Genomic DNA, 83,328 nt, shown 5'->3' on the forward strand with positions numbered 1-83,328 from the left:
CCTGTCGACGGTCGAACTGATCGCCGGCGCGGTCGACATCGCTGTTCACGTAGAAGGCGTTGATGTAGCCGTCGGTGGAGAACGTGGTCTGGTCCTTGTCGTACAGCATGATATCCGCCTCGGCCACCTGGCTCAGGCCAAAGGCAGACAGGCTGGCGATAATGGCAGGCAGAAAACGATGCGTGACGTTCTTATTGTTGTGCATGGCGCGCTCCGAAACGGGGGACTGAGTGTCGGAGGCGATTATCGAAACCAGACCGGCGGCGCCATACGCTGCCTTGGGGCTGGTTTTCAGGTGCTTTGGATGGGCCGGCGGTGCGCGACCACTATGGCGTAAGACCGCTGGTCGGCGAGGCTCGCCACTTAGGGTGTAGGCCTGTGGACCCCAGTGGCGTCCACAGGAACCGGTACCGGCTAGGCGTTGGCCCGAAACAGCATGTAGGCGGCGACCACGACGCAGGTGCTGGCGAACCCGACCTGCAACGCCCGCGCCGGCACCCGGGCGCAGAGCTTGCGACCGATGATCATGCCGACGATGCTGGAGACGATGAAGGCAATGCCCGAACCGTCGATGCGCACCCCGGCATGGAAGGCGCCGATCACACCGATGGCCGAAATCAGGCTGATCACCATCAGCGACGTGGCAACGATCCCACGCATCTGCACGTCGGTCAGTTGCTTGAAGGCCGGGACGATCAGAAAACCACCACCTACCCCCAACAATCCTGAGACTACGCCAGTCACCGCCCCGAGCGCGGCGAGGGTCGCGGTGCATTTGGCGGTCCAGGAAAAGCGCCCGGTCTGTTGATCGAGCATGCAGTTCTTCTGGCCCCAGTTGGCCTGACCGTGATCGCTGGGGCCCCCGTCCTTGCGCTCGCGGCGCAACATCCGCCCGGCCACCACGACCATCAGCAGGCTGAACAGGATCATCAGGATTTTTTCCGGCAACTGGTGGGCAAAGTAGATGCCCACCGGCGAAAACACCGCTCCGAGCGCGGCGATCAGCAGCGCCGCGCGATAACGCACCAGGCCATGGCGCAAGCCGTCGATGGCACCCACCGCTGCCGCACTGCCCACTGCAAACAACGCCACCGGAGCGGCCTGGGTCATGCTCCAGCCCAACCCCAACACCAGGGCCGGGACCGCAAGGATACCGCCGCCGGCGCCAGTCAAGCCGAGCACCAACCCCATCACTACACCAAACAGACTTGCCAGCAACATAGGGAGTTCTCAGTCGACCTTGGTCACACGTGTCAGCCACTCGCGGCCCTTGAGCATGCCGTTCCAGTAGAACCACGGTAGCAGTGTCGCCTTCAGCCACCACGCCGAGCGGCGCGGGATCGTCGGGTCAAGGGGAAAGGTCGGCAGCAACTTGCCCGCGTACCCGAACTCGGCAAGGATCACCTTGCCCTTCTCCACCGTCAGCGGGCAGGAGCCATAGCCGTCGTACTTCAACGGCAGCGGCTGTTGCTTGCGCAAGGCCAGCAGGTTTTCGGCCACCACCACGATCTGCTTGCGCACCGCCGCGGCGGTTTTCGCATTGGTGGTGCCGCAGATATCACCCAGCGCGAAGACGCCGGGATAACGCGGATGCTGCAGGCTGTGGGGGTCGACTTCGCACCAGCCGGCGGCGTCGGCCAGCGGACTGCGGGCAACGAAATCCGGGGCCACCTGAGGCGGCACGACATGCAGCAGGTCAAAGGACTTTGCCTGGCGCGTGACATTGCCATCGGCATCCCTGACGTCGAACCACGCGGTTTTCGCCGGGCCGTCGACCTTGACCAGGTTCGAGTTGAACGCCAACCGGGCTTTGTACTTCTCGATGTATTTCATCAGCGGCGGGACAAAGGTCGCCACCCCAAACAGCGCCGCACCCGCGAGATTGAATTCGACGTCGATGTTGTCCAGCACACCGGTCTTGCGCCAGTGATCGCAGGACAGATACAGCGCCTTTTGTGGCGCTCCGGCACATTTGATCGGCATGGCCGGCTGGGTGAACAGCACCTTGCCGCCGCGCAATTTCTGCACCTGATCCCCAGGTGTAGGTCGCGTGCCGGTAGCTGTAATTGGAAGTCACGCCGTGCTGGCCGAGGGTGTCCTCCAGTCCTTCGATTTTCTCCCAGGCCAGGCGCAGGCCGGGGCAGACCACCAGGTTTTGATAGCTGACCGTGCGCGCGTCACCGAGGGTGAGTTGGCGCTTGTCGGGATCGATGCCCGTCACGGCAGCCTGCAGCCAATGAGCCCCGCGCGGCATCACCGACGCCATCGGCCGCACGGTGTTTTCCACGTTGTAGGCACCACCGCCGACCAGTGTCCAGGCCGGTTGATAGTAGTGCCGGGAGTCGGGTTCGATCACGGTGATGTTCAGATGCGGGCTACGCTTGAGCAGGCTGGCGACAAAGCCGATGCCCGCCGTGCCGCCGCCGATGACCACGATATCTGCACTGATGGATGGGCCCCAGTGTTGATCGTTCATTGCTTGTTCCTTTTGCTGCACGCAAGGATTGATGCTAGTCGAAACGAAATCTCATTGGATTGGTGTGCTGGCTTGCATTCAGGGTTGAATCCAGCTTTTTAGCACCGCCCCGCAATAAAGCCCGGAGAGGGTTTTCATCACCTGGATCACTTCGTGACTGGCGAGACCGTAAAAAATGTACTTGCCTTCACGACGGGTGGCGACCAGTCCTTCATCGCGCAGGATCCCCAATTGCTGGGACAGGGTCGGTTGGCGCACGCCGGTCATTTTTTCCAGCTCGCCTACGTTGCGTTCGCCCTGAGTCAGCTGGCACAGGATCAACAGGCGATCCTCATTGGCCAGGGCCTTGAGCAGCGCACAGGCCTTGGAGGCCGAGGCGCGCAGTTGGGCGACTTCACATTCGGTCAGAATGGATTGCATTTGCAGGATGCCTTCAATGTCACTTAAGCTGTAAACATTATGTTTAAATATATAATGTTGCAACCCACGGCTGAAATTTCGCCGTCTTGCTTTTCCTACCCTGCACAGGTTCGTGTCCATGCCCGCGCTGATTGAAGCTTTCCTCGACCCCGCCTCCTCGACCTACAGCTACGTGGTCTACGAGGCCGATGGCGGGCAGTGTGCGATTGTCGATCCGGTGCTCGACTACGACGCCGCCGCCGGGCGTACCGCGACCACCCAGGCCGACAGGATCATCGCCTTCGTCCGCGCCCGTCAGTTGCAAGTGCAATGGCTGCTGGAAACCCACGCCCATGCCGATCACCTGTCCGCCGCGCCGTATCTGCGTAGGGAGCTTGGCGGCAAAATCGCCATTGGCGAGTCCATCAGCAAGGTCCAGGACGTGTTCAAGGCGCTGTTCAATCTGGAGCCATCCTTTCGCGTCGACGGTTCCCAGTTCGATCAGCTGTTCGCCCCCAACGAATCGTTCATGATCGGCAACCTCAAGGCGACCGCCCTGCACGTGCCCGGCCATACCCCGGCGGACATGGCCTACCTGATCGACGCAGATGTAATTCTGGTGGGCGATACGATGTTCATGCCCGACGTCGGCTCTGCCCGTTGTGACTTCCCCGGCGGCAATGCCAACCAGATGTTTGCCTCGATCCAGAAACTGCTGGCCTTCCCCGCCAGCGTGCGCCTGTACGTCTGCCACGACTACCCGCCCGAGGGACGCGCGTCCGAATGCATGACCACCGTCGGTGAACAGCGCAAACACAACATTCACGTACGCGACGGTATCGACGAAAACGCCTTCGTGGAAATGCGCACCCGGCGCGATGCAGGGTTGGGGATGCCGACACTGTTGCTGCCGGCGATCCAGGTGAACGTACGGGCGGGGAATTTGCCGCCCGCGGAAGACAATGGTGTGACTTACTTGAAGATTCCGATCAATCAGTTGTGACTGCCGGGCTGCACCTCTTGCTTGCGCCACTGCCGGGACGCCGCGCTGTAGGTAAACGCGAGAATCTGACCGGGAGAGATGAAATGTTCAAGCTCATCCGTGCCTTGGGAATGACTGATTCGGGTGGTAAAGGTTGCGTCGCACACGATCAGCACCACACTGTTGGCGGGAGCCGCCGCCGGCAAGTACACCAACGGCGCGTAATTGCTGACCGACAATGTATAGCGAACGAATTTCTCGCCGTCGCAGGGCGCCGCAATCACATGGCCGTGCTCATTCGGTGAGCAATCGCGCACCTGCAACGCCCATTGGCGTGAGCCATCAAGACACACCAGGGCAACAACCTCCCCCTTCGATAAACGGACGCCAGGCAGTGGAACATCACTGCCACGCAGATCCAGTTCACATTCGGCGTCCGCATCCGAGCAAATCAGCAACCGGTGTGGCTCTTCATCAAGAATCGGCGGCAGCGCCACTGTTTCAGTCCAGTGTGAGTCATCGATCTGCAAGATCATATGCCGGGCGCTTGGCATGCCTTGGACGCCAATGCCCGCCGGGCTGACCTGTACAACATCAGGAATGCCCAACGCTCGGCTGCGGAACTGGTTGGAATAGATGATGTTGTCCACCAGGCGATGTCGTAACGACCAATCGCAATTGATGATGTAGTACTTCATGATCGGGTGGCTGGCGGAGCCGGCAGCAAACCATGACATCAATGAACCGGAGATATCTTTGGCTCCTTCGAATGGCAAATTCATGCGATGGGCTTGAATTGCCCGCAACTCACCCAAGGGTTTGACTTCGTTGCCCACCTTGTCGATAAAAGCTTTGAGTTCAGCGTCCGACGGTGAGTTCACGCCGATCCAGCGCTGATTGACCGCAGGCCAGAACACCGTATCCCGCGGCGTGGCATTGTATGAAATAACGACACGTTTTTGACCGGGCAATCCCCAGATTTGCGATACCGTCATGTCTCGATACACAGGCGAAATGATCGTGTCGCCAAAAGAGGCTTTCAGAATTCCGGCCAATTCTTTATGCACTTCGGCCGTAAAGTTCCTGAATTCATGAAAGTCCAAAATCACGATCTCGCGCTTAGCGTCCCAATCAGGGCTTTTATGAAACATAAGTACCGCATTAACAATATCGCCCTGAACTGTTCGACCGTTGGTTGCGTCGTGAAAGATCGAAAAGCGCCGTGGATCACCGCTCAGGTATCCCCCATAATAATGAACCCTGAGATCCAGCACCCGAATACCGGAACACAACTGATTGAATGGCGCAACGTCTTGGCAATCGTCATACTGACGAGAATACGGCGCTTGTTTATCAGAACCGGAGTTATGGGTACCCGGCAGGATGGCCTGATGAATCGACAAGTTGCTGACAACACCGTATGCACGCATCCAGTGGGTACGAATGTTATTGAAGGGTTTGCATATCCCGCCATCCCAACTTCCTCCCGGGCACCAGCCGGCGGTAATTCCAACATCACTATCCAGGGCAGATGGACCCGGCCCACCGTCCAGAGTGGCCTGGATATCCATCAAATCAGTTCCACCCATGTCCTCGACAAACGGCTCAAAAACAGGAGGAACATATTCTTTTATATTTCCGTAATCATCCAGATCATCAGGGTTGACGTCCAGCGAGTAGGCCAAAGCAATTTTATCTAATACAGGCTTCATTATGCTTCACTCTAGTTAATCAATAGTGGAGAGCAAAACATAAAGAAAACTGCATCACACAAATATGAGTTCAAACTGTAGAACGGCGTTGTACAGCTGTGACTTATTGCGTCAGTAAAAGTAGTGAAACCGCCAATCCTTATTTATCCAGGGTCAACCCATTGGCCGGCAACGGCAGCGCGGTCTTGTATCGCACCTGCTTGAGCGCAAAGCTCGACCGGATGTTCGCCACCCCCGGCACCTTGGTCAGAAAGTCCATCATGAAGCGTTCCAGCGACTGGATGGTCGGCACCAGCACCCGGATCAGATAGTCCGGGTCGCCGGCCATCAGGTAGCACTCCATCACTTCGGGGCGATCGGAAATCGCCTCTTCGAAATGCTGCAACGCCTCCTCCACCTGTTTCTCCAGGCTGACGTGAATGAACACGTTCACATGCAGCCCCAGCAGGTCGGCATCAAGCAGCGTCACTTGCTCGCGAATCACCCCCAGTTCTTCCATGGCCTTGACCCGGTTGAAGCACGGGGTCGGCGACAGGTTCACCGAACGCGCGAGGTCGGCGTTGGTGATGCGCGCATTCTCCTGAAGGCTGTTGAGAATGCCGATGTCGGTACGGTCCAGTTTGCGCATGAGACAAAACCACCTGTTTTTTGTGTTTATGCAGGTTTTTTATCTGCAAATGATCTTTAGCGCAACGAAACAGAGAGAAATATTCTTCTTGGCCGGGCCTATGATTGTTGTAGGACAAGATTTCTTCTACCGAACGAAATCTGTCAGCTCACTACAAGAAATTCACAAGATCGAGCGTAGAAGCCATGACCCAAGCGTATGAACCGCTGCGCCTGCACGTCCCCGAACCCTCGGGCCGTCCCGGCTGTAAAACCGACTTCTCCTACCTGCATCTGACCGATGCCGGCACGGTGCGCAAACCCCAAATCGACGTTGAACCGGCTGACACGGCTGACCTGGCCCGTGGCCTGATTCGCGTGCTCGACGACCAGGGCAATGCCCTCGGTCCCTGGGCCGAAGGCGTCTCTAGCGAGATCCTGCGCAAGGGCATGCGTGCCATGCTCAAGACCCGCATCTACGATAACCGCATGGTGGTCGCCCAGCGTCAGAAAAAGATGTCGTTCTACATGCAGAGCCTTGGCGAAGAAGCCATCGGCAGCGCCCAGGCCCTGGCCCTGAACATCGACGACATGTGTTTCCCGACCTACCGCCAGCAAAGCATCCTGATGGCCCGCGACGTTCCGTTGGTCGGCCTGATCTGCCAGCTGCTGTCCAACGAGCGCGATCCGCTCAAGGGGCGTCAGTTGCCAATCATGTACTCGGTCAAGGAATCCGGTTTTTTCACCATCTCCGGCAACCTCGCCACCCAGTTCGTGCAAGCCGTGGGCTGGGGCATGGCCTCGGCGATCAAGGGCGACACCAAAATCGCTTCGGCGTGGATCGGCGACGGCGCCACCGCCGAGTCGGACTTCCACACCGCCCTGACGTTCGCCCACGTGTACCGCGCGCCGGTGATCCTCAACGTGGTCAATAACCAGTGGGCGATCTCCACCTTCCAGGCGATTGCCGGTGGTGAAGCCACCACCTTCGCCGGTCGTGGCGTCGGTTGCGGCATTGCCTCCCTGCGGGTCGATGGCAACGATTTCTACGCGGTCTACGCCGCCTCTGCCTGGGCCGCCGAACGCGCACGCCGCGGCCTCGGCCCGACCATGATCGAATGGGTCACCTACCGCGCCGGCCCGCACTCAACCTCCGATGATCCGTCGAAATACCGTCCGGCCGATGACTGGAGCCACTTTCCGCTGGGTGATCCGATCGCGCGCCTCAAGCAGCACCTGATCAAGACCGGTCACTGGTCGGAAGAGGAACACACCGCGGTCAGCGCCGAGCTCGAAGCCGAAGTGATCGCAGCACAGAAAGAAGCCGAACAGTACGGCACCCTCGCCGGCGGCCAGATTCCGAGCGCCGCGACCATGTTCGAAGACGTCTACAAAGAGATGCCGGAGCACTTGAAGCGCCAGCGTCAAGAGTTGGGGATCTGACATGAACGATCACAACAACAATATCGAGCTGGAAACCGCCATGACCACGACCACCATGACCATGATCCAGGCCCTGCGCTCGGCCATGGATGTGATGCTTGAACGTGACGACAACGTCGTGGTCTTCGGCCAGGACGTGGGCTACTTCGGCGGCGTGTTCCGCTGCACCGAAGGCCTGCAGAACAAGTACGGCACCTCCCGGGTGTTCGACGCGCCGATCTCCGAAAGCGGCATCGTCGGTGTCGCCGTGGGCATGGGCGCCTACGGTCTGCGTCCGGTGGCCGAAATCCAGTTCGCCGACTACGTGTACCCGGCCTCCGACCAGATCATTTCCGAAGCCGCCCGCCTGCGTTATCGCTCGGCTGGCGAATTCACCGCACCGATGACCCTGCGCATGCCATGCGGCGGCGGCATCTACGGCGGCCAGACCCACAGCCAGAGCATCGAGGCAATGTTCACCCAGGTCTGCGGCTTGCGCACGGTGATGCCGTCCAACCCATACGACGCCAAGGGCTTGCTGATTGCCTCCATCGAAAACGATGACCCGGTGATCTTCCTCGAGCCGAAACGCCTGTACAACGGCCCGTTCGACGGCCACCACGACCGCCCGGTAACCCCGTGGTCGAAGCACCCCGCCGCGCAAGTGCCGGACGGTTACTACACCGTACCGCTGGACGTCGCTGCGATCACCCGTCCGGGCAAGGACGTCACCGTGCTGACCTACGGCACCACCGTGTACGTATCGCAAGTCGCTGCTGAAGAAAGCGGCGTTGACGCCGAAGTCATCGACCTGCGCAGCCTGTGGCCGCTGGACCTGGAAACCATCGTCAAATCGGTGAAAAAGACCGGCCGTTGCGTGGTGGTGCACGAAGCGACCCGTACCTGCGGCTTTGGCGCCGAACTGGTGTCGCTGGTGCAAGAGCATTGCTTCCACCACCTGGAAGCGCCGATCGAACGCGTCACCGGTTGGGACACCCCCTACCCGCACGCGCAAGAGTGGGCGTATTTCCCAGGCCCGTCCCGAGTGGGCGCGGCGTTGAAACGGGTCATGGAGGTCTGAATGGGCACGCACGTCATTAAAATGCCGGACATTGGTGAAGGCATTGCAGAAGTTGAATTGTCGGTATGGCACGTCAAGGTCGGCGACATGGTCGTCGAAGATCAGGTGCTGGCCGATGTCATGACCGACAAGGCGATGGTCGATATCCCGTCGCCGGTGCATGGCAAGGTCATCGCCCTTGGCGGCCAGCCGGGCGAAGTCATGGCGGTTGGCAGTGTGCTGATCAGCATTGAAGTCGAAGGCGCGGGTAACGTTAAGGAGTCGGCGCAACCGGCTCCCGTTAAAGAAGCCCAGGTGGCCACACCTAAAGTTGAAGCCGTGGCTGAAAGCAAACCGGTCGCTGCCCCGGCGCCGAAAGCTGCCGTCTGCCAGGGCCCGATGGTTGCTCGCCAGGCCGATGAGCGCCCGCTGGCCTCCCCGGCCGTGCGCAAGCATGCGCTGGACCTCGGCATTCAATTGCGCCTGGTGCGTGGCAGCGGCCCCGCCGGCCGTGTACTGCATGAAGACCTCGACGCCTACCTGGCCCAGGGTCAGTCGAACGCTTCGGCACCGGTGGCGGCTGCTTACGCCCAACGTACCGATGAACAGCAGATCCCGGTGATCGGCATGCGCCGCAAGATCGCCCAGCGCATGCAGGACGCCACCCAGCGTGCTGCCCACTTCAGTTATGTCGAAGAAATCGACGTCACCGCCGTGGAAGAACTGCGCGCGCACCTCAACGAAAAACACGGCGCGACCCGCGGCAAGCTGACTTTGCTGCCGTTCCTGGTCCGTGCCATGGTCGTCGCCCTGCGCGACTTCCCGCAGATGAACGCCCGCTACGACGACGAAGCCCAGGTCATCACCCGCCTTGGCGCGGTGCATGTGGGCGTCGCGACCCAGAGCGACGTTGGCCTGATGGTGCCGGTGGTGCGTCACGCCGAAGCCCGCAGCCTGTGGGACAGCGCAGCGGAAATCGCTCGCCTGGCCACTGCCGCGCGCAACGGCAAGGCCAGCCGCGACGAGTTGTCCGGCTCGACCATCACTCTGACCAGCCTTGGCGCCTTGGGCGGCATCGTCAGCACGCCGGTGCTGAACCTGCCGGAAGTGGCGATTGTCGGCGTGAACAAGATCGTCGAACGGCCAATGGTGATCAAAGGCCAGATCGTGATCCGCAAGATGATGAACCTCTCCAGCTCCTTCGATCACCGCGTGGTCGACGGCATGGACGCGGCGCTATTCATCCAGGCCATCCGTGGCTTGCTCGAACAACCCGCTACCTTGTTTGTGGACTGATTTTTGTTGGAGAGCACCATGCAAACTTTGAACACCACTCTGCTGATCATCGGCGGCGGTCCTGGCGGTTATGTGACAGCGATCCGTGCCGGCCAGTTGGGCATCCCGACCATTCTGGTGGAAGGCCAATCGTTGGGCGGCACCTGCCTGAACATTGGCTGCATTCCGTCCAAGGCACTGATTCACGTCGCCGAGCAGTTTCACCAGACGCAGCACCACCATCAGCTTTCGGCCCTGGGCATCAGCGTTTCGGCGCCTTCCCTCGATATCACCAAGAGCGTTGAGTGGAAGGACGGCATTGTCGATCGCCTGACCACCGGCGTTGCCGCGTTGCTGAAAAAGAACAAGGTCCAGGTCGTTCAAGGCTGGGCCAAAGTGGTTGACGGAAAAACCGTGGATGTCGGCGACACGCGCATCCAGTGCGAGCACCTGGTGCTGGCCACCGGTTCGAAAAGCGTGAACCTGCCGATGTTGCCGATTGGCGGGCCGATCATCTCGTCCACCGAGGCCCTGGCGCCGACGTCCGTACCCAAGCGCTTGATCGTGGTCGGCGGTGGCTACATCGGTCTGGAGCTGGGCATTGCCTATCGCAAGCTCGGCGCCGAGGTCAGCGTGGTGGAGGCGCAGGAACGCATCCTGCCGGCCTACGACGCCGAACTGACCCAGCCTGTGCACGACGAACTGAGAAAACTCGGCATAAAGCTTTACTTGAAACACAGCGTGCAAGGCTTTGATTCAAAAGAAAATACATTGCAGGTATTGGCCCCGAACGGCGCGACCCTGAACCTGGAAACCGATCAGGTGCTGGTGGCCGTCGGTCGCAAGCCGAACACCCAGGGCTGGAACCTCGAAGCGCTGAACCTGGACATGAACGGTTCGTCGATCAAGATCGACCACCGCTGCCAGACCAGCATGCGCAACGTGTATGCCATCGGTGACCTGAGCGGCGAACCGATGCTCGCCCACCGGGCCATGGCCCAGGGCGAGATGGTCGCCGAGCTGATCAGCGGTAAATCCCGCGAGTTCAACCCGACCGCCATCGCCGCCGTGTGCTTCACCGACCCGGAACTGGTGGTGGTCGGCAAGACCCCGGACGAAGCCAACGCCGCAGGTTGGGACTGCATCGTGTCGAGCTTCCCGTTCACCGCCAATGGCCGGGCGATGACATTGGAGTCGAAAAGCGGCTTCGTGCGGGTGGTCGCCCGTCGGGACAATCATGTGATTGTCGGCTGGCAGGCGGTGGGCGTTGGCGTGTCGGAGTTGTCCACGGCGTTTGCCCAGAGCCTGGAGATGGGCGCACGCCTGGAAGACATCGGCGGCACCATCCATGCGCATCCGACGTTGGGTGAGGCCGTGCAGGAAGCGGCGTTGCGGGCGTTGGGGCATGCGTTGCATCTGTAAGCAGATCGACCGGAGGCCAATTGTGGCGAGGGAGCTTGCTCCCGCTGGGCGGCGAAGCCGTCCCAACCGGACCACCGCGGTCTTTCAGAAGTTCCGCGATGCCTGGTTTTACCAGTGCTGCGCACTGGAACGGGAGCAAGCTCCCTCGCCACAGGATTTCGAACAATGAGGGATCGGCGGCTTTTTTCATGAGCAGGCTAAGAAATCTGTCCGTCACCCGATAGTCTGGGCTGCGATTTAGCCCAAGAATGAAGTATTGTTGTCCCCATCCAAAAAACGTCAGAAGCCTTGAACCGTTTCGGCGGTTGTTCAGTGATAGAGGGTGTCATGGGTAACGAAAGCATCAATTGGGACAAGCTGGGTTTTGACTACATCAAGACCGACAAGCGCTATCTGTCGTATTTCCGCAATGGCGAGTGGGACAAAGGCACCCTGACCGAAGACAACGTGCTGCACATCAGCGAAGGCTCCACTGCCCTTCACTATGGCCAGCAATGCTTCGAAGGCATGAAGGCCTATCGTTGCAAGGACGGCTCGATCAACCTGTTCCGCCCGGACCAGAACGCCCTGCGCATGCAGCGCAGCTGCGCCCGCCTGCTGATGCCGCAGGTGGAAACCGAGCAGTTCATCGAAGCCTGCAAGGAAGTGGTCCGCGCCAACGAGCGTTTCATTCCGCCGTACGGCACTGGCGGCGCGCTGTACCTGCGTCCGTTCGTGATCGGCGTGGGTGACAACATCGGCGTGCGTACCGCCCCCGAGTTCATCTTCTCGATCTTCTGCATTCCGGTTGGCGCCTACTTCAAGGGCGGCCTGACCCCGCACAACTTCCTGATCTCCAGCTACGACCGCGCCGCGCCACAAGGCACCGGTGCCGCCAAGGTCGGTGGCAACTACGCCGCCAGCCTGATGCCGGGCTCCCAGGCCAAGAAAGCGCATTTCGCCGACTGTATCTACCTGGATCCGCTGACCCATACCAAGATCGAGGAAGTCGGTTCGGCCAACTTCTTCGGGATCACCCACGACAACAAGTTCGTGACCCCGAACTCGCCATCGGTACTGCCGGGCATCACCCGTCTGTCGCTGATCGAGCTGGCCAGGTCCCGCCTGGGTCTGGACGTGGTCGAAGGTGACGTGTTCATCGACAAGCTCTCCGACTTCAAGGAAGCCGGTGCTTGCGGTACCGCTGCGGTGATCACGCCGATTGGCGGCATCAACTACAACGACCACCTGCACGTGTTCCACAGCGAAACCGAAGTCGGCCCGATCACCCAGAAGCTCTACAAAGAGCTGACCGGCGTGCAAACCGGCGACATCGAAGCGCCAGCGGGCTGGATCGTCAAGGTCTGACCTGACGCCAGACGCACAAAAGCCCCCCATCGGGAGACCGATGGGGGGCTTTTTCATGGCCGAATGAAAAAATCGTCCGAACGCGGCCCGAGCCTGCGGCGGCGCCTACAGTGGCCGCCCCCCAACCCCCGTAGGAGCGGCCGCAGGCCGCGATCTTTTGCCATCACGCTCAATGGGCAACTCAACCCCGAACCGCCCCGCTACCTCCTTGCGCCCCATCGCCGTCAACGCCAACGCCCGACTGTCCAGATCCTGGGTCACCCACTTGCGCTTGAGCGCCGTTTGCAGCAACGCCGCGCCCAGCGACCCGCCCAGATGTGGCCGGCGCATGCTCCAGTCCAGGCACGGGCAGGCAAAGCGGCGGCGCAAGGTGCTCAAGTCCTGTACCTCGATCCCGAGCCCTTGAAACATTGCCGTACCACTGTCGCTCAAGCGATAGGCCTGTTCGTCGGTTTCCTCCAGCCAGCCCGCTTCGAGCATCCGGTCATGCAACAGCACGGCCAGGGTTCCCGCCATGTGGTCGTAGCAGGTGCGGGCAAATTGCAGGCGATCCGGGGTCCGCGCCCGGAAGCCCGGCGCGGTGTTCTGGCCGATCACCATCAGTGCCTCCAGGGCCTGGGCCACGCGTTTGTCCGCCAGGCTGTAATAGCGGTGGCGTCCCTGAACGTGCAGCCGCACCAGCGCCAGCTCCTTGAGTTTGGCCAAGTGGGCACTGGCGGTCGACGCGCTGACTTCGGCCACCGCCGCCAGTTCGGTGCTGGTGCGGGCGTGGCCGTCCATCAGCGAACAGAGGATTTTCGTCCGCGCAGGCTCAGCGATGGCTGCCGCCACCTGCGAGATGCCGATGTCGTGATGCTCTGCGCTCATATTTCGCTCCCGGACGAATCAAAGCCCTTTCGGACTGGAGATAGTAGCAACTCTTTCCAACAACAAAAGGCTGTGACCATGGACCCGATCATCGCTGCGACCCATGCCGATCCCTATCCCTACTACGCACAACTGCGTGCCGAAGGTGGGCTGGCTTTTCATCCGGGGCTGAACCTGTGGGTGGCCAGCAGCGCCCGGGCGGTGGCCGCCGTGCTGGCGCACCCCGATTGCCACGTTCGACCGGCGCAGGAGCCAGTCCCCAAGGCGATCGCCGACGGCATGGCCGGCCAGGTGTTCGGCCAATTGATGCGCATGAATGAAGGTGAACGCCAGCGTTGCCCACGGTCGGCGATTGCGCCGGGGCTGGAGTTGATCGATGCGCGGGAAGTCGAGGCCCTGGTCAGCGCCCGATTGATCACCGCGGATGCCGCTGGCCTGTACAACGCCATGTTTCGCGGACCGGTGTGCGTGGTGGCGGCGTTGTTGGGGTTCACCCCGGCCCAGGGCCGGGCCATCAGCGAGTTGACGGCGGATTTCGTCGCCTGCCTGTCGCCCTTGAGCGACGCGGCACAATTGACCGCCGCCAACGCTGCCGCCGAACAATTGAGCGGTTACTTCATCGAATTGCTCGACGATCCGCACAACCACAGCCCTTTGCTGGCAGGCATCCGCCAACGTTTCGCAACCGGCGCGCCGCAAACCCTGATCGCCAACCTGATCGGCCTGCTCTCCCAGACCTTCGAGGCCACTGCCGGGCTGATCGGCAACGCCGTGCTGGCATTGATTCAACATCCGTTGTTACGCGGCGAATCAACCCCTGTCGAAGACCTGATGGCCGAAGTGCAGCGCTTCGACCCGCCGGTACAGAACACCCGCCGCTTCGTCACCGCCCCCTGCGAGATTGACGGCGTGAGGCTGAACGCCACCGACGTGATCCTGGTGCTGCTGGCCTCGGCCAATCGCGACCCGCAGCTCAACGACAACCCCGACACCTTCCTGCTCGACCGCCCGAACCGGCGCAGCTTCACCTTCGGTGCAGGGCGCCATCAATGCCCGGGGCAACGCCTGGCGTTGAGCATTGCCGGCGCCACGCTCAGGCAGTTTCTGGCGATGAGGCCGGCACTGGAGCAGCTGAAGTGGCAATACCGCCCATCCACGAATGGACGGATTCCGCTGGTCAGTGACTGACCGCAAGCCGCTCAAGCCGTGCGGTATTCAACGGTCAAATGAGACAGTTCATGGACCGGCGCCAGGCGTTCGCGAATGCTGTCGGCACTGACATTGGCCGCGGCCACAACGCTGACAATCGCGGCCCGCGCCTGGGGGCCAACCTGCCAGACATGCAGATCGCTGATGCGCACATCGTCCGATGACTCCAGCAGTTCACGAATTTCATCGGCAACGTGCTCATCCGTGACATCGAGCAACACCGCAGCGCTGTCACGCATCAATCCAACGGCCCATTTCGCGATCACGATGGCGCCCACGATGCCCATCACCGGGTCCAGCCACACCCACCCCAGATAGCGCCCGGCCAGTAACGCGGCAATCGCCAGCACCGAGGTCAAGGCGTCGGCCAACACATGGACATACGCCGAGCGCAGGTTGTTGTCGTGATGGTGATGATGGCCGTGGTCATGGCTATGTCCGTGATCGTGGCCATGATGGCCGTGGTCGCCAGCCAGCAAAAAGGCACTGGCGATGTTCACCGCCAGCCCCACCACCGCAATCACCGTCGCTTCGGTGAATGCCACGGTCGTTGGCTGAAACAGGCGATAAACGGACTCACCGGCAATGCCGATCGCCACTAGCCCCAGCACCATGGCCGAGGCAAAACCGGCGAGATCCCCGACCTTGCCGGTGCCGAAGCTGTAGCGCGCGTTGTTGGCATTGCGTCGTGCGAATCCATAGGCCGCCGCCGCGATGCCCAAGGCCCCGGCATGGGTGGCCATGTGAAAACCATCGGCCAGCAGGGCCATGGAACCAGTGATGTAACCGGCAGCAATTTCACCAATCATCATCACGAACGTCAGCGCCACCACCCATAAGGTGCGTCGGGCGTTTTCATCATGGGATGCGCCGAGAAACACATGATCATGGGCAAAACGCGAAGCCTGGGGTGTCTGTTTCATGGAATTCAGGCCTCTATTTGGCATAACGGCGGATGGCCAGCAACAAGTCTTCCACGCCCTGGGCGCGCTCTTCATCGCTCAAGTCCGGATGGGCCACGTGCTCGCGGGCATGGGCGTCGATGAACTGCTCCAGCAGACCATTGACCGCGCCCCGGATGGCGGCGACCAGGTGCAGGGTCTTGGCGCAATCGGCATCGGACTCAAGCGCTCGCTCTACGGCCTCCACCTGCCCGGCAATCCGTCTGACCCGCTTGATCAAGTCATCTTTATGTTCGTGAATGTGCGACATACCTATACCCCCTACCCCTATATGGCGCGTATGTTCGCCGATAGAGCGCAGCCTGGCAAGTCACAACCCGATGACAGGTCGGGTTGATATCGATATTCGCCAGCCGGTCGGCAGGCCGTCCGCTAAAGGTTGGGGCTCAACACCCCAACTGCCCGACCCGCTCTGCATCCGGCCAGAACAACGCCGCCTGCCCCACGCGCAACCCCTGTTGATCGATCAGCGTCCACACCTTGCCTTCATGAATCATGAAGGCACTACCCTGCCGATCCACCCGATAGCCGCTGTAACCGTGGGCAATGCCATGGGCCGTGACCTGCTCCAGCAGGGTCTGGCGCACCGCGCGGTCCAGTGGCGAGGCGCTGAAGCGTGACGGCATGCCCAGAAATTCCGGGCGCGGGTACTTGAAGCAGGTCAGCGCCTGTTCATTGGCGTAGAAGAACAGAGGGTCGTCCTCCGTGCCGTGGGCCAGCAAGCTGTAGGGCGCGTGGGCGTGCAGCCAGAGCAGGCGTTCAGGCCCGCTCAGCGCCTGCGGTGCTGGCAGGGGTTCACCGGTCCAATGCCGATAAGACTCGTCCAGCAGTTCGATGGCCGTGGCGTATTCGTTGATTGGCAACCCGCCTTCTCCTCTTCAGATCGTGGTTTCAAGTCCGGTTCAGCCTATCCAAAGCGACCTGGAAAGTCCCGCCGCCCGGCCGATTAGTTACACCGTGTTAAAACAGTCATGACCGGCAGTGCGTTTATCCCACCGACCTTTCTCCATAAAGTCAGCCTGATCATGGTGAACAACGAGGCTCGATCGATGCAGACCCAACTGGACAAGTCCCTGAGTGTTTTTGCGCGGGCAGACCTGCTGCAAGGTCCCACCCCCATCCAGCGGGCTGCGCGACTCGAACAGCAGCTGGGCCTGGACAAGCAGGGTATCGGCCTGTTTCTCAAACGCGACGACCATATGTTGATCGGCGCGGGCGGCAACAAGCTGCGCAAGCTTGAATTCCATATTGGCGCGGCGCTGCAAGCCGGGGTCGATACGATCATTACCGTGGGAGGTATCCAGTCCAATCATGCGCGCCTGACCGCCGCGGTGTGCGCCCGGCTGGGCATCGACTGCGAGCTGTTCCTGACCCGGGCCGTCGCCAAGGCCGAGGTGGATTACGAACTCAATGGCAACGTGCTGCTCGACCAACTGTTCGGCGCACAGATGCAGGTGTTTGCCGGCGGTACCGACTCACTGGCCAAAGCCGAGGCCAGGGCGGCGCAGCTTCGGGATTGCGGGCGCAAGGTCATGGTTCTGCCGACCGGTGGCTCGACCCCTTTGGGCAGCCTCGGCTACGCTCGCTGCGCAGCGGAAATCGCCCGGCAAGAGGCGGAGCTGGATCTGACGTTCAATCAAGTGGTGGTCCCCAATGGTAGCGCCGGGACCCATGCAGGGCTCGCGGCGGGCTTCCATTTGCTTGGCCGGGGTACTTCCCTGGTCAAGTCGTACTCGGTGTTGTCCGACCAGGACTCATCAGCGACGAGAACTCTGCAATTGACCCGCGAGACACTGGCGCTACTGGGCAGCAGCGCCGAGGTGCAGGCTGATGAGATGGTGATTGATGGCAGCCAGCTGGGCGCCGGCTATGGTTTGCCAACCGCCGCCATGCAGGACGCGGTACGCCTGATGGCCCGTGCCGAAGGCCTGCTGGTCGACCCGGTGTACTCCGGCAAAGCCTTTGCGGGATTGCTGGCCGACTTGCAGCAAGGGCGATTCGCCACCGGGGACAACGTGCTGTTCGTCATGACCGGCGGCACACCTGGCCTGTACGCGTACCGGGAAACCTTTCAGGCCTGAGGGTCAATCATCCCGCGTCAGCACTTCCAGCAATTCAATTTCGAAGATCAGGTTCGAATTCGGCGTGATCTTGCCCATGGTGCGCTCGCCATAGGCAAGGTGCGCCGGCACCAACACCTTGCGCTTGCCACCGACCTGCATGCCAATGATGCCCTGGTCCCAGCCCTTGATGACCCGCCCGGTGCCGATCACGCACTGGAAGGGTTTGCCCCGGCTGTAGGAAGAGTCGAATTCGGTCCCGTCCTCCAGCCAACCACGGTACTGGGTGGTGATCAGCGCGCCTTTTACGGCGGCTTTTCCGTCACCCACCTGAAGATCGATTACCTGAAGCTCGTCATTCATTGAATTCACTCGTATGCTCTCTCGCCCTCAAGGGCCTGATGGGCGCCGTTTTCCCAGATTTGCCCGCGATTGGCAACCATTGCCGCCTCCCGCGCGGCGTTCAAAGCGGTTTGCTGAACTAAAATAATCAACAATTACCCTACGGTTCACCGCCCTGATGGCCATCCCCGAATGATCCTGCTCTGGACCAGCGTCATCCTTGGTTCAACGACGCTCACCCTGATCGTCGCGCTGGTCTGGCGCGAACGTTCGCTGCAAAAGCAACTGGCCGAATATCGCAGCATCGTCACCCGCCTGTCCGAAGGCCAGAGCATCCATCAGGACGGCGACGCCGAGCGCTTCAAACGCAGCCAGTACTTTGCCCGCATCGGCACCTGGGATTGGGATGTCGACACCGACCGGTTGTACTGGTCAGATGCGATTTTCGGCATGTTCGGCTTCAAGATCGGCGAAGTGACGCCCTCCTACGCCCTGTTCTGCTCCTGCGTGCATCCGGACGACCGGCCCAGGGTTCGGGCCGGCGAACTGCGTTGCCTGGAAACCGGCGAAAACCATGACGAGGAATACCGCGTGGTCTGGCCCGACGGAACGATCCGCTGGCTGCGCGAAACCGGCAACGTGGTCAAGAACGACCACGACGAAACGGTCAAGATGATGGGCGTGGTACGCGACATCACCGAAGAAAAGGCCTCGGCCAACTACCTCAAGCACCTGGCCCATTACGACCCGTTGACCGGCCTGCCCAATCGCCTGGTGCTCGAAGAACGCCTGTCCGAAGCGCTGGAGCTGGCGCGCACCAGTGCCACGCGGGTGGCGCTGGTGTTTGTCGACCTCAATGGTTTCAAGGCCATCAACGACCGCTATGGTCATGCGGCCGGCGACCGCGTGCTGGTCACGACCGCCACCCGGCTCAAGCGCATTCTGCGCGGCACCGACACCGTCGCCCGGATCGGCGGCGACGAATTCGTGGTCATTCTCCAGGACCTGCCCCAGGGCAATAGCCTTCAAGACGAAGCGCGCAGCATCTGCCAGAAAATCTTCGTCGAACTCTCCCCGCCCGTCACCATCGGCAACGACCAGCGCCACATCGGCACCAGCCTCGGCGTCGCGGTGTTCCCCGATCATGCGTCGAGTATCGACCGTTTGCTGCACATTGCCGACCTGGCGATGTATGAGGCCAAACGCAGCGGGAACAATCAGTATCGGCTGGGCACCGAGAGCGTTGCGCGGGCGCATAGCGAATAGCGCTTCGTCGACGGGAGCCTGTACCGGTAACTGCACGAGCAAGGCCACGAATGCATTGATCCGCTTCACGCATCAATGCATGCCAACAATGCAATTAACATATCGATGCCCCTGCTCCACTATCCGCCCCAATAAGAACCGTGCGCCGCGTCCAGCCGGCGCACGTCATAAAAGCGGTGGAGTATTTATCGATGACAGCCTCAATCCCGCGCGGACGCTCTCGCGCCAGTGCCATTTTCCGGGTCACCTCGGGCAACTTCCTCGAACAGTTCGACTTCTTCCTTTTCGGTTTCTATGCCACGCAGATCGCTGCCGTGTTCTTTCCGGCCAGCAGCGAATTCGCCTCGCTGATGATGACCTTCGCCGTGTTCGGTGCAGGCTTTTTGATGCGTCCGTTGGGCGCCGTGGTGCTGGGTGCCTATATCGATGATGTGGGTCGACGCAAAGGGTTGATCGTGACCCTGTCGATCATGGCCAGCGGCACCATCCTGATTGTGCTGGTGCCCGGTTACGAAACCATCGGTCTGTTCGCCCCGGCCCTGGTGCTGATCGGGCGGCTGCTGCAGGGCTTTTCCGCCGGTGCGGAACTGGGCGGCGTGTCGGTGTATCTCGCCGAGATCGCCACACCCGGCCACAAGGGCTTTTTCACCAGTTGGCAGTCGGGCAGCCAGCAAGTGGCGATCATCGTCGCCGCCGCGCTGGGTTACGCCTTGAACCAGTGGATGGCGCCGAGCGTGATTGCCGATTGGGGCTGGCGGATTCCGTTCTTCGTCGGCTGCATGATCGTGCCGTTCATCTTCCTGCTGCGCCGCAACCTGGAGGAAACCGAAGAGTTCGCCACCCGCAAACACCGCCCGAGCATGGGTGAGGTGTTCCGCACCCTGGGGCAAAACTGGCTGACCGTGTTCGCGGGCATGATGATGGTCGCCCTGACCACCACCGCGTTCTACCTGATCACGGTGTACGCGCCGACCTTCGGTAAAACCGTGCTGCACCTGAGCACGTCCGATGCGCTGCTGGTGACATTGCTGGTGGGCGTTTCGAATTTCATCTGGCTGCCGATCGGTGGCGCCCTCTCGGACCGCATCGGTCGACGTCCGGTGTTGATCGCCATGGCCTTGTTGGCCATCGCCACCACTTACCCGGTGCTGACCTATCTGGTGAATGCACCCAGCTTCATCCACATGCTGCTGGTGCTGTTGTGGCTGTCGTTCATCTACGGCCTGTACAACGGCGCGATGATTCCGGCGCTGACGGAGATCATGCCCGTGGAAGTCCGGGTGGCCGGTTTCTCCCTCGCCTATAGCCTGGCCACGGCCGTGTTCGGCGGGTTCACCCCGGCGATGTCGACCTTGCTGATCCAGTACACCGGCGACAAGGCGGCGCCGGGTTACTGGATGAGCTTTGCAGCACTGTGCGCGCTGTGCGCCACGCTCATGCTCTATCGCCGCGCCTCGAATCATCTGCAACCGGTGGCGTCGTGAACCGGCCCTTCATCGAGAACATGACCATGAAAAAAACCTTCAATCTTGCCGCCCTCGCGTTGCTGGTCAGCCTGGGCTTGAGCAGCATTGCCCAGGCTGAAGAGATCCGCGTGATGACCTCCGGCGGCTTCACGGCAGCCTACAAGATCCTCGGCCCGAAGTTCGCCGCTTCCACCGGCAACACCCTCGACACCGCGCTCGGTCCCTCCATGGGCAAGGCCCCCGAAGCGATTCCCAATCGCCTGGCCCGGGGTGAGCAAGCCGACGTGGTGATCATGGTCGGTTACGCTCTGGACGATTTGATCAAGCAGGGCAAGGTCGACCCGGCTTCCCGTGTCGAACTGGCGGATTCGCGCATTGGCCTGGTGGTGCGTGAAGGTGCGCCGAAACCGGATATCAGCAACGTCGAGGGCCTGAAAAAGACCCTGCTCGACGCCAAATCAGTGGCCTACTCCGACAGCGCCAGCGGCGTGTACATCGAGCAGCAACTGTTCAAGCGCCTGGGGATCGAAGACCAGCTCAAGCCCAAGTCGACCATGGTGGCGAAAATCCCCGTGGGTTCGGTGGTTGCCACTGGCGACTATCAACTTGGCTTCCAGCAGGTCAGCGAATTGTTGCCGGTGCCGGGGGTCAGTTTCGTGGCGAAGATTCCGGAGTCTGTGCAGTCGGTCACCCGGTTTGCCGCCGGCATCCCGGTAGGTGCCCGGCACCCGGCCGAAGCCAAGGCCTTACTGGACTACATGGCCTCGGCCCAGGCTCAACCGGACGTGAAAGCAACCGGACTGGACTCGGTCAGTCGCTGACCGACGGCTACAGGACTTTCATCTCCACCACCAGCCGTTCCAGCTCCAATGCCGCCGGGGTCAGGGTTCGCCCCCGGCGCTTGATCAGACCGACGCTGCGCATCACCTGCGGATCGGTCAACGGCACCCGCGTCAGGATCGGATGGTCCGCCGCCGGCATCGCCATCAGCGGCACCGCCGCCACGCCCAACCCGGCCTCCACCAGCCCGATCATGGTGGTCACGTGACGGGTTTCGCAGATGCTCGGCCGCTGCGGCACCACGCCGGTCAGTGCCTGATCCAGCAGAAAACGGTTGCCCGAGGTTTTATCCAGCGAGATGTAGTCCTGCTGATAGAACTCGTCCCAAGTGACACTGCTTCGCCCCGCCAGCGGATGATCGCGCCGGCACGCCACTACATACCCCTCTTGCACCAAGGGCTCGAAATCCACTTCGGCTTCCAGCGTGCCCATGAAGCTCAGGCCGAAATCCGCTTCGCCATTGACCACCGCACTCAATACGTCGTGGGCGCTGGAGTCCAGCACCTTGACCTTGATCCGTGGAAACTGCCGGTGATAGTGCGCGATCACTCGCGGCATGAAGTAGTAAGCCGCCGAGGGTACACAGGCGACCGTGACATGGCCGAGTCGGGTCGAAGCGACTTCGCTGATGCCCAGCAATGCCACGTCCAGATCATCCAGCAGGCGCTCGACGCTGGGCATGAAACCCCGTCCAGCCTGGGTCAGGCTGACCTTGCGCGTGGTGCGTTCGAACAGCCGCACGCCGAGGGCGTCTTCGAGCTTTTCGATGCGCCGGCTCAAGGCTGGCTGGGATATCCGTACCGTATCGGCGGCCTTGCGGAAGCTGCCCTGCTCGACCACGGCGCGGAAGGCCTGCAGATCGTTGAGGTCGAAGTTGATCGCCATGGGGTCTACTCGAGAGGGACAGTTTGATTGATCAGCTAATTCTATAAATGTAACCAATTAATGCAAATTGTAACATCTGAGCCCGAGCGTTTTGCTGACGCCGAAGGGCCCAGCCTTTATTCTTGTCACCCCCGCTGTACCGAGTCCGGAGTTTTCTCATGCCCCATGAAGGCAACCTGCTACAAACCGCTGTCGTGTTTCTGATGGCGGCCGTTCTCATCGTTCCCTTGGCCAAGCGCCTGCAACTGGGGGCGGTTCTGGGCTATCTGTTTGCCGGGGTGATCATCGGCCCGTCGGTGCTGGGCCTGATCGACAATCCGCAAAGCGTCGCGAACATTTCCGAACTCGGCGTGGTGTTGCTGCTGTTCATCATCGGTCTGGAACTGTCGCCGCGACGCTTGTGGGTGATGCGCAAGTCAGTGTTCGGCGTGGGCCTGGCGCAAGTGCTGCTCACTGGCACGGTGATTGGCGTGGTAGCGCTTTGGCTGTTTGGCCAGCCGTTGAACACCGCGATCGTCCTGGGCCTGGGCCTGGCGTTGTCGTCCACGGCGTTCGGCCTGCAAAGCCTGGCTGAGCGCAAGGAACTGACAAGCCCCCACGGGCGGCTGGCGTTCGCGATCCTGTTGTTTCAGGACATCGCCGCGATCCCCTTGATCGCCATGGTGCCGTTGCTTGCCGGTGGCGATCACAGCACGACCGCCAGCGAAAACCTGAACCACGGCCTGCAAGTGCTGGCCAGCATCGCCGTGGTGGTGATCGGCGGGCGTTATCTGCTGCGGCCGGTGTTTCGCGTGGTGACCAAGACCGCGCTGCCAGAGGTCTCCACCGCCACGGCGTTGCTGGTAGTGATTGGCACGGCATGGCTGATGGAGCTGGTCGGAATATCCATGGCCCTGGGCGCCTTCCTCGCCGGCCTGCTGCTGGCGGACTCCGAGTATCGCCATGAACTGGAAGCCCAGATCGAGCCGTTCAAGGGTCTGTTGCTCGGGCTGTTTTTCATCAGCGTCGGCATGGGCGCGAACCTGAGCCTGTTGCTGAGCATGCCGATGGCGGTGCTGGGCCTGACCCTGCTGCTGATCGCGATCAAACTGCCGCTGCTGTTCCTGGTCGGTCGCCTGGCCGGGGGCTTGAAAAAGGTCAGTGCGATCCGCCTGGGCATCGTGTTGGCGGCCGGTGGTGAATTTGCCTTTGTGGTGTTCAAGATTGGTCGCGACCACGGGCTGTTCGCCACGGAGCTGTATGACTTGCTGGTGCTGACCATCACCCTGTCCATGGCCGTGACGCCACTGTTGCTGCTGCTTTGCGCACGCCTGGTCAGCCCGAAAGTGCAACCGGTGGACGTACCGGAGAAGTTCCGCGAAATCGACGCCGACGCGCCACGGGTGGTGATCGCCGGCATGGGTCGCATGGGGCAGATCGTTGCGCGGATATTGCGCGCGCAGAACATCAAGTTCGTGGCCCTCGACACCTCGGTGGAAACCATCGAACTGTCCCGCAGCTTCGGTGGCGTGCCGGTGTTCTACGGCGACCCGATGCGCCCGGAAATCCTCAACGCGGCCAAGGTCGGGGAAGCCGAGTATTTCGTGATCGCCACCGACGACCCGGACACCAACATCAAGACCGCCGAACTGGTGCGCAAGCTCTACCCGCACATGAAAATCATCGCCCGAGCCCGTAACCGCCAGCATGTACACCGGTTGATGGACGTCGGCGCCCACGCCGTGCGCGAAACCTTTTATTCGAGCCTGGAAATGAGCCGGCAAACCCTGATCGGCCTGGGATTGACCCAGGCCCAGGCGGATGCGCGGATCAAACGCTTCAAGCAGCACGACGAAGAGGTGCTTGAAGCCCAGCATGCGGTGTATGACGACGCCGTGAAAGTGATGCAGACGGCGCAGGAAGCGCGGGTCGAACTGGGCAGGTTGTTCGAGTCGGATCAACTGCAGGAGCAGGCGGGCACCAAATGAGGTGAATATGAGGGCCTGCTCGCGATGAACGATAACGCGGTGTGATGGATCAACAACAATTGCCAGGGAAACACCATGACTGACCAACAATCTCCGGCCCTCAAGGAAATCTTCAACGCCGAGCGCCTCCAGCACATCGCCAGCGAAATGACCGCTGTCTATCCGCCATTCGAAGCCTGGCGCTTCCTGAAGCTCGCCCAAGCCGGCCTGGCAGACCTCAGCGTCATGCAGCGCATGGCCCGGGTCAGCGAGTGCCTGCACGCCGTGCTGCCCCTGGACTACGAGGCATCGCTGCAGGTGCTGCGCGCCCTTGCCCCGCGCCTGAACAGCGGCTTTGTCCGCATGTGCCTGCCGCACTACGTCGCCAGCTACGGCGCCCATGCGTTCGATCAGTCGATGGACGCGCTGAAGTACTTCACCGCATTTGGCTCTTCGGAATTCGCAATCCGTCACTTTCTGCGCAGTGACCTCGATCGCTCGCTCAAGCTGATGCATGCCTGGTCGCTGGACGACAACGAGCATGTACGGCGCCTGGCCAGCGAAGGATGCCGGCCACGCCTGCCCTGGTCATTCCGGCTGGAGCCCATCCAGGCCGATCCGACACTGGCCGCGAACATCCTCGACAACCTCAAGGCCGACACCAGCCTGTACGTGCGCAAATCTGTGGCCAACCACCTCAACGACATCACCAAGGATCATCCCGACTGGGTGCTGGATCTGATTGAAGGCTGGTCGCTGGACAACCGGCACACCGCATGGATCGCCAAGCACGCCCTGCGCAGCCTGATCAAACAGGGCAACCAGCGGGCACTGGCGATCATCGGTGCGGGCGGCAAGCCCGAAGTCGAGATCGTCGATGTGAAAGTCGAACCGCCGGTGATTGGCCTGGGAGAAAAAATCACCCTGTCGTTTGCCGTCAGGTCCACGGTAGAAAACAGTCAGCGCCTGGTGATCGACTACGCCATCGATTACGTCAAGGCCAATGGCAGCACCTCGGCGAAGGTGTTCAAACTCAAGGCGCTGACGCTGCCGGGCAACGCCGTCGAAGCCGTCAGCCGTGGCCAGCAGATCAAGGAACTCACCACCCGCCGGCATTATGCGGGGCGCCATGCGGTGCATGTCCTGGTCAATGGTGAACGGCTGGCCAGTACGGCGTTCGAGATTGTTGGTTAAGCCGTAGGATCAATTCTGGATGGACCGCCGCCATCGCGGGCAAGCCCGCTCCCACAGGGATCTGCTGTGCTACACAGTTGGTGTGAACAGCACAAAAACCTGTGGGAGCGGGCTTGCCCGCGATAGCGTCAGCTCAGGCACCGAGGGAAACTGCCCCCTGCAACAACCCCTGCTCCCGCTCACACAACTCCACCACATAATCCCACAACACCCGCAACCGCACCGACTTGTGCAGCTCCCGGCGGGTGCTGATCCAGTAGCTACGCTGGATGCTTTCGTCCGGCAGCAATGGCACCAGACCGGGATCGGCACTGGCCATGTAGCACGGCAGCACGGCAATCCCCAGACCTGAGCGCGCTGCCTGTTGCTGGGCGATCACGCTGGTACTGTGAAACACCACCCGCGGGTTGCGGCAGAAGCTGTTGAGGAACATCAGTTCCTGACTGAACAGCAAATCATCGACATAGCCAATCCACGCATGGCGCCCGAGGTCCTCGCGACTGCGCAACGGCGGTGAACGGTCGAGGTAGTCCTGGCTGGCATAGAGCGCCAGGCGATAGTCGGTGAGTTTACGAGTGACCAGCATGTCGGCGGCCGGGCGTTCGAGGTGGATGCTGATTTCCGCCTCGCGGTTGAGGATGCTGACAAACCGCGGCACCGCCACCAGTTCCACCTCCAGCCCCGGATAGCGCTCGAACAAGCCGCTCATGCGACTGGCCAGGAACATGATGCCCAGCCCTTCCGTCACCCCAACGCGGATCTTGCCCAGCGGCGCGGTGGACTGGGTGATTTCCTCCTGGGCCAGCAGCGCCACGTTCTCCATCGCCTCGGCGTGTTTAAGCAACGCCTCGCCTGCCGGGGTCATCTCATACCCCTGGGCATGCTGGACGAACAACGCCGTACCGAGGCTCTTTTCGATGGCCTCGATGTGCCGCGCCACGGTGGCATGGGTGGTGTTCAAGCGCCGGGCAGCCGTGAGCAAACGCCCGCTGCGCTGCAATTCGAGAAAAAACCGCAGGTCATTCCAGTCGAACATGAAGCGTCCTTGTTCTTTGCCGTTCGGGATGCTGTTTAAAAACGCACAGCGGCTGCGCAAAAACTAACATTCTTTTGACGAAAGCTAACAACTAGGATGACAGACAACAAGAACAACAACGCGAGGTCAGGGATGCAGACTTCCCTTGATGAATACGATTACATCGTGGTCGGGGCCGGGCCGGCCGGATGTCTGCTGGCCAATCGTTTGTCGGCCAATGCGCAACATCGCGTGTTGCTGCTCGAGGCCGGTGGTCGCGACAACTACGCGTGGATTCACATCCCCGTGGGCTACCTGTTTTGCATCGGCAACCCGCGCACCGACTGGTGCTTCAAGACCGAAGCGCAACCGGGCCTGCAAGGCCGCGCCCTGAGCTACCCGCGCGGCAAGGTACTGGGTGGCTGCTCCTCGATCAACGGCATGATCTACATGCGCGGCCAGGCCGGCGACTACGACCGCTGGGCCGCCGACGGCAACCCTGGCTGGAGCTGGCAAGAGGTGTTGCCGCTGTTCAAGCAGAGTGAAAACCACTTTGCCGGTGCCGCCGAATTTCATGGCGTCGCGGGCGAATGGCGAGTTGAACGCCAGCGCCTGTCATGGCCGATTCTCGACGCTTTCCGCAGTGCCGCCGAACAAAGCGGCATCGCCAGCATCGATGACTTCAACCAGGGCGACAACGAAGGTTGCGGCTATTTCCAAGTCAATCAGAAGGCCGGCATCCGCTGGAACGCGTCCAAGGCCTTTCTCAAACCCATTCGCCAGCGTCCCAATCTCACCGTGCTGACCGGTGTCGAAGTCGACCGCGTGCTGCTGGACAATGGCCGCGCCTCGGCGGTCAGTGCCCGCTGGCAAGGCCAGGCGAAAACCTTCAAGGCGCGCAAGGAGATCGTCCTGTGTGCCGGCTCGGTCGGTTCGCCCAGCATCCTGCAACGCTCCGGCATCGGCCCGCGCCCACTGCTGGAGCGGCTGGGCATTGGGGTCGCCCATGAGCTACCCGGCGTCGGTGGCAACCTGCAGGATCACCTGCAACTGCGGCTGATCTACAAGTTGGAAAATGCCCGCACCCTGAACCAGATTGCCGGCAGCCTGTGGGGCAAGATGGGCATGGGCCTGCGCTACCTGTATGACCGCAGTGGCCCGCTGTCCATGGCGCCGAGCCAGTTGGGCGCCTTTGCCCGCTCGGGGCCGGAGCAGACGTCAGCCAACCTCGAATATCACGTGCAACCGCTGTCGCTGGAGCGCTTTGGCGAACCGCTGCATGCCTTCCCGGCGTTCACCGCATCGGTCTGCGATCTGCGCCCGCAAAGCCGTGGCCGGGTGGAAATCCGCTCCGCCGATCCGCAAGAAGCCCCGCTGATCCAACCCAATTACCTGAGCCACCCGGAGGACCTGCGGGTCGCCGCCGACGCCATCCGCCTGACCCGGCGCATCGTCGCCGCCCCGGCACTGCGCGCCTTCAATCCGGTGGAATACCTGCCCGGTGACAGCCTGCAAAGCGAAGAACAACTGCACGAAGCCGCCGCACGGATCGGCACCACGATTTTCCATCCGGTGGGCACCTGCCGCATGGGCAATGACGCCGACGCCGTGGTCGATGCGCAACTCAAGGTCCACGGCATCCCCGGCCTGCGCATTGCCGATGCGTCGATCATGCCGCGCATCACCTCGGGCAACACCTGCTCGCCGACGCTGATGATTGCCGAGAAGGCTGCGCAGATGATCCTCAACCCTTCTGTAAACACATCACCTGTGGGAGCGGGCTTGCTCGCGAAGGCGGTGGATCATTCACATTGATGTTGAATGACACGACGCTTTCGCGAGCAAGCCCGCTCCCGGACCGCATCAGATTCACGGACATCGAGCATCACCCCTGCAAGGAACACGCAACACCAGTGGAACAACAAAAACAATCACTGTGAGGGATACCGGTATGTCAGAGAACGTTCAAACCCTGGAAGCCGTGCGCAGCGCGGGCACCAGCCAGGAAACCCAGAAAGTCATCTTCGCCTCGTCCCTCGGGACGGTCTTCGAGTGGTACGACTTTTTCCTCTATGGCGCCCTCGCGGCGGTGATCAGCAAGCAGTTCTTCGCCGGGGTCAACGACACCACGGCGTTTATCTTTGCCCTGATGGCCTTCGCCGCCGGCTTCATCGTCCGGCCGTTCGGCGCGCTGGTGTTCGGGCGGTTGGGGGACATGATCGGGCGCAAGTACACCTTCCTCGCCACCATCATCCTCATGGGCCTGGCGACGTTCTGCGTTGGGCTGCTGCCGACCTACGCCAGCATCGGCATCGCCGCGCCGATCATCCTGGTGATGCTGCGCATGCTCCAGGGCCTGGCCCTGGGCGGTGAATACGGCGGCGCCGCGACCTATGTCGCCGAGCACGCGCCCGTCGGCAAGCGGGGCTTCCACACCAGCTGGATTCAGTCCACCGCGACTCTGGGCCTACTGCTGTCGCTGCTGGTGGTGTTGGGCTGCCGCTACTTCACCGGTGACCAGTTCGAAGTCTGGGGCTGGCGCATTCCGTTCCTGTTTTCCATCGTGCTGCTGGGCATCTCGACCTGGATTCGCATGAGCCTGCATGAGTCGCCGGCCTTCGTGAAAATGAAAGAAGAAGGCAAGCTGTGCAAACAACCGATTCGCGACTCCTTCGGCAAATGGGAAAACCTCAAGGTGGTGCTGATCGCGCTGTTCAGCATCAATGCCGGGCAAGCGGTGACCTTCTACGCCGCGCAATTCTATGTGCTGTTCTTCCTCACCCAGTTCCTGAAAATGGACCCGGCGGTGGCCAACGGCTTGCTGATTGTCAGCGTGACCATTGGCGCGCCTTTCTTCATTTTCTTTGGCTGGCTGTCGGACAAGGTCGGGCGTAAACCGGTGCTGATGATCGGCCTGCTGCTGGCCACCGCGCTGTACTTCCCGATCTTCAAGACCCTGGCCCACTACGCCAACCCGGCCATCGACCAGGCCAGTCGCCAGGCACCGATCACCGTGATGGCCGACCCGGCCACCTGCACCTTCCAGTTCGACCCGGTGGGCAAGGCGAAATTCGACAGCCCGTGCGACAAGGTCAAGACCTTCCTGGTCAAGCAGGGCCTGCCGTACCAGAGCGCAGCGGCCCCGGCCGGCAGCGGCGTGCAGGTCAGCGTCGGTGACGTGAAGATCGATGGTTTCGACGAAGCCGCCCTGCGCGGTGCCGTGACCCTCGCCGGTTACCCGCAACAGGCTGACATGCAGCAGATCAACAAACCGATGATCGTGGCGCTGATCGTCGCGCTGATCATCATCTCCGCGATGTGCTACGGCCCGCTGGCGGCGTTGATGGTCGAACTGTTCCCGACCCGCATCCGCTACACCTCGATGTCCCTGCCCTACCACATCGGCAACGGCTGGTTCGGCGGTTTCCTGCCGACCGTATCGTTCGCGTTGGTGGTGTACACCGGGGACATCTTCTACGGGCTGTGGTACCCGGTGGTGATCACCGGGGTGAGCCTGGTGGTGGGGATGATTTGTCTGCGCGAAACGCGCAACGTGGATCTCGACAAGAACTGAGGCAATGCCTGTCGACGAGGGAGCTGGCTCCCTCGTCGCGGCGATCAACCCCGATCAGACCTCGGCATCAAGCAACTCGAACTTCACTTGATCCGGATAGAACGCCAGGTATCCGCGGATTTGCTCCACCGACACCTTGGGATCCTCGTAACTCCACACTGCGTTGGCACTTTCATGCCCCGGCACCTGCAGGCTGAAATAGCTGGCATCGCCCTTGTACGGGCAATAACTGGTGTGGTCGGTGCGGGCGAAGTACTTCTCGTCGATGTCCTCTCGCGGCACGTAGTACACCGGCGGGTAGTTGGCCTCCAGCAACACCAGTGCTCGCGCCGAGGCGGCCACTTGAATGCCGTGAAATCTCACCAGCAGACAGCCAGGCTGCTCGGCGATGGTGATGACAGGACTAGGACCGGAGCTTTTCATGGAAAACGTTCCTCATGACGGTGATGGACCTGCAAATCGATGTGGGAGCGTGGCTTGCCCGCGATGGGCTACGCAGCAGCCCCAAAACCTGAAACCTCGATTTATCAGGTATAACCCAAGTTTTACCCTCGCGACTGCTTCGCAGCCGAACGGGAGCGACATACAAAGCTGTACATCCATACAGATAAAGATTGCTCCATCGCTCATCAAGCGCCATTCTGTGCACCCCTGACACATAGATCGACGATGGTGGTTATGCGGCTGTACCTCTGTGAAAAACCTTCCCAGGCCAAAGACATTGCGGCAGTCCTAGGCGCCCGGCGCCGGGGCGATGGCTGCTGGCTGGGAACAGACATCACGGTGACCTGGTGCATCGGCCACCTGCTGGAAACAGCACCGCCGGATGCCTACGACGCGCGCTACAAGCGCTGGGTGCTGGCCGACCTGCCGATCATTCCCGAAAAATGGAAAATGACCGTCAAGCCGCGTACCGCCAGCCAGTACAAGGCGGTCAAACGCCTGCTCGGCGAAGCCTCCGAACTGATCATTGCCACGGACGCCGACCGCGAGGGCGAGATGATCGCCCGGGAACTGGTGGAGCATTGCCGCTATCGCGGACCGATCCGCCGCCTCTGGCTGTCGGCGCTGGACGATGCGTCCATCCGCAAGGCCCTCGCGGCCCTCAAACCGGGGAACGAAACCTTCAGCCTCTATCACTCGGCCCTCGGGCGTTCCCGGGCCGACTGGCTGATCGGCATGAACATGAGCCGGCTGTTCACCCTGCTGGGGCGCCAGTCCGGCTATCAAGGCGTGTTGCCGGTGGGCCGGGTGCAAACGCCTACCTTGCGCCTGGTGGTGGATCGCGATCGCAGCATCGCCGACTTTGTGCCCGTCCCCTATTGGGCCATCGACGTGCAACTGCTGCACAACGGCACCGCATTCACCGCTCAATGGCGCGCGGCATCGGAGCTTTGCGACGATCAGGACCGCTGCCTGAACCAGGCGCTGGCACAACAAGCGGCGGCCGCCATGAGCGGCGCGGCCAGTGCGCGGGTGATCAAGCTGCGCACCGAACGAATGCGCGAAGTGGCCCCGCTGCCGTTCGATCTGGGCACCCTGCAGGAGGTCTGCTCGAAGAAGCTCGGCCTCGGCGCCCAGGAAACCCTCGACATCGCCCAGGCGCTCTACGAAACCCACAAAGTCATTACTTATCCGCGCAGTGATTGCGGCTACTTGCCCCTCAGCCAGCACAGCGAGGCACCGGCCATTCTGGCGGCATTGCGCCAGGCCGATCCGGCGTTGAACGCCTTGCACGATCACCTTGATCCGCAACGGCGCTCACGGGCCTGGAACGATGCCAAGGTCAGCGCGCACCACGGCATCATCCCCACGGCTGCGGCAAAAAATCTCGAACGCCTGGCGGGCAAACAGCGTGCGGTCTACACACTGATCCGCGCCCGATACCTGGCGCAGTTCCTGCCCAATCACGAATACGATCGCACCCAGGCCGACTTCGACTGTGCTGGAGAGGGCCTGCGCGCTGTCGGCAAGCAGATCATCGAGCCGGGCTGGAAACGCGCCCTGCCCGAAGCACTGGCTCCGGCCAAGGGGCGCGAAGCCCCGGCGCCACAGACTCTGCCCAACCTGGCCGAAGGCATCGATTGCGCAGTGGCCGGCGTGCAATTCAAGGACCTGTGGACGCAACCGCCAAAGCCGTTCACGGAAGGCGACCTGATCAAGGCCATGAAGAATGTCGCCAAACTGGTGCAAGACCCGCTGCTCAAGCAAAAGCTCAAGGACACTACCGGCATCGGCACCGAAGCGACTCGCGCGTCGATCATTCAGGGCCTGCTCGACCGTGGTTATCTGGTCAAGAACGGTAAGGCCCTGGCCGCCACGCCGGCCGCGTTCAGCCTGATCGACGCCGTACCGCGGGCCATCGCCGATCCGGGCACTACGGCGATCTGGGAGCAAGCCCTGGACATGGTGCAAAGCGGCGAAATGAGCCTGGAAGAGTTCGTCACCAAACAGGCGGCGTGGATGAGCAAGCAGGTCAGTCGCTGTTCCGGCCTGAGCCTGACCATCAGCGGCCCACCGCCCGGCGGCTCCGCCGCAGCCCCATGGAAGAAAAAACGAAAAGGCCCCCCGCGCAAAGCAGCGAGCGGCACCAAGCGTCGTGCAAATCCGGCAAGCAAGACTTAACCCTCGCCACAGTATGCTCATCGCACGATCTATCCTTGTCTGACCGAGACAGGAGCCAACCCGTATGCCTTCGATAGAACTGCACGCCGCCCAACGCGATGAACTGGAAACCATCGAGAACCTGATGCAGTTCTACACCTACGACTTCAGCGAATGGTTGCCGCTGAAACTGGGCGAATACGGTTTGTTCAACATCCTGCCCATGCCCGACTACTGGCGAAACCCGGCCACCCGGCCATTCCTGATCAAGGTCGACAGTGAACTGGCCGGCTTCGTGAGCGTGGATAACCAGGTCCATTTACCCGGTGCCGACTACAACATCGGCTATCTGTTTGTCAGTCGACGCTTCCGTGGCCGGGGTGTCGCGCGATTTGTCGTTTCCACCCTCTTGAGCCGATTCCCCGGTCAATGGCAGATTTTCCACATCGAGGCGAACCAGCCGGCACGCCTGTTCTGGGCCGCCGTAATGCCGGGGCTCAACGTTGACGGTTTCACCTTGCATCAGCAGGTGGTTGACCGTTATCCCTGCACTTTTTACCGCTTTGAGTGTCCGTCCTTGTCGTCCTGACCGACACACCTTCGACTCCGCCTGCTAATTCCCAACAGCTTTGTCCGACAATATGTAGTGACTGAAAATATTCACTACAAAACCGTTGACGCCTCCGATTTGCCCTTGCATGATGCAGACGTCTCCCCGATCGGGAGTACAGGCAACACGTTTGAGCAAGCTCGTCTGACCGCCGAGCTGTTTTTCCCGGATACACGCTGCCCACAAGGCAGATTGAAGAAGCTGACCTGGCCTGAACGTCCAGTACAAGGGCGAGAAGACTTGGCGAGCAATCCTCATGAAGCTTGTGGCCGACCCTGAAAACGTCGGCAGTGGCCTTAAGGTTTTCGCCGCTTCTCTTCGTTGTGACGCTATTGCGTAGCAGTTATTCAACACGACTACATGCAACAGACGCAGGACCCCGCCCAATAAGGCGGTCGAACGCTGACGTCCTGGTTTCGGTGCCAGGGATCAACTAACCGATGGGCTACCTGTATTAGCGAATCAACTTTGAAAGATCACCAATTGGTCAAGGGGTTTATGATGAATCTGAACAATCAACCAACTATCGATGAACTGGCTCGTATCTTCGCTGCAAAGAAAGACAGCCACGACAACCATATTCTCTGGATCAGCAAGTGTGGCCAGGTTCATATCGACTGCCTGTCGCCGCACGCCCATGAAGCAGAGTTCGACCAGAACAACCAGAACCTGCTGGCCCGACTGAAGATGTACCGTCGCGGCCAGGGCTATGTCGGCAAAAAAGCCGCAGCCGACAAGGACTTCATCGGTAATGTTCTGCAAACCCTGAAACAGGCCTGGGCCTCGATGCAGAACCAGAACGAAGTTCGGGTGATTGACCGGTTCTACTAATTGAAATGAGTCATTACTGACTTATTGATAAACAAGGCCTGCTCCCGATAAGGAGCAGGCCTTTTTTATGTTGGAGCGAAAACCAGATGTGGGAGCGAGCCAGCTCCCGCAGGGTTCAGCGTTTGACGCCCAGATCGACCTGGGTCATGCGGCTACGGATGGTGAACACGCCATCACCGGAGAGAATCGCACTGCGAGCAAACAGGCGCCCGCTCTCCCAGTTCGAAAGCCCCAGTTCCGGCTTGTTCAACGCGTACTGGCCGTCGACCCAACGGGTGATGCCATTGCCGACAAAAGGCGCGTTGACCGCGTTGTAGAAACGCTCCTGAGCCTCGGCACTTTCACTGATCAAGGACACCGTGAATTGCGGGCTGTAGCGATTGAACAAGGCAATGGCATCGTCCAGGTCGTCGACGATCTTCAGGCTGACTTCCGGGGTTTCTTCCCACTCCCATTCACGGCCCAATTGGTCTTCCGGCAACGGCTCGGCCTGCGCCTCGCTCTGATAGCCTTCGGCGCGGTACACCTGGACCGTTGCAGCCAGCCAGTCTTGCGGCAGGTGCGGCTCGCTGCCTTCGACGATGTGCAGCTTGCAACCCTGCCCCCGTGCGGTACCGGCCTGTTTGAGTGCGTCGAGGAACAGCGGCACCAGTTCAGCGGCACGGTCGCGGTGAATCAGGCAGACGTTCAGTGTGTTGCAGACCTTGCGGTCCAGGGAGTTGCGCACCACGGCGGCAAAACGCTTGGCGTCGGCATCGGCGTTAGCGATCAGCCACGCGCCACCGGTGCCGTGCAGGCTGACCGCCGTGCCGGCCTGCTGGGCGATGCTGCCCAACTGGCTGACGGCGCGACCCGAACCACGGGCCACCGCCAATGACAGGCGCCGGTCAGCGAACATCGCCCAACCGGCGGCGTGGTTGACACTTTCCACCAGCGACACGGCACCGGCCGGCAAGCCGGCGTCGCTCAGTGCAGGGTTCAGTGCATGGGTGACGATCGCCTGGGCCGTGCCCAACGCATCACTGCCGATGCGCAGCACGGCGGTGTTGCCGGTGCGCAATACACCGGCCGCGTCGGCAAACACATTCGGCCGGCCTTCGAAGACGAACGCGACGATGCCCAGCGGCGAGACCACTTGCTCGACTTTCCAGCCATCGTGCTCGACGCAACTGATCACTTTGCCACGGCTGGCCGCTGCATCACGCCACGCGCGCAGGCCGGCGATCATGTCGCGACGCATGCGCTCATCGGCCAGCAACCGGGTGGTCGAGCGACCGCGCGCCTTGGCCCGTTCGATGTCGGCCAGGTTGGCGGCTTCGATCAAGGCCCAGCATTCCGGGGTTTCCAGGCGTTGGGCGAACAGGTCGAAGAAGGCGCTGATGGCTTGATCGGACACCGCCGACAGCGCGGTGAATGCCGCCTGGGCGCGCTCGATCGCGACGTTGGCCGCTTGCTGGTCCGCCACGGGGATCAGCAGCAACTCACCACTGACCTGCTCCACCAGCAGGTGGTCACCGGGCTGGAAGCGTTGCGCCAGTTCGGGGCTGACGACAGTGACACGATTACCGGCGAAAGGGATTGGCGTGCCAGCGACTAGACGTTCGAGCGCGAGGGACATGAAGCGGTATCACCATGCTGTGGGCGGTCGGAAAATGTATAGCAATTTCCCTGTGGGAGCGAGCCTGCTCGCGAAGAGGCCATTCCATCCAACATCAATAGCGTCTGACACTCCACCATCGTCGAATCGCCGCCCGGAGCAGGCTCGCTCCCACAGGGGTACCGGTTACGTATCTCAATGTATACAGCCCCGCCCCAGACACACCCCGCACTCAAAACCCCGCCACAACGACACACCGCAGATACACCCCATTGATGAAATACGCCTGTCGATTGGCCACGCCGATCAAAGCGCTCAACTCACGGGGCATGCCGTTGCCCCGCCTCCCTGACCTGAAAGAGAGCAACGTCCATGAGCACCTCCATTTCTTCGGCCGTCAAAGGCCTGCACCTGAACCTCGACCGTGCCGGCGACTGGGTTGCCCCCCTGGCGCTGCGGGTGTTCCTCTCCTGGGAATTCCTCGAATCCGGCCTGGAGAAATTCAACGGCCAGAACTGGTTCACCGATATCCAGGCGCGCTTCCCGTTTCCGTTCGACCACCTTCCAGCGACGCTGAATTGGGAGCTGTCGATGTGGGCCGAACTGATCTTCGCCGTGACCTTGCTGGTGGGCCTGGGCACACGTTTTTCGGCGTTGAGCCTGATGGTGGTGACCCTCGTCGCAACCGCCGCCGTGCATTGGCCCGCCGACTGGCACAGCCTCAGTGAACTCGCCCAAGGCTATGCCATCAGCAACAAGGGTTACGGCAACTTCAAGCTGCCTTTGATCTACCTTGTGGCCCTCACGCCGCTGCTACTGTCGGGTGCCGGTAAGTTCAGCATCGATGCGTTGCTGGCGCGTTTCATCTGGCGGCGCTGAAACGAAAGTTGCAACGCAGACAAACAAAAAGGGGACTTCCATAAAGTCCCCTGTTTTTTTGCCCGGAACTAACCCATCACTTCTTCCAGCCCGATCTGTACGGCCAGTTTCGGATGCGCGCTGCGTTCATGCACTTGGGATTGCGGGGTGCGGTCGATCAGCAGGCTCAGCAGTTCCGGGCGGCTGTAGTGGCCGCGGGAATCCATCATGCGCTTGCGCTTGTCGATCAGGCCCATGTCGAGGTCGGCGATCACCTCGCCCTCACCTTCCTGCAACGAACCCAGGACCGTGCCATCCGGGCTGATGATCGCGGTATAGCAACCGCCGGAGATCGGGCCGATGGCGCAACCGGTGTCGGCCATGATCTGCGCCTGTTGTTCGGGGTACAGCCACGCCGTCGAGTTGACCACAAAGCACGCGGCCTCCAGGGCATGCTGGCGAATGCTGACTTCCATTTGCGCGGCGAACTGGGGACCGGCAAACGACCCCGGGTACATCGCCGCATGGATCTGTTCGCCATCGGCCATCAAGGCATAACGGGCCAGCGGGTTGAAATGCTCCCAGCAGGCCAGTTGCCCGATGCGCCCGACCGCGCTGTCGACGGCCCGCAGGCCGGAGCCGTCGCCCATGCCCCAGATCATGCGCTCGTGGTAGGTCGGGGAAATCTTGCGGCGACGCTGGATCAGCGAGCCGTCGGCATCGAACAGCAACTGCGTGTTGTACAGCGTGCCGCCATCGCGCTCGTTGACGCCGATGGACACGACCATGCCCGCTTGCCTGGCCGCAGCGCCGATGGCATCGGTGGCGGCCGAAGGCACGGTGACCGCCTGGTCCAGCAGCTTGAGGTGTTCGGCGGCCATTTCGAACGGTGACTGCACGTAGGAAAAGTACGGGTAGTACGGCACGACGGTTTCCGGGAACACGGCGAATTGCACACCCTGTTCGCCGAGTTCGAGAATCTTCTGCACCACTTTGTCGACGGTGCCTTCACGGCTGTAAAGAACAGGGCTGATTTGTACGGCGGCGGCTTTGACGAGGGTCATGGCGGTGATCTCATTGAGGGATACGTTTCAACAAGATCAAGATTACGCATATAATAAAAAGGCTTGAATGTCGTATACACCACCTTTCAGGACATCATGATTCAGCCCCGATTGGCACGCTGGATCACCTGCGGCGGCTGCCCGAACGCCCGAATAAATGCGCGGCGCATACGTTCCCGGTCACCAAAGCCGGTGTCCGTCGCCACCACATCGATGGAGTGCCGCCCGGTTTCCATCATCAACCGCGCCGACTCGACCCGCAGGCTTTCGATGGCCTTGGCCGGAGACTGGCCGGTTTCGGCATGAAACACCCGGCTGAATTGCCGAGGGCTGAGATTGGCCGCGCTGGCCAGTTCTTCGACTGACAGCGCGGACTTGAGATTCTGCTTGGCGTAGTTCAGCGCGGCCTGTATGCGATCGGTCTTGGGGGCCAGTTCCAGCATCACCGAAAACTGCGACTGCCCGCCCGAACGCCGGTGATACACCACCAATTGCCGCGCTACCTTGCGTGCCACGTCGGCGCCCAGATCGTTCTCCACCAGCGCCAAAGCCAGATCCACGCATGCGCTCATGCCGGCAGCCGTCCACAGGTGGCCGTCATTGATGAAGATCCGGTCTTCCTCGACCTTCACGTTCGGGTACGCCTTGCGAAAGGCCGGCACATGCGCCCAATGGGTGGTCGCCCGCCGACCATCGAGCAACCCCGCCTCCGCCAAGGCAATCGCCCCCGTGCAAATCGAACCCAGACGCCGGGTGCCATGACTGGCACGGCGCAAAAACTCCAGCATGCCTGGCGTGGTCGGGCGGATCAGGTTGTCGCCCAGCACCAGCAGCGTATCGAACCCGCGCTGGTCGAACGCTTCGGTCTGCACAGCAAAACCGGCGGACGTTTGCACCAGGCCGCCCGGCTCGGACAGCAAGGCAATGCGGTACAACGGCTCGTCACCGGCACTGTTGGCCAACTCGAAGGCGGCACACATGGCCAGGCCCAGAACCTGGAAACCGGGGTAAACAATGAGTCCGATCTGGTGCATGGCAATATGACCATAAACGTGGCATGCCTGAAGTTCAGGCCAGAGACTTGTACTCTAACCCGAACAGCAGGCGCCGGACATCAGGCTGGAGCACCTCGCGCATTGGCGGATGGCGACGGATAATCAACTGGTTTCCATCCCACCGAGGAATTGAAGGATGTCACTGACTCTTTATTTCCATCCGCTCTCGTCGTTCTGCCACAAAGCGCTGATCGCTCTGTATGAACTGGAAATCGAGTTTGAAAAAAGGATCATCGACCTGGGCAACGAGGCTGACCGGGCCGAGCTACAAGCACTTTGGCCACTCTGCAAATTCCCGGTGATCCGCGATCACGACCGCCAACGGGACGTACCCGAGTCGAGCGTGATCATTGAGTACCTGGACCGGCTTCATCCCGGCCAGGCACGCCTGATTCCGGATGATTGGCAAGCCGCGTTGGAGGTGCGCCTGTGGGACCGTTTTTTCGACCTGCATGTCCAGGTGCCGATGCAGAAGATCGTCGCTGACCGAATCTATGCCGCAAACGGCGACCTGACCCGCGAACGTGCTGCGCTGATGACGGCGTACGGCATGCTTGAACGCCAGTTGGCCGCAAACACCTGGGCAGCCAGCCCCGCCTTCAGCATGGCTGATTGCGCCGCTGCTCCGGCGCTGTTCTACGCCAGCACCCTCGTACCCTTTCCTGACGATCATCGCCACTTGAGTGCTTATTTCGACAGGTTGATCCAAAGGCCCTCGGTCAAGCGGGTGATCGACGAGGCAAGACCGTATTTTTCCTTGTATCCGTTTGCCGAGGCTATCCCGGAGCGCTTTCGGTAGCGGTAGATGGGCGAACGGGAGGCAAAAAAACAACGAATCGACGAATAATAACCGTCGGTCGAGTGTTATCTGATTATGTGGGAATAAAAAATGGCAGGGGCGGCTGGATTCGAACCAACGCATGGCAGGATCAAAACCTGCTGCCTTACCGCTTGGCGACGCCCCTGTATCTGTTGCGATGAGTGCCTGGCACTCGCTTTCTTGAGTGGCAACAAGACCTGTTGCCTGCTCTCGCGACTGGCTCCCTGAGGGCCGCTGCAAGAGTGGGCGCAAATTTACCAACATTTTCCTCATATGGGAAGCCCAAACAAAAAAAATTGTTCATTAAAACAGACGCTTAGTGTCGAGCCGAATCTCGGGGTGCTATCGGCGCACTTTCACCCCGAACAGCTCTGCTACGCTTTTCCTAACTCGAATTGAATCGGGAATCGTTTACGCAACACCCTTCCCTTGCCATTTGAGGGCGCCAAAAGTGAAAGGCAAATTAATGGGGGCCGCTGCAACCCTTCTGGTTCTCGGGACCGCGATTTATGGGTTGAACACTTGGGAACACATCCAGGACCAGCGGCAGGAAGCGGTCTGCAAGGCCGCCCGGGAGCATCTCAATGGACTGGAAACCCAGGCACGAGCCTTTGCCTCCGGGTTGACGGTCGAAGCCTATGCCGAAGCCGAAAAAGCCGAGGCCGGCCAGTTGGTTCTGGCGCTCGATACCGCCAAGAATGAAGCCGAAGTCGATGCCGTCATCGACAGGCACGCCGCTGCCATCGAGGCGCAGATATCCGCCGAGAACGCTGAGGTTCAATCCCGAGGCGAACAACCCTTCCTCGGTCAGGAAATGAAAAAGCAACGCATCCCCACCGACGTCAAACAGGAATTCAAACGAGCTGAGAAAGCCGTCGCCGACACCTGCGGATAGTGTCGCCCGCCAGCTCCAGGCTTGTCGCCAGCGTCCAGACTTCAGCAAAAGCGGTTTCAAGCTGGAACAGGCGAGTGCGCCGTTGCGACGCACTCGCCGGTCACTCAGTGCGGCGCGCGCGGGATGGTCTTGAGCAGGTCTTCGGGGCTGATGTGACCGACCACGCTGCCCGGTTGCGGCAGGTTGAGGATGTGGCCTTTCATCTTGCCGATGATGTGCATCTCGCAAGGCTTGCAGTCGAACTTCAACGTCAGCACTTCATCGCCGTGGATCAGTTGCATCGGCGCAACCTTGGTGCGCACGCCAGTTACACCTTTGGCCTGTTTCGGGCACAGGTTGAAGGAGAAACGCAGGCAGTGCTTGGTGATCATCACCGGCACCTCGCCGGTTTCCTCGTGGGCCTCGTAGGCCGCGTCGATCAGCTTGACGCCATGGCGGTGATAGAAGTCCCGGGCCTTCTGGTTGTAGACGTTGGCCAGGAACGACAGGTGCGAATCCGGGTACACCGGCGGCGGCGTGGTTTCGGCCTTGCGGCTGCCCCGCGGGTGAGCCGCGATCCGCGCCTCGGTCAAGGCTTCAATCACTTCGCGGCGCAATGCCTTGAGCTGCGAGTTCGGGATGAAGTACGCCTGCGGCGCGTCCAGCTTGATGTCGATGGCGTGGTACTGCGTGGTACCCAGTTGGCCGAGCAAATCCTGCAATTGCTCCAGCGCCTGTTCCGGCTTGTTGGCTGCGCCGAACGGGCCAGCCAGGGTGACGCTGGCGCTGATGCCCTCTTCGCTGGTAGCGGTCAGTTCCAGCTGGTCTTCACGCAGGCGAGCGACCCAGTTCAGGGCAATGCGACGCTCGGCGGAGGTCTTTTGCAGCGCCTGTTGCCAGTTGTGATCGAGGTTGCGATTCAGCGGGTGGTTGGGGCGCAGCTTGTACATCCCCTCCGGCATCTCGTTGGGCTCGACGCGATAGCGATAACGCTTCTCGCCGTCCTCCTCGAATTCGCCTTTGGGTTCGGCGATGTTGGCGCGAAAACCCACCACTTCACGCTTGACCAGCACGTTGAGGCCGTCGCCGTTGGACAGTGGCTCGTGCGTCACGACCTGCATGTCACGCTTGGCGACTTTCTCGACTATACCCACCGGAAGACCGGTGAAGGTCGGCGAGTCAAAGGCGCCGATATCGATCTTGCGGTCAGTGACGAAGTAATCGGTGCTGCCACGGTGGAAGGTTTTTTCCGGGTCGGGCAGGAAGAAGTGCGCGGTGCGGCCGCTGGAGGCGCGGGCCAGGTCCGGGCGGTCTTCGAGCACGGCGTCGAGGCGCTGGCGGTAGTAGGCGGTGATGTTTTTCACATAGCCCATGTCCTTGTAGCGGCCTTCGATCTTGAACGAGCGCACGCCGGCCTCGACCAGGGCGCGGATGTTGGCGCTCTGGTTGTTGTCCTTCATCGACAGCAGGTGCTTTTCGTAAGCGATCACCCCACCCTTCTCGTCCTTGAGGGTGTACGGCAGACGGCAGGCCTGGGAGCAGTCGCCACGGTTGGCGCTGCGCCCGGTTTGCGCGTGGGAAATGTTGCACTGACCGGAAAACGCCACGCACAACGCGCCATGGATAAAGAACTCGATGGCCGCGTCGGTTTCATCGGCGATGGCGCGGATCTCCTGGAGATTCAGCTCGCGGGCCAGCACCAGTTGCGAGAAACCGGCCTGATCGAGGAACTTCGCCCGTTCCAGGGTGCGGATGTCGGTCTGGGTACTGGCATGCAGCTCGATCGGCGGAATGTCCAGCTCCATCACCCCCAGGTCCTGGACGATCAGCGCATCGACGCCGGCGTCGTACAACTGGTGGATCAGCTTGCGGGCCGGCTCCAGTTCGTTGTCGTGCAGGATGGTATTGATGGTGGTGAACACCCGGGCGTGGTAGCGACGGGCGAACTCCACCAGTTCGGCGATATCGCTCACTTCGTTGCAGGCGTTGTGGCGGGCGCCGAAGCTCGGGCCACCGATGTAGATGGCATCGGCGCCATGCAGAATGGCCTCGCGGGCGATGGCCACATCGCGGGCAGGGCTGAGCAATTCCAGGTGATGTTTGGGCAAAGACATAGTTTTTTTAGTCAGGCTTGTCACGGTCGAGGCGTGCATTGTAGCGGCGAAACGCCTGACCGGCACCCGTATGCTGCCAGGTGGTGGCCTTGGGCAGATCTGCCCTGCCTGAATCCTTGTAGGAGCGAGCTTGCTCGCGATGGACGTTAACGATGACGCGGGCATTCTGTATGCACGCGTCGCCCTTATGTTCATCGTCGGAACGCCGCCCGGAGCAAGCTCGCTCCTACAGTATTGTGTGTGTGTTGCTTCGATCAGGCCTTGGCCGCCATCGCGGTCACTTCCACGCGCATGCCTTCAACCGCCAACGAGGCAACCCCGACAGCGGCGCGCACTGGCCATGGCTTGGCGAAGTAGCGCTTGTAGACTTCGTTGAACGCGGCGCGGTCGGCCATGTCGGTGAGGTAGATGGTCAGGTGCATCACGCGATCCATGGAGCTGCCGGCACGCTCCAGCGCGACCTTCAGCGCTTGCAGGGTGCATTCGCTTTGCAGGGTGATGTCGCCCAGTTCCAGGCTGCCGTCGGCGCGAGTGGGGATCTGGGTGGAGACCAGCACGCCACCGAAACCGACGACGTCGGAGGAAATCGAATCCGCATCGGGATCGGGGGTAAAGGTCAGGTCGTGGTTTGCCATGGGGACTCTCTTGTTGGATGGGGGTGAGGCAGGTGCCTTTTGGCCCACCAGTTTACAGGGCCATGCCCGGGTGTGCGACGGCAGGCCCTGGCAGATCAACAAGCAATCAACACCGAGCCCTGATCAGAAGGTCTTGCTGGCGCTGACCACGACGGTTGCGGTGCACACGTCGCCATAGCCGTAGTAGCTCGTGCACTCATGCGTGGACAGGTCGGTGTCGACGTAGGCCAGCGCCCAGTCGACGCCCACGGAGCTGTGGGTCAGCCGGGCTTCCCACTCGTGATAGTCGCCACGGGTAGCGCCGTCGCCGGCAATGAACACGTCATCCTTGAAATCGAATCGGCCATAGCGCACCTCCAGCCCCGTGTCCGCTGGTAGCGCGTAGCTGTAGCCCAGATAGGTGTAGAGCGTGTCCTGGTCCTTGCCCACATAAGTCTGCAAATCGTTGGAATAGTAAGTGGCGAACTTGAAGCCATAGGCTTTGACGATGGCGTAGACCTCGCTCTGGTTGAAGTCCGATTGCCTGGCGTAGGTGTACTTGAGGTAGCCAACGTCGAGGCTGACGTCATCGGTGATCTGCTTGTAGAAGCCCGCGTAGAAATCCTGCTCCAAGCGGGTTTTATAGTTCAGGCCGAAATCGACATTGGAGGTCCAGACCCCGGCGTAGGCGCCGCTGCTGTGCAGCAATGTGGCGTCCAGTTGCGCCGCAGGGTCGCCCAGGGTCAGTGACAAGCCACGGCTGCGGTAGTCGCTGACCACCGCCGGCTTGAGCATCAGTTGAAAGTCATCGTTCAGCGTAATGGCGTGGGCGGCCAGCGGCAAAAAAGTGCAGGCGACAAACAGGGTCAATGCAGGGCGATGCATGTTTCAGGTCCTTTCTTATTATTGAGTCGGCAAGGCTTCGCCCTCCCCTTGCCGGCAGGGCAAAGGGTGGGCGAACAGGGGGGAGTTACGGGCGGCTGTAGACTTCGCGGCCGGCGAAGTAAGTCTTCAACACTTGGGTGTCGGCCAGTTGCGTTTCAGGCGCGCTGAACACATCGCGGTCGACAACGATCATGTCGGCCTGCTTGCCTGGGGTCAGCGAGCCGATCTGCTGTTCCAGGCCAATGGTTTTCGCGGCGTTGCGGGTGTAGGCGTAGAACATGGTTTCGCGGTCGATGGCTTCTGCCTGGTTCAGCACACCCTTGGGGCCTTTACGGCTGATGGCTTGCCCGATCGCTTTCCACGGATCCGGTGTCGACACCGGCCAGTCGCTGGCCCCGGAGATCGTCGCGCCGTTCTTGAGCAACGAACGCGCCGGGTACATGAACTGGAACTGCATGGCATTGATGTAAGGCTGCAGCAGATCGATGCTCAGCTCGTCTGCCGAGGCCCAGTAAAGCTGCATCGATGCGATGACGTTGAGCGGCTTGAACCGGGTGAATTCCTTGGGGTTGACCATCTGCAAGTGGGTGATGGAGTGGGCCACGTTGTTGTGCCCTTCGCGACGCGCCTGCTCGATGCCATTGAGGCTTTCACGCACCGCTCGATCACCGATGGCATGCACATGCACCAGCCAGCCGCGGGCATCGGCGGCCCCCACCAGTTCACCGAAGTGCGCCGGGTCGATCAGCAGTTCGCCGCCCTTGAGCGAGTTCTTGTAGGGCGACAGCAACGATGCGGTTTGTGCCGGAAATTCGGCGACGCCATCGGCGAACACCTTGATGCCCGGCAGGCTCAGATTGTCGACACCAGCGAATTGCTCGCGCACCTGCTCCACCACCTCAAGGTCGGCGGGTTTGCTCTTGGGGTTGACGACCATCAGGGCGGCCACGTGCAGGCGCAGTTCACCCTTGTCCGCCAATGCCTTGTAGGCCGGCAGCACCCCGACGTTTTTCACCGTGGGCTTGAAGTCGAACAACGCATCCCCGGGCACCGCGTTGGCCGCCGGGTCCATCAGCGCCGTCACGCCCAGGCTGTGATAAAGGTCGCGGGCCGCTTCGGCGGCGCTGATCAATTGCTCAAGACTGGCCGGCGGCAGCTGCGACATCACCGCCGACAAGCCGGCATCGGCGACGAAACCGTTGGGGGTGTTGTCGTCATGGTGGCCGATGGTCGCCACCGCTTCGCCCGTGAGTGCCTTGACCCGCTCGGCATCGATACCGGCGCGCTTGAGCAGGGTCTTGTTGGCCCAACCGGTGTGGTAATCCCACCCGACGAACAGGATCGGCGTGTCCGTCCATTCACCCTGGTTGAAGCGCTTTTCAAACTCCGCCACCTGGCTCCAGTAGGTCGAGGGCGTTCCACCGACGACCAGAATGTCGCCATGCCGGGCCTTGCCGTTGTCGCGCCACTCGCGCAAGCGCTGCTCCAGTTCGTCGAACGGCAGCATTTGCGTCTCAAGGTCCGCGGACTTGAGCTTCACCCCGCCAAACACCGCGTGGCTGTGGGTGTCGATGAAACCGGGCATCAACACCTTGCCCTGCAAGTCAATGACCTGCGTGCCGGGGTCCTTGAGGGCCAGCACCTCGGCGTCGCTGCCGACCTTGACGACTTTCCCGTCCTCCACGGCCACGGCCTGTTGCAGCGCCTTGCCCTGCTCGGCGGTAAAGACTTTGCCGTTATGCAAAATCAGATCGGCGGCCGCCATGCTTTCCATAGAGGAAAGACCAATAGCCATGGCCAATGCCGACTGGATAATCCGCTTCATCGTCCCGCACCTTTTTTCTTGTAGGAATGCCGTGAGACTAGCGAACCGGGCGGCGGTAAAGAATACTCGGCCCACGTAACACATACTTTCCAAACAGGAAACACTGAATGGACCAGCTCAGCGCCATCGCGATGTTTGTCGAAACCGCCGACCAGGGCAGTTTCACCCGTGCCGCTTCGCAATTGGGCAAAACCACCTCGGCCCTGACACGGGCCATCACCCACCTGGAAGAGGAATTGGGCACGCGCCTGTTCGAGCGTTCCACGCGACGCATCGCGCTGACCGAGGCCGGGGAAATTTTCCTCGCCAGTTCGCGACAAGTGCTCACGCAACTGGAGCAAGCCCGGGAAGACATCGGCCAGTTGCAGCGGGAAATGTATGGCCTGCTGCGCGTGACCGCCCCGCCCTCGTTCGCGCCGGCCTTTTTCAATGAGGTGTGCTGTCGTTTTCTCGAGCGCTACCCGCAGATGCGCCTGGACGTGGTGCTCACCGATGAGTTCGTCGACCTGGTCGAAGGCCGGTTCGACCTCGCGGTGCGGGACGGCCCGGTGGAATTGCCCGACCTGATCACCCGCCCGCTGACCGCCAACCGCATCCTCTTGTGCGCCAGCCCCCGCTACTTGCAACGCAACCCGCTCGAGGTGCAACCGCACACGTTCAATCAACACGATTGGCTGCTGTTTCGTCACCCGGCCCTGAACCCGCATTACTGGTGGCTCGAACAGGAGGGTGAACGCAAACGAATCACCCAGCCGATACCGCGGCTGAGCAGCGACAACTATGACTTCCTGTTCGGCGCCCTGCTGGCCGGCCGGGGTTTGCAGTTCTGCCCGCAGTGGAGCGCCGCCCCGTACATCCGGCGCGGTGAACTGGTGCAACTGCTGCCGGACGCCGACCTCGACCCCGAGCAGTTCGGCCGGAAAATCCACGTGATTTACCCGGCGCACCGCCGCCATACCCGCAAGCATCAGGCGTTTATCGAGTGCCTGACCGAGTACCTGGACGAGCAGGCGTTGCATTGAGGCAGGCATCCGCTGCCCTTGAAATCACACCCGGTCAGCCGAACTGCGCCCGGGTCATTGCAAGGGCGAGAACTTCGCGGGCAGGTAGATGGTCGAGCGCATGTCGCGCAGTTGCGGGCCGGAGTTTTCCGGCGGCCAGACGCCGTCGGCGACCGCTTGGGTGCGCACTTGCAGACGTTGCTCCAAAGTGGTCCAGGGCCAGATGTGCAGATAGCGCGGCAGCGCGCCGTCGGTGGCGTAGAACGCTGCGTACACCGGCGAATACTGTTCGGCGGTTCGCGCTTCGATGGCATTGCTCCAGCCGTCGAGGGTGGGCTGCAACCCGCTGCTGACCAGGTCGTAGACGCGCAGTTCGTAGAATGGACCGTGCGACCCCGCGCTCAAGGGTTCGAGGAAGGGAAACAGCGTGTAGTTTTCGACGCGCAGATCGGTGATGAACTCGTTGACGCCAAACGCCCCGCCCCCCAGCAGGAAACGCTCGCGCTCCACTTGTCTTGAGTGCTCGTCGGCGTAACCGCGCAGCACGGCGATCTGGTTCAACTGGCCGATTTCCGAGGCCCAGCAGCCCATCAACACCCCGCCGACTTCCGGCTTCGCCAACTCAGCCTCGATGCTTACCAGCGCATCGGCCACTGTGCGCACGCGCACGGTAAAAGTGATCAGTTCAAATAAACGCATAGCGACTCCGCCCACCGGTTTGCCAAAAGCACACAGCCTATGACAGCCCCCGTTGGCGGGATATTGAGACGAACCCCATCGGCAACGGCATTTGCCGCAGTGTTCTAGGTAGTTTCTTTATTGGGATGAAGGCGAAGCATCAGCCACGTCCTTCCAATCGGCCGTTATCGGCCCAGCCGATTCAAACCTGTGAATTATCGATTTGTGCAGCAGTCCGTGGACCGCGAGCATGGCGTCACTTCCAACAACAAAAACCAAGGACCCGCCATGACCGCCCGATTTCACAATCCAGTGGATACCCGCTTCGGCTGGGGGAGCTTGCAAGAGCTTGCCGCCATCACCGAACATCAGAACGTTGCCGTCGTGACCTTTCCCGAAGCCCGTGGCCTGGGGCTGGTGGATCGCCTTCAAGCGTTGCTGGGCGAACGCTTGGTCTACGTGATCGAGGATGTCCAGCCCAATCCCGATGTCGCGCAACTTCGCGCAACCTATGAACGCTTCTGGCAAGAGGCCGGCGATTGCCATGCGGTGATTGCCGTCGGCGGCGGCAGTGCCATCGACACCGCCAAGGCGCTGATTGTCGGCACCGAGTCCGGCCGCTTCGATGAGCTGCTGGCATTGCTGGCAAGCGGCAAACCCTTCGTTCCGGTTCGCAGTAAACAGCTGATCGCGGCCCCGACTACGGCAGGCACCGGCAGTGAGGTCACGCCCTGGGCGACGATCTGGGACGCAGCCAACCACAAGAAGTACTCCCTGCACCTGGACTGTACCTGGCCAAAGGTTGCGATCATCGATCCGCAACTGATGCTCACGGTGCCGGCCAGCGTCACCGTTTCCACCGGGCTGGATGCACTGTCCCACGCGCTGGAGTCGATCTGGAACATCAACGCCAACCCGCTTTCCGACACCTTCGCCATCTCTGCCATCGAGGACATCCTCGAATGCCTGCCCTTGCTGCGGCGTGACCTGTCCAACCAGGAACTGCGCTCACGGATGGCCCTCGCCGCACTCAAGGCCGGCATGGCGTTCTCCAACACCAAGACCGCACTGGCCCACTCCATTTCCTATGAGATGACCTTGCACTACGGCTTGCCCCACGGCATTGCCTGCTCCTTCACCCTGCCACTGGTGTTGGGCCTTGCCTGGGGCCACGACGAGACGCGCGACAAGACCCTGCAACGGGTTTTCGGGCCAGACCTGGATAAAGCCCAGGCCCGATTGCGCGCCTTCCTGCACAGCCTGGATGTGAAAACCGAGTTCGCCGACTACGGCGTGACGGCCGAAGAGGCCCAAACCATGATCGATTTCGCCCTGCAAGGCGCACGCGGCAAGAACTTCATCGGCTCACGAGCGGCCTAGGGCTCGCCAGCCCCCAAAGACACTACACTGCCAGCGGCGTAACGAGCCGCGACGATTTCCTGCCGCACCTGAAAAAGAGTGCACCCTGCGATGCAACTCGCAGGGAACGAACAAGAATAAGGAAAAGATCATGAATCGTGCCCAAACCATGCCAGGTCTCGCCGTACACACCGCATCGTTTCGCGTCGCCCAGTGGCGCATGCTGCTGGCAGCCATGTTTTGCTATCTGTTTTTCTATACCGGGCGACAAACGTTCGGTTTCGCCATTCCCGGTATCCAGGCCGAGTTCGGCTTTACCAAAGAGCACCTTGGCTGGGCATCGGCCGCCATGCTCTGGGCCTACGCCATTGGCCAGGCCATCAACGGCAACCTCGCCGACAAATTCGGTGGCCGACGCATCATGACCATGGGCGCCGTGCTGTCCTGCGGCGCCAACTGGGTGACCAGTTTCGCCAGCGGTTTTGCCGGGCTGATCCTGCCCTGGGGCATCAATGGCTACTTCCAGGCATTGGGCTGGGCACCGGGCAGTCGGCTGATCTCCAACTGGTGGAGCGCGGGCGAACGCGGCAAGGTCTACGGCTTCTATGTGTTCGCGGCCGGCTGCGCGTCGGTGCTTTCCTACGTGACTTCGATCGTCGTGCTGGAAGTGATGCATCTGGAGTGGCGCTGGATCTTCCGCCTGCCGGTATTGCTCATGCTGGCGGGCGGCATCATCTTCTATCTGGTGGCCCGCGAGCGTCCGCAAGACCTGGGTTTCGAACCGCCTGCCGACACCGGTGTGGCCAACGCCGAGGACAAAAGCCATGAAGTGGCCCATGGCGAAGTCGAAACTTCCGCGCAGCGTTACAAGGCGGTTCTGAAAAACGTTCGCCTGATCATCGCCGCCGTGTCCCTGGGGTTCCAGAACGCCGCCCGCTACGGTTTGATCGTCTGGGTGCCGGTGCACTTCCTGGGTGCCAACTGGAAGACCGGCGACAGCATGATCGATCCGAAATGGATCACCGTGGCCCTTCCGGTCGGCATGGCCATCGGCGCGCTGAGCAACGGCTGGATCTCGGACAAGCTGTTCGGCTCCAAACGATACCTGGCGATCATGCTCTACATGTTCCTCGGCGCGGCGACCAGTTTGTGGATGTGGACCCTTGCCCCCCACAGCGCAACCGGCCTTGTGGCGTTGTTCCTCTGCGGTTTCTTCGTGTACGGCCCCGCTTCCAGCTTCTGGGCGCTGTGCCCGGACCTGGTGGGCGCCAAGCGCGCCGGCACCGCGACCGGGGTGATGAACTTCTCGTCCTACCTGTTCGCTGGCCTGGCGGAACCGCTGATCGGCAGTATGCTCGACAGTACCGGCAACACCTCGCTGATCTTCATCGTGGTCACCGCTGCCTGTCTCTGCAGCGCGTCGGTGGCGCTGTTCATCAGGCGTTGATGGCCCGGCTGGACAGATTGAATCAATGGCAGCGGCTCAGGAACAGGATCGTCTATGTACCAGTACCACAAGTGGCTACGTTCATTTCATGCGGTGGCCAAGACCGGCAGCTTCACCCTCGCCGCCGAGTATTTGAGCGTCGGCCAGCCCACGGTCAGTGAGCAGGTCAATGCCCTGGAGAAGAAGTTTTCCGTGGAACTGTTCCATCGCCGCGGCCGCTTTATCGAAATGAGTGCCGCCGGGCACCAGCTCTATGCGATTACCCAGGGCCTGTTCGGCCAGGAGGATGAAGCCGTGCAATTGCTGCAAAGTTTCAAGCAACGCAAGACCGGCATGCTGCGCCTGGGCGCGGTGTCGCCGCCGATTGCGATGAACCTGACCTACGAACTGATGCAAAGGCACCCGGACATCGAGCTGGAAACCTCGTTCTCCCCGGAAAAAGAGACCCTGGATCGCCTGTTCAACTTCGATATCGATGTGGCGATCCTGGCCCTGTCCGAATTCGACCAGCGTTTTGACACGCAGCTTTACCGGCGCTACCCGATCATTGCCGTGGTGCGTGACGACCATCCCTGGGCCCGGCAGAAAGAAGTACATGTCGAGCAGATCAGCGAGGAGAAATGGGTGCTGCGGGAAAAAAGCTCCCGTACTCGTCAACTGGTGGAGGAAAGCTGCAAGCGCCTGGGCGTTGAGCTGAATTGCGTCATGCAGTTGAACAGCCGCGAGGCCATCGTGCATGCCATTGCCAAGGGCATCGGCATCGGTTTCGTCTCGGCGGTCGAGTACGCCGAAACCCCGGGCACCAAACCGATCACCTTCGTCAACCACCCGTTTTCCATCGACTACCACCTGTGCTGCCTGGGCATTCGCCGAAACCGGCCAATGATCGCGGAGCTGTTCGACTCGAGCCCAACGCCGGCCATCTGATTTCGCCTCACCCTTGAGCAATCCATAGGCCTACTTCCTGGCAACAGGAGGGACGGCCTGCCCACAACAAAAAATGGAGAAATACCATGAACTACCAACAACCGACCCAACTGCAAGCCGTGGTCCTGGACTGGGCCGGCACCGTCGTCGATTTCGGCTCCTTCGCCCCTACGCAGATTTTCGTCGAAGCCTTCGCCGAGTTCGGCGTCGCCGTTTCGCTGGAAGAGGCGCGGGGCCCGATGGGCATGGGCAAGTGGGATCACATCCGCACCCTGTGCAATCAACCGCAGATCGCCGAACGCTACCGTGCAGTGTTTGACCGCCTGCCGACCGATGACGATGTCACCGCATTGTACGAACGGTTCATGCCATTGCAGATCGAGAAAATCGCCCTGCACTCAGCCCTGATTCCCGGCGCACTGAACACCATCGATGCCTTGCGCGACAAGGGCCTGAAAATCGGCTCCTGCTCCGGTTACCCGGCCGTGGTCATGGAAAAAGTGGTCGAGCTGGCGCGGCACAATGGCTACGTGGCGGACCATGTGGTGGCCACCGACGAGGTGCCGAACGGCCGCCCCTACCCGGCCCAGGCCTTGGCCAACGTGATTGCCCTGGGGATCAGCGACGTCGCCGCCTGCGTCAAGGTCGACGACACCTGGCCCGGCATTCTCGAAGGCCGTGCCGCCGGGATGTGGACGGTCGCGCTGACCTGTTCGGGCAATGCCCTGGGCTTGACCTACGAGCAATACAAGGCCCTGCCCTCCGACAGGCTGGACAGTGAGCGGGCCCGTATCGTCAAGATGTTCGAAGGCTCGCGCCCGCACTACCTGATCGACACCATCGTCGATCTGCCGGCGGTCATCGAAGACATCAATGCGCGACTGGCGCGAGGTGAAACGCCGCAAGGATCCTGACCTGATTCAGGCGTCAAGCGGCCGTCCCACGGGCGGCCGCCTCACTTGAAAAAATCACTCGGCGTCTTGCCGAACTGTTTCTTGAACATCGTCGTGAACGCACTCGGGCTGTCGTACCCCAGCTCCCCGGCGATGTCGATGATCTTCTCCCCGACGGCTATTCGTTCCAGTGCCAGCAGCAATCGTGCTTGCTGGCGCCATTGGCCGAAGGTCATGCCGGTTTCCTTGCGGAACCTGCGCTGGATGGTTTTGGCGTCGAGGCTCAAGCGGGCGCTCCAGTCCGACAGTGTCGAGCCATCCCCCGGATCACGTTGCAACGCGGTGCAAATCAGGTTGATACGTTGATCGGCGGGCTGCGGCAGGTTCAACGGCAAGGTCGGCAGGATCGTCAGTTCGTCCAGAATCAGCCGCAGCACCCGGGCTTCCCGCGAGTCCGGCTCACAGGCAAAGTCGAAATCGACCGAGACCTTGATCAGCTCACTCAGCAACGCGGAAACACTCACTGCCCGGGTTTCGGCGGGCAGGTCCAGGCTCGGGTCAGGGCGCACGAAAACGCTGCGCATCTTGATCGCCCCCACACAGCGAATCGAGTGTACTTCTCCACTGGGCATCCAGATGCCCCGGCTCGGCGGCACCGTCCATTGGCTGATGGCGGTGTGCACCACCATCACGCCTTCGATGGCATAGATCAGTTGATGCTTTTCATGGGAGTGCGGCGCGATGATCCAGTTTTCCGGGTAGTCGGTCGCACTGCTGCGCACGCTCCAGCCGCCCTGGTCGATCTCCGCAAGAAATGCCTGCAATGGTTTGATCATGGCGCCCTTTTTGCGATGGTCCATGCCCGAGTTGCGCGAGACGGGCGTCTTTGAGGCCCCTAGGATAACGCCGAACCCTGAAATTGGCTGCGCCTTGCGTTCGCAGTTCGCGTTATTTATCCGGAAGATCGCCCATGTCGACCACCACCCTCAGTTCACCCTCACCCACCGCTTCGGTGGCCAGCCAGGCCAGCCCTCTGGTCATGCGCGTCATCGGCGCCTGCGCGCTGGCGCACCTGATCAACGACCTGATCCAGGCCGTGCTGCCGTCGATCTACCCGATGCTCAAGGCCAGTTATGGCCTGAGCTTCACCCAGGTCGGGCTGATCACCCTGACCTTCCAGCTCACGGCTTCATTGCTGCAACCGTGGATCGGTTTCTACACCGACCGTCATCCCAAACCGTGGCTGTTACCGGCCGGCATGGTCTGCACCCTCATCGGTATTCTGATGCTGTCGATGGTCGGCAGCTTCCCGGCGATTCTCGTGGCCTCGGCACTGGTGGGCGTCGGTTCGTCGACCTTTCACCCGGAGACCTCGCGGGTGGCGCGGCTGGCCTCGGGCGGTCGCTACGGCCTGGCGCAGTCGACCTTTCAGGTCGGTGGCAATGCAGGTAGTGCCTTCGGCCCTTTGCTGGCCGCCGCGATCATCATTCCCTATGGCCAGGGCAACGTCGCCTGGTTCGGCCTGTTCGCGGTGTTCGCCATCCTCGTGCAATACGGCCTGAGCCGCTGGTACCGCAATCACCTGAACCTGTTCAAGCTCAAGCAAGGCAGCAAGGCCACCCACGGCCTGTCGAAACGGCGGGTGACCTTCGCCCTGGTGGTGCTGGCGTTGCTGGTGTTCTCCAAATACTTCTACATGGCCAGCTTCACCAGTTACTTCACCTTCTACCTGATCGAGAAGTTCGACCTGTCGGTGGCCAGTTCGCAGCTGTACCTGTTCCTGTTTCTTGGCGCCGTCGCGGCGGGCACGTTCTTTGGCGGTCCGATCGGCGACCGGATCGGCCGCAAGCAGGTGATCTGGTTCTCGATCCTCGGCGCCGCACCCTTCACCCTCGCCCTGCCCTACGTCGACCTGTTCTGGACAGGCGTGCTGAGCATGATCATCGGCTTCATCCTCGCCTCGGCGTTCTCGGCCATCGTGGTCTTCGCCCAGGAACTGGTGCCCGGTAACGTCGGCATGATCGCCGGGGTGTTCTTCGGGTTGATGTTCGGTTTCGGCGGGATTGGTGCCGCGCTGCTGGGGCACCTGGCGGATATCCATGGCATCGAATACGTGTACACCTTGTGCTCGTACCTGCCGCTGCTGGGAGTTTTGACGATCCTGTTGCCTTCGACCCGGAGTGCTCGCTGAAGGACTCAGCCGATCACTTTTGCTACCAGCCTTGTAGCACTCGGTAACACCCGGCCCTGTTGCGGTGCGTCTTGTTGGCGACGCACCGCCACCCCGCCCGCTCCACACGGGCAAAACCGCCATGGCGTACTTTGTGCATCCAATGGCCATCCTCTTCTGCCTGTAGCCGCCATGCGCCCCAAGGAACTGAAAGTCTGGACCACCGGTGTCGCCCACCTGCTCGACCTGCCTGCCGGGCATGGGCGGCTGTCGGGGTTGAGCCATTGGCTTCGGCAAATCTGCCCGGTCGATCATTTCGTGTTGTTTGTCTACGAAGGCAATCACCGGCCACTGGCGTTGTTCGATACCTTCTCGGCGGACAAGCGGGCGGTGTATGTCGACGACTATCAGTGCGGGCCTTACCTGCTCGACCCGTTCTACCTGGCGTGCACACGCGGGCAGGCGCCGGGGCTGTGGCGTCTGCGCCAGTTCGCCCCCGACCACTTCTACCTCGGCGAGTACTTCCTGACCTATTACCAGCAGACCGGACTGGCCGAGGAAGTGGCGTTCTTCGTCGACCTCGGCGGTGGTGCCATGGCGGTGTTGTCGTTGATGCGATCGAGCGCCAGCTGTGCGTTCAGCCGGGATGAAATGCAATTGGTCGAGTGCGCGCAAGCGGTGGTCGAGCAGGTCATCAATGAGGCCTGGCGTTTGCGTCAGGCTCAGGAGCCGCGACCGGCGAAAGACCTGGACTTCAAGATCCGCGAAGCCTTCGACCATTTCGGCGCGCACATCCTCACCGGCCGCGAGCAGGAAATCGTTCAACTGTTACTGCGCGGCCACTCCAGCGCCTCGGTGGCCGAACAACTGAACATCAGCCCCGGCACGGTGAAGATTCACCGCAAGAACATCTACGCCAAGCTGGGGATTGGGAGCCAGTCGGAGTTGCTGGGGTTGTTTATTCGGGAGTTGACGGAAGATCCGTTGCAGGCTTCCGGCCTCAAGCTGCAAGCCTGAGGCCTGTCGGTATACGCAAATCCCTGTGGGAGCGGACTTGCCCGCGATAGCGGCAACCCATTCAACATTGATGTGTCTGACATACCGCCATCGCGGGCAAGCCCGCTCCCACAGGTCTACTGGTGATCTGAAGATTGTGGTCAGGGCGGATCAAGCTGATCCAGCGCCCGGTTCACCGCCAGTTCACCCAGCATGATCACCTGCGCAATCCCCAACAGCGCATTGCGGCTCGTCCCCTCCAGATGATCCACCAGATCGTTGGCCATGACATTGGCCGACGCCAGCGACTCACACGCGTGCACCAGCAAGGTTTCGGCACTGAGTTCGGGATTGACGATGAACATCGTGCCGGGTTTGCGCGGGGTGGCCATGATTGCAGGGCCGGGGTTTAGGTAATGATCGAGGGCGCGCTCGGCGGCTTCGTGGAGCTTGTTTGAATCGAGGCTTTCGTACGGGGATGCGGGATCGGTTTCCGGCGGGTTGGGTGTGACTTTGAACATAGTGAAACTCCTTACATCGTAAAAGGAGCCATCACTCTCACGCTACCAAACGAAGGGTGGTGGCCATACGCAGGTTGGTAGACCGGGATGCAAGGAGACCGGCGCGCCCAAAGGCGCCCTGTGCATGGCCACCATAAAGCAGAGTAAAAAAACGCTGCAGATGATGACGCTTTGCACCTCACATAGCCGGGCTACCAAACCCGATCACTGTTGTTATTCAGCGACCGACAAACGATAAAACCCAGCCCCAAGGCGCACAAGCCGGCGGATTCTGGCGTACCTGTAGGCAACGACGCAAGGCGTTGTAGCTTTCATGAAGTAACGCTTACAGCTATTAAACACGCATGTTTAAACCATGCTGAATGACTGGATTCAATCGACCTGCCAGCGTTGAAATCTTTCTATAGATTCAGGAAATATCCCACGCGCTTTTAGGGTTGGCCGTCGGAAGTGCGAGGTTTAATTTGGCAGCTCCAGGCAAATACAAGAGATGGCGAAGGAGACTAAATTGGCACCTCTAAACCAGCAAAAAAATACAGTCCGGTATGTAAAAATCCTGAAATACGCCATCAATGTGCTTGGCAATCAGCGGTTGGCTAAGGACTGGCTAAAGAGACCTTGCAAGGGTCTGGAAGGCAACATCCCGCTGGAACTGATCCGCAACTCGCATGGCTTCCAGAAGGTTGAGAATTATCTGGCCCGGATTGAACACGGGGTTTATCAATGATCGTTACGCCATACGTCTACTGAAAAACTTTCTCCACCCCCTCCTATCCCCCAAGGGATATATACACCGCAAAACCCCGATTGCTAGTTTGGCCCCCGACGCACTGATTCATCACTGCAAGGGAGCCCGTCTCGTGAACAACACCCCGCCAAGCGATATCGAATTCTGCAATGTGGTCAAACGCTATGGCGAGGTGCAGGCCGTCAGCGGTCTGGATTTCGCGGTGCGGCGTGGCTCGTTTCATTCCTTTCTCGGCGGCTCGGGCTGTGGCAAGACCACCACCCTGCGCATGATCGCCGGCTTCGAACAGCCCACCAGCGGCGAGGTTCGTCTGGCCGGCAAGAGCGTGGCCGGTGTGCCGGCTTTCGAGCGGCCGGTGAACATGGTGTTCCAGCATTACGCGTTGTTCCCGCATTTGACCGTGGCGCAGAACATTGCCTACGGCCTGCGCTATCGCACCCCGCGCCCGGACAAAAAGCAGCAACTGCGCATGGCCGATGAGGCGCTGGAGATGGTGCGCCTGAGCGGCTTTGGCCAACGCAAGCCGAGTGAATTGTCCGGCGGCCAGCAACAGCGTGTCGCCCTCGCCCGCGCCTTGGTCAACAAGCCGACCGTGTTGCTGCTCGACGAACCGCTGGCGGCGCTGGACCGCAAGCTGCGCAAGGAGATGCAGTCGGAACTGCTGCGTTTGCAACGGGAGGTCGGTATCACCTTCGTACTGGTCACCCATGACCAGGAAGAAGCCCTGTCGATGAGCGACAGCATCAGCGTGATGCACAACGGTTCGATCATCCAGACCGCCACCCCGGAACAACTCTACGAAGCCCCGGCCAGCCGTTACGTGGCTGACTTTATCGGCGAGTCCAACCTGTTCGACGGCACCGTGCGCCAGCTCACCGGCAACTCGGTGGTGCTGCGTACCGAGCAAGGGCTGGAGCTGACCAGCCCGCTGACACCGACCGGCAAAGGCCTGAGTGCCAACGCCGCTGGTTGCATTGCGGTGCGGCCGGAGCTGATCAGCATCGCCAGCGCCAACGCCGAGATGACCCGGGAAGTGAAGCTGCAAGGCTGCGTCGAGGACCGCATCTACCTGGGCAATTCCACCGAGTACCGCGTGCGCACCCAGGCCTTCGGCGTGGTCTGCGTGCGGGTGCCGCGCCAGCAGGATCACGGCGCCAATGCATTCGAACACGGCGCGCCAGTGCGCGTCGGCTGGGATCACGCCAATGGCCTGGCCATGGCGTTGTAAATCATCGATTCGTTTCATCAACCGGATGTGGAGCGTGCTATGGACCAGAAGACTTTTATAAAAACCCTGCGCAGCTGGCAGAACGGCTCGATCAGCCGCCGCGAGTTCCTTGGCCGCACGGGCCTTGGGATCGCTGCCGCCGTGGTCGCGACCAACATGCCCGGCCTGCTGACCTCCTCCGCCGAGGCCGCCGAACAGGCCAAGCTGGGTGATCGCCTGTCGCTGGCGACCTGGCCCAACTACCACAGCCAGGAAAACCTCGACACCTTCGGCAAGACCACCGGCGCCCGGGTGTCGATGAGCGTGTTCGGTTCCAACGAAGAAATGCTCGCCAAATTGCAGGCCGGCGGCAGTGGCTGGGACGTGCTGGTGCCGACCAACTACACCATCAGCACCTACGTCGGCCTGGGGCTGATCGAGCCGCTGGACCTGTCGCGCATCCCCAACTTCGATGCCTCGGCGTTCCAGCAGAAGTTCATGGCCCAGGGCACAGTGGACGGCAAGGTCTACGCGGTGCCGAAAAACTGGGGCACCACCGGCATGCTCTACGACGCCGGCAAGCTGAAGAACGGCCCCGCCAGCTGGAAGGAATTCTGGGCCGCCGCCCAAGGCCCGGCCAGCGGCCGCACGATGGTTCACGACTACCAGTTGACCGCCATCGGCAACGCGCTGAAAAGCTTCGGCTACAGCTTCAACTCCCTGGACCCGAAAGAACTGGCCGACGCGGAAAAGCTGCTGATCGAGGTCAAGCCGCACCTGTTCGCGATCAACTCCGACATTCAGCCGTCGATGCGCAGCGGCGATGCCTGGCTGGCGATGTCCTGGACCGGCGACGCCTCGCAACTGCACCGCGACAACGCGCAAATGCAGTTCGAACTGGGCAAGGAAGGTGGCGAACTGTGGAGCGACTTCTTCGCGATTCCCAAAAGCTCGGAGCACAAGGACGCCGCCTACGCCTTCATCAACTACCTGCTCGACCCGCAGCACAACAAGCTGGAAGTGCTGAGCCACGGCTACCCGAGCGGCGACAAGCGTGTCGACGCGCTGCTGCCGGTGGCGATGCTCGACGATCCGATCATGTACCCCGCCGCCGAGGCCCTGAGCCCGCTGGAGTTCGGTGCCGCCGCGACGCTGACCAGCCCGGCGCGCGCCGAACTGATGGCGCGTTTCAAGTCCGCCTGATCGCTTGACCATGGCCAATGAGGAGTCACCCATGAATGCCGCCGCCCACCCGCAAACGGTGCAGCCGGGCCATGCCCTGTCGGTCGAGGTTCGCCAACGGCGCAGCCTCGGCCGGCGCATCACCCTGCTGATGCTCTTGCCTTCGACCCTGTGGTTCCTGCTGCTGTTGTTGATGCCGCTGGTGATCATCCTGGTCTTCAGTTTCGGCGAGCGCAGCGCCGTGGGCGGTTACGCCGGTGGCTTCACCCTGGCCAACTACCTGAACCTCGGTTCTCGCGGCGCGGCGTTCAGCAATACGCTGATGCTGGCGCCGCTGGGCACCCTGGTGTGCCTGGTGGCGGCTTATCCGCTGGCGTATTTCCTCGCGGTCAAGGTCAGCAGGAACCGCTCGCTGTTGCTGACCCTGGTGATCGTGCCGTTCTGGACCAGTTTCCTGATCCGCACCTACGCCTGGATCTTCATCCTCAGCGGCAAGGGTATTCCGGCGCTGCTGGCCAGCCTCGGTCTTGAAGATGTGCGGCTGATCAACACGCCGTGGGCGGTGCTGATCGGCATTGTCTACGGCTACCTGCCGCTGATGGTGTTCCCGATCTACGTCAGCCTGGAAAAACTCGACAAGCGCCTGCTCGAAGCCTCGGCGGACCTGGGCGCCAGTGCCTTCGAAAGCTTTCGCCGGATCACCCTGCCACTGTCCGCGCCGGGGATCATCACCGGGGTGATGCTGGTGTTCATCCTGTTGATGGGCGAGTTCCTGATCCCGGCCATTCTCGGCGGCGGCAAGGTGTTCTTTGTCGGCAACGCGCTGGTCGACCTGTTCCTGCAATCGCGCAACTGGCCGTTCGGCAGTGCGCTGGCCATGACGTTGGTGGCGATGATGCTGCTGATCATCGGCGTGTACTTGAAACTGGTGGCGCGCTACGGCGGCCGCCCTGCCGACGGAGGCCTGTGACATGTGGCTGCGCAGCTATTCAACCTCGCTGTACCTGTTTCTCTACGCGCCGATTGCCTTGATCGTGCTGTTCAGCTTCAACGCCGGGCGCAGTGGCCTTACGTTCCAGTGCTGCTCGGTGCAGTGGTTCGGCACCGCGTTCGGTAACCCGTTCATCATGGAAGCCCTGGGCAACAGCGCGCTGATCGCTTTCAGTTCGGCAGTGATTGCCACGCTGTTCGGCACCCTGGCGGTGTTCGGCTTGCAGCGCTGCGGCGCCAAAGTGCGCCTGCTGTTCGATGCCCTGACCTATTGCGCGATCATCGTGCCGGGCATCGTCATCGGCATCTCGACGCTGATTGCGTTCATCAGCCTGTTCGACCTGATCAACCCGCTGCTGGCGAGTTGGTTGCCGACAGTGCCGAAGTTGAACATGGGCTTCTTTACGGTTATCGCCGCGCATTCGTTGTTCACCATGGCCCTGGTGATGGTGATCGTGCGCAGCCGTGTCGACTCGCTGGACAAGGCCTTGCTCGAAGCCTCGGCGGACCTGTACGCGCCACCGATGGACACCTTCTGGCGGGTAACCCTGCCGCAGATCAGCCCGGCAATCATGGCCGGGTTCCTGCTGGCGTTCACCTTCAGCTTCGACGATTTCATCATCGCGTTCTTCGTCGCCGGTTCCGAAACGACGCTGCCAATCTACATCTTTTCCTCCATCCGCCGCGGCGTGACGCCAGAGATCAACGCGATTTCCACGGTGATCATCTGCGTGTCGCTGGCCCTGCTGTTCACTTCCCGCCATCTGCAAAACCGCCGTACCGGCGTCCAGGAGTCGCACCATGCGTGATCAGCTCTACATCAACGGCGAATGGGTCAGCCCGGACCTGGGCGGCTATCTGGACGTGATCGACCCTGCCACCGAGCAAGTCTTCCACCGGGTCGCGGCAGGCACTGAAGAGGATGTCGACCATGCCGTGCGTGCGGCCCGTCGCGCCTTCGACAATGGCTGGGGCCAGACCAGCGGCGCCGAGCGCGGGCAATGGCTGGAGGCGCTGGCCGATGAACTGGAAAGTGGCCAGCAGGCGCTGGCGGAACTGGAAGTGCGCGACAACGGCAAACCCTTGCCCGAAGCGCAGTGGGACATTGGCGATGCGATTGGTTGCTTCCGTTACTACGCCGGTTTGGCCCGTGAACTGGACCAGCAACAGGATCAGCCTCTGGCCTTGCCGGACGCGCGTTTCCGCTGCCGCATCCGCCACGAACCGATTGGCGTGGCCGGGCAGATCATCCCCTGGAACTACCCGCTGCTGATGGCCGCGTGGAAGGTCGCGCCAGCCTTGGCCGCCGGGGCCACGGTGGTGTTGAAACCGTCCGAATTGACGCCGCTGACCGCCCTGGAACTGGCGGCCGCCGCGGATCGTATCGGTTTGCCCGCCGGGGTGTTGAACCTGGTCACCGGCCTCGGCGCCGACGCCGGCAGCCCCCTCACCGAACACCCGGGCGTGGACAAACTGGCCTTCACCGGCAGCGTGCCCACCGGCGCAAAAATCATGTCGGCGGCGGCGCGGGACATCAAGAACATCAGCCTGGAACTGGGCGGCAAGTCTGCGCTCATCGTGTTCGACGACGCCGATGTCGACGCCGCCGTGGAGTGGATTCTGTTCGGGATTTTCTGGAACCAGGGTCAGGTGTGCAGCGCGACTTCACGCCTGCTGGTGCAGGAAACCATCGCTCCGCGCCTGATCGAACGACTGGTGGAAGAAACCCGCAAGATCAGCATCGGCCCCGGTATGCAGCCCGGCGTTCTGCTCGGGCCGCTGGTCAGCCAGGGCCAATACGACAAGGTGCTCGGTTTCATCGACCAGGGCCTGGCCAGCGGCGCCCGTTTGCTCACCGGCGGACGGCGACCGGCGCACTTGCGCGAAGGTTACTTCGTCGAGCCGGCGATTTTCGACGAGCCCGGTCATAGCAGCATTCTGTGGCGTGAAGAAGTGTTCGGCCCGGTGCTGTGCATCAAGCGCTTCAAGACCGAAGAGCAAGCAGTACAAATGGCCAACGCCAGCCGCTTCGGCCTGGCTGCCGCCGTGATGAGCGCTGACTTGCAACGCACCGCCCGGGTCGCCAACCAGCTGCGCGCCGGCATCGTCTGGGTCAACTGCTCGCAACCGACCTTCGTCGAAGCACCCTGGGGCGGGATGAAACACAGCGGCATTGGCCGGGAGCTGGGGCAATGGGGGTTGCACAATTATCTTGAGGTCAAGCAGGTGACCGAGTACGTCAGCGACCAGCCGTGGGGGTGGTATTTGAAGTAAACAGCTCCCACAGGGATTGTGGCCGGCCGTGGGATTGGCGGTCACTGAAGCTCCCACAATGTTTTCTGCCATGCACCATCTCTGTGTGCACTGCAATTCCCTGTGGGAGCGAGCTTGCTCGCGATGACGGCATGACAGACACCCACAAAGTGACTGCCAGACCGCCATCGCGAGCAAGCTCGCTCCCACAATTGTACTGCGGCGTGGCGTAACTATTTGTGCGCCACCCGGTGCCCAGCAGGCTTGTGGCAACGGGTTATCAACGCGTAACTTGAATGACTTGCCCTTCAACACACGCCGGAGTTGATCCATGCGCATCGCCTTGCTGTCCGACATGCACCTGTCCGTCAACGCGATCCCCTTTCCCGTCGTGGATGCCGATATTGTGGTGCTCGCCGGGGACATCGCCCGGCCGCCCAAGGCCATCGAGTGGGCCAGTGCGTGCCCGGTTCCGTTGTTGTACGTGGCGGGTAATCACGAGTTTTATGGCAGTGACCTGGTCTCCACCTACGAGCAATTGAACAGTCTGGCGCAAGGTACGCAGATCCACATTCTGGAACGTTCGGAGTACGTCCACGACGGCGTGCGTTTTCTCGGCTGCACCTTGTGGTCTGACTATCGCCTTCTCGACAGCCCCGCGGATCGGGCGCTGGGCATCGATCTGGCGACCCAGCTGATCCGTGACTTCAGCCACATCAAAGTCGCCCCCGATTTCCCAGACCTGTTCACACCGGCCATTTCCCAGCTGGTGTTTCTGCAGACGGTCGCCTGGCTGCAAGACTGCTTCACCCGCGACAGCAGCACGCCTACGGTGGTGGTCTCCCATTTCGCCCCGACGCGGTCGAGCATCAGCCCGACCTTTGCCGGTTCGCCAATCAACTCAAGTTTTGTCTCGGACCTCGAAGCGCGGATCAAAGACTGGCAGCCGGCACTGTGGCTGCATGGCCACACCCATGGCAGCTTTGATTATCGGGTGGGCAACACCCGCGTGGTCTGCAACCCACGGGGCTATGCCAAGAATGGCATCAATGAAAATCCTGATTTCGATGATGCCTTCGTGATCGATCTGCAGATCTGAGGTAACACCGAAACCAACAGTCTCCAGGCGCGCACCCAATGGAACGCCCATGACCCGCTACACTTTCCTCGCTCCGCCGCTGCACCAAAGCGGCCAAGACCCCTGACTTCTGATCTGGAGGTATCCCATGAGCGACAGCAGCGAACTCACCACCTTTACCGGCTGGGCCGCCACCGCAGCGGGCGCACCACTGGAACCCTTTAGCTACGATCCCGGCCCGTTGGGAAGCGATGAGGTGGAAGTCGCCGTGGAATATTGCGGCGTCTGCCACTCCGACCAGTCGCTGATCGACAACGACTGGGGCATCAGCCACTACCCGTTCATTCCCGGCCACGAGGTGGTCGGCCGTATCGTGCGGTTGGGCGACCAGGTTCGCGGCCTGGAAATGGGGCAACGGGTGGGCATCGGTTGGTACAAGGGCAGCTGCATGCATTGCACATCGTGCATCGAAGGCTCGCATAACCTGTGTCGCACCGTGCAACCGACCATCATCGGCAGCAACGGAGGTTTTGCCGACCGCATTCGTTCGCACTGGGCCTGGGCCCTGCCGATCCCGACCGGGCTCGATCCGGCGATGGCCGGGCCGTTGTTCTGTGCCGGTTCGACCGTGTTCAACCCGCTGGTGGAATTCGGCATCAAGCCCACCGACCGGGTCGGCGTGGTGGGTATCGGCGGCCTCGGTCACCTGGCGCTACGCTTCCTCAACGCCTGGGGCTGCGAAGTCACGGCGTTCACCTCATCGCTGAGCAAGCAGGACGAAGCCAAGCGCCTGGGCGCGCACAAGGTGGTCGCCTCGACCGATACCGATGCGCTCAATGCCATTGCCGGCACCCTGGACTTTCTCCTGGTCACCGCCAACGCCAACCTCGACTGGACCGCCATGCTCGCCACCCTGCGCGGCAAGGGTCGCCTGCACTTTGTCGGCGTCGTGCCCGATGCCATACCGGTGCACGTATTCAACCTGATTCCCCAGCAAAAAGTCTTGTCCGCCTCGCCGGTCGGCTCACCGGCCAACACCGCGATGATGCTGGAGTTCTGCGCCCGCCATCAGATCCTGCCGCAGGTCGAGATGTTTCCCATGAGCCGGATCAATGAAGCCATCGATCATTTGCGCAGCGGCAAGGCACGCTACCGCGTGGTGCTGGATGCCAGTCAGTGACAGGCGACGAACGAAGAGAAAGGGCCGCTTGTTCAAGCGGCCCTTTTTTTGCCCTCAGGGATTAGCCACCTGCGCCGGCGGTGCTGGCATATGCGGGTCATTCCAGGTGAACCGATAGGCTTTGCCGGCCTCTTGCGGCAGGCATTTGCCGTTGTCGGCATCCGCGCCCACGATCGACCAGTTCGCCCGGGAGTTTTCCCCCAGTTCACGGGCCGTTTCGGGTTTGAAGCACTGGTTCAGTACGTCATCCGGCACCAAAGCGTAGGCCTTGGGGTGTTCGCGCAGATACTGCGCAGCCTTCTCGATGGAGGAGTAATCCATGCCGAAATGCACGATCGGTTGACGGGCAAACAACCAGTGCCCTTCCTCCCAATTGACCAGCACCAGATCGGCGCCTTGGGTCATGGTCGCAGCCTGCGCCATGAGCACCTGATCAATGTTGGTGCCTTCCTTGAGCGGTTCGATGAAACCACGGGCGAACCACAGCGCGAACCAGGTCGCTACCAGTGCCGGGAACACCCGGCGCAAACGCGGGTGGCGTTTGAACCAGCGCTTGAGCAGCCACGGGATCAACGGCGCGGCGACCAGCACCAGACCAGGCAGCGCCGGGTAGATGTACAACTTGCGCTTGCCCGTGCTGATGCAGAAAAACAGCACCACCAGCACCACCCAACCGAGCAAGACCAACACCCGGCCATCTCGTTTTTGCAACTGCCGGCGCCAGGCCGGCACCAGCCATGGCAGCACCAGCACCAACGGCAGCCAGTACTGCGGAATCACGTTGGTGAAGAAATACCAGAACGGTTCGCGGTGATGCCACGCAGCGGCATAGCGGCCTGCGGTCTGGTGCAGGAGGATCTCCCGCGCATAAGCCACTTCGTCGGCGCTGCCATTGACGATGATGGACAAGGCCAGGGGCAACAGCCAGATCGCGATGGCGCCAAGCATCAGCGCAAACCCGAGCAACCACTTGCGCGCCTCGCCGGGCATGGCCACCACGCCGGGCCAGCCTTTGCGCACCGCATAGGCGTAAGGAATCAGCAACAGCGCCGGCAGGAAACCCACGCCTTTGGTGATCACGCCAATGCCCATGGCCGCACAACCCGCGTAAAACCAGCGCCACGCAGGTCCCAGCAGCAGGTGCCGCGCCAGACCGTACAGGCCCAGGGAGGTGAACAGAATCAAAAGGCTGTCGATCTGCCCGGTGCGCAAAATGCTGTAGGTCTGGTAGGTCGCCAGGTACAACAACGCGGCGTTGCGCCCGGTACGCTGGGTCCACAGGCGACGGCCCAGGTCATAGACCATCGCCGTGACCGTCACCGCCGAAAACAGCCCCGGGATATACAGGGCGATGTTGGGCTTGCCGGTCAACCAGGTGAAGAACGCCACCGTCCACATGAAAATCGGCGGCTTGTCGCCATAGATTTCGGCGGCCCGGTGCGGGATCAGCCACGAGCCGTTCTGCAGCATCTCCAGTGCGACGCCGAGGAAACGCTCTTCGTCCACATTCTGTGCCTGGCGCAGGCCCATGCCCGCGCCGATCAGCAACAGGGCAAGCAGCATCAGGCCCAGGCACTCGACCCTGGGCGACAACGATCTACGCATTACTTATTCCTTTACGCTTCTGCTTTTGGCAATCAATTGCAGGTTGCGGAAATAGACGATGGAGCCAAAGGCCTGCCCGGCGATGAACACCGGGTCCTGGCGGTAGATGGCGTAGGCAAGCAACAAGGTGCTGCCGACGATGCTCAGGTACCAGAAGTTGGTCGGGATCACGCTGCGTTTCTTGTACTAGCTGTACAACCACTGCAAGACAAACCGCCCGGTAAAGGCAACCTGCCCGGCAAAGCCGACCAGCAGCCACAGGGTTTCACGAGACAACATCATCCTTCGAGCTCCTGGGCGTGAGTATTCAGGCGCGTGCGCTTGATCAGCCACCAGACACCGATCAAATCGAGAATGCCGACCAGCGCGCGGTCGATGTTGCCGTATTTCGAGACCCCGGCCGTGCGCGGCCGGTGGTTGACCGGGTGCACGATCATGCGCCCGTTATGGCGCTGGATCAGCGCCGGAATGTAGCGATGCATGTGGTCGAAGTACGGCAGGCGCAAGAACGCCGCGCGCTCGATCAGCTTCAGGCCGCAACCGGTGTCCGGGGTGGCGTCCTTGAGCAGGCGGCGGCGCAGGTTGTTGGCGAACCGCGAGGCGTAGCGTTTGCTTGCGGTGTCGCGGCGATTGACCCGATGCCCGGCGACCAGTTGCACATCGACCTTGCCCGGTTCGCCGCGCACCAGCGCCAGCATGCCGGGAATGTCCGCCGGGTCGTTCTGGCCGTCGCCATCGAGGGTCGCCAGCCACTGCCCGCGAGCCTCACGGGCCGCGTGGTACAGCGAGGTGCTCTGCCCCAGCGATCGCTCGTGATGCAGGATACGCAAGGTGTTCAAGCCGTTTTGGCGAATCTGCCGCAGTTCCTGCAGGGTCGAATCAGTGCTGCCATCGTCGACCACGATGATTTCGTACGATTCAGCGGCCAATGCGACGCGGATTTCCTCAAGCAACGGCTTGAGGTTGTTCGCTTCGTTTTTGGCGGGAATCAGTACGGATACAAAAATGTCTTGGCTCATGGGTCTCTCTCGCCCTTTTTGATTTTTCGAGATCAGAGGCGAACGCTTCAAATCTGATAGAACTGCCGATACCACTTCACAAATTCTCTTACACCAGTTTCGAGCGTCACCTGCGGGCTGAAGCCCACCCACTCGGCCAGTGCCGAGACATCGGCCCAGGTCTTGACCACGTCACCGGCCTGCATCGGCAGATAATTGCGCCTGGCTTGCAGATCCAGGGCTGATTCCAGGCACTCGACGAAATCCAGCAACGCCACCGGCATGCCACGCCCGATGTTGAAGAGCCTGTTTACACCGGCGGCGGAGCCTTCCGGCACCGGTGGCTTTGGGCGTAGTCGTGCGATACCTTCGACAATGTCGTCGACGTAGGTAAAGTCGCGGGACATCTGCCCCTGGTTGTAAATATCGATGGGCAGGTCTTTGAGGATGGCGTCGGTGAACTTGAACAGCGCCATGTCCGGGCGGCCCCACGGACCGTAGACGGTAAAAAAGCGCAGGCCACTGGCTTTCAAGCCATACAAATGGCAATAACTTTCGGCCAGCAGTTCATTGGAGCGCTTGGTGGCGGCGTACAACGAAACGGGATGTTCGACAGGATCCTCGACACTGAACGGCATCTTGCTGTTGGTACCGTACACCGAGCTGCTCGAGGCGTAGATCAGGTGCTCGGGGCGATGGTGTCGACAGGCTTCGAGCACATTGAGGAAACCCACCAGGTTCGATTGCCCATAGACATCCGGGTTGTCCAGCGAGTAACGCACCCCGGCCTGAGCAGCCAGGTGCACCACCTCGGTAAAAGCGTGTTCTCGAAACAGGCTCATCAGGGCCGGTTTATCGACGATGTCCATTTTCCGGAAGCGAAAACCCGGCAAAGTCTCCAGCACCTTGAGGCGTGCCTGCTTGAGTTCCACGTCGTAGTAGTCGTTGAGGTTGTCGATACCGACGACCTCCTGCCCCTCGCGGCACAAGCGCTGGACCGTATGAAAACCGATGAAACCGGCCGCACCGGTGACCAGGACGGTCATAGAGCGTACGCCAGCGAATGCGCCGTGATCGGCGCGAGATTACTGATCCAGACCCTCGTCAGCTTCATGTGTAGTTCCTGCTTATCGCGTCATTCGCGCACGGTTTCGTTATGAAGCTTATAAAACAGAAACATTTCAGTTTCGATAACACCTCGCACAACCACAGCAAAAAAAAAATATTTGGCCGAAAAAGCCGCTATTACCTGGCCGATCCGTCATGAGGTTTGTAAAAACGGAACAAGCCGATATCCACGGTCCTGATGTATTCCCTGGCCCAATCCGGCTTGACGGTACGATCATGGAAATAAAGGGCACCCTGGGTGCGGTCCGGCAGTTCCTTGTTCAGGGCCTTGCGCGCGATTTCCTTGGCCATCGCGTAAGGCACCTCTTCCTGGACCGAATCGGATTTGCCGTCGCACCACCAGGAAAACTGGCAACTCCTGGTCTCCGAACCCTGCTTGACCACTTTGCACACCGTGTCCGGAAAGCCTTCGTGGCCCAGGCGATTCATGACCACATTGGCCACCGCTTCCATGTCAGCGGCGTCCTTGCCCTTGGCTTCCCAGTAAATGGACCGGGCCAGGCACGTGATCGCATCGTCCAGCGGCGCGGCACCCGCCGGGTCGACGGCCTGGACTTCGGACGGGGTAATGGCTTCGGCCTTGGGCGCCGCTGCGGGGCTTTTATTCTCGGCGGCTTTCTGTTCCAGCACCTCGGCCTTGTTCTCGGCCGCTTGCTGCTTTTGCGCTTGATCCGTAGCGGACACCGGGCCGGCAAGCAACGTGAGAGCGAGGCAGGTGGCGATCCAGTCGAGGCGCATGGTCGGTGTCACTCGGTGAGTGGTTCGATTCAGTCTAGTAGTGAAATGATTTCGCCCACCCCACTACACTCTGGATAAATCCGTTGTCTTAGATCGGCCAACTTCGCGCATCATGGGCGCAATCTGCTCAAGGGGGATTTTCATGGGTTTCATTTCATCCGCAATGCGTTTGGTCGGTGTGTCACTGGGCCTGGTATTCGCCGCCAACGCCTTGGCGGCCGACGAAGCGCAATTGATCGAATCGATCAACGTCTACCGCAGCCAACTGCAGCGCTGCGCCGGCCAGGTTTCATCGGAGCTTCCGCCGCTGTCGGCCGACCCACGCCTGGTGCTGACCGCCTCGAGCATCGGTAATCTGCAGCAGGCCATGGCCACTGCGGGTTATCCCATGAAGAATGTGCAAGCCATCAGCCTGTCCGGGCCTCGCGATGCCGCCTCGGCGATGAAGGCGATCCAGGAGAGTTTTTGCCAGATCGTCCTCGACCCGCAATTCGTCGATGTCGGCGTCAGCCGCCAGGACAATCAGTGGCGCATCGTCGTGGCGCGGCCACTGCTGAGTTCACACTTGGGCGACTGGCAGACCGAGGGCCAGAAGCTGCTCATCGAACTCAACGCCGCACGGGCCAAGCCGCGTCAATGCGGCACCCAGTCTTTCAATGCGACCGCGCCGCTGGCCTGGAACGCCACGCTGGCCACCGCCGCCGAAGGCAACTCGCGCTCCATGGCCAACAACAACTACTTCGATCACAAGGACCGCGATGGCCGCACCCCGGGCGACCGCGCAGAACTGGCCGGCTACAACTTCCAGCAGATCGGCGAAAACATCGCCGCCGGGCAGGACAGCGTCCGCAAGGTGGTCGAAGGCTGGCTGGTCAGCCCTGGCCACTGCGCCAACCTGATGAACCCGCAGTTCCGCGAACTGGGCGCGGCGTATGCGACCGATCCGAAGAGCGATGCGGGGATTTACTGGACGGCGATGTTTGGGGCTCAGTGAGTGCCATAGCCCCCGAAGCGATTGCATTGGGGGCTATTTGTGGTCGACGAACACGTCGAAGAGCGGAGTAACTTTACAAAAAGAAAGATCCTTCTGAAGGAAATTTCTGAAATATGAAAAACCACACATGAAGTCTTGAAATTTCAAAGCTCAATAAATATACCTACCCCTTACGACACCATTTCGAATAACAATTTCGACTTCAAAGCAAGGGTCCTATGAAAAACGCAATATCACCTACAAGAAATGAAAACTTTTCTGACTGGTATCAACAAGTGATTACCCAGTCGGAAATGGCTGAGAACTCTCCAGTTCGAGGTTGCATGGTTATCCGTCCTTGGGGGTATGGCATATGGGAGCAAATTCAACGAGAACTTGATAAGAAAATCAAAGACACAGGACATTCAAACGCATATTTTCCACTTTTGATTCCATTATCCTTTCTTCAAAAAGAAGCCGAGCATGTTGAAGGCTTTGCCAAAGAGTGCGCAGTTGTAACTCATCACCGCCTCGAAAAATCAACGGATGGAGCGCTTACTCCCGCTGGAACACTAGAAGAACCGTTGATCATCAGGCCCACCAGTGAAACGGTCATCGGTGCATCCTTTTCACGATGGGTACAAAGCTATCGGGATCTGCCTTTGCTTATCAATCAATGGGCGAACGTACTGCGCTGGGAAATGCGTCCCCGGATTTTCCTGCGCTCATCGGAGTTCCTATGGCAGGAAGGTCACACCGTTCACGCAACTCATGATGAGGCCTTGGTCGAAACGCTAAAGATGTTGGATATCTATGAGCGCTTTACTACCGAGCACCTGGCCATACCAGTAATCAAGGGCGAAAAGTGCTCTTGGGAACGTTTTCCGGGCGCCGTCAGCACCTACACCATTGAAGCGATGATGCAAGACGGCAAGGCCCTGCAAGCAGGTACTTCTCATTTTTTAGGCCAGAACTTCGCACAGAGTTCAGACATCCGCTTCGTGAACAAAGAAGGGATAAAAGAACTGGCATGGACCACGTCTTGGGGAGTATCCACGCGACTGATCGGCGCGATGATCATGGCCCATGGTGACGATGATGGACTAGTACTCCCGCCCCTCGTGGCACCGACGCAGGTCGTCATTATCCCGATCGTGCGCAACGAACAGAATGCAGATGCCATTCATGACTACTGCAAAAAACTGCAAAAGCAAATTTGTCGGAAAAAACTGAAAGGGCAAAACCTTCGGGCCAGTGTTGATTGGCGGGACATGAACAGTGGCGAAAAAAAGTGGTACCACATCAAGCGTGGCGTCCCTGTCCGGATCGAGATTGGCATAAAGGAACTGGAGCAAAATGTGGTGTCCTATTCCTGTCGAAACAACTGCAAAATCCTCCTGAAACTTGACACTGAAGATTTAGTTAATAACATCTCGAAAACACTGGCAACCCTTCAAAAAGACATGTTAGAGGCGGCACAGAAGAGATTGTCCGACAACACCACAACGGTCACTACTCTGGACGAATTCAAAAAGCACTTCAAACAGAACGCAAAACTTAGCGCCTTTGTTCTCGCCCCCTTCAGCGAAGACAAAAAAGTTGAAAAAGCCATCGGAGAACTTGGAGTAACTGTTCGCTGTATTCCGCTAAAACAACCTGAAATCTCCGCAACCTGTTTATTCACCGGCCGAAAAACGAACATGTGGGCACTTTATGCAAAGTCATATTGATCCCTGGCCACCTACAGCCCCGCTATTGCGGAGTTTTCAAATTGTACGGTATCGGGCGTGAACTCGAGGAGGGCGATGATGAGCAGCGCTTTATCGGCCCTCAGGAAAAGAACGTACCTGGACCGGATCATCTGATGCGGTTAGTAGGTTTGATCCCTACTTCCCACCCTGCGGAACCGTCACAAAAAATAGCTGTCATATCCGCTCATCGTCAGATTTTTCATCTGTACGACTGACTACCAAGGAGAGGTACACATGGCTTTTGACGGTTATATTCAGATCGCTGAGATTCCTGGTGAAGCGCTGGATGAGAAATACAGCAAGTGGATTGAAATCATCGGCTATAACTTCGGCGTCAATCAAAGCACCTCCGCAACCGCCAGCTCATCAGGCGGCGCGTCATCCGGTCGCACTACCTTGACCAATTTCACCTTCACAAAATACCTGGACAGCGCCAGTTGCAAACTGATGGAAGCCAGTTGTGCAGGCCAGCATCTCAAAGAAGTGAAGCTCGTGCTCTGCCGGGCAGGCACAGACAAAATCAAGTATTACGAAGTTGTGCTGGAAGAAGTCATCATCGCTGACTACGCCCAAAGTGCGAGCTCCGGGGTGCCCATTGAAATAGTACAGCTCAACTACGGCCGCATAAAAACCACGTACATTCAGCAGAAACGCAGCGATGGCGCAGCTGGCGGCAACGTGACCGGAGGATGGGACCGAATCGGCAATAAGAAATATTCGTGAGGCAAGGACATGGCCGAAGCTCGATCGTTCATCAATTCCAGAACACAGACTTTTGACTCCCTTAAAGCGAATACTGCGCTTTCTGGAAACTCAAAGGCCAAGTTCAATATCCTCAACGCCCATATCGCAGGCAGCATTGTCCTCGCGGGTGAGCTTGTCATCGTTGGCGACTCCTCCACCCCATCCTGTACCAGCCAGGAAGCCTACCTGATGGCCAAAGCCAGCGAGGTGCACACTGCTTTACTGGCCAACGGCGCGGGGGCTGACGACTTTTTCCTGGAAAATTTCGAACTCCTGCAACAAATGATCTCCTTTACATCTATGGGGATTGGCGCCACGAGTGATGGCTGGAGCAAACATCTCGAATCCGTTAAAGCTACGCTTCAGGACATTGAAAAGCTTTATCGGGAACATGCGGGCTCTGGCACGATGACAAACCGTGACGCCTTCTATACAAAAAGAACAACGCTATTCATGAAGCTTGAGAAGCAGCTTGGCAACATAGCGTCATTCGGATCAGGTCTGCGCAATGAAGGCTCAATCAAAAGACTTCTCGGTCTTTCAACGAACAGCTATATACATAACGGAGAAATCGCGGGTTACGCTGACAAGGTGTCTGGTGTCGCAAACGCGGCCAAATGGATCAAAAGAGGAACCTATATTGGTACTGCGCTTGAAGTAGGCTCTACCGGGCTGTCGATTCATAAAGCTTGTACGGTGGGCCGCGAAGAACAGTGCAGGAAAGCAAAGTATGTTGAAGGAAGCTCGTTAGTGGGCAGTTTGGGTGGAGCGAGTGCTGGCGGGTATCTCGGTGGCATTGCGGTCACTGGCGGTTGCGTATTGGTATTAGGCATTACAACAGGCCCTGGTGCGCTGGTCTGTGGTGTGGTTGGAGGTGCCGCTGGTGGATGGGCAGGAGGGGAAACAGGAAAATGGGCCGGTGAGCAATTTGGCGAGTTTCTTTACGGCGAGGTGACAAAATGACAAGCATCCCAATAGGTTTGATTGCCGGATTGATACTGGTGCCGATGATACTGACTTGTTTCGCTGTCGCCTTCATCGCACACAAATACGTTGACGCAATCGAAGAACGTCTACCCAATTGCTCTTTTGTAAAAACCACCAAAGACGCATTTTCGGCTGGCGGCCTGGTCGGCAAGGTCATGCGCGGTGGCGCTATTGCCATGGTATTGATGATGCCCGCGCTCAGCGCTCGAAGGGGCGTTATTGATGCCAGCGAAGTGAAAGGCCTTCCAAGGCACTACAAGAACCTTTTGATAATTCCGGTGATTATTTTGTTCGTTTTGTTTTTTTCCCTGATCGCACTCAGGGTTTCAGCCTACTTCATAGAGAGCCATTGAAAAAGACTAAAGAATCAAGTCCGTTTTGGAGAAAATCACACCGCTTATCCAACAAAGAACCCGAAGCCCTGTCATGGGCTCCGGGTTTCATTTTTCGCAGTGAGCCTCAGTGGCTACTCATCCCGGCCGCATGCATCAACATCCGCAATGCCCCCGCCGCCACACCCAAGGCAACCACGCTGCCCAGCCAGATTACCACCAGCCATCCCAGGCGCTTGTACCAGCGCGCGGGTGCCGTTTGATTCGTATCAATGGTAGCCATCGCCAATCCTCACTTTGCCGCGGAACACGTAGTAGCTCCAGACCGTGTACATCAGAATGATCGGCAGAATGAACAGCGCCCCGATCAGGATGAACAGCTGGCTGGTCGGCGGTGACGCCGCTGCCCACAGGCTGATCGACGGCGGCACGATGTTCGGCCAGATGCTGAATGCCAGGCCGATGTAGCCCAGGAACACCAGCATCAGGGTGAAGGCGAACGGCCAATGGGTGTGGCGTTGGCGCAGGGTCTTGAGCAAGCCGAACATCGCCAGCAAGGCCAGTATCGCCAGGCCACCGAACACCGCCAGGTGCGCATGGGCGAACCAGCGGGTGGCGATTTCCGGATGCAGGATCGGCGTCCACACGCAGATCACGCCGATTACCGCCAACAGCAGCCAGGCCAGGGGCCGGGTGAACAGGCGCATGCGCGATTCGAGCATGCCTTCGGTCTTGACCAGCAACCAGGTGCTGCCGAGCAGCGCATAAGCGACGATCAGACCGACTCCGCAGAACAACGGAAACGGTGCCAGCCAGTCCAGCGAACCACCGGCGAACTGGCGGTCGACCACCGGGATGCCGGCAATGTAAGTACCAATCACCACGCCCTGGGAGAAGGTCGCCAGCAGCGAACCGCCGATGAACGCCATGTCCCAGACATGCCGCTTTTCAGGGCTGGCCTTGAAACGGAACTCGAACGCCACACCGCGGAAGATCAAGCCGCACAACATCAGGATCAGCGGCAGGTACAACGCCTCCAGAATCACCGAATAGGCCAGCGGGAATGCGCCATACAACGCCGCGCCGCCCAGCACCAGCCAGGTCTCGTTACCGTCCCAGACCGGTGCCACGGTGTTCATCATCACATCGCGCTCCTTCGCATCCGGGATCAGCGGAAACAGAATGCCCAACCCCAGGTCGAAGCCGTCCATGATCACGTACATCATCACGCCGAAGGCGATGATCACGCCCCAGATCAGCGATAAATCGATACCTTGAATACCCATGACTCAACTCCCTTCCTTCAATTGACGCGGGCGTCGGTTTCGAGGATTTCAGCGTCGGCGGACAGCGGCCGGCGCGGTGTGATGACCTGATCGGAATGCCCGTCGACGGCATGCCCGTGATGCGGCTGCGGCCCTTTGCCGACCAGTTTCATCATGTAGCCGATGCCCACCGTGAACACCGAGAAATAGATCACCACGAACAGCGCCAGCGAGATGCTCAACTGCGCGACACTGTGATTCGACGCGGCATCGGTGGTGCGCAGCAGGCCATACACCACCCACGGCTGGCGCCCGACTTCGGTGGTGATCCACCCGGCCAGCATGGCGATCAGGCCACTTGGCCCCATCCACAACATCAGGCGCAGGAACCAGCGATTGCGGTAGATGGCGCCGCTGCGGCGCAGGGCAAGGCCGAGCACGCCAGCCAGCACCATCAACATGCCCAGCCCGGCCATGACGCGGAAACTCCAGAAGACCACTGTCGCATTCGGCCGGTCCTCTTTCGGGAAGCTTTTGAGCGCCGGGATCTGCTTGTCGAGGCTGTGGGTCAGGATCAGGCTGCCGAGGTACGGAATCTCGATGGCATATTTGGTCTTCTCGGCCCGCATGTCGGGGATGCCGAACAGCACCAGCGGCGTGGCTTCATTGCCGTTGTTTTCCCAGTGCCCTTCGATAGCCGCGATCTTCGCCGGTTGATGTTCCAGGGTGTTCAAGCCGTGGGCGTCACCGACCACCGCCTGGATCGGCGCGACGATCAAGGCCATCCACAACGCCATCGACAGCATCTTGCGCACCTGTTTGGTGTCGTTGCCGCGCAGCAGGTGCCACGCCGCCGACGAGCCGACAAAGAAGGCGGTGGCCACGAACGCGGCAATCGCCATGTGCGCAAGGCGGTACGGGAACGACGGGTTGAACACGATGGCCAGCCAGTCCAGCGGCATCACCCGACCGTCGACGATCTCGAAGCCCTGGGGCGTTTGCATCCAGCTGTTGGAGGCGAGAATCCAGAAGGTCGAAATAAGCGTGCCGATAGCGACCATGACCGTCGAGAAGAAGTGCAAGCCGCGCCCTACCCGGTTCCAGCCGAACAGCATGACCCCGAGGAAACCGGCCTCGAGGAAGAACGCCGTGAGCACTTCATAGGTCAGCAAGGGCCCGGTGATGCTGCCGGCGAAATTGGAGAAGCGGCTCCAGTTGGTGCCGAACTCATAGGCCATGACCAGCCCCGAGACCACGCCCATGCCGAAGTTGACGGCGAAGATCTTCGACCAGAAATGGTAGAGATCGCGGTAGGTGTCGTTGTGGGTCTTCAGCCAAAGCCCTTCGAGCACCGCCAGGAAACTGGCCAGTCCGATGGTGATGGCAGGGAAGATGATGTGGAACGAAACCGTGAACGCGAATTGCATGCGCGCCAGGTCCAGTGCCTCCAGGTTAAACATGTCGATATCCTCATTGCGGCTGAAAAACGGCGGCACACGGCCGGGCCACCGTCAGGCCGGGGGGCCTGCAGCCAACACAAGTCGAAAGGGTTACGCGAGCGGCATCGGGCCGCCCCCGGTGTCAGGCGGCGGAAGTCGAAATCAGGTTGCTGGCCTTCGCCTGTTCCAGCCGGATGGCGATGAACTTGGAAGTCGGGGTGAAGGTGCGGTCACCGTAACTTTCCAGCGGCACCAGCGGGTTGGTCTCGGGGTAGTACGCCGCCGCCTGACCGGCAGGAATGTCGTAGGCGATCAGGGTGAAACCGCTGACCCGACGCTCGCGTTCGTCGTCCCACAGTGCCACCAGGTCGACCTTCTGCCCAGGTTCAAAGCCCAGCCGGCGAATGTCCTGCTCGTTGGCGAACACTACGTCGCGCATGCCGTACACCCCGCGATAGCGGTCATCCAGGCCGTACAGCGTGGTGTTGTACTGATCGTGGGAGCGCATGGTCTGCAGGATCAGGTGCGGCTTGACCGCCAGGTTGCGCACGCCCTCGCTGATCAGGTGCTCCGGCAACACGCTCGGGGTGAACTGAGCCTTGCCGCTGGCGGTTTTCCAGATGCGCTTGGCCGCATCATTGGGCATGTGGAAACCGCCCGGATGCAGCAAGCGCCGGTTGAAATCCTCGAAGCCGGGAATGGTGTCGGCAATCATGTTGCGGATGCGGCCGTAGTCGCCGATGGCCCAGTTCCAGTCGATCGGGTGCTTGCCCAGGGTCGCGGCGGCGATGCCGGCAATGATCGCAGGCTCCGAGCGCAGGTGTTTTGACTTCGGCTTCAGTTGCCCGTGGGAGATATGGATCATGCTGAAGGTGTCTTCCACGGTCACGCCTTGCGGCCCTTCGGCCTGAATGTCGATGTCGGTGCGACCCAGGCACGGCAGGATCAGCGCTTCACGGCCGGTGACCAGATGGCTGCGGTTGAGCTTGGTGGCGATGTGCACGGTGAGGTCGCATTTGCGCAACGCGGCGTGGGTGCGCGGCGTGTCGGGGGTGGCCTGGGCGAAGTTGCCGCCCAGGGCGATAAACACTTTCGAACGTCCCTGCTCCATCGCGCCGATCGCCATCACGGTGTTGTGACCATGCTCGCGCGGCGGCTTGAAGGAGAAGCGTTTTTCCAGGGCATCGAGCAAATCCGCAGGCGCCAGTTCGTTGATGCCCATGGTGCGGTCGCCCTGCACGTTACTGTGACCGCGCACCGGCGACAGCCCCGCGCCGGGACGGCCAACGTTGCCGCGCAGCAGCATCAGGTTGATGACTTCCTGCAGCGTCGGCACCGAATGCGTGTGCTGGGTCAGGCCCATCGCCCAGCACATGATCACCCGCTTGGACCGGGCGTACATGCGGGCGGCGAGTTCGATGTCAGCCAGAGTCATCCCCGACTGCTGCTCGATGTGCTCCCAACTGGTGGCGTCGACTTCGCCCAGGTAGGTACCCATTCCCGAGGTGTGTTCGGCGATGAACGCATGGTCGAACACCGGCTCGCCGCCGCTGACCTGAGCTTCGCGCTCCCACTGCAACAGGAACTTGACCATGCCGCGCATGACCGCCATGTCACCACCCAGTGCCGGGCGGAAGTACGCGGTGTTGGTGGGCTCGGAGCCGTTCAGCAGCATTTCGATCGGGTGCTGTGGATGCTGGAAGCGCTCCAGACCACGCTCCTTGAGCGGGTTGATGCAGATCACCTGCGCACCGCGCTTGACCGCTTCGCGCAAGGGTTCAAGCATCCGCGGGTGGTTGGTGCCGGGGTTCTGGCCGATGACGAAGATCGCGTCGGCATGTTCCAGGTCGTCAAACACCACGGTGCCTTTGCCCACGCCAAGGCTTTCGATCATGCTCACCGCGCTGGCTTCGTGGCACATGTTCGAGCAGTCCGGGAAGTTGTTGGTGCCGTAGGCCCGGACGAACAGTTGATAGAGATAGGCGGCCTCGTTGCTGGCCCGGCCCGAGGTGTAGAACTCGGCCTGATCCGGCGATTCCAGCGCATTGAGGTGCCGGGCAATCGTCGCGAACGCTTCGTCCCAGGTGGTTTCCACGTAACGGTCGGTGGCCGCGTCATAACGCATCGGGTGGGTCAGGCGGCCCTGATACTCCAGCCAGTAATCGCTCTGCTCGGCCAGCGCCGAGACGCTGTATTTGTTGAAGAAGGCCGGGTCGACCAAACGCCCCGTGGCTTCCCAGTTAACCGCCTTGGCGCCGTTCTCGCAGAACTTGACCATGCCGTTTTCCGGCGACTCGCCCCAGGCGCAACCGGGGCAGTCGAACCCGCCATTCTGGTTGGTCTTGAGCATGGCGCGAATGTTCTTCAGCGCGTTTTCACTGCCCAGCCAGTTTTTGGTAACAGCGATCAGCGCACCCCAACCAGCGGCGGCACCTTTATAGGGTTTGTAGCGGTCGACTTGAGACATGGTACTTCTCCGTGACAATGCACACAGGCTTCGACCTGATTCAGGTCATTGTTCGATTTGCGGAGAAAGCATATGAATGTCGTTTAATTATTGTCTAATCGCTATTTATGACCACATTATCGAAACGCTCTATCACGGATTTTTTACCTTTATTTTCAATGACTTAAAATCAATCAAAGTTCTTTTAATCACGAAAAAAAGTTCATCATAGATCCGCTCGATCAGCCGGTCATCAATAGTGATTGGACGCCCGTTGAAGTTGCTCTTAGCCTGCGCTCAACAAGTCCGTCAGTGACGGAAACCTCATACAAAAAAGCGCCAAGCGAGGGTGTCATGTCAGAACGAGTCTTGATCGATGGCTTCTCCCGGCGCGTGGACTATCTGCGGATGTCGGTCACCGACCGCTGCGATTTCCGTTGCGTATATTGCATGGCCGAGGACATGCAGTTTCTGCCGCGCCAACGGGTGCTGACTCTGGAAGAGATTTACCAGATTGCCGAAAGCTTCGTGGCGCTGGGCACCCGCAAGATCCGCCTGACCGGGGGCGAGCCGTTGATCCGTCCGGGCGTGGTGCAACTGTGCGAGAAGATCGCCGCCCTGCCCGGCCTGCGTGAACTGTGCATGACCACCAACGGTTCGCAGCTGGCCAGACTGGCCGAGCCGTTGTTCGATGCCGGGGTCAAGCGCCTCAACATCAGCCTCGATTGCCTGGACCCGCAACGTTTTCGCGAACTGACCCGCACCGGTGACCTGGCGCAGGTGATCAAGGGCATCGACGCCGCCAACCAGGCCGGATTTCGCAACACCAAGCTCAATTGCGTGGTGATGAAGGGCCGCAACGACCATGAGATCAATGATCTGGTGAGCTTCGCCATCGACCGTAACCTCGACATCTCCTTCATCGAAGAAATGCCGTTGGGCACCATCGATGAACACAGCCGCGCCGAATCGTTTTTCGCAAGCAGCCAGGTCCGCGAACGCATCGCCGAACGCTACACTTTGATTGATTCCGCCGAGTCGACCCAGGGTCCGTCGCGCTACTGGCGCCTGGCCGAGGCGCCGCAGATTCGCCTGGGGTTCATCTCGCCCCACAGCCACAACTTTTGCGGCACCTGCAATCGGGTGCGGCTGACCGTGGAAGGACGTCTGCTGCTGTGCCTGGGCAATGAGCACTCAGTGGATCTCAAGGCTGTCTTGCGCAGCCATCCCGGACAGCCCGAACGCCTGGAAAAAGCCATTATCGAGGCGATGAAACTCAAGCCTTATCGACACAACTTCGAAGTGAACGACGATGTTCAGGTTGTTCGCTTCATGAACATGACGGGCGGCTGAAACCCATGATCGTGAGACCCAAACCCAACCTGATCGGCGTGCTGACGTCCCTCAAGGGTTCGATTGCCAAACGCATCGCCTGGCGCAGCCTGATGGTGACGCTGCTCGCCTCGGCCATCGTACTCATCGAAACCCTGCACCCCAGTTACTTTTCCAAGGTCAGTGCCACGCCCTTCACGCTGCTGGGTTTGTCGTTGTCGATCTTCATGAGCTTTCGCAACAACGCCTGCTACGACCGCTGGTATGAAGCGCGCAAGGCCTGGGGCGATGTGATTGTGGAAGTCCGCTCGATGATTCGTGAAACCCTGGTGATCAAGGACACGGCTGAACGCCACACGATCCTCAGCAACCTCTGCGGCTTCGCCCATGCCCTCAACGCGCGCCTGCGCCAGGAAAACGAAATGGCCGCCAGTGGCGACTGGCTGCACCCGATGCCCAAGGGCAACTCCACGGACATCAGCGGGCAGATCCTGATGCAGGTCGGTCAGCAGTGCTCGACACTCAACGAGTCCGGGGCGATCAACGACTGGCGCTACACGCTCATGGCCAACCATCTCGCCAGCCTGACCCATGCCCAGGCCGTCTGTGAACGGATCAAGAACACCCCGCTCCCCTTCCCCTACACCCTGTTGCTGCACCGCACCATCTACCTGTTCTGCATCCTCTTGCCGTTTGCCATGGCCGAACCCCTGGGCTGGCTGACACCGATTTTCACCGCGATTGTCAGCTACACCTTTTTCGGCCTGGATGCGATTGCCGACGAACTGGAAGACCCGTTCGGCCGCGACGAAAACGACCTGCCCACCGACGCCATCGTGCGCAACATCGAGCGCGATGTGCTGGCGGCGCTGGGCGTGACGGAGTTGCCGCCACAGCTGGAGCCGGTGGATTTTGTGTTGAACTGATATTCAGGACAAACGCAAAACCTGTAGGAGCGAGCCTGCTCGCGATAGCGGTCTGTCTGCCAACATCTCTGTTGAATGTGCCGGCTTTTCGCGAGCAGGCTCGCTCCCACAGGGGCGGTGTCAGAACAGCTCGCTGAAGGGTATGAACCGCGCCATGTCGCCCATTTCCAGGGTGCAGCCTTCCGGCACCTCAACCAGCCCATCGGCCCAGGATACCCCCAACAAAACGCCTGAGCTCTGGTTCGGATAGAGCACCGCGTGACCGGCTTCGAGTTTCACCCGCAGGTACTCGCGGCGGCTTCCGGGTTTGGGCCAGGTAAAACCGACACTCACCGGAAAGCTCAAAGGCTCGACGTCTTCGACACCCTGAATCCGCAACAGGTAAACCCGCGCCAACAGGCCGAAAGTGACCAGCGCCGATGTCGGATTGCCCGGCAGGCCAATCACCGGCACGCGGCCGAAGTGGCCCACGGTCAATGGCTTGCCGGGTTTGATCGAGAGTTTCCACAGCAACGGCTTGCCGCACTCGCGCAGCACCTGGCCGAGGCAGTCGGCGTCACCGGCGGACACGCCGCCCGTGCTGAGCATCAGGTCCGCCGTGTGTTGCAGCTGTTCGAGCTTGAGCCGAGTCTGCCGTGGCTCATCGGGGAGAATGCCGGCATCGATGACCTCGCAACCCAACGCACTCAACCAATGGCTCAACAAGGTTCGGTTGCTGTTGTAGATGCTGCCGGGCTTGAGTGGCGTGCCCGGCTCGACCAGTTCATCGCCGGTGGACAACAACGCCACCCGTGGTCGCCGCACGACCTGCACATGGGTGCAGCCCTGCGCCGCCGCGACCGCCAATTCGAACGGGCCGAGGCGCTTGCCGGCGCGCAGCAGCACATCGCCGACGCGGTTCTCCTGGCCTTGCGGTCGGATGTTGCTGCCCGCGCTCAGGGGCTGTATGAAGCGGATACGTCCGTCATCCAGCACCTCGGTGTTCTCCTGCATCTCCACGCAGTTGGCACCCTGCGGAACCGGTGCGCCGGTGAAAATCCGCGCGCAGGTTCCGGGTGCCAGGGCTTCGGGGGCGTGACCGGCAAATACCTGCTGCGACACGCTCAGCGGTACCCCGCCCCAACCGTCGACATTCAGGGCATAGCCGTCCATGGCGCTGTTCGGCCACGGCGGCAGATCGAGGCTCGCCACCAGGTCAGTGGCCATCACCCGTTGCCTGGCGGCACTCAGAGGCACCGCTTCACTGTCTTCAATCCACTGCGCCTCGGCCATGGTCAGCAGCCGGTCGATGGCTTGCTCTACCGACATCAGCGGTGAAGTGCTCATCCCCGCGTCCCGCAGGCTTGCACCGGCTTGAGGTGCGGTACGAAATTGCACGGCCGGTGGCGCGCGTCGAGTTGCTCGGCAAGGATGCCTTCCCAGGCGGTGCGGCAGGCACCCGTGGAGCCCGGCAGGCAGCAGACCAGCGTGCCATTGGCCAGCCCGGCCAGTGCCCGGCTCTGCACCGTGGAGGTGCCGATGTCGAGGATCGAAATCGCCCGGAACAGCTCACCGAAGCCATCGATCTGCTTATCCAGCAAACAGGCCACTGCCTCGGGTGTGCTGTCGCGGCCGGTGAAGCCGGTGCCGCCGGTGATCAGCACCACCTGGATGCCGTCGTCGGCAATCCAGTTCGCCACCTGCGCGCGGATCTTGTACAGGTCGTCCTTGAGCAGGTTGCGCTCGCTGAGGGTGTGGCCGGCTTCCAGCAAACGGCTGACGAGTAATTGGCCGGAGGTGTCATTGGCATATTCACGGGTATCGCTAACGGTCAGCACGGCAATATTCAGGGGTATAAACAATGCATCCGGTTTGACGCTCATGGAGTTCTCCGGCAGATATAATTTAAATGACTTCCGAAGACTAATTCGATAAATAAAGCCGTGTCTAATCACTCTAAGGAAACTCTGAAAAAGA

General features: G+C 60.7%; 76 protein-coding genes, 1 tRNA gene and 2 pseudogenes (1 of these 79 cut by a window edge). 43 read left to right on the forward strand and 36 right to left on the reverse strand.

All coding sequences use genetic code 11. The features are described from left to right. The 4 genes and pseudogenes from VC35_RS01490 to VC35_RS01505 form a co-directional block, all read right to left on the reverse strand. Positions 1-205, reverse strand: partial view of a porin gene (locus VC35_RS01490; RefSeq protein ID WP_046037306.1) — the 5' end (the start) only. It extends 980 nt beyond the left edge of the window; only the first 205 of its 1,185 coding nucleotides appear in the window; the start codon lies at positions 203-205; the stop codon falls past the left edge of the window. Between the two features lie 209 nt (positions 206-414). Next, positions 415-1,221 (reverse strand): sulfite exporter TauE/SafE family protein, encoded by an 807-nt coding sequence (locus VC35_RS01495; RefSeq protein WP_046037307.1) that lies wholly within the window; start codon positions 1,219-1,221, stop codon positions 415-417. A gap of 9 nt (positions 1,222-1,230) precedes the next feature. Then, positions 1,231-2,476, reverse strand: a pseudogene (locus tag VC35_RS01500) (NAD(P)/FAD-dependent oxidoreductase). Between the two features lie 78 nt (positions 2,477-2,554). Next, positions 2,555-2,896: an ArsR/SmtB family transcription factor gene (locus VC35_RS01505; RefSeq protein WP_046037309.1), complete on the reverse strand. Its 342-nt coding sequence runs from the start codon at positions 2,894-2,896 to the stop codon at positions 2,555-2,557. 118 nt (positions 2,897-3,014) lie between these two features. Between VC35_RS01505 and VC35_RS01510 the strand changes: the two genes are divergently transcribed. After that, positions 3,015-3,878: an MBL fold metallo-hydrolase gene (locus tag VC35_RS01510; RefSeq protein WP_046037310.1), complete on the forward strand. Its 864-nt coding sequence runs from the start codon at positions 3,015-3,017 to the stop codon at positions 3,876-3,878. On the opposite strand, the gene VC35_RS29405 is transcribed toward VC35_RS01510, so the two are convergent. Together VC35_RS29405 and bkdR are read right to left on the reverse strand one after the other, a co-directional pair. After that, a complete protein-coding gene (locus VC35_RS29405) occupies positions 3,869-5,569 on the reverse strand; it encodes a hypothetical protein (RefSeq protein ID WP_185754726.1) in 1,701 nt (566 codons plus the stop codon). The two genes, VC35_RS01510 and VC35_RS29405, sit on opposite strands and share 10 nt — an antisense overlap. 139 nt (positions 5,570-5,708) lie before the next feature. Beyond that, positions 5,709-6,197, reverse strand: coding sequence for a Bkd operon transcriptional regulator BkdR (gene bkdR, locus VC35_RS01520; protein ID WP_046037311.1), 489 nt, complete (start codon positions 6,195-6,197; stop codon positions 5,709-5,711). Positions 6,198-6,382: 185 nt separating this feature from the next. Here bkdR and VC35_RS01530 point away from each other — a divergent pair, with 185 nt between their 5' ends. The 5 genes from VC35_RS01530 (at position 6,383) to VC35_RS01550 (ending at position 12,701) form a co-directional block, all read left to right on the forward strand. Then, positions 6,383-7,618, forward strand: coding sequence for a 3-methyl-2-oxobutanoate dehydrogenase (2-methylpropanoyl-transferring) subunit alpha (locus VC35_RS01530; protein WP_046037314.1), 1,236 nt, complete (start codon positions 6,383-6,385; stop codon positions 7,616-7,618). A gap of 1 nt (position 7,619) precedes the next feature. Next, complete coding sequence (locus VC35_RS01535; RefSeq protein ID WP_015095444.1) at positions 7,620-8,678, forward strand: alpha-ketoacid dehydrogenase subunit beta; 1,059 nt, start codon at positions 7,620-7,622, stop codon at positions 8,676-8,678. Continuing rightward, complete coding sequence (locus VC35_RS01540; RefSeq protein WP_046037317.1) at positions 8,679-9,953, forward strand: dihydrolipoamide acetyltransferase family protein; 1,275 nt, start codon at positions 8,679-8,681, stop codon at positions 9,951-9,953. A gap of 18 nt (positions 9,954-9,971) precedes the next feature. Beyond that, positions 9,972-11,354, forward strand: a complete 1,383-nt coding sequence (gene lpdA, locus VC35_RS01545; protein WP_046037318.1) for a dihydrolipoyl dehydrogenase — start codon at positions 9,972-9,974, stop codon at positions 11,352-11,354. A 327-nt stretch (positions 11,355-11,681) separates the two neighbouring features. Then, a complete protein-coding gene (locus VC35_RS01550) occupies positions 11,682-12,701 on the forward strand; it encodes a branched-chain amino acid aminotransferase (protein WP_046037319.1) in 1,020 nt (339 codons plus the stop codon). 105 nt (positions 12,702-12,806) lie between these two features. Here VC35_RS01550 and VC35_RS01555 read toward each other — a convergent pair whose 3' ends face one another. Then, entirely contained in the window at positions 12,807-13,568 is a 762-nt protein-coding gene (locus VC35_RS01555; RefSeq protein WP_046037320.1) for an ArsR/SmtB family transcription factor, read from the reverse strand. A gap of 78 nt (positions 13,569-13,646) precedes the next feature. Between VC35_RS01555 and VC35_RS01560 the strand changes: the two genes are divergently transcribed. Next, on the forward strand, positions 13,647-14,756 hold the full coding sequence (locus tag VC35_RS01560; RefSeq protein ID WP_046037321.1) for a cytochrome P450: 1,110 nt from the start codon (positions 13,647-13,649) through the stop codon (positions 14,754-14,756). An 11-nt stretch (positions 14,757-14,767) separates the two neighbouring features. Here the strand turns inward: VC35_RS01560 and dmeF are convergent, their stop codons facing one another. The 3 genes from dmeF to VC35_RS01575 all read right to left on the reverse strand — a co-directional run bounded on the left by dmeF (position 14,768) and on the right by VC35_RS01575 (position 16,602). After that, positions 14,768-15,700 (reverse strand): CDF family Co(II)/Ni(II) efflux transporter DmeF, encoded by a 933-nt coding sequence (gene dmeF / locus VC35_RS01565; RefSeq protein WP_046037322.1) that lies wholly within the window; start codon positions 15,698-15,700, stop codon positions 14,768-14,770. Between the two features lie 13 nt (positions 15,701-15,713). After that, a complete protein-coding gene (locus tag VC35_RS01570; RefSeq protein ID WP_046037323.1) occupies positions 15,714-15,989 on the reverse strand; it encodes a metal/formaldehyde-sensitive transcriptional repressor in 276 nt (91 codons plus the stop codon). A gap of 136 nt (positions 15,990-16,125) precedes the next feature. Continuing rightward, positions 16,126-16,602, reverse strand: a complete 477-nt coding sequence (locus VC35_RS01575; protein ID WP_080925230.1) for an MEKHLA domain-containing protein — start codon at positions 16,600-16,602, stop codon at positions 16,126-16,128. Between the two features lie 186 nt (positions 16,603-16,788). Here VC35_RS01575 and VC35_RS01580 point away from each other — a divergent pair, with 186 nt between their 5' ends. Next, a complete protein-coding gene (locus VC35_RS01580; protein WP_046037436.1) occupies positions 16,789-17,820 on the forward strand; it encodes a D-cysteine desulfhydrase family protein in 1,032 nt (343 codons plus the stop codon). Positions 17,821-17,823: 3 nt separating this feature from the next. Here the strand turns inward: VC35_RS01580 and VC35_RS01585 are convergent, their stop codons facing one another. Further along, positions 17,824-18,162 (reverse strand): FKBP-type peptidyl-prolyl cis-trans isomerase, encoded by a 339-nt coding sequence (locus tag VC35_RS01585; protein WP_046037324.1) that lies wholly within the window; start codon positions 18,160-18,162, stop codon positions 17,824-17,826. Between the two features lie 171 nt (positions 18,163-18,333). Between VC35_RS01585 and VC35_RS01590 the strand changes: the two genes are divergently transcribed. From VC35_RS01590 to VC35_RS01600, 3 genes are all read left to right on the forward strand, one after another. Then, positions 18,334-19,407, forward strand: a complete 1,074-nt coding sequence (locus tag VC35_RS01590) for a sensor domain-containing diguanylate cyclase (protein WP_046037325.1) — start codon at positions 18,334-18,336, stop codon at positions 19,405-19,407. 191 nt (positions 19,408-19,598) lie between these two features. Further along, entirely contained in the window at positions 19,599-20,891 is a 1,293-nt protein-coding gene (gene tcuC, locus VC35_RS01595) for an MFS transporter (protein WP_046037327.1), read from the forward strand. 26 nt (positions 20,892-20,917) lie between these two features. Beyond that, positions 20,918-21,694 carry a substrate-binding domain-containing protein gene (locus tag VC35_RS01600; RefSeq protein WP_046037437.1) on the forward strand — a complete coding sequence of 259 codons (777 nt, stop codon included), beginning with the start codon at positions 20,918-20,920 and terminating at the stop codon, positions 21,692-21,694. A 7-nt stretch (positions 21,695-21,701) separates the two neighbouring features. On the opposite strand, the gene VC35_RS01605 is transcribed toward VC35_RS01600, so the two are convergent. Further along, a complete protein-coding gene (locus VC35_RS01605; protein ID WP_046037328.1) occupies positions 21,702-22,598 on the reverse strand; it encodes a LysR family transcriptional regulator in 897 nt (298 codons plus the stop codon). Between the two features lie 158 nt (positions 22,599-22,756). On the opposite strand from VC35_RS01605, the gene VC35_RS01610 reads away from it, so the two are divergent. Both VC35_RS01610 and VC35_RS01615 read left to right on the forward strand, forming a co-directional pair. Continuing rightward, positions 22,757-24,565, forward strand: coding sequence for a monovalent cation:proton antiporter-2 (CPA2) family protein (locus VC35_RS01610; protein WP_046037330.1), 1,809 nt, complete (start codon positions 22,757-22,759; stop codon positions 24,563-24,565). Between the two features lie 75 nt (positions 24,566-24,640). Then, complete coding sequence (locus VC35_RS01615) at positions 24,641-25,738, forward strand: DNA alkylation repair protein (protein WP_046037331.1); 1,098 nt, start codon at positions 24,641-24,643, stop codon at positions 25,736-25,738. Between the two features lie 133 nt (positions 25,739-25,871). Here the strand turns inward: VC35_RS01615 and VC35_RS01620 are convergent, their stop codons facing one another. Next, positions 25,872-26,774 (reverse strand): LysR family transcriptional regulator, encoded by a 903-nt coding sequence (locus VC35_RS01620; protein WP_046037333.1) that lies wholly within the window; start codon positions 26,772-26,774, stop codon positions 25,872-25,874. A 132-nt stretch (positions 26,775-26,906) separates the two neighbouring features. Here VC35_RS01620 and VC35_RS01625 point away from each other — a divergent pair, with 132 nt between their 5' ends. Then, positions 26,907-28,568 (forward strand): GMC family oxidoreductase, encoded by a 1,662-nt coding sequence (locus tag VC35_RS01625; protein ID WP_046037335.1) that lies wholly within the window; start codon positions 26,907-26,909, stop codon positions 28,566-28,568. A 136-nt stretch (positions 28,569-28,704) separates the two neighbouring features. Continuing rightward, positions 28,705-30,327 (forward strand): MFS transporter, encoded by a 1,623-nt coding sequence (locus VC35_RS01630; RefSeq protein ID WP_046037337.1) that lies wholly within the window; start codon positions 28,705-28,707, stop codon positions 30,325-30,327. A 54-nt stretch (positions 30,328-30,381) separates the two neighbouring features. On the opposite strand, the gene VC35_RS01635 is transcribed toward VC35_RS01630, so the two are convergent. Beyond that, positions 30,382-30,750, reverse strand: a complete 369-nt coding sequence (locus VC35_RS01635) for a DUF427 domain-containing protein (protein ID WP_008046975.1) — start codon at positions 30,748-30,750, stop codon at positions 30,382-30,384. Positions 30,751-31,005: 255 nt separating this feature from the next. Between VC35_RS01635 and VC35_RS01640 the strand changes: the two genes are divergently transcribed. From VC35_RS01640 to VC35_RS01650, 3 genes are all read left to right on the forward strand, one after another. Beyond that, positions 31,006-32,952 (forward strand): DNA topoisomerase III, encoded by a 1,947-nt coding sequence (locus VC35_RS01640; protein WP_259674417.1) that lies wholly within the window; start codon positions 31,006-31,008, stop codon positions 32,950-32,952. Between the two features lie 64 nt (positions 32,953-33,016). Continuing rightward, on the forward strand, positions 33,017-33,520 hold the full coding sequence (locus VC35_RS01645; protein ID WP_046037340.1) for a GNAT family N-acetyltransferase: 504 nt from the start codon (positions 33,017-33,019) through the stop codon (positions 33,518-33,520). 522 nt (positions 33,521-34,042) lie between these two features. After that, positions 34,043-34,372, forward strand: coding sequence for a hypothetical protein (locus VC35_RS01650; RefSeq protein WP_032829393.1), 330 nt, complete (start codon positions 34,043-34,045; stop codon positions 34,370-34,372). Positions 34,373-34,487: 115 nt separating this feature from the next. Here VC35_RS01650 and VC35_RS01655 read toward each other — a convergent pair whose 3' ends face one another. Next, on the reverse strand, positions 34,488-35,990 hold the full coding sequence (locus tag VC35_RS01655; protein WP_046037346.1) for an aldehyde dehydrogenase family protein: 1,503 nt from the start codon (positions 35,988-35,990) through the stop codon (positions 34,488-34,490). Positions 35,991-36,341: 351 nt separating this feature from the next. Here VC35_RS01655 and VC35_RS01660 point away from each other — a divergent pair, with 351 nt between their 5' ends. After that, positions 36,342-36,848: an HvfX family Cu-binding RiPP maturation protein gene (locus VC35_RS01660; RefSeq protein WP_046037347.1), complete on the forward strand. Its 507-nt coding sequence runs from the start codon at positions 36,342-36,344 to the stop codon at positions 36,846-36,848. Positions 36,849-36,916: 68 nt separating this feature from the next. On the opposite strand, the gene VC35_RS01665 is transcribed toward VC35_RS01660, so the two are convergent. Together VC35_RS01665 and VC35_RS01670 are read right to left on the reverse strand one after the other, a co-directional pair. Further along, a complete protein-coding gene (locus VC35_RS01665; protein WP_046037349.1) occupies positions 36,917-37,891 on the reverse strand; it encodes a nitrilase-related carbon-nitrogen hydrolase in 975 nt (324 codons plus the stop codon). Positions 37,892-37,992: 101 nt separating this feature from the next. Continuing rightward, a complete protein-coding gene (locus VC35_RS01670; RefSeq protein WP_046037351.1) occupies positions 37,993-38,925 on the reverse strand; it encodes a GlxA family transcriptional regulator in 933 nt (310 codons plus the stop codon). A gap of 157 nt (positions 38,926-39,082) precedes the next feature. Between VC35_RS01670 and VC35_RS01675 the strand changes: the two genes are divergently transcribed. Then, the gene (locus VC35_RS01675; RefSeq protein ID WP_046037353.1) at positions 39,083-39,745 is read left to right on the forward strand and encodes a glutathione S-transferase family protein; all 663 of its coding nucleotides are present in this window, start codon (positions 39,083-39,085) and stop codon (positions 39,743-39,745) included. A gap of 91 nt (positions 39,746-39,836) precedes the next feature. Here the strand turns inward: VC35_RS01675 and VC35_RS01680 are convergent. Continuing rightward, positions 39,837-39,911 (reverse strand) — tRNA-Gln (locus VC35_RS01680). Positions 39,912-40,232: 321 nt separating this feature from the next. Here VC35_RS01680 and VC35_RS29825 point away from each other — a divergent pair. Continuing rightward, positions 40,233-40,661, forward strand: coding sequence for a hypothetical protein (locus VC35_RS29825; protein ID WP_046037354.1), 429 nt, complete (start codon positions 40,233-40,235; stop codon positions 40,659-40,661). Positions 40,662-40,765: 104 nt separating this feature from the next. Here the strand turns inward: VC35_RS29825 and VC35_RS01690 are convergent, their stop codons facing one another. The 4 genes from VC35_RS01690 to VC35_RS01705 all read right to left on the reverse strand — a co-directional run bounded on the left by VC35_RS01690 (position 40,766) and on the right by VC35_RS01705 (position 46,078). Then, a complete protein-coding gene (locus tag VC35_RS01690; protein WP_046037356.1) occupies positions 40,766-42,754 on the reverse strand; it encodes a peptidase U32 family protein in 1,989 nt (662 codons plus the stop codon). A gap of 254 nt (positions 42,755-43,008) precedes the next feature. Further along, entirely contained in the window at positions 43,009-43,389 is a 381-nt protein-coding gene (locus VC35_RS01695; RefSeq protein WP_008021538.1) for a RidA family protein, read from the reverse strand. Positions 43,390-43,512: 123 nt separating this feature from the next. Beyond that, positions 43,513-44,253: a TorF family putative porin gene (locus VC35_RS01700; RefSeq protein ID WP_046037361.1), complete on the reverse strand. Its 741-nt coding sequence runs from the start codon at positions 44,251-44,253 to the stop codon at positions 43,513-43,515. 85 nt (positions 44,254-44,338) lie between these two features. Then, entirely contained in the window at positions 44,339-46,078 is a 1,740-nt protein-coding gene (locus tag VC35_RS01705; RefSeq protein WP_046037363.1) for an amidohydrolase, read from the reverse strand. A gap of 107 nt (positions 46,079-46,185) precedes the next feature. On the opposite strand from VC35_RS01705, the gene VC35_RS01710 reads away from it, so the two are divergent. Continuing rightward, a complete protein-coding gene (locus VC35_RS01710) occupies positions 46,186-47,100 on the forward strand; it encodes a LysR family transcriptional regulator (RefSeq protein WP_046037364.1) in 915 nt (304 codons plus the stop codon). Positions 47,101-47,154: 54 nt separating this feature from the next. On the opposite strand, the gene VC35_RS01715 is transcribed toward VC35_RS01710, so the two are convergent. Next, positions 47,155-47,778 carry an NIPSNAP family protein gene (locus VC35_RS01715; protein WP_046037365.1) on the reverse strand — a complete coding sequence of 208 codons (624 nt, stop codon included), beginning with the start codon at positions 47,776-47,778 and terminating at the stop codon, positions 47,155-47,157. Between the two features lie 267 nt (positions 47,779-48,045). Here VC35_RS01715 and psrA point away from each other — a divergent pair, with 267 nt between their 5' ends. The 4 genes from psrA (at position 48,046) to phnX (ending at position 52,404) form a co-directional block, all read left to right on the forward strand. After that, positions 48,046-49,137, forward strand: coding sequence for an iron-containing alcohol dehydrogenase PsrA (gene psrA / locus VC35_RS01720; RefSeq protein ID WP_046037366.1), 1,092 nt, complete (start codon positions 48,046-48,048; stop codon positions 49,135-49,137). A 130-nt stretch (positions 49,138-49,267) separates the two neighbouring features. Beyond that, positions 49,268-50,563 (forward strand): MFS transporter, encoded by a 1,296-nt coding sequence (locus VC35_RS01725; RefSeq protein WP_046037367.1) that lies wholly within the window; start codon positions 49,268-49,270, stop codon positions 50,561-50,563. 54 nt (positions 50,564-50,617) lie between these two features. Further along, positions 50,618-51,490 (forward strand): LysR substrate-binding domain-containing protein, encoded by an 873-nt coding sequence (locus VC35_RS01730; RefSeq protein WP_046037368.1) that lies wholly within the window; start codon positions 50,618-50,620, stop codon positions 51,488-51,490. A gap of 86 nt (positions 51,491-51,576) precedes the next feature. Beyond that, the gene (gene phnX / locus VC35_RS01735) at positions 51,577-52,404 is read left to right on the forward strand and encodes a phosphonoacetaldehyde hydrolase (RefSeq protein WP_007980567.1); all 828 of its coding nucleotides are present in this window, start codon (positions 51,577-51,579) and stop codon (positions 52,402-52,404) included. A 41-nt stretch (positions 52,405-52,445) separates the two neighbouring features. Here the strand turns inward: phnX and VC35_RS01740 are convergent, their stop codons facing one another. Continuing rightward, complete coding sequence (locus VC35_RS01740) at positions 52,446-53,219, reverse strand: AraC family transcriptional regulator (protein WP_046037438.1); 774 nt, start codon at positions 53,217-53,219, stop codon at positions 52,446-52,448. Positions 53,220-53,353: 134 nt separating this feature from the next. Here VC35_RS01740 and VC35_RS01745 point away from each other — a divergent pair, with 134 nt between their 5' ends. After that, on the forward strand, positions 53,354-54,574 hold the full coding sequence (locus VC35_RS01745; RefSeq protein WP_046037369.1) for an MFS transporter: 1,221 nt from the start codon (positions 53,354-53,356) through the stop codon (positions 54,572-54,574). A gap of 171 nt (positions 54,575-54,745) precedes the next feature. Further along, a complete protein-coding gene (locus tag VC35_RS01750; RefSeq protein ID WP_046037371.1) occupies positions 54,746-55,570 on the forward strand; it encodes a response regulator transcription factor in 825 nt (274 codons plus the stop codon). A gap of 140 nt (positions 55,571-55,710) precedes the next feature. Here the strand turns inward: VC35_RS01750 and VC35_RS01755 are convergent, their stop codons facing one another. Next, positions 55,711-56,070 carry a DUF6124 family protein gene (locus VC35_RS01755; protein ID WP_046037373.1) on the reverse strand — a complete coding sequence of 120 codons (360 nt, stop codon included), beginning with the start codon at positions 56,068-56,070 and terminating at the stop codon, positions 55,711-55,713. A 508-nt stretch (positions 56,071-56,578) separates the two neighbouring features. Here VC35_RS01755 and VC35_RS01760 point away from each other — a divergent pair. The 8 genes from VC35_RS01760 (at position 56,579) to ahr (ending at position 64,708) form a co-directional block, all read left to right on the forward strand. After that, entirely contained in the window at positions 56,579-56,797 is a 219-nt protein-coding gene (locus VC35_RS01760) for an MbcA/ParS/Xre antitoxin family protein (RefSeq protein ID WP_223467356.1), read from the forward strand. Between the two features lie 133 nt (positions 56,798-56,930). Then, on the forward strand, positions 56,931-58,046 hold the full coding sequence (locus tag VC35_RS01765; protein WP_046037375.1) for an ABC transporter ATP-binding protein: 1,116 nt from the start codon (positions 56,931-56,933) through the stop codon (positions 58,044-58,046). A gap of 39 nt (positions 58,047-58,085) precedes the next feature. Further along, complete coding sequence (locus VC35_RS01770; RefSeq protein ID WP_046037377.1) at positions 58,086-59,228, forward strand: ABC transporter substrate-binding protein; 1,143 nt, start codon at positions 58,086-58,088, stop codon at positions 59,226-59,228. Positions 59,229-59,259: 31 nt separating this feature from the next. Further along, a complete protein-coding gene (locus VC35_RS01775; RefSeq protein WP_046037379.1) occupies positions 59,260-60,177 on the forward strand; it encodes an ABC transporter permease in 918 nt (305 codons plus the stop codon). 1 nt (position 60,178) lies between these two features. Then, complete coding sequence (locus VC35_RS01780; protein ID WP_046037380.1) at positions 60,179-61,006, forward strand: ABC transporter permease; 828 nt, start codon at positions 60,179-60,181, stop codon at positions 61,004-61,006. Next, positions 60,999-62,471, forward strand: a complete 1,473-nt coding sequence (locus VC35_RS01785) for an aldehyde dehydrogenase family protein (protein ID WP_046037382.1) — start codon at positions 60,999-61,001, stop codon at positions 62,469-62,471. The genes VC35_RS01780 and VC35_RS01785 overlap by 8 nt, the downstream gene beginning before the upstream one ends. Positions 62,472-62,781: 310 nt before the next feature. Continuing rightward, entirely contained in the window at positions 62,782-63,549 is a 768-nt protein-coding gene (locus VC35_RS01790; protein WP_046037385.1) for a metallophosphoesterase, read from the forward strand. Between the two features lie 127 nt (positions 63,550-63,676). Beyond that, positions 63,677-64,708: an NADPH-dependent aldehyde reductase Ahr gene (ahr, locus tag VC35_RS01795; RefSeq protein WP_046037386.1), complete on the forward strand. Its 1,032-nt coding sequence runs from the start codon at positions 63,677-63,679 to the stop codon at positions 64,706-64,708. A 54-nt stretch (positions 64,709-64,762) separates the two neighbouring features. On the opposite strand, the gene VC35_RS01800 is transcribed toward ahr, so the two are convergent. From VC35_RS01800 to VC35_RS01820, 5 genes and pseudogenes are all read right to left on the reverse strand, one after another. Further along, positions 64,763-66,313: an ArnT family glycosyltransferase gene (locus tag VC35_RS01800; protein WP_046037388.1), complete on the reverse strand. Its 1,551-nt coding sequence runs from the start codon at positions 66,311-66,313 to the stop codon at positions 64,763-64,765. Between the two features lie 3 nt (positions 66,314-66,316). After that, a pseudogene (locus VC35_RS01805) lies at positions 66,317-66,595 on the reverse strand (lipid-A-disaccharide synthase N-terminal domain-containing protein). After that, a complete protein-coding gene (locus VC35_RS01810; RefSeq protein ID WP_046037390.1) occupies positions 66,592-67,332 on the reverse strand; it encodes a glycosyltransferase family 2 protein in 741 nt (246 codons plus the stop codon). Before VC35_RS01810 ends, VC35_RS01805 begins: the two are co-directional and overlap by 4 nt. A gap of 47 nt (positions 67,333-67,379) precedes the next feature. Then, positions 67,380-68,357, reverse strand: a complete 978-nt coding sequence (locus tag VC35_RS01815) for an NAD-dependent epimerase (RefSeq protein ID WP_046037391.1) — start codon at positions 68,355-68,357, stop codon at positions 67,380-67,382. A 199-nt stretch (positions 68,358-68,556) separates the two neighbouring features. Continuing rightward, a complete protein-coding gene (locus tag VC35_RS01820) occupies positions 68,557-69,177 on the reverse strand; it encodes a cell wall hydrolase (protein ID WP_046037392.1) in 621 nt (206 codons plus the stop codon). Positions 69,178-69,319: 142 nt separating this feature from the next. Here VC35_RS01820 and VC35_RS01825 point away from each other — a divergent pair, with 142 nt between their 5' ends. The 5 genes from VC35_RS01825 (at position 69,320) to VC35_RS01845 (ending at position 73,985) form a co-directional block, all read left to right on the forward strand. After that, entirely contained in the window at positions 69,320-70,171 is an 852-nt protein-coding gene (locus VC35_RS01825) for a CAP domain-containing protein (RefSeq protein WP_046037393.1), read from the forward strand. Positions 70,172-70,389: 218 nt separating this feature from the next. Further along, entirely contained in the window at positions 70,390-71,880 is a 1,491-nt protein-coding gene (proS, locus tag VC35_RS01830; protein WP_046037394.1) for a proline--tRNA ligase, read from the forward strand. A 255-nt stretch (positions 71,881-72,135) separates the two neighbouring features. After that, positions 72,136-72,624 carry an Hcp family type VI secretion system effector gene (locus VC35_RS01835; protein ID WP_046037395.1) on the forward strand — a complete coding sequence of 163 codons (489 nt, stop codon included), beginning with the start codon at positions 72,136-72,138 and terminating at the stop codon, positions 72,622-72,624. A gap of 9 nt (positions 72,625-72,633) precedes the next feature. Then, on the forward strand, positions 72,634-73,608 hold the full coding sequence (locus tag VC35_RS01840; protein ID WP_046037396.1) for a hypothetical protein: 975 nt from the start codon (positions 72,634-72,636) through the stop codon (positions 73,606-73,608). Next, positions 73,605-73,985 (forward strand): hypothetical protein, encoded by a 381-nt coding sequence (locus VC35_RS01845; RefSeq protein ID WP_046037398.1) that lies wholly within the window; start codon positions 73,605-73,607, stop codon positions 73,983-73,985. Before VC35_RS01840 ends, VC35_RS01845 begins: the two co-directional genes overlap by 4 nt. A 106-nt stretch (positions 73,986-74,091) precedes the next feature. Here VC35_RS01845 and VC35_RS28515 read toward each other — a convergent pair whose 3' ends face one another. The 4 genes from VC35_RS28515 to VC35_RS01860 all read right to left on the reverse strand — a co-directional run bounded on the left by VC35_RS28515 (position 74,092) and on the right by VC35_RS01860 (position 79,135). After that, positions 74,092-74,247 carry a DUF2474 domain-containing protein gene (locus VC35_RS28515; protein WP_080925231.1) on the reverse strand — a complete coding sequence of 52 codons (156 nt, stop codon included), beginning with the start codon at positions 74,245-74,247 and terminating at the stop codon, positions 74,092-74,094. Next, entirely contained in the window at positions 74,234-75,250 is a 1,017-nt protein-coding gene (cydB, locus tag VC35_RS01850; RefSeq protein WP_046037400.1) for a cytochrome d ubiquinol oxidase subunit II, read from the reverse strand. Before cydB ends, VC35_RS28515 begins: the two co-directional genes overlap by 14 nt. A 17-nt stretch (positions 75,251-75,267) precedes the next feature. Further along, the gene (locus VC35_RS01855; protein ID WP_046037402.1) at positions 75,268-76,689 is read right to left on the reverse strand and encodes a cytochrome ubiquinol oxidase subunit I; all 1,422 of its coding nucleotides are present in this window, start codon (positions 76,687-76,689) and stop codon (positions 75,268-75,270) included. Positions 76,690-76,810: 121 nt separating this feature from the next. Continuing rightward, a complete protein-coding gene (locus VC35_RS01860) occupies positions 76,811-79,135 on the reverse strand; it encodes an FdhF/YdeP family oxidoreductase (RefSeq protein ID WP_046037403.1) in 2,325 nt (774 codons plus the stop codon). A gap of 333 nt (positions 79,136-79,468) precedes the next feature. Between VC35_RS01860 and moaA the strand changes: the two genes are divergently transcribed. Together moaA and VC35_RS01870 are read left to right on the forward strand one after the other, a co-directional pair. Further along, positions 79,469-80,467 (forward strand): GTP 3',8-cyclase MoaA, encoded by a 999-nt coding sequence (gene moaA / locus VC35_RS01865; protein ID WP_046037404.1) that lies wholly within the window; start codon positions 79,469-79,471, stop codon positions 80,465-80,467. Between the two features lie 5 nt (positions 80,468-80,472). Next, on the forward strand, positions 80,473-81,372 hold the full coding sequence (locus VC35_RS01870) for a bestrophin family protein (protein WP_046037405.1): 900 nt from the start codon (positions 80,473-80,475) through the stop codon (positions 81,370-81,372). A gap of 120 nt (positions 81,373-81,492) precedes the next feature. Here VC35_RS01870 and VC35_RS01875 read toward each other — a convergent pair whose 3' ends face one another. Further along, entirely contained in the window at positions 81,493-82,698 is a 1,206-nt protein-coding gene (locus VC35_RS01875) for a molybdopterin molybdotransferase MoeA (protein ID WP_046037406.1), read from the reverse strand. Continuing rightward, a complete protein-coding gene (gene moaB / locus VC35_RS01880; protein ID WP_007976036.1) occupies positions 82,695-83,234 on the reverse strand; it encodes a molybdenum cofactor biosynthesis protein B in 540 nt (179 codons plus the stop codon). Before moaB ends, VC35_RS01875 begins: the two co-directional genes overlap by 4 nt. Positions 83,235-83,328: the final 94 nt, after the last annotated feature.

The organism is Pseudomonas fluorescens, assembly GCF_000967965.1.
Taxonomy (GTDB): Bacteria; Pseudomonadota; Gammaproteobacteria; order Pseudomonadales; family Pseudomonadaceae; genus Aquipseudomonas; species Aquipseudomonas grandcourensis.

Bases quoted from the DNA above. Each gene is read 5' to 3' on its own strand.
- VC35_RS01495 (WP_046037307.1), bottom strand. From the start codon at position 1,221: ATGTTGCTGGCAAGTCTGTTTGGTGTAGTGATGGGGTTGGTGCTCGGC.
- VC35_RS01505 (WP_046037309.1), bottom strand. From the start codon at position 2,896: ATGCAATCCATTCTGACCGAATGTGAAGTCGCCCAACTGCGCGCCTCG.
- VC35_RS01510 (WP_046037310.1), top strand. From the start codon at position 3,015: ATGCCCGCGCTGATTGAAGCTTTCCTCGACCCCGCCTCCTCGACCTAC.
- VC35_RS29405 (WP_185754726.1), bottom strand. From the start codon at position 5,569: ATGAAGCCTGTATTAGATAAAATTGCTTTGGCCTACTCGCTGGACGTC.
- bkdR (WP_046037311.1), bottom strand. From the start codon at position 6,197: ATGCGCAAACTGGACCGTACCGACATCGGCATTCTCAACAGCCTTCAG.
- VC35_RS01530 (WP_046037314.1), top strand. From the start codon at position 6,383: ATGACCCAAGCGTATGAACCGCTGCGCCTGCACGTCCCCGAACCCTCG.
- VC35_RS01535 (WP_015095444.1), top strand. From the start codon at position 7,620: ATGAACGATCACAACAACAATATCGAGCTGGAAACCGCCATGACCACG.
- VC35_RS01540 (WP_046037317.1), top strand. From the start codon at position 8,679: ATGGGCACGCACGTCATTAAAATGCCGGACATTGGTGAAGGCATTGCA.
- lpdA (WP_046037318.1), top strand. From the start codon at position 9,972: ATGCAAACTTTGAACACCACTCTGCTGATCATCGGCGGCGGTCCTGGC.
- VC35_RS01550 (WP_046037319.1), top strand. From the start codon at position 11,682: ATGGGTAACGAAAGCATCAATTGGGACAAGCTGGGTTTTGACTACATC.
- VC35_RS01555 (WP_046037320.1), bottom strand. From the start codon at position 13,568: ATGAGCGCAGAGCATCACGACATCGGCATCTCGCAGGTGGCGGCAGCC.
- VC35_RS01560 (WP_046037321.1), top strand. From the start codon at position 13,647: ATGGACCCGATCATCGCTGCGACCCATGCCGATCCCTATCCCTACTAC.
- dmeF (WP_046037322.1), bottom strand. From the start codon at position 15,700: ATGAAACAGACACCCCAGGCTTCGCGTTTTGCCCATGATCATGTGTTT.
- VC35_RS01570 (WP_046037323.1), bottom strand. From the start codon at position 15,989: ATGTCGCACATTCACGAACATAAAGATGACTTGATCAAGCGGGTCAGA.
- VC35_RS01580 (WP_046037436.1), top strand. From the start codon at position 16,789: ATGCAGACCCAACTGGACAAGTCCCTGAGTGTTTTTGCGCGGGCAGAC.
- VC35_RS01585 (WP_046037324.1), bottom strand. From the start codon at position 18,162: ATGAATGACGAGCTTCAGGTAATCGATCTTCAGGTGGGTGACGGAAAA.
- VC35_RS01590 (WP_046037325.1), top strand. From the start codon at position 18,334: ATGATCCTGCTCTGGACCAGCGTCATCCTTGGTTCAACGACGCTCACC.
- tcuC (WP_046037327.1), top strand. From the start codon at position 19,599: ATGACAGCCTCAATCCCGCGCGGACGCTCTCGCGCCAGTGCCATTTTC.
- VC35_RS01600 (WP_046037437.1), top strand. From the start codon at position 20,918: ATGAAAAAAACCTTCAATCTTGCCGCCCTCGCGTTGCTGGTCAGCCTG.
- VC35_RS01605 (WP_046037328.1), bottom strand. From the start codon at position 22,598: ATGGCGATCAACTTCGACCTCAACGATCTGCAGGCCTTCCGCGCCGTG.
- VC35_RS01610 (WP_046037330.1), top strand. From the start codon at position 22,757: ATGCCCCATGAAGGCAACCTGCTACAAACCGCTGTCGTGTTTCTGATG.
- VC35_RS01615 (WP_046037331.1), top strand. From the start codon at position 24,641: ATGACTGACCAACAATCTCCGGCCCTCAAGGAAATCTTCAACGCCGAG.
- VC35_RS01620 (WP_046037333.1), bottom strand. From the start codon at position 26,774: ATGTTCGACTGGAATGACCTGCGGTTTTTTCTCGAATTGCAGCGCAGC.
- VC35_RS01625 (WP_046037335.1), top strand. From the start codon at position 26,907: ATGCAGACTTCCCTTGATGAATACGATTACATCGTGGTCGGGGCCGGG.
- VC35_RS01630 (WP_046037337.1), top strand. From the start codon at position 28,705: ATGTCAGAGAACGTTCAAACCCTGGAAGCCGTGCGCAGCGCGGGCACC.
- VC35_RS01635 (WP_008046975.1), bottom strand. From the start codon at position 30,750: ATGAAAAGCTCCGGTCCTAGTCCTGTCATCACCATCGCCGAGCAGCCT.
- VC35_RS01640 (WP_259674417.1), top strand. From the start codon at position 31,006: ATGCGGCTGTACCTCTGTGAAAAACCTTCCCAGGCCAAAGACATTGCG.
- VC35_RS01645 (WP_046037340.1), top strand. From the start codon at position 33,017: ATGCCTTCGATAGAACTGCACGCCGCCCAACGCGATGAACTGGAAACC.
- VC35_RS01650 (WP_032829393.1), top strand. From the start codon at position 34,043: ATGAATCTGAACAATCAACCAACTATCGATGAACTGGCTCGTATCTTC.
- VC35_RS01655 (WP_046037346.1), bottom strand. From the start codon at position 35,990: ATGTCCCTCGCGCTCGAACGTCTAGTCGCTGGCACGCCAATCCCTTTC.
- VC35_RS01660 (WP_046037347.1), top strand. From the start codon at position 36,342: ATGAGCACCTCCATTTCTTCGGCCGTCAAAGGCCTGCACCTGAACCTC.
- VC35_RS01665 (WP_046037349.1), bottom strand. From the start codon at position 37,891: ATGACCCTCGTCAAAGCCGCCGCCGTACAAATCAGCCCTGTTCTTTAC.
- VC35_RS01670 (WP_046037351.1), bottom strand. From the start codon at position 38,925: ATGCACCAGATCGGACTCATTGTTTACCCCGGTTTCCAGGTTCTGGGC.
- VC35_RS01675 (WP_046037353.1), top strand. From the start codon at position 39,083: ATGTCACTGACTCTTTATTTCCATCCGCTCTCGTCGTTCTGCCACAAA.
- VC35_RS29825 (WP_046037354.1), top strand. From the start codon at position 40,233: ATGGGGGCCGCTGCAACCCTTCTGGTTCTCGGGACCGCGATTTATGGG.
- VC35_RS01690 (WP_046037356.1), bottom strand. From the start codon at position 42,754: ATGTCTTTGCCCAAACATCACCTGGAATTGCTCAGCCCTGCCCGCGAT.
- VC35_RS01695 (WP_008021538.1), bottom strand. From the start codon at position 43,389: ATGGCAAACCACGACCTGACCTTTACCCCCGATCCCGATGCGGATTCG.
- VC35_RS01700 (WP_046037361.1), bottom strand. From the start codon at position 44,253: ATGCATCGCCCTGCATTGACCCTGTTTGTCGCCTGCACTTTTTTGCCG.
- VC35_RS01705 (WP_046037363.1), bottom strand. From the start codon at position 46,078: ATGAAGCGGATTATCCAGTCGGCATTGGCCATGGCTATTGGTCTTTCC.
- VC35_RS01710 (WP_046037364.1), top strand. From the start codon at position 46,186: ATGGACCAGCTCAGCGCCATCGCGATGTTTGTCGAAACCGCCGACCAG.
- VC35_RS01715 (WP_046037365.1), bottom strand. From the start codon at position 47,778: ATGCGTTTATTTGAACTGATCACTTTTACCGTGCGCGTGCGCACAGTG.
- psrA (WP_046037366.1), top strand. From the start codon at position 48,046: ATGACCGCCCGATTTCACAATCCAGTGGATACCCGCTTCGGCTGGGGG.
- VC35_RS01725 (WP_046037367.1), top strand. From the start codon at position 49,268: ATGAATCGTGCCCAAACCATGCCAGGTCTCGCCGTACACACCGCATCG.
- VC35_RS01730 (WP_046037368.1), top strand. From the start codon at position 50,618: ATGTACCAGTACCACAAGTGGCTACGTTCATTTCATGCGGTGGCCAAG.
- phnX (WP_007980567.1), top strand. From the start codon at position 51,577: ATGAACTACCAACAACCGACCCAACTGCAAGCCGTGGTCCTGGACTGG.
- VC35_RS01740 (WP_046037438.1), bottom strand. From the start codon at position 53,219: ATGATCAAACCATTGCAGGCATTTCTTGCGGAGATCGACCAGGGCGGC.
- VC35_RS01745 (WP_046037369.1), top strand. From the start codon at position 53,354: ATGTCGACCACCACCCTCAGTTCACCCTCACCCACCGCTTCGGTGGCC.
- VC35_RS01750 (WP_046037371.1), top strand. From the start codon at position 54,746: ATGCGCCCCAAGGAACTGAAAGTCTGGACCACCGGTGTCGCCCACCTG.
- VC35_RS01755 (WP_046037373.1), bottom strand. From the start codon at position 56,070: ATGTTCAAAGTCACACCCAACCCGCCGGAAACCGATCCCGCATCCCCG.
- VC35_RS01770 (WP_046037377.1), top strand. From the start codon at position 58,086: ATGGACCAGAAGACTTTTATAAAAACCCTGCGCAGCTGGCAGAACGGC.
- VC35_RS01775 (WP_046037379.1), top strand. From the start codon at position 59,260: ATGAATGCCGCCGCCCACCCGCAAACGGTGCAGCCGGGCCATGCCCTG.
- VC35_RS01780 (WP_046037380.1), top strand. From the start codon at position 60,179: ATGTGGCTGCGCAGCTATTCAACCTCGCTGTACCTGTTTCTCTACGCG.
- VC35_RS01785 (WP_046037382.1), top strand. From the start codon at position 60,999: ATGCGTGATCAGCTCTACATCAACGGCGAATGGGTCAGCCCGGACCTG.
- VC35_RS01790 (WP_046037385.1), top strand. From the start codon at position 62,782: ATGCGCATCGCCTTGCTGTCCGACATGCACCTGTCCGTCAACGCGATC.
- ahr (WP_046037386.1), top strand. From the start codon at position 63,677: ATGAGCGACAGCAGCGAACTCACCACCTTTACCGGCTGGGCCGCCACC.
- VC35_RS01800 (WP_046037388.1), bottom strand. From the start codon at position 66,313: ATGCGTAGATCGTTGTCGCCCAGGGTCGAGTGCCTGGGCCTGATGCTG.
- VC35_RS01810 (WP_046037390.1), bottom strand. From the start codon at position 67,332: ATGAGCCAAGACATTTTTGTATCCGTACTGATTCCCGCCAAAAACGAA.
- VC35_RS01815 (WP_046037391.1), bottom strand. From the start codon at position 68,357: ATGACCGTCCTGGTCACCGGTGCGGCCGGTTTCATCGGTTTTCATACG.
- VC35_RS01820 (WP_046037392.1), bottom strand. From the start codon at position 69,177: ATGCGCCTCGACTGGATCGCCACCTGCCTCGCTCTCACGTTGCTTGCC.
- VC35_RS01825 (WP_046037393.1), top strand. From the start codon at position 69,320: ATGGGTTTCATTTCATCCGCAATGCGTTTGGTCGGTGTGTCACTGGGC.
- proS (WP_046037394.1), top strand. From the start codon at position 70,390: ATGAAAAACGCAATATCACCTACAAGAAATGAAAACTTTTCTGACTGG.
- VC35_RS01835 (WP_046037395.1), top strand. From the start codon at position 72,136: ATGGCTTTTGACGGTTATATTCAGATCGCTGAGATTCCTGGTGAAGCG.
- VC35_RS01840 (WP_046037396.1), top strand. From the start codon at position 72,634: ATGGCCGAAGCTCGATCGTTCATCAATTCCAGAACACAGACTTTTGAC.
- VC35_RS01845 (WP_046037398.1), top strand. From the start codon at position 73,605: ATGACAAGCATCCCAATAGGTTTGATTGCCGGATTGATACTGGTGCCG.
- VC35_RS28515 (WP_080925231.1), bottom strand. From the start codon at position 74,247: ATGGCTACCATTGATACGAATCAAACGGCACCCGCGCGCTGGTACAAG.
- cydB (WP_046037400.1), bottom strand. From the start codon at position 75,250: ATGGGTATTCAAGGTATCGATTTATCGCTGATCTGGGGCGTGATCATC.
- VC35_RS01855 (WP_046037402.1), bottom strand. From the start codon at position 76,689: ATGTTTAACCTGGAGGCACTGGACCTGGCGCGCATGCAATTCGCGTTC.
- VC35_RS01860 (WP_046037403.1), bottom strand. From the start codon at position 79,135: ATGTCTCAAGTCGACCGCTACAAACCCTATAAAGGTGCCGCCGCTGGT.
- moaA (WP_046037404.1), top strand. From the start codon at position 79,469: ATGTCAGAACGAGTCTTGATCGATGGCTTCTCCCGGCGCGTGGACTAT.
- VC35_RS01870 (WP_046037405.1), top strand. From the start codon at position 80,473: ATGATCGTGAGACCCAAACCCAACCTGATCGGCGTGCTGACGTCCCTC.
- VC35_RS01875 (WP_046037406.1), bottom strand. From the start codon at position 82,698: ATGAGCACTTCACCGCTGATGTCGGTAGAGCAAGCCATCGACCGGCTG.
- moaB (WP_007976036.1), bottom strand. From the start codon at position 83,234: ATGAGCGTCAAACCGGATGCATTGTTTATACCCCTGAATATTGCCGTG.